Source organism: Rhodophyticola sp. CCM32 (assembly GCF_004751985.1).
In the GTDB taxonomy this organism is placed as follows: domain Bacteria; phylum Pseudomonadota; class Alphaproteobacteria; order Rhodobacterales; family Rhodobacteraceae; genus Rhodophyticola.
In genome coordinates this window covers 3,735,001-3,849,579 of record NZ_CP038492.1, presented here as the reverse complement: position 1 = coordinate 3,849,579, position 114,579 = coordinate 3,735,001, and the positions used below count along the sequence as shown (strand labels likewise).

The 114,579-nt window shown below is 60.3% G+C and carries 107 protein-coding genes, 2 tRNA genes, 2 rRNA genes, 4 pseudogenes and 1 riboswitch (1 of these 116 only partly in view); of the genes and pseudogenes, 47 read left to right on the top strand and 68 right to left on the bottom strand.

Features of this window, described 5'->3' with window-relative positions; translation table 11 throughout:
- Nucleotides 1-194: 194 nt before the first annotated feature.
- The 4 genes from E2K80_RS18890 to E2K80_RS18875 form a co-directional block, all read right to left on the bottom strand.
- Entirely contained in the window at nt 195-518 is a 324-nt protein-coding gene (locus E2K80_RS18890; protein WP_135376398.1) for a YdhR family protein, read from the bottom strand.
- Between the two features lie 62 nt (nt 519-580).
- Entirely contained in the window at nt 581-2,023 is a 1,443-nt protein-coding gene (locus tag E2K80_RS18885; protein ID WP_168193244.1) for an MATE family efflux transporter, read from the bottom strand.
- Complete coding sequence (locus E2K80_RS18880; RefSeq protein ID WP_168193243.1) at nt 2,016-2,957, bottom strand: DMT family transporter; 942 nt, start codon at nt 2,955-2,957, stop codon at nt 2,016-2,018. The genes E2K80_RS18885 and E2K80_RS18880 overlap by 8 nt, the downstream gene beginning before the upstream one ends.
- 5 nt (nt 2,958-2,962) lie before the next feature.
- Nucleotides 2,963-3,919 carry a DMT family transporter gene (locus tag E2K80_RS18875; RefSeq protein WP_135376395.1) on the bottom strand — a complete coding sequence of 319 codons (957 nt, stop codon included), beginning with the start codon at nt 3,917-3,919 and terminating at the stop codon, nt 2,963-2,965.
- Between the two features lie 130 nt (nt 3,920-4,049).
- Here E2K80_RS18875 and E2K80_RS18870 point away from each other — a divergent pair, with 130 nt between their 5' ends.
- The 4 genes from E2K80_RS18870 to E2K80_RS18850 all read left to right on the top strand — a co-directional run bounded on the left by E2K80_RS18870 (nt 4,050) and on the right by E2K80_RS18850 (nt 7,627).
- On the top strand, nt 4,050-4,913 hold the full coding sequence (locus tag E2K80_RS18870) for a LysR substrate-binding domain-containing protein (protein WP_135376394.1): 864 nt from the start codon (nt 4,050-4,052) through the stop codon (nt 4,911-4,913).
- A gap of 15 nt (nt 4,914-4,928) precedes the next feature.
- Nucleotides 4,929-5,387 (top strand): GNAT family N-acetyltransferase, encoded by a 459-nt coding sequence (locus E2K80_RS18865; RefSeq protein ID WP_135376393.1) that lies wholly within the window; start codon nt 4,929-4,931, stop codon nt 5,385-5,387.
- Between the two features lie 14 nt (nt 5,388-5,401).
- The gene (locus E2K80_RS18860) at nt 5,402-6,319 is read left to right on the top strand and encodes a phosphotransferase enzyme family protein (protein ID WP_135376392.1); all 918 of its coding nucleotides are present in this window, start codon (nt 5,402-5,404) and stop codon (nt 6,317-6,319) included.
- Nucleotides 6,320-6,718: 399 nt separating this feature from the next.
- On the top strand, nt 6,719-7,627 hold the full coding sequence (locus E2K80_RS18850; protein ID WP_135376390.1) for a LysR substrate-binding domain-containing protein: 909 nt from the start codon (nt 6,719-6,721) through the stop codon (nt 7,625-7,627).
- A 277-nt stretch (nt 7,628-7,904) separates the two neighbouring features.
- Here E2K80_RS18850 and E2K80_RS18845 read toward each other — a convergent pair whose 3' ends face one another.
- Together E2K80_RS18845 and E2K80_RS18840 are read right to left on the bottom strand one after the other, a co-directional pair.
- The gene (locus E2K80_RS18845) at nt 7,905-9,476 is read right to left on the bottom strand and encodes a recombinase family protein (RefSeq protein ID WP_135376389.1); all 1,572 of its coding nucleotides are present in this window, start codon (nt 9,474-9,476) and stop codon (nt 7,905-7,907) included.
- Nucleotides 9,464-10,021, bottom strand: coding sequence for a hypothetical protein (locus E2K80_RS18840; RefSeq protein WP_135376388.1), 558 nt, complete (start codon nt 10,019-10,021; stop codon nt 9,464-9,466). The genes E2K80_RS18845 and E2K80_RS18840 overlap by 13 nt, the downstream gene beginning before the upstream one ends.
- Here E2K80_RS18840 and E2K80_RS18835 point away from each other — a divergent pair.
- On the top strand, nt 9,998-10,753 hold the full coding sequence (locus tag E2K80_RS18835; RefSeq protein WP_135376387.1) for a hypothetical protein: 756 nt from the start codon (nt 9,998-10,000) through the stop codon (nt 10,751-10,753). The two genes, E2K80_RS18840 and E2K80_RS18835, sit on opposite strands and share 24 nt — an antisense overlap.
- 78 nt (nt 10,754-10,831) lie before the next feature.
- Here the strand turns inward: E2K80_RS18835 and E2K80_RS18830 are convergent, their stop codons facing one another.
- Both E2K80_RS18830 and E2K80_RS18820 read right to left on the bottom strand, forming a co-directional pair.
- Nucleotides 10,832-11,515, bottom strand: a complete 684-nt coding sequence (locus E2K80_RS18830) for a hypothetical protein (RefSeq protein ID WP_135376386.1) — start codon at nt 11,513-11,515, stop codon at nt 10,832-10,834.
- Between the two features lie 171 nt (nt 11,516-11,686).
- Nucleotides 11,687-11,959 carry a hypothetical protein gene (locus E2K80_RS18820; RefSeq protein ID WP_135376385.1) on the bottom strand — a complete coding sequence of 91 codons (273 nt, stop codon included), beginning with the start codon at nt 11,957-11,959 and terminating at the stop codon, nt 11,687-11,689.
- Between the two features lie 189 nt (nt 11,960-12,148).
- Here E2K80_RS18820 and E2K80_RS18815 point away from each other — a divergent pair, with 189 nt between their 5' ends.
- On the top strand, nt 12,149-12,763 hold the full coding sequence (locus E2K80_RS18815) for a recombinase family protein (protein ID WP_238475593.1): 615 nt from the start codon (nt 12,149-12,151) through the stop codon (nt 12,761-12,763).
- 669 nt (nt 12,764-13,432) lie between these two features.
- Here E2K80_RS18815 and E2K80_RS18810 read toward each other — a convergent pair.
- From E2K80_RS18810 to E2K80_RS18785, 7 genes are all read right to left on the bottom strand, one after another.
- Nucleotides 13,433-14,677, bottom strand: a complete 1,245-nt coding sequence (locus E2K80_RS18810; RefSeq protein WP_135376384.1) for a hypothetical protein — start codon at nt 14,675-14,677, stop codon at nt 13,433-13,435.
- A 221-nt stretch (nt 14,678-14,898) separates the two neighbouring features.
- On the bottom strand, nt 14,899-15,249 hold the full coding sequence (locus E2K80_RS18805) for a hypothetical protein (protein WP_135376383.1): 351 nt from the start codon (nt 15,247-15,249) through the stop codon (nt 14,899-14,901).
- Between the two features lie 48 nt (nt 15,250-15,297).
- Nucleotides 15,298-16,164 (bottom strand): DUF7678 domain-containing protein, encoded by an 867-nt coding sequence (locus tag E2K80_RS18800; protein WP_135376382.1) that lies wholly within the window; start codon nt 16,162-16,164, stop codon nt 15,298-15,300.
- A 72-nt stretch (nt 16,165-16,236) separates the two neighbouring features.
- Nucleotides 16,237-17,148 carry a type IV secretory system conjugative DNA transfer family protein gene (locus tag E2K80_RS19875; RefSeq protein WP_274379240.1) on the bottom strand — a complete coding sequence of 304 codons (912 nt, stop codon included), beginning with the start codon at nt 17,146-17,148 and terminating at the stop codon, nt 16,237-16,239.
- Between the two features lie 20 nt (nt 17,149-17,168).
- Complete coding sequence (locus E2K80_RS19870) at nt 17,169-18,221, bottom strand: type IV secretory system conjugative DNA transfer family protein (RefSeq protein ID WP_274379239.1); 1,053 nt, start codon at nt 18,219-18,221, stop codon at nt 17,169-17,171.
- A 290-nt stretch (nt 18,222-18,511) separates the two neighbouring features.
- A complete protein-coding gene (locus E2K80_RS18790) occupies nt 18,512-19,288 on the bottom strand; it encodes an anti-sigma factor family protein (protein ID WP_135376381.1) in 777 nt (258 codons plus the stop codon).
- Nucleotides 19,285-19,836, bottom strand: coding sequence for an RNA polymerase sigma factor (locus E2K80_RS18785; protein WP_135376380.1), 552 nt, complete (start codon nt 19,834-19,836; stop codon nt 19,285-19,287). Before E2K80_RS18785 ends, E2K80_RS18790 begins: the two co-directional genes overlap by 4 nt.
- Before the next feature lie 255 nt (nt 19,837-20,091).
- Between E2K80_RS18785 and E2K80_RS18780 the strand changes: the two genes are divergently transcribed.
- Nucleotides 20,092-20,469 carry a COG4315 family predicted lipoprotein gene (locus E2K80_RS18780; protein ID WP_135376379.1) on the top strand — a complete coding sequence of 126 codons (378 nt, stop codon included), beginning with the start codon at nt 20,092-20,094 and terminating at the stop codon, nt 20,467-20,469.
- A gap of 263 nt (nt 20,470-20,732) precedes the next feature.
- Here the strand turns inward: E2K80_RS18780 and E2K80_RS18775 are convergent, their stop codons facing one another.
- The 4 genes from E2K80_RS18775 to E2K80_RS18760 all read right to left on the bottom strand — a co-directional run bounded on the left by E2K80_RS18775 (nt 20,733) and on the right by E2K80_RS18760 (nt 22,872).
- Nucleotides 20,733-21,185 carry a periplasmic heavy metal sensor gene (locus E2K80_RS18775; RefSeq protein WP_168193242.1) on the bottom strand — a complete coding sequence of 151 codons (453 nt, stop codon included), beginning with the start codon at nt 21,183-21,185 and terminating at the stop codon, nt 20,733-20,735.
- Nucleotides 21,186-21,258: 73 nt separating this feature from the next.
- On the bottom strand, nt 21,259-21,618 hold the full coding sequence (locus E2K80_RS18770; RefSeq protein WP_135376377.1) for a hypothetical protein: 360 nt from the start codon (nt 21,616-21,618) through the stop codon (nt 21,259-21,261).
- Complete coding sequence (locus tag E2K80_RS18765) at nt 21,605-22,195, bottom strand: RNA polymerase sigma factor (protein ID WP_135376376.1); 591 nt, start codon at nt 22,193-22,195, stop codon at nt 21,605-21,607. The genes E2K80_RS18770 and E2K80_RS18765 overlap by 14 nt, the downstream gene beginning before the upstream one ends.
- A gap of 179 nt (nt 22,196-22,374) precedes the next feature.
- Nucleotides 22,375-22,872: an EF-hand domain-containing protein gene (locus E2K80_RS18760; protein WP_135376375.1), complete on the bottom strand. Its 498-nt coding sequence runs from the start codon at nt 22,870-22,872 to the stop codon at nt 22,375-22,377.
- A 165-nt stretch (nt 22,873-23,037) separates the two neighbouring features.
- On the opposite strand from E2K80_RS18760, the gene E2K80_RS18755 reads away from it, so the two are divergent.
- Together E2K80_RS18755 and E2K80_RS18750 are read left to right on the top strand one after the other, a co-directional pair.
- Nucleotides 23,038-23,433, top strand: a complete 396-nt coding sequence (locus E2K80_RS18755; RefSeq protein ID WP_135376374.1) for a DUF983 domain-containing protein — start codon at nt 23,038-23,040, stop codon at nt 23,431-23,433.
- A 30-nt stretch (nt 23,434-23,463) separates the two neighbouring features.
- Nucleotides 23,464-24,143 (top strand): annotated as a pseudogene (locus tag E2K80_RS18750) (NUDIX hydrolase).
- A gap of 102 nt (nt 24,144-24,245) precedes the next feature.
- On the opposite strand, the gene E2K80_RS18745 reads toward E2K80_RS18750, so the two are convergent.
- The 3 genes from E2K80_RS18745 to E2K80_RS18735 are packed head-to-tail and all read right to left on the bottom strand — an operon-like array spanning nt 24,246 to nt 27,004.
- Complete coding sequence (locus tag E2K80_RS18745; protein ID WP_135376373.1) at nt 24,246-25,175, bottom strand: AEC family transporter; 930 nt, start codon at nt 25,173-25,175, stop codon at nt 24,246-24,248.
- Nucleotide 25,176: 1 nt separating this feature from the next.
- Nucleotides 25,177-26,088 carry a DMT family transporter gene (locus E2K80_RS18740; protein WP_135376372.1) on the bottom strand — a complete coding sequence of 304 codons (912 nt, stop codon included), beginning with the start codon at nt 26,086-26,088 and terminating at the stop codon, nt 25,177-25,179.
- Between the two features lie 28 nt (nt 26,089-26,116).
- Nucleotides 26,117-27,004 carry a fatty acid desaturase gene (locus E2K80_RS18735; RefSeq protein ID WP_135376371.1) on the bottom strand — a complete coding sequence of 296 codons (888 nt, stop codon included), beginning with the start codon at nt 27,002-27,004 and terminating at the stop codon, nt 26,117-26,119.
- Nucleotides 27,005-27,129: 125 nt separating this feature from the next.
- Here E2K80_RS18735 and E2K80_RS18730 point away from each other — a divergent pair, with 125 nt between their 5' ends.
- Nucleotides 27,130-27,996 (top strand): helix-turn-helix domain-containing protein, encoded by an 867-nt coding sequence (locus tag E2K80_RS18730; protein WP_135376370.1) that lies wholly within the window; start codon nt 27,130-27,132, stop codon nt 27,994-27,996.
- A gap of 14 nt (nt 27,997-28,010) precedes the next feature.
- On the opposite strand, the gene E2K80_RS18725 is transcribed toward E2K80_RS18730, so the two are convergent.
- Complete coding sequence (locus E2K80_RS18725; protein WP_135376369.1) at nt 28,011-29,144, bottom strand: thioesterase family protein; 1,134 nt, start codon at nt 29,142-29,144, stop codon at nt 28,011-28,013.
- A 54-nt stretch (nt 29,145-29,198) separates the two neighbouring features.
- Nucleotides 29,199-30,245, bottom strand: coding sequence for an aldo/keto reductase (locus E2K80_RS18720; RefSeq protein ID WP_135376368.1), 1,047 nt, complete (start codon nt 30,243-30,245; stop codon nt 29,199-29,201).
- Between the two features lie 227 nt (nt 30,246-30,472).
- On the opposite strand from E2K80_RS18720, the gene E2K80_RS18715 reads away from it, so the two are divergent.
- The 5 genes from E2K80_RS18715 (at nt 30,473) to E2K80_RS18695 (ending at nt 37,824) form a co-directional block, all read left to right on the top strand.
- The gene (locus E2K80_RS18715) at nt 30,473-31,687 is read left to right on the top strand and encodes an MFS transporter (RefSeq protein ID WP_135376367.1); all 1,215 of its coding nucleotides are present in this window, start codon (nt 30,473-30,475) and stop codon (nt 31,685-31,687) included.
- A 249-nt stretch (nt 31,688-31,936) separates the two neighbouring features.
- Nucleotides 31,937-33,646 carry a methionine--tRNA ligase gene (gene metG, locus E2K80_RS18710; protein WP_135376366.1) on the top strand — a complete coding sequence of 570 codons (1,710 nt, stop codon included), beginning with the start codon at nt 31,937-31,939 and terminating at the stop codon, nt 33,644-33,646.
- A 241-nt stretch (nt 33,647-33,887) separates the two neighbouring features.
- Nucleotides 33,888-34,376, top strand: coding sequence for a hypothetical protein (locus tag E2K80_RS18705; RefSeq protein WP_135376365.1), 489 nt, complete (start codon nt 33,888-33,890; stop codon nt 34,374-34,376).
- A 179-nt stretch (nt 34,377-34,555) separates the two neighbouring features.
- Entirely contained in the window at nt 34,556-35,956 is a 1,401-nt protein-coding gene (locus tag E2K80_RS18700; RefSeq protein WP_135376364.1) for a glycosyltransferase, read from the top strand.
- Nucleotides 35,953-37,824 carry an ABC transporter ATP-binding protein gene (locus E2K80_RS18695; RefSeq protein WP_135376363.1) on the top strand — a complete coding sequence of 624 codons (1,872 nt, stop codon included), beginning with the start codon at nt 35,953-35,955 and terminating at the stop codon, nt 37,822-37,824. The genes E2K80_RS18700 and E2K80_RS18695 overlap by 4 nt, the downstream gene beginning before the upstream one ends.
- 149 nt (nt 37,825-37,973) lie before the next feature.
- Here E2K80_RS18695 and E2K80_RS18690 read toward each other — a convergent pair whose 3' ends face one another.
- The 10 genes from E2K80_RS18690 to coxB all read right to left on the bottom strand — a co-directional run bounded on the left by E2K80_RS18690 (nt 37,974) and on the right by coxB (nt 47,336).
- Nucleotides 37,974-39,374 (bottom strand): FAD-binding oxidoreductase, encoded by a 1,401-nt coding sequence (locus tag E2K80_RS18690; protein ID WP_135376362.1) that lies wholly within the window; start codon nt 39,372-39,374, stop codon nt 37,974-37,976.
- Nucleotides 39,375-39,664: 290 nt separating this feature from the next.
- Nucleotides 39,665-40,249: a GNAT family N-acetyltransferase gene (locus E2K80_RS18685; RefSeq protein ID WP_135376361.1), complete on the bottom strand. Its 585-nt coding sequence runs from the start codon at nt 40,247-40,249 to the stop codon at nt 39,665-39,667.
- Nucleotides 40,249-41,511, bottom strand: coding sequence for a M16 family metallopeptidase (locus E2K80_RS18680; RefSeq protein WP_135376360.1), 1,263 nt, complete (start codon nt 41,509-41,511; stop codon nt 40,249-40,251). Before E2K80_RS18680 ends, E2K80_RS18685 begins: the two co-directional genes overlap by 1 nt.
- The gene (gene thrC, locus E2K80_RS18675) at nt 41,508-42,896 is read right to left on the bottom strand and encodes a threonine synthase (protein WP_135376359.1); all 1,389 of its coding nucleotides are present in this window, start codon (nt 42,894-42,896) and stop codon (nt 41,508-41,510) included. The genes E2K80_RS18680 and thrC overlap by 4 nt, the downstream gene beginning before the upstream one ends.
- A 13-nt stretch (nt 42,897-42,909) precedes the next feature.
- Nucleotides 42,910-43,581, bottom strand: coding sequence for an SURF1 family protein (locus E2K80_RS18670; protein WP_443216539.1), 672 nt, complete (start codon nt 43,579-43,581; stop codon nt 42,910-42,912).
- Between the two features lie 325 nt (nt 43,582-43,906).
- Entirely contained in the window at nt 43,907-44,713 is an 807-nt protein-coding gene (locus E2K80_RS18665) for a cytochrome c oxidase subunit 3 (protein WP_135376358.1), read from the bottom strand.
- A 20-nt stretch (nt 44,714-44,733) separates the two neighbouring features.
- A complete protein-coding gene (locus E2K80_RS18660; RefSeq protein ID WP_135376357.1) occupies nt 44,734-45,300 on the bottom strand; it encodes a cytochrome c oxidase assembly protein in 567 nt (188 codons plus the stop codon).
- On the bottom strand, nt 45,297-45,491 hold the full coding sequence (locus E2K80_RS18655) for a hypothetical protein (RefSeq protein WP_135376356.1): 195 nt from the start codon (nt 45,489-45,491) through the stop codon (nt 45,297-45,299). Before E2K80_RS18655 ends, E2K80_RS18660 begins: the two co-directional genes overlap by 4 nt.
- 3 nt (nt 45,492-45,494) lie before the next feature.
- Nucleotides 45,495-46,448 carry a heme o synthase gene (cyoE, locus tag E2K80_RS18650; protein WP_135376355.1) on the bottom strand — a complete coding sequence of 318 codons (954 nt, stop codon included), beginning with the start codon at nt 46,446-46,448 and terminating at the stop codon, nt 45,495-45,497.
- Nucleotides 46,449-46,454: 6 nt separating this feature from the next.
- Nucleotides 46,455-47,336, bottom strand: a complete 882-nt coding sequence (coxB, locus tag E2K80_RS18645; protein WP_135376354.1) for a cytochrome c oxidase subunit II — start codon at nt 47,334-47,336, stop codon at nt 46,455-46,457.
- Nucleotides 47,337-47,501: 165 nt separating this feature from the next.
- Here coxB and tldD point away from each other — a divergent pair, with 165 nt between their 5' ends.
- From tldD to E2K80_RS18630, 3 genes are all read left to right on the top strand, one after another.
- Nucleotides 47,502-48,926: a metalloprotease TldD gene (gene tldD / locus E2K80_RS18640; RefSeq protein WP_135376353.1), complete on the top strand. Its 1,425-nt coding sequence runs from the start codon at nt 47,502-47,504 to the stop codon at nt 48,924-48,926.
- Nucleotides 48,927-49,081: 155 nt separating this feature from the next.
- Nucleotides 49,082-50,245 carry a DNA-processing protein DprA gene (dprA, locus tag E2K80_RS18635; RefSeq protein ID WP_135376352.1) on the top strand — a complete coding sequence of 388 codons (1,164 nt, stop codon included), beginning with the start codon at nt 49,082-49,084 and terminating at the stop codon, nt 50,243-50,245.
- A gap of 120 nt (nt 50,246-50,365) precedes the next feature.
- A complete protein-coding gene (locus E2K80_RS18630; RefSeq protein WP_135376351.1) occupies nt 50,366-50,890 on the top strand; it encodes a DUF4329 domain-containing protein in 525 nt (174 codons plus the stop codon).
- 97 nt (nt 50,891-50,987) lie between these two features.
- On the opposite strand, the gene gcvP is transcribed toward E2K80_RS18630, so the two are convergent.
- The 4 genes from gcvP to gcvT are packed head-to-tail and all read right to left on the bottom strand — an operon-like array spanning nt 50,988 to nt 55,698.
- On the bottom strand, nt 50,988-53,825 hold the full coding sequence (gcvP, locus tag E2K80_RS18625; protein ID WP_135376350.1) for an aminomethyl-transferring glycine dehydrogenase: 2,838 nt from the start codon (nt 53,823-53,825) through the stop codon (nt 50,988-50,990).
- Entirely contained in the window at nt 53,826-54,215 is a 390-nt protein-coding gene (locus E2K80_RS18620) for a VOC family protein (protein ID WP_135376349.1), read from the bottom strand.
- 5 nt (nt 54,216-54,220) lie between these two features.
- Nucleotides 54,221-54,580 carry a glycine cleavage system protein GcvH gene (gene gcvH / locus E2K80_RS18615; RefSeq protein ID WP_135376691.1) on the bottom strand — a complete coding sequence of 120 codons (360 nt, stop codon included), beginning with the start codon at nt 54,578-54,580 and terminating at the stop codon, nt 54,221-54,223.
- 17 nt (nt 54,581-54,597) lie between these two features.
- A complete protein-coding gene (gene gcvT / locus E2K80_RS18610; RefSeq protein ID WP_135376348.1) occupies nt 54,598-55,698 on the bottom strand; it encodes a glycine cleavage system aminomethyltransferase GcvT in 1,101 nt (366 codons plus the stop codon).
- Nucleotides 55,699-55,839: 141 nt separating this feature from the next.
- A riboswitch (glycine riboswitch) is annotated at nt 55,840-55,931 on the bottom strand.
- Nucleotides 55,932-56,004: 73 nt separating this feature from the next.
- On the opposite strand from gcvT, the gene E2K80_RS18605 reads away from it, so the two are divergent.
- A complete protein-coding gene (locus E2K80_RS18605; protein ID WP_135376347.1) occupies nt 56,005-56,568 on the top strand; it encodes a gamma-glutamylcyclotransferase family protein in 564 nt (187 codons plus the stop codon).
- Here E2K80_RS18605 and E2K80_RS18600 read toward each other — a convergent pair.
- The 10 genes from E2K80_RS18600 to E2K80_RS18555 all read right to left on the bottom strand — a co-directional run bounded on the left by E2K80_RS18600 (nt 56,542) and on the right by E2K80_RS18555 (nt 65,398).
- Nucleotides 56,542-57,933 carry an MATE family efflux transporter gene (locus tag E2K80_RS18600; protein ID WP_135376346.1) on the bottom strand — a complete coding sequence of 464 codons (1,392 nt, stop codon included), beginning with the start codon at nt 57,931-57,933 and terminating at the stop codon, nt 56,542-56,544. The genes E2K80_RS18605 and E2K80_RS18600 overlap by 27 nt on opposite strands.
- An 83-nt stretch (nt 57,934-58,016) precedes the next feature.
- The gene (locus E2K80_RS18595; protein WP_135376345.1) at nt 58,017-58,937 is read right to left on the bottom strand and encodes an IS110 family transposase; all 921 of its coding nucleotides are present in this window, start codon (nt 58,935-58,937) and stop codon (nt 58,017-58,019) included.
- 162 nt (nt 58,938-59,099) lie between these two features.
- Nucleotides 59,100-59,540 carry a molybdenum cofactor biosynthesis protein MoaE gene (locus tag E2K80_RS18590; protein ID WP_135376344.1) on the bottom strand — a complete coding sequence of 147 codons (441 nt, stop codon included), beginning with the start codon at nt 59,538-59,540 and terminating at the stop codon, nt 59,100-59,102.
- Nucleotides 59,541-59,545: 5 nt separating this feature from the next.
- Nucleotides 59,546-59,791 (bottom strand): molybdopterin converting factor subunit 1, encoded by a 246-nt coding sequence (moaD, locus tag E2K80_RS18585; protein ID WP_135376343.1) that lies wholly within the window; start codon nt 59,789-59,791, stop codon nt 59,546-59,548.
- Between the two features lie 4 nt (nt 59,792-59,795).
- The gene (gene pgsA / locus E2K80_RS18580; protein ID WP_135376690.1) at nt 59,796-60,458 is read right to left on the bottom strand and encodes a CDP-diacylglycerol--glycerol-3-phosphate 3-phosphatidyltransferase; all 663 of its coding nucleotides are present in this window, start codon (nt 60,456-60,458) and stop codon (nt 59,796-59,798) included.
- A gap of 18 nt (nt 60,459-60,476) precedes the next feature.
- Nucleotides 60,477-62,342, bottom strand: coding sequence for an excinuclease ABC subunit UvrC (uvrC, locus tag E2K80_RS18575; RefSeq protein ID WP_135376342.1), 1,866 nt, complete (start codon nt 62,340-62,342; stop codon nt 60,477-60,479).
- Nucleotides 62,343-62,653: 311 nt separating this feature from the next.
- Nucleotides 62,654-63,430 carry an SDR family oxidoreductase gene (locus E2K80_RS18570; RefSeq protein ID WP_135376341.1) on the bottom strand — a complete coding sequence of 259 codons (777 nt, stop codon included), beginning with the start codon at nt 63,428-63,430 and terminating at the stop codon, nt 62,654-62,656.
- A gap of 15 nt (nt 63,431-63,445) precedes the next feature.
- The gene (locus E2K80_RS18565) at nt 63,446-64,399 is read right to left on the bottom strand and encodes a calcium/sodium antiporter (protein WP_135376340.1); all 954 of its coding nucleotides are present in this window, start codon (nt 64,397-64,399) and stop codon (nt 63,446-63,448) included.
- Between the two features lie 3 nt (nt 64,400-64,402).
- Nucleotides 64,403-64,594 carry a hypothetical protein gene (locus tag E2K80_RS18560; RefSeq protein WP_135376339.1) on the bottom strand — a complete coding sequence of 64 codons (192 nt, stop codon included), beginning with the start codon at nt 64,592-64,594 and terminating at the stop codon, nt 64,403-64,405.
- A gap of 3 nt (nt 64,595-64,597) precedes the next feature.
- Nucleotides 64,598-65,398, bottom strand: a complete 801-nt coding sequence (locus E2K80_RS18555) for a S49 family peptidase (RefSeq protein ID WP_135376338.1) — start codon at nt 65,396-65,398, stop codon at nt 64,598-64,600.
- 144 nt (nt 65,399-65,542) lie between these two features.
- Here E2K80_RS18555 and modA point away from each other — a divergent pair, with 144 nt between their 5' ends.
- The 13 genes and pseudogenes from modA to E2K80_RS18490 all read left to right on the top strand — a co-directional run bounded on the left by modA (nt 65,543) and on the right by E2K80_RS18490 (nt 78,824).
- Nucleotides 65,543-66,355, top strand: coding sequence for a molybdate ABC transporter substrate-binding protein (gene modA / locus E2K80_RS18550; RefSeq protein ID WP_135376337.1), 813 nt, complete (start codon nt 65,543-65,545; stop codon nt 66,353-66,355).
- Nucleotides 66,352-67,050: a molybdate ABC transporter permease subunit gene (gene modB, locus E2K80_RS18545; RefSeq protein WP_135376336.1), complete on the top strand. Its 699-nt coding sequence runs from the start codon at nt 66,352-66,354 to the stop codon at nt 67,048-67,050. The genes modA and modB overlap by 4 nt, the downstream gene beginning before the upstream one ends.
- Nucleotides 67,047-68,138 (top strand): molybdenum ABC transporter ATP-binding protein, encoded by a 1,092-nt coding sequence (gene modC, locus E2K80_RS18540; protein WP_135376335.1) that lies wholly within the window; start codon nt 67,047-67,049, stop codon nt 68,136-68,138. Before modB ends, modC begins: the two co-directional genes overlap by 4 nt.
- A gap of 87 nt (nt 68,139-68,225) precedes the next feature.
- Nucleotides 68,226-69,164, top strand: a complete 939-nt coding sequence (locus tag E2K80_RS18535) for a hypothetical protein (RefSeq protein WP_135376334.1) — start codon at nt 68,226-68,228, stop codon at nt 69,162-69,164.
- An 83-nt stretch (nt 69,165-69,247) separates the two neighbouring features.
- Nucleotides 69,248-69,553, top strand: coding sequence for a BrnT family toxin (locus E2K80_RS18530; protein WP_135376333.1), 306 nt, complete (start codon nt 69,248-69,250; stop codon nt 69,551-69,553).
- Between the two features lie 66 nt (nt 69,554-69,619).
- Entirely contained in the window at nt 69,620-69,901 is a 282-nt protein-coding gene (locus E2K80_RS18525; protein ID WP_135376332.1) for a BrnA antitoxin family protein, read from the top strand.
- A gap of 276 nt (nt 69,902-70,177) precedes the next feature.
- Entirely contained in the window at nt 70,178-71,746 is a 1,569-nt protein-coding gene (locus E2K80_RS18520; protein WP_135376331.1) for a 2-isopropylmalate synthase, read from the top strand.
- A gap of 332 nt (nt 71,747-72,078) precedes the next feature.
- Nucleotides 72,079-73,118: pseudogene (locus tag E2K80_RS18515) on the top strand (rod shape-determining protein).
- Between the two features lie 204 nt (nt 73,119-73,322).
- Nucleotides 73,323-74,261 carry a rod shape-determining protein MreC gene (mreC, locus tag E2K80_RS18510; RefSeq protein ID WP_135376330.1) on the top strand — a complete coding sequence of 313 codons (939 nt, stop codon included), beginning with the start codon at nt 73,323-73,325 and terminating at the stop codon, nt 74,259-74,261.
- Complete coding sequence (locus E2K80_RS18505; RefSeq protein ID WP_135376329.1) at nt 74,258-74,794, top strand: rod shape-determining protein MreD; 537 nt, start codon at nt 74,258-74,260, stop codon at nt 74,792-74,794. Before mreC ends, E2K80_RS18505 begins: the two co-directional genes overlap by 4 nt.
- Nucleotides 74,795-74,831: 37 nt before the next feature.
- Entirely contained in the window at nt 74,832-76,739 is a 1,908-nt protein-coding gene (mrdA, locus tag E2K80_RS18500; RefSeq protein WP_238475591.1) for a penicillin-binding protein 2, read from the top strand.
- Nucleotides 76,736-77,875: a rod shape-determining protein RodA gene (gene rodA / locus E2K80_RS18495; RefSeq protein WP_135376327.1), complete on the top strand. Its 1,140-nt coding sequence runs from the start codon at nt 76,736-76,738 to the stop codon at nt 77,873-77,875. The genes mrdA and rodA overlap by 4 nt, the downstream gene beginning before the upstream one ends.
- Nucleotides 77,876-77,888: 13 nt before the next feature.
- Nucleotides 77,889-78,824 carry a 2-hydroxyacid dehydrogenase gene (locus E2K80_RS18490; RefSeq protein WP_135376326.1) on the top strand — a complete coding sequence of 312 codons (936 nt, stop codon included), beginning with the start codon at nt 77,889-77,891 and terminating at the stop codon, nt 78,822-78,824.
- Between the two features lie 167 nt (nt 78,825-78,991).
- Here the strand turns inward: E2K80_RS18490 and E2K80_RS18485 are convergent.
- Together E2K80_RS18485 and E2K80_RS18480 are read right to left on the bottom strand one after the other, a co-directional pair.
- A pseudogene (locus E2K80_RS18485) lies at nt 78,992-79,770 on the bottom strand (SseB family protein).
- A complete protein-coding gene (locus E2K80_RS18480) occupies nt 79,771-80,361 on the bottom strand; it encodes a uracil-DNA glycosylase family protein (RefSeq protein ID WP_135376325.1) in 591 nt (196 codons plus the stop codon).
- 104 nt (nt 80,362-80,465) lie between these two features.
- On the opposite strand from E2K80_RS18480, the gene E2K80_RS18475 reads away from it, so the two are divergent.
- The 10 genes from E2K80_RS18475 to E2K80_RS18435 all read left to right on the top strand — a co-directional run bounded on the left by E2K80_RS18475 (nt 80,466) and on the right by E2K80_RS18435 (nt 89,554).
- Nucleotides 80,466-80,807: an ArsR/SmtB family transcription factor gene (locus tag E2K80_RS18475; protein WP_135376324.1), complete on the top strand. Its 342-nt coding sequence runs from the start codon at nt 80,466-80,468 to the stop codon at nt 80,805-80,807.
- A gap of 30 nt (nt 80,808-80,837) precedes the next feature.
- Nucleotides 80,838-81,518: a permease gene (locus E2K80_RS20140; protein ID WP_443216538.1), complete on the top strand. Its 681-nt coding sequence runs from the start codon at nt 80,838-80,840 to the stop codon at nt 81,516-81,518.
- The gene (locus tag E2K80_RS20135) at nt 81,404-81,832 is read left to right on the top strand and encodes a permease (RefSeq protein ID WP_443216564.1); all 429 of its coding nucleotides are present in this window, start codon (nt 81,404-81,406) and stop codon (nt 81,830-81,832) included. The genes E2K80_RS20140 and E2K80_RS20135 overlap by 115 nt, the downstream gene beginning before the upstream one ends.
- A 61-nt stretch (nt 81,833-81,893) precedes the next feature.
- On the top strand, nt 81,894-83,156 hold the full coding sequence (locus tag E2K80_RS18465) for a Na+/H+ antiporter NhaA (RefSeq protein ID WP_135376323.1): 1,263 nt from the start codon (nt 81,894-81,896) through the stop codon (nt 83,154-83,156).
- Between the two features lie 182 nt (nt 83,157-83,338).
- Entirely contained in the window at nt 83,339-83,998 is a 660-nt protein-coding gene (locus E2K80_RS18460) for an ABC transporter ATP-binding protein (protein WP_135376322.1), read from the top strand.
- Entirely contained in the window at nt 83,976-85,670 is a 1,695-nt protein-coding gene (locus E2K80_RS18455; protein ID WP_135376321.1) for a capsule biosynthesis protein, read from the top strand. The genes E2K80_RS18460 and E2K80_RS18455 overlap by 23 nt, the downstream gene beginning before the upstream one ends.
- 4 nt (nt 85,671-85,674) lie before the next feature.
- Complete coding sequence (gene kdsA, locus E2K80_RS18450) at nt 85,675-86,508, top strand: 3-deoxy-8-phosphooctulonate synthase (RefSeq protein ID WP_135376320.1); 834 nt, start codon at nt 85,675-85,677, stop codon at nt 86,506-86,508.
- A gap of 25 nt (nt 86,509-86,533) precedes the next feature.
- Nucleotides 86,534-88,030, top strand: coding sequence for a phosphomannomutase/phosphoglucomutase (locus E2K80_RS18445; RefSeq protein ID WP_135376319.1), 1,497 nt, complete (start codon nt 86,534-86,536; stop codon nt 88,028-88,030).
- A gap of 40 nt (nt 88,031-88,070) precedes the next feature.
- Nucleotides 88,071-89,399: a mechanosensitive ion channel family protein gene (locus E2K80_RS18440; protein WP_135376318.1), complete on the top strand. Its 1,329-nt coding sequence runs from the start codon at nt 88,071-88,073 to the stop codon at nt 89,397-89,399.
- Between the two features lie 80 nt (nt 89,400-89,479).
- Nucleotides 89,480-89,554, top strand: a tRNA-Gln gene (locus E2K80_RS18435).
- Between the two features lie 210 nt (nt 89,555-89,764).
- On the opposite strand, the gene E2K80_RS19710 is transcribed toward E2K80_RS18435, so the two are convergent.
- From E2K80_RS19710 to murQ, 9 genes are all read right to left on the bottom strand, one after another.
- A protein-coding gene (locus tag E2K80_RS19710; RefSeq protein WP_238475590.1) for a transposase occupies nt 89,765-90,954 on the bottom strand; the annotation gives its coding sequence in 2 pieces (ribosomal slippage) (nt 89,765-90,693 and nt 90,693-90,954; 1,191 coding nt in all).
- Nucleotides 90,955-91,004: 50 nt separating this feature from the next.
- Nucleotides 91,005-91,774, bottom strand: a protein-coding gene (locus tag E2K80_RS18420; RefSeq protein ID WP_168193246.1) for an IS5 family transposase whose coding sequence is annotated in 2 segments (ribosomal slippage) — nt 91,005-91,453 and nt 91,453-91,774 — 771 coding nt in all. Because the reading frame shifts where the segments join, the coding sequence is not laid out codon by codon here.
- A 250-nt stretch (nt 91,775-92,024) separates the two neighbouring features.
- Nucleotides 92,025-93,188: an anhydro-N-acetylmuramic acid kinase gene (locus E2K80_RS18415; protein WP_135376316.1), complete on the bottom strand. Its 1,164-nt coding sequence runs from the start codon at nt 93,186-93,188 to the stop codon at nt 92,025-92,027.
- A gap of 4 nt (nt 93,189-93,192) precedes the next feature.
- Nucleotides 93,193-94,233, bottom strand: coding sequence for a serine hydrolase domain-containing protein (locus E2K80_RS18410; RefSeq protein WP_135376315.1), 1,041 nt, complete (start codon nt 94,231-94,233; stop codon nt 93,193-93,195).
- Nucleotides 94,161-95,870 (bottom strand): ABC transporter ATP-binding protein, encoded by a 1,710-nt coding sequence (locus tag E2K80_RS18405; protein ID WP_135376314.1) that lies wholly within the window; start codon nt 95,868-95,870, stop codon nt 94,161-94,163. Before E2K80_RS18405 ends, E2K80_RS18410 begins: the two co-directional genes overlap by 73 nt.
- A complete protein-coding gene (locus tag E2K80_RS18400; RefSeq protein ID WP_135376313.1) occupies nt 95,867-96,706 on the bottom strand; it encodes an ABC transporter permease in 840 nt (279 codons plus the stop codon). Before E2K80_RS18400 ends, E2K80_RS18405 begins: the two co-directional genes overlap by 4 nt.
- Nucleotides 96,703-97,665, bottom strand: a complete 963-nt coding sequence (locus tag E2K80_RS18395) for an ABC transporter permease (protein WP_135376312.1) — start codon at nt 97,663-97,665, stop codon at nt 96,703-96,705. Before E2K80_RS18395 ends, E2K80_RS18400 begins: the two co-directional genes overlap by 4 nt.
- A gap of 24 nt (nt 97,666-97,689) precedes the next feature.
- Entirely contained in the window at nt 97,690-99,198 is a 1,509-nt protein-coding gene (locus E2K80_RS18390) for an ABC transporter substrate-binding protein (RefSeq protein ID WP_135376311.1), read from the bottom strand.
- A gap of 19 nt (nt 99,199-99,217) precedes the next feature.
- Nucleotides 99,218-100,162 (bottom strand): N-acetylmuramic acid 6-phosphate etherase, encoded by a 945-nt coding sequence (gene murQ / locus E2K80_RS18385; RefSeq protein ID WP_135376310.1) that lies wholly within the window; start codon nt 100,160-100,162, stop codon nt 99,218-99,220.
- A gap of 50 nt (nt 100,163-100,212) precedes the next feature.
- On the opposite strand from murQ, the gene E2K80_RS18380 reads away from it, so the two are divergent.
- The 4 genes from E2K80_RS18380 to E2K80_RS19700 all read left to right on the top strand — a co-directional run bounded on the left by E2K80_RS18380 (nt 100,213) and on the right by E2K80_RS19700 (nt 103,008).
- The gene (locus tag E2K80_RS18380) at nt 100,213-101,112 is read left to right on the top strand and encodes a MurR/RpiR family transcriptional regulator (RefSeq protein ID WP_238475589.1); all 900 of its coding nucleotides are present in this window, start codon (nt 100,213-100,215) and stop codon (nt 101,110-101,112) included.
- Complete coding sequence (locus tag E2K80_RS18375; RefSeq protein ID WP_210405408.1) at nt 101,109-102,209, top strand: N-acetylglucosamine-6-phosphate deacetylase; 1,101 nt, start codon at nt 101,109-101,111, stop codon at nt 102,207-102,209. Before E2K80_RS18380 ends, E2K80_RS18375 begins: the two co-directional genes overlap by 4 nt.
- Nucleotides 102,210-102,213: 4 nt before the next feature.
- Nucleotides 102,214-102,648, top strand: coding sequence for a glucosamine-6-phosphate deaminase (locus tag E2K80_RS19705; protein ID WP_238475587.1), 435 nt, complete (start codon nt 102,214-102,216; stop codon nt 102,646-102,648).
- Between the two features lie 99 nt (nt 102,649-102,747).
- The gene (locus E2K80_RS19700) at nt 102,748-103,008 is read left to right on the top strand and encodes a hypothetical protein (RefSeq protein ID WP_238475586.1); all 261 of its coding nucleotides are present in this window, start codon (nt 102,748-102,750) and stop codon (nt 103,006-103,008) included.
- A 442-nt stretch (nt 103,009-103,450) separates the two neighbouring features.
- Here the strand turns inward: E2K80_RS19700 and E2K80_RS18365 are convergent, their stop codons facing one another.
- The 6 genes and pseudogenes from E2K80_RS18365 to E2K80_RS18340 form a co-directional block, all read right to left on the bottom strand.
- Complete coding sequence (locus E2K80_RS18365; RefSeq protein WP_135376309.1) at nt 103,451-105,295, bottom strand: ABC transporter ATP-binding protein; 1,845 nt, start codon at nt 105,293-105,295, stop codon at nt 103,451-103,453.
- Nucleotides 105,296-105,298: 3 nt separating this feature from the next.
- Nucleotides 105,299-106,114 carry an ABC transporter permease gene (locus tag E2K80_RS18360; RefSeq protein ID WP_210405407.1) on the bottom strand — a complete coding sequence of 272 codons (816 nt, stop codon included), beginning with the start codon at nt 106,112-106,114 and terminating at the stop codon, nt 105,299-105,301.
- Between the two features lie 10 nt (nt 106,115-106,124).
- Nucleotides 106,125-107,066: an ABC transporter permease gene (locus E2K80_RS18355; RefSeq protein ID WP_135376307.1), complete on the bottom strand. Its 942-nt coding sequence runs from the start codon at nt 107,064-107,066 to the stop codon at nt 106,125-106,127.
- 69 nt (nt 107,067-107,135) lie between these two features.
- The gene (locus E2K80_RS19865; RefSeq protein ID WP_338014562.1) at nt 107,136-107,690 is read right to left on the bottom strand and encodes an ABC transporter substrate-binding protein; all 555 of its coding nucleotides are present in this window, start codon (nt 107,688-107,690) and stop codon (nt 107,136-107,138) included.
- A gap of 77 nt (nt 107,691-107,767) precedes the next feature.
- Nucleotides 107,768-108,448 (bottom strand): annotated as a pseudogene (locus tag E2K80_RS19860) (ABC transporter substrate-binding protein); the annotation flags it as partial.
- Between the two features lie 291 nt (nt 108,449-108,739).
- Nucleotides 108,740-110,395: an amidase gene (locus tag E2K80_RS18340; protein WP_135376304.1), complete on the bottom strand. Its 1,656-nt coding sequence runs from the start codon at nt 110,393-110,395 to the stop codon at nt 108,740-108,742.
- A 257-nt stretch (nt 110,396-110,652) separates the two neighbouring features.
- Here E2K80_RS18340 and E2K80_RS18335 point away from each other — a divergent pair, with 257 nt between their 5' ends.
- Entirely contained in the window at nt 110,653-111,339 is a 687-nt protein-coding gene (locus tag E2K80_RS18335) for a TetR/AcrR family transcriptional regulator (RefSeq protein WP_135376303.1), read from the top strand.
- A gap of 234 nt (nt 111,340-111,573) precedes the next feature.
- Here E2K80_RS18335 and E2K80_RS18330 read toward each other — a convergent pair.
- The 3 genes from E2K80_RS18330 to E2K80_RS18320 all read right to left on the bottom strand — a co-directional run.
- Nucleotides 111,574-111,650, bottom strand: a tRNA-Met gene (locus E2K80_RS18330).
- Nucleotides 111,651-111,799: 149 nt separating this feature from the next.
- Nucleotides 111,800-111,914, bottom strand: a 5S ribosomal RNA gene (rrf, locus tag E2K80_RS18325).
- Between the two features lie 112 nt (nt 111,915-112,026).
- Nucleotides 112,027-114,579 (bottom strand): 23S ribosomal RNA (locus tag E2K80_RS18320) (it continues 277 nt past the right edge of the window).

The following is a 114,579-nucleotide window of genomic DNA, read 5'->3' as shown; positions in this document are numbered from 1 at the left end:
GAAACATGTCTTGCGGTATTCGACAGGTTCCATATGCGAACACAGTCCCACCAACATAGAGCGCCTTTTGCCATGACGATCAAAAATGATAAAATGGCGGCATACATGGACGTTGGTCATCACGCGTATCAGAAACGCGAGAGAAGCGAAGAAAAACCCGCCATTGATAACGGATGCAGCATACTGTGCTAAAGCTAACTGTCGAGCTCAAGCTCGAAGACCTCACCACTGACATTGTCCACGACCAGCAGGGTATCGAAACGCTTCATCGTGACTTCTGAACCGTAAAGGTCTCTGATCCTCTGCATGTACTCTTCGCCATGCCACTTCTCGGCAGCTTGCATGGTCTTCCAAATGTAGACACCGCCACCTAACGATTGCGCTTCATCGAAGAAGTAGTGCTTTCTTATGAGGTCGGTGTTTTGGGACCATGCGGGGGCGGTTTGTCGATATTTGTCCATCGTATCAGCGCGCGAGATGCCCTTGGGCAAGTCGAATGTGACAATTTCCGTTATCATAGTTGGTTTCTCCTGTCTGACACGTGGTGGGGTTCTGGATTGGTCGCCTGGCGGCAGATTTGCTACCCGTCTGGCTTGATCTGTATGAGCCACCTGAACTGGCGTAACCTGATCAGAGCCATCACCTGCCTTGCCATTTCTTCGCTGTTGAACGCGAGAAAAACCCACGGGAAGGGCAACCCGAGAATAATGGCACACACATAAGACAGCGGAATCGCAACAAGCCATTGGGATGCAAGGTCCATCACGATGGGCGATGTCGTGTCACCACCGGCGCGCAAGACGCCCACGACCATTGTCACATTCAGCGAGCGGAAAATGAAGACTGCTGCCAGAACGGCAAAAACATCATCCGCGACAGTAAGCACTTCGATGCCCGCCCCGCCGTAGACCATCATCAGTGCGGGTTTCAGCGCCAGCAAGAGCAGGCTCATTGCCAGTGATGCAATGACGGTCCAGAGAACAAGCGCAATGGCATCAATAGTTGCGCGGCGAAAATCAGCTCTGCCAAGGGCCTGCCCGACAATAACATTGGTAGTGGATGAAAGTCCGATCAGGACGGCAATGGCCATTGATTCAACCGGCGTCACAAGTGCCATCACCGCCAACGGCACAGTGCCCGCCATCGCGGAAACGATGCTGTAGGCGAAGATTCCGATAGCCCAAACAACCGAACCAAATGCGATCGGCAGCCCGATGCGGAGCGTTTTTCGAACGGTGTCGGCGCTTAGATACTGCGCGAGACGACGTGGCGAGAACAGATCACGGTCGTAGAACCAGACAGCGCAAATGCCGACGATCACAGCTTCAATGGCAAAGCTGAGCGCTGATGCGTAGGCAGCGCCCGTGACACCCAAGGCAGGGGCACCGAAATTTCCGAAGATCAACGAATAGTTGAGAACGACATTGCTGGTGAGGCCGATCATTGAAGCCCACGTCGCAAGGCTAGGACGACCCACGCTGCGCAGACCGACAGCAATGGCGAAGCCGACTGAGAACGGCAGCACCATGAAACTGGCCGGGAGAAGATAGCTGAGTGTGAGGTGTTGTATTGCGGGGTCATCACTGGACCACGCCGCGAGGGGGCCAGCCAACAGCACGATCAAAGCAAGGCCAACAAGCGAGACGGCGAATGACAAAAGCACGGTCGTCCCGACCGCGTATTTTGCACGGTCCTTCGATCCGCCTCCGTAGAACTGTGCGACAACAACCCCGGCGCCATTGCAAATCCCGAGGACGAGGAGGATCAGAATAAAGACGATCCGGCTGCCGTAACCAACGACCGCGACCTCTTCTGGACCCAGACTTGATGTCATGAACACATCAAAGACCGTGCGCGATGATGCCATAAGCGCCTGCGCTGTGATCGGTAGCGCCGTCCAGAGAAACATCCGCACAAAGGCGGGGGAGCTTGCCTGCCGTGCGCCACTCTTTAGCAACCTCGGTCGATTTTCTTGCCATTCGCGCATGACGCCAGCCCGGTCGATAGTGCGGGGTTCAACCATCAGCGCACCTGGTAGTTGCCGCCTTGCCCGGCTTGCCGCCATAGCGCTGATAGATCACCACCGAGCCGATGATTGCCAATGCTGCCCCTAAAGTGACCGCAGTCAGCCGATCTCCAAACCAGACAGCCCCAATTAGGGCTGCAAAAACAATTGAGGCATAGTTTGCAAATGACACATAGGTGGCCCCGTAGTCGCGCGTAATCCGCAGATAAACAACGAGCGCGAGACCTTCACCGAGTACGATCATCAGCATCGCCGGGACGTTCAGGGCGACCAGTGGCCATGCATCCGTTGCACCAGACACCGTACCACCCAAAAGTGCTGCTACGGACACGATGAGTGCCTGTGCCTGTGCAACGTTGACCGGGCTTGCATGGGTCGGCCACCGTGAAGCGATGAAGACCGTATTTAGGGCATAAAGCAGCGGCACACCAAAAGCCGCCAGAATCCACCATGCGCCGACTTCAACTGAATGCGCGTCGCGCGAGATATCCCAAAGGATTGTGACCGCGCCAGCGAAGCCCAGACTGATCGCGATCATCGGGGCCGGGCGCAGTCTTTCCTGCCCGATCAGTGCTGACACAACAAAAGTAAAAAGGGGCATCGTTGCGATGATGACCACAAACACAAAAACAGGCAGATGAGGGCCAACAGCAGTTTCCAGTGCAAATGGAGCGAGAAAGCCGAGCAATCCGCTTAAGCCGTAGAACCCAAGGGCGGGCCGATCTACGGGCGGCCAGTCACGGCGGAGCAGGGCGAAAACGGAGAAGAACAGCGCGATACCAAGTGCGGAAAACATCACGACGATGTACACCGGAATACCCGATAGACCTGCGGCTTTGATTGCAGACAAGCGCAGGCTCCAAAGCAAGCCCAACAAAACAAGCAGCGCGGTTTTCAGCAATTGGCTGTTATTGGTGGCCTCGTCTGTCATTCTCGTTATGCGTTCGACTTTCTGGGGAACCATCGCCGCCGTGTTGAGTGTTGCTCAACCAGTTCGGGCTTTTGGTTTACGACGGATGGACGTTGGGCGAATAGCGCCAGAAACACGCCAAGCCCGACAAGAGCACAGGCGATGATTTTCCACCCATCAACTGTCTCTCCGAGAAAAGCAGCGCCCATGACCAGCGTGACGATTGGAATAAGCGCTGTCAAAGCCGCCCCTGCAGAGGCCCCCAGATATTCGGTTGATTTCGTGAAGGCGAACACCGCCAAAGCACCTGTCAGAGCACCTTGGTAGACCGCTTGAGCTGCTATGTCGCGCATCGGGGCCTGCAATATCTGTCCGCCGCATAGGATGAAATACACCGGCAGGAATGACAGAGCTGATCCAACGGCAACAATGGCGGTTGCGTGTAGGGCCGGAACATTGGTTTTGCGCACGATGATCACATAGCTGGCCCACATCCCTCCGGTTGTTGCGAAAACAAGGTGCCCGATAGAGGCCTGTCGGAATGACAACAGGTCCGTAAAAAGCGCGGTCCCTGCCAGGACGGCCAGTATGCCAGCGACTTTGGCAGGACGCATGGTTTCTCCCAAAACGATCCAGCCGAGGATGCCAACGAATACAGCCATAAGACCGGGATTGATCGCCCCGGCATCCGAAGCTGGCGCGAACTCAAAACCGAACGACAGCACCATGATATATGGTGCACCATTGCAGGTGATGAGGGCCACAACACCCAGCACGCCAAGCTTTTCCAGTGCCCACCCGCGCTGCCAGATGACACCGCACAACAACAAGGACGCGACGCCAAAACGAAGTGCAGCAAGGTCGAAGGGCGTGAGGGACGTCTTGACGCCAAGCCGCAACATGACGAGCGACCCGGACAATACTGCGACCGCAATCGCGCCCCAAAAGAGGCCCGACATAAGGCTTTTCGTTGATGCAGTCATGCCCAATCTCCTCGCTTGAGAGGAAGTTAGCTCTGTTCAATGCATTAGAAAAACGATACTATCTGTATTTATGAATGAGATATTCTCACCTATAGAGTCGAACGGCACTGACAGTGTTGGATCAGAACCGATGCGGACGATCAGCCTCGACATGGCGCGGACGTTTGCAGCAATCTGTGACACGGGGAGTTTCCGTCTGGCCGCAAGCCGCGTCAATCGCTCGCCGTCTGCTGTCAGTTTGCAGGTCGGAAAACTCGAAGAACTCCTGCAATGTGAGCTTCTCCTCAGAGACGCCCGCAAGGTCACATTAACTGAAGCAGGTGAGCAGTTTTTAGGGTCTGCGCGTCGGCTTCTGAGCCTGAATGACGAAATGCTGTCAAAGTTTCGCGGATCGACCCTTTCTGGGCATCTGCGGCTCGCAGCTCCACATGATTTGGGAATGAGTACGATCCCCGCGCTTCTGAGACGATTTGCTGTGACGCACCCGAACATCTGTGTCGATGTCAGATTGGATGCCTGCGACGATGCGCAGGCACTTTTTGCATCAGGGGATGCGCAGGTCGTGTTTTTCAGTGAGCGGAACTCAAAAATACATGCCGCACGCAAGCTGTATACGGAAGAATTGTGCTGGTTGCAGGCAGCGGGTGGTGTGGCGGCGCAGAACACGCCTCTGCCCATAGCTGTTTCGGAAAAGGGGTGTTCGTGGCGGGATGCGGCGCTTGCTGCGTTGGACCGGGATGGAATTCCGTATCGGGTTGCCTATTCAAGCGACACCTCCCCCGGTCAACTCGCTGCTGTTCGCGCTGATTTGGCCGTCGCAGCTTTGCCAAAAACCATCGTAGGGAAAGATGTATCCCTTGTTTCCCCAAAGCTTGGTTTACCCAATATCGGAAGTGTGACGATGTTCATGGCGCACGACGACAGCAAGAATGCAGCGGCTTTCTCGGCGCATGTTGATGCGCATTTGGCAGAGTTTCCGCATCACTTGTCATAAGTCGGCACCAGGAGCATGGGTTTGGAACACTCCATTGCAATCGAAAGCGCCAGTCAGTCCGACGTCTGCGCACTCTTGCGGGCCGGGCATGAGCAGATGGATGCGATGATCCCTGATCGTGCACGGCAGGAATTTTCGGTCGAAGCTGTTTCACGCGACAGCGTTAAGCTATTGGTCGCCAGGATCGATGGCGTTGCTGTTGGATGCTGCGCAATTGTCCTGAAAGAAGATCATTCCGAACTCAAGAAAATGTACGTTTCCCCAAACGCACGCAGGAAAGGCATTGCAGATCAGTTGCTTGTACGCTCCGAGCAAATCGTCCGGGAGAACGACATAGAGATCATAAAGCTTGAGAGCGCTGCGGTGCTTACCGCAGCCCATAATCTCTATGCGCGCCATGGCTTTTCGATTGGGTCTGCGTTTGGCGATCATATCGAAGACCCAAGAAGCATCTTTCTGGAAAAGCAACTCTAGCTGGTCAATGCAAGATGTCCTCACTCACGAAGACTGCCCATTCAACCCTTGGTTTTTGGTCTCTGCAACTCAGCGGCGAACTCATTGCCCACCAGGAACAACCGGCGTCCGTGTTTGAAGCGCGAAGTCTTGCAGGGACTTTTTTCCTTCGGCTTTCACCCCTTTGGTGGCGGAGCCGCGAAGCGGTGGCCTGTGAATTGGCGTTCTTGGCACACCTGCACCAACATGGATGCCGTGTGGCGCAACCTGTCGCGACAAAGCTTGGTGCAACAAGTGTCGAAGCCGAAGGCCATACAGCAGTTCTCTTTGAAGCGGCATCTGGCCATCAGCCCGGGCAAGATGACCCTGATTGGAAAATGCGCGTGCTCCCTGACTGGGGAAGAACCCTTGCGCTGCAACACGTAGCAGCGCAGGACTTCGTACCGCCTGTTTCAAGCTGGCGGGACGATTGGCGCGTGGAGCCTGTTTTTGCCGAGGGTCTTGCGCGGCTTCAGCGCAATGATCCCAAAGCTGCAAAGGCAGCCGATGACATCTTGAACACAGTAGAGAACCGCGCGGATTCCTTCGGCCCAACAGGTTTCATTCACGCGGATTTTGCACCTCAAAACTATCGCTACCAACGAAACACTGGCTTAACGGTTTTCGATTTCGACAATTGTGTCCGACACTGGCAAGCCTATGACCTCGCCGTAGCAGTCTCGATACTGATGCGTTCGCAGGAGGGCGAAGAGTCGATTCAACGGCTTGTCGAGGGTTACCAGGAAATCGCTCCGCTTCCCTGTGCGCGTGACGCGTTGCAAGAGCTGGTAAAACTCAGGGTACTTTACGTGTTGTGTGATCGTATCTGCGCAGAGTTGCGTGTTGAAACGGCCAGCAGCCATGTAATCGCGAAGGCCCATAGTCGCCTCATGGCACTCATTCCGAACAAGTGAACTGGTCGTGAGCAAGATACAGGGATCGAGTCTTTGATCGAACTCGTTGCGCGCGCTTTGAACGACCAATGGCGCACCTGTGTGACCTTCGGCACTTGCCTACTCTCTTTACACAAGGCGCACTATTCTGAGGCAATTTTCGATGGATCAAAAGGCAGGTCAGCAACTTCACGCAAACTCATGCGGCGGATTGCCGGATGTGACAGCGGATCACTTCTCCACCTCCTTCTGTCGGTAAGATCCAATTGTGATGGAACTAAACAGCTCCGCGCCATAGCAAGCAAAGCAAGGATAGCACCGCCGGTCAGAATGAGTGAAAGATACAGCATATCTATAGTTAAGCCCAAAATACTGCAATCAATGATCGATTCTTGCAGGATAGAGATATAGTTCTTCTATATGCGTGATCTGAATGCAGTAAACCTGACCGCCTTACGTGCTGTCGAAGCCGTCGCGCGACTTGGATCGTTACGCGCCGCAGCCGACGAATTGGGCGTTACATCAGGTGCCGTCAGTCAGCAGGTCATCAAGGCCGAAAACCAACTCGACCGAAAGTTGTTCATCCGGACGCCAACTGGATTGGTCCCTACCGACGTCGGGCGGGAAGCGTCGGATCACCTTGCCGAAGGTTTCGCAGCTCTGGCGCGCGGGGTGGCATCTATCCAGCGTAGATCATCGGATGCGATCACAATATCTGTGGCACCCGTCTTTGCCGGTAAATGGCTGGTCTGGCGCATGGGACGATTTGCAGAGGCTCATGAGGGGCTGCGCATTCGCATAGACGCTTCTGTTGATCTGGTCGAACCGCATGCGGGAGAAATTGACGCCTGTATCCGCGTGGGCTGGGGCGACTGGACAGGAGTGGATGCCGAAGAGCTGTACCCGCAGCGTGTTTTTCCGGTGTGTTCCCCGAGCATGGCAGACAAGCTCAAGAAACCTTCCGATCTTGCAAATGTACCCATTATTCGCGAACCTAAATCGATGTTCGGTTGGGACGTTTGGCTAAAGCCGAACGACATGACCGAAGATGATCTTGCCGAAGGACCGGTGTTTTCAGACGCATCCCTGTGCCTTGATGCGTCTGTTGCAGGTCAGGGCGTCTTTCTCGCATGGGAGACTTTGGCTGCGGACGCACTGCAGGCGGGGCGTTTGGTCGAGCCGTTTCCTGGCCGGTTTCGCACGGGAATTTCTTACTGGTTTGTAGAGCCGAAAGGACAACGCCGATCCCGTACGGTCGAAGCATTTCGCGCGTGGCTCGTCTCAGAGCTCAGGACTGGTGAGCAATGTGGGATTTCGCCCGGCTATTGACCATCGGTGCCCTGATTTTTCAAAACAGCCGTTCATGCATCGCGCAGCATCGGTCACTAAGGGCATATTTCGGACGCTCGGCGCGTCACGGGCCAATGACGGCTGTGGGATCTAGTGATGATACTTCTCGGTTATCGTTACCCCTTGAGCCGTGGGGTCTTATTTGCGGGCGGCTCCTTGTCGGCTCGGGCTATCCCATTTGATAGGATTTGCTGCACATTTTGCTGCACAGTTCGCAGCGCGCCGAAGTTGGAAACTTTACAATATCAGATACTTATTATGATTGGTGGACGGTGCTTTCGGACACCTCCTCCGCCATTTTGTCTTTTGCCCCACAAATATCCCCTAACACCTTGAACGGTATAGTTGTTTTGGGTGTTCGAAGTCCTTCATTTCGGCAGTAGGAAATCTTGTCTGCAAAGGCGAGTTTGAGGACGGTGCGCTGCAGTGTCAGGTTCCCACTTTCCCATAGTTTCCAATGGTTTGAGAGGAATGTCAGGGCGTGTTCGAACATTTGCTCGAAGGTGCCCTGTGATGGCCCGTGATTTTCGAGTTTTTCGTCGAGGATGAGCTTATCCCGCTCCAACTGATCGACGCGTTTCTCATAGGCAGCGATCACTGTTGGGCTTTCCGCATCGACAATTCGGTCCAGCAGTCCGGCGATTTTCTTGTCCAAGGCACGCCGCTCGATGCGCAGCTGGTCGAGATTTGCCGCGTGCGCCTTTTGTCTCTGACCCCAAGCGTCTTTGAACATGCGCTTCGTGATCGCGAAGAGCCCCTCCGTCGGCTGCAGGTTTTGCAGCAGCTCACGGAAACTGCCCTCCAAAACATCCCGGCGGATTGACTTGCGATAGCTAGGGCAACCCTTGGAATGGCAGAGATAATACGGATGCTTCACGCCGGATTTGCTGGTGGACCAACAGGCCGTGAGCGGCGACCCACAATCATCACAACACACAAAGCCCCGCAGCGGGAAGTCGGCACTGATATCTTTGCGGAACGGCGCGCGGCCTCCCTCTTTGATCTGGCGTTGAACCTTTTCGTAAGTTTCGAGGGAGATGATTGGTTCATGATGTCCCTTACGCAAGGTGACATCCCAGTCGGGATATTCGACATGACCTGTATAAACGACCCGCGACATCAACCGGATGATCTTTTCAAACCTGATGGTGCCATCGGCGGAGTCGCGCGGGAACACGGGTTCATTTTCAAGGAAGCGTTTCACATCGGCTTGGGTATCGAACCGGCCAGAGGCAAAGCCTTCCAATGCTTCTTGAATCACGGAAGCCAAGGGTTCATCACGGACAAGTAGCTTTCCGTGCCCGGACACACGTTCATATTTGTAGCCTGGAGGCGCATAGAACACCCAATAGCCATTCAGCGCCCGTCCGCGCATCCGGTTCTTGGTTTGCTCTCCGTTCTTCTGGCGTTGATGCTGAGACACCGAGGCCAAAAGATTCTCGACTAGGATCGAGTCACTGTCTTCGCCAAACTCAAGCGTTGGGCTTTCCAGTTTGCCACCGGCTTCAGCCACCAGAGCCCGCAGGTGCCAGTGCCCGACCACATCCCGGGCGAAGCGGTTGATATCATCAATGATAACGACGCAGCCGTGATCCTGTTGGCTGAGAAAGGCAACCATGGAGGTCATGGCTGGACGCTCCGCATCGCCACCAGACATGTTGTCTTTAAACACATCCAAGACGTCATAGCCCTTATAGCGGGCAAATTCGCGGCAACGGGTTTCCTGTGACGCCAAGCCATCACCTTTTGTTGCTTGCGCCGCCGAAGAGACGCGACAGTAAATGACGGCCTTCATCCTTTGCCTTTCTGTTCGTTCTACTGCTTCCATGTGTCCTCCTCTCCAGTCTCTGCGCGCATCATCCTGTCTCCCAGCAAGGATACCAAATCCGAGGGGTCATCAGGGGACGCTTCTGCCTCTTGTCCACAGATTTGCGCCACAGGATCGAGGTTAAACCCCAGATCGACAAACATCACGACAATGGACCAGAGCGTTTCGATCAACGCGCGCTGCTGGTCGAGCGACAGATCGCTCTCTTCCAGCATCGCGGCATAGAGCTCCCAATCCACGCTCAGGCTGGGTCGGGTGTTTGTAATATCTTCATCATGCGGCGGGACGGGCATGGCCTGGCTCCTTTCTTCAAATTGTTTGGGGAATATGTCTCGATCCAACTGCCCATCCACATCAGACAGATTGAGAACAAATATAGAACATGATGACACATAACCCATTGCAACGCAAGGAATATTTTCCCATCTTCTCTCCCCCGCGCTGACCTTGGCATAGCACAGCACGGCGTAAGCCGCCGGGGTGAGGCAAGGGTGTTTGAGGGTGACGCGGTGACCAAAAATATGGACGCCGCTCTCAAATCCCATACAGATGCAGGCATGACATTCGACGCGACATCAAAGACTGACAAAGCCGCACTCTATAAAGTGATGGTGCAGGTCGGAAAGCTGGAGGGCCATAAGGCCCTGGCCGCGATGGAACTGCCGTTTCCAAATGGCTGGGCTTTATCCGAGGGGTCTCTGAGCAACCTGCGCAAAGGCCAATATGATGCGCACCGGGCGCAGGTCATATATGACTGGCTCATGCAGCATCGGTTTGCGCAGGCGCATGCGGCGGACAAGCGGCTGTTTCCCGAAACATCCGAGCAGCAGTTCCAGCGGATTGTGGACGAGCGGGCGATAAAGGGACGTTTACGTGTTGTGACCGGGCGCAGCGGTATGGGGCTGGTGGAGCACGCCTCCCAGAGGCGAGACGACGCGGTGCGGATCAAGGCCGGGCAGGCATTCTGGTTTGAGTTGGAGCTGGACACGCCCGGCTATGCCGTGGCGTTGCAGGGGCATCAGGGCAAATGGGTGCCATTCGCGCTGGTCGATGGGACCGAGATGGTGGCCGAGGTCCGCGCGGGCGTGAATGTACTGCCGAGGATGGCGGATGGAGTGGCTGATACCCTGCGGGAGATGACCAGCCTCGGACCCAATCAATTCGTATTCGCAATCGCCCAGACCAGACGCTTCTCGACCGACATTCAAAGCTTGAGCGAAGGCTGCCTCAGCAACACATGCGTTCTCCACAGGATCGCCACCGTGTTGGACGTATAGGGTTTTTGAGGTTTTCTGCCGACGCTGGCCACAGTCGCGAAGAGCTGTTATTTGCGCGCCCGCATAGCAGGGGCATTCTCATCCCAGCCCTTCGAGGCCCTGGAGCGCCATAAGACGAGCATTGAGGTTCAAGAGGTCAGCATATTGCTGTGCGCCTGCGGTGGTGAGCGCGGTGGTGTTGCCACCCGTGCTGACGATCATGACATCCTGAGCAAAGGCTGTGACGGTGTCGATATCGGCGGCGATGGAGGCGGCCCCTGCGATCCTGGCGAGGGTGATGGCATCAAGGATGACGGGCATGGCGGTCTCGGTGACGAAGGCGGCGTGCTTTTCGTCCGAGGGCAGATCGGCGGGGGCGATCTGGCGGCTCTCCCGCTGCGCCTGCACCATGGCCGGTATTTTGGGGATGTCCCAGATATGGCCGAGCAGCTGGAAGATACGGGTCGCAGCTTTGGGATGTGAAATATTGGGCTGGCCATGTGTGGCATCCACCAGCTCAATCAGCATCACGATAGCTGAGATGGCAGCGGCGCGCGTTCGGATCAGCGGCCAGTCTTCGCGGGCATAGCCATTGATGGCCATCTCCATCGCATCATGATCGGCCTGGAGTTCGAGGCAGGGCTCGACAAAAACCTGATCGGCCTTGGGCAATTGATCCAAAAGCGGATTGGGCTTTGGCTTCGCCCGCTCCACGGCCCCAAAGCGGAGCGCCCCATCGGTCTCAGCCAGATAGGCGCGTCCGAGCAGATCAAAATGTCCCATCTGGAAATGGTGCAGCTACACGCACAACCATATGATTTATCCCTGACCACCTGCAATTCTATATCGACTATGACGCCATCGCCCGCGATCTGGACTACGATTACACCAAAGCCGAAATCGCGGGTGAGCGGCTGATCTACCGGGCGGCGTAGAGCGCCGCTGCGATATGATTCAGCGATACCATTTGGGACCCGAGAGCAAGGGGAACAGGCAGAACGGCAGGCCGAGGCCTCCGAGCAAGGTGAAGAACAGCCAAGACCCTCCCAAGGACAGTCCAACAAAGATAAGGATTGCGCATACCACAGCCAAAAAGCCGATGCTTCCGCCGCTGTGAACGCCGCCGTGATTGTCAGGGCCATAGCCCTTTCTTGCGCCACATCCGTGGCAAACGGTTGCGTCAGCGGCGATTTCGGTTTTGCAAAACGGGCAGATGATCATGGCCATGTATCAGTCTCTTTTGACTTGTCGGCGCCGTTCGATCAAAAGGGGTCCCTTTTGATATGTATATCCCCGTTCACCTGCCTGATCCGCATCTCATTGTTATCCACAGGTTTTTGCGCGGAGACAGGCTCACGTAACCCAGCTCCAGCGCCGATTGTAAAAGGGACCCCTTTTGCAAAGAGGAAATCGACCATGAAACAGGATTGCGTGGGGGAAAAAATCAGGCAGGCTAAGCCTATGACAGAAAGACAAAAAGGCCGGAAAATCGGCTATGTGAGGGTGTCGGATGCGGATCAATCAGAAGCACTGCAGGTTGATGCGCTGAACGCTGTCGGATGTGACATCATTTATGGAGACCTGGGCGTCTCAGGGGCCATCAAGGACCGGGCCTCGCTGGAAACCCTGCGCCGAGAATTGACCCAAGGCGATGTGCTGGTGGTGTGGAAACTGGATCGGCTCAGCCGGTCCATGTTGCATCTTTTGCAAATTCTGGATGATCTGAGGCAAAATGGTGTGGACTTCATTGCAGTGACGCAGGGCATCGACACGACCACTGCCGTGGGGCGGATGCTCTTTGGTCATCTCGCCGTGTTCGCAGAGTTTGAGCGAGAGCAGATCAGAGAGCGCACCAAGGCAGGCATGGAAGCCGCGCGGAAACGCGGGGTGCATGTTGGAAGGCCACGCGCAATACCGCCTGAGGTGGCCGCGACGCTCAGGGAACGGGTCATGACAGAGGCAGCGTCAGTAGAGGAACTCGCGGAGGAGCTGGGGGTGTCGGAGGCAACGGTAGCGAGAAGCATCATGTAGATTGCTTCATTCCAAGCAGCTATATGAACCGCCGCTTCGCTACATTCTGATCAAACGCTTCATTAGGCGGGAAACTCGGCTCGGTATAATGGGTCTGTCCTCACGTCGTACGGTACTCGCTTCTTTCGACGTCTGTGAACAACATGAACCAGGATAACTACATGCCGCCGACTATAGTAGGTACAAGGGCTACCGTTTTTGATCCCCGCAACCCCCGGAACACCGATTTCGGCGGCAATTTTTTCTAGTTCAACCCTTACCTCTGGCTTCACCTTGAGGTGACTGACGACATTGTGCGCTTCACTTATGGTAAATTTATTTTTGCCTATCGGAATCATTTCGGCCTCAACAGATTTTGCTTTGTTTACAGCGGCTCATCCGATCAAGCAAGGGACTGATCTAAACCATCAGGTTTCCTGCATGTCCCAACTACATGTTGTGCAACAACACAACATGTAGTATATTGTACAACTAGGCAGGAGTGCAGATGAAAAAGGGACATGAAACAACTTCGAAGTTACGGATCGTGGTGAACAACGCGGCGAAGATCGATCCAATATGCGAGAGTCTGAGGCCGCACGAGCCCAAGGAAGGCCATGCGGTGGCTGATGATGGCCTCCCTGTGGTTTCACGCTTGGGCAACGATTGGATCACGATATTTCGACACAGTTAAACGCGAAATTTGACTGCGATCGTGTTTCCGAAAATTGGATAGTGTAATTTTGTCGACGCGTCGGATTGGGCAGCATCACTAGCAGACTTCTCCATCTGAGTGTTCACTGTCATTCCGTAGCTGTTCAATTGTTTGATTGACAACTTGGAAACTTCAGCCGGATTCTTTCCGTTTTCAATTTCAACCGTCAGTGCTTTTGTTGGTGCGAGAATTCCAAACTCAATACAATAGTCATTGATTTCTAGTGTTTCGCGCTCGAAATTATCAACGCTTATCAATTCCGACCAAATTTTCATGTTTTCTAATTTGGTGTAAGTATCAAATTGACGTTTGCTAAAATTAACCCTAGTTGAAATATTAGTGCTTTGAATCTCTCGATCGTATTGAGCATGAGGAGTATTGGGGTCAAAGCGATCAGGCGGTTGATGATTTGAGAAAGGCTTATCTGTTACTTGTTCTGTTCTGTGCGAAACTTCCGACAAACGATCAGTGTGGTCAACGTCCGAATCGCACCATAATAATTCCCAAATGCCAGATACTGTAAACCGGTGAACAAAATTTGGCTCTTGAATTTCTTCAATTGATTGGGATTTTATAAGGCGATATGAGGATATTTCAAATATGCTTACTTCGTAAGGAGATATTCTTATTTTTATCGAAGAGTGCTCCACATAGAAACCTAAGCGCTCAGCTAATGATTCGACCATTGCCAATTTACTAGGGCCGTATTTTTGTTCGCGGCCATTTACGACACCAATTCTTTTTAGAAATTTTTCAGCGGACATGCGTGGATAATCGAGGCCAATTCGGCCCAATTTAGTTAAAATCTCAGCTATGAAGCCAACTCTTCCAGAAAGAAGGTGGAACGGTTGAAGTCGTGCCAGGCTCTTTGGGAGGAGCTGTAAGTAGAACGATATGAAAATAGCTGATACAGCAATCAGAAAGTAATCATTTAGAATCACACTCGATATGCTTCCTGGAAAGTGCCAGAAGTTTACTATTTCTAGAATGAGTAACGAGAGAACTGTCTTCGTAGAAAGAATAAAAAACGCCGAAAAGAGCTGTCTAGCGGCGCTAAATTCATTGAATTCTGAAATAACCTGCTCGATTCGGCTTTTTCGCGCTGTGTTAAAGCCCAAGTCATAAGCAACGTCTGCACCCTTCGACTTGGAATCGCTAGCGGCTTGTTGCAATAACTCCAAAGAAAAACACATTGATATATTTATGAGAAACACAGCCAACAGCAGCCAAGTGTTAGATATGTTTGCAATTGAGGTGAAAATGATTAAGAGAATGAATAAAGTCGAACAAATTGAAATGAAATTTATTATTGCTCGAATCATTTTGGCGGCCCCAAAGTAGCGTAAAATTCATTGTCGCTGCTGACCCTGAGGCTTGTTGGTTTCGATTGTCAATAAGAAGGATGTGTCTCAATGCCAATTGCTTCGTCTAGTGGCATCCACTACCGGTCATTCGCGGCCAACCCATAGGGCACATACCCGTCCGGCTTCGTCTCTGACCTGGTCGCCATCCCCCTGCGATGCCGCTCACACTCATCTGCCCAGAGCCAATACATGAGCAGCTTTGACAGCGGCCAATCTTCGAATGGGGTTTGGAGGCAGTGGGTAACCCAGCCGGCAAAATCCCCGCCTTGGGTCTGTTCGAGCCAATCCACATAGGCCCAGGAGCTTTGCGGCAGCTGCACCATCACCTCGGCACCTTGGCCATTTGGGTAGAGGCGCGTCTCCGTGGTTTGTCCTTCGTGGTGGTCGTCTATCTCACTCAAAAACTTCATAAATTCAATTTGGCTCATGAGTGCAGGATAGCACTTTTTGCGCCATCCTGCCGTAGGATCATATGCCTAACGCTCCATGCCGTGATCCTTGTCTTTGCTGCGATCAAAGCCCTGAAACGGCTTTTCCGGGCGATCCTCCAGCCCGTTGCGAATGCGTTGTAGAGCTTCACGAACCGCGACATCCTGGGGCGGGATATCCCAACCCTTGTCGTAAGATGCGACCAGTTTGCCGTCTTTGTGGATATCAAGGCGATCAATGGAACCGCCGTTAATGCCGTAATCTGAGGGTTCATCCATCATCCGCGCCTCAAAGCTATAGCCAGGCATTGAAGTGACACGCCCGTCGATCATAGGGTTCTGTGGCTCACTGTAATCGGTTGCAATGCCCGCCTCTTGAGTCTGTTCTGGGTCGAGCTCTTGGCTTTGATCCTGTTCCAATTGCGGCAGGTCCCGTTCGGGCTCTAACGCACCGCGCAACTCATGCAGGGCCTCTTCATGGCCTTGGCCATCCGTCTCCAGCCATCGGCCTTGACCGAACCTAGCGACCTCATCGCCATCATGGGTCAGGCGCTCAATGCGTCCGCCATCAATCCCGGAGGGGCTCGGATGATTATTCACCTGTGCCCGGAAGCTATATCCCGGCATGGTTGGCATCTCTCCGGAGTAGTACCGCATCGGCTCCGCGACGATGGCGCCAGTGAAGATAAGTTTCACCTCGGGGTCGAGCTCCGGTGGCTGGGGTTTGGCTGGCCGCTGTCCCAACCCCGTCCAGATACCCATGGCCCCACCGGGGGCGAGATTGGGCGCGGGCTGCGAGTATTGCATCTGCGGTTTGTGCTGGGGTGCTGCGTTATCCTTGTCACGGATGGGTGAGCCATCGGGGTGGGTCACACGGGTGAAAGCGTCTTTGCTGTCATCTTTGTCTTTCGACATGGGTGAACCTCATGGGTGCAAAAAAGAAAAACCCCGGCAGAGAACCCGCCGGGGTTGAATAGCATTTGAAGATCATGCCGCGTGTGTGTTGGTGCCCTTGGGAGCCAGTTCCGGGTCCCGGAACCAGCGGATTTTCCTGGCCATGATCGGGTTCATGTTCTCGATCAGCAGCAGTTGACGATCCAAAGGCAGACGGCGCAGTTCATCGGGATAGGCCAGATTGCGCTGTGACGCGGCCCGATTGTCCGAATAGGTCATTGTGTTGCCTGAAGAGGCCCCATCCTTGCCGTGGTTGGTGGTCAACGCATTGGAGACAGCCGAGGAGAAGTTCCACACCGTCGTGGTGCCACAGGCCGCCGCAAAATACTCCGTCGAGGTTTTGTCAGGTGACCCGAAATATGCCACCGCGCCCGAATTGGCGATGAAGCTCTCGTAATCTTCACCATAAACCCGACGGAGCTGGCATAAATCCTGGGTGATACCCCAGAGCTGAATACCAAACCCCGCCATCAGCCCATAGGCTTGTTCCACCATCGAGAGCCGCCCGAGCGCGGGCATCTCATCAAGGATGAACAGCACGGGCTTCTTGGGCTTGTCGGCCACATTGCGCGCATTGACCGTGATCGCCTGCTGCACCAGCAGCCGCAGGAACCGGCTGAAGGTATCCAGGCGATCCGCAGGCAGGATCAGGAAGATCGAGGTTGGGTCTTTCTTCAAATCCTCAAAGGTGAAGTCGGAGGTCGAGAGGCTCTCACGCAGCCGGGCAGAATCCAGCATATGGGTCTCGGCCTGGGCCGAGGCCATGACATTGGCCATCAGCTTGGGTTCCTTTTGCAAGGACCGCGCCCCGGTGGAAGCCACCAGATGATGCGGCGAGTTCGCCATATATTGGAACAGCTCCATCAGCGCGTCGCCGTTGAGCAACAGCAAATCCCGCACCGTGCCCAGATTGCGCCGCCCCTCATAGGCCTCATCAAAAGCCACCAGCAGGATCAGGCCCTGAATCAGCGTTTGGCCTCTTCGGGCCAGAAAGCTTCCCCCTTGGCGTCCTTCTGCACCAGAGCATCGGCCAGCAGCATGGCGTTCTCGGTGGCATCGGGGTCAGTGAGCGTGATCCAATCCAGGGGATTGAACCGGGCGGGTGTCATCTCCAGCCGATCCGCAGCGATGTTCCAGGGATCGACCAGATGAACCTCCTGGCCCATATCCATCCGCGCCTTGGCGGTGATGATGGCATTCTCCCCCTTGGGATCAATCACCAGGACCGAGCCCTCATAGCAAAGCAAGTTGGGGATGATATGGCTGATGCCTTTCCACGCGCAGGTGGGGGCAACGGTCAAAAGATGGCGATCCCCTTTATAGAAAATCCGCGCCAGCTCACGTCCGTTATGGGCCTGCCCCAGCAGGATGCCACCTCTGTCGAAAAGACGATTCCGGTGGAGATGGTTTGCATCGGCCCATCGAGCCGAGCCGAAGGTCGTGGGCACGTCCCCAAGTGCGCGAATGGCCTGACCGGCCCAAAAGCCCACCCCCCAGCAAAACCCGACTGCGGCCATCACAAAGGCGGTGCTCCAACCGAGCAGGCCGTGGTTAAACCCGGCGATCAAAACAGCCACACCGCCCACGACCACCGCTATGACAGCCCGCACAGGTGCCGCCTCCGGGAAGAAAAACCACCCCAAGCCAAAGCCAAACGCAGTGGCACCAAGCATGATCGCCACGCGCGTCCAGGCCACATCGACAATGGCCTGTTTGAGATCGGCTTCCAGGTCTTCATCAATGACCAGCGTGCCCTGGTTCAGATGTTTAGCAATTTGGTTCAGATTACTGGCCGAGCGGGACGCCCCCAACCGCGCCAATATCTCCGCCAGCAGCCGCTGATCTGCCTCTGGCATGGCGCGACGCTTACGATGGCGTGGAGCCTCATCCGCAAAAACCACCGACTTCACATAGGACGACAGGGGCATCGACCCGGCCTGACGCTCCAGCGCCGCGCGTTCCTCATCATTCAACCGGATGGAAAACGGCGGGGTCCGTGTTCTCGTTGATACACTCATGGCCGTGGCCCTCGCAGAAGCGCGTTGCGATGAGGCTTTAGAACATCGTTCCAGCGTTCAAGCTCCGCGAAGACCTCATCGAGGTCGCAGTTGCCTTCCAGAGTGTTTTCTTCTGTTTTATCAGCGTCAAATTTATCTACCGAGGTGTTCGAACTGACTCCCGACTTCTCCGCCATTCATCTATATCGGTTTACACATGCAGGCCCGCATTTTCGCCGGGCAGCTTCCAAGGCCCTCTTTTCCGCGAAGGCACGGCTTGCAGTCGGGAATTTCCGTTCCGCATCGACGCTTCAAACCTGTTCGGCGGCGGCCTGGGCGATGGCGCGGATGTTTTCGGTGCCGTGATCGGTGATAACGACGAAATTCGCGTCCTCCCGACCCCAGGTGACCATGTCAAAGCTATTGATCCTGCGCTCATCGAAATCCGGGCTGGCCCCGTCCGCGCGAATTTGGCAAAGCGCCACCACGCGCTGATCTGCATCCGTGTATATGAGTTGCGCGACGGGTTTGCCAACCGCCACAAGAAGGCGCGCGCCTTCAAAGGTCAAACCGTGTTCTGTCAGGTCAGGAATGCGGACCTGGGTGCCCACTGTTCCCGTCAACCATGTCTCGATATGGTCCGCCTCGGACGCAGGCACTTCAACCAGATGTCTGACCTGGGTTTCATAGACAGCATGATAATCGGCAATATCCGTCAGCCAGCTTCGGGCAGAGGCGACCTCCTCAATCGTGGTGCGGCCGAAGAAATATCCCGATGACGCTCCGACCCCCAGGGCAATCACAAGCGCCGATGCCAGCAGCCAGCCCGCGCGCGATGACGGCGCGTTCGGTGCGTTTGCCGGGATGGGGACGGGGGCGTCCTGAATAGCCGCGGCAAGGGCAAGCGGCACCGGCTCATCCGCCATGGCCGCGAATGCCTGCTTCGCAAGGTTATTCGCTGCCATCAGGGTCTCAAACTGCGCCTGCAGCCCCGGATCATCGGTCAGTGCGGTTTCAATTGCGCGGGTCTTGTCGGCGGTCAGTTCTCCATCCAGGAACGCGCTCAGCATTTCATCATCAATTTTCATGTCTGCGCCTCCTTCGCCCCGTCGATCCGCATGGCCAATGCTTTTCGGGCCCTGTGAACCCGGCTCATGACCGTGCCGATCGGTATCTCGAACAATTCGGCTGCCTCCGCATAGCTGTAACCTTCAACTGATACCGTCAGAAGCACCGAGGATAAATCGCCGGGAAGGGAGGCGATATGGCCATGCACCTCGCTGACCGCAAGGGCCGCATCGCCGGTTTCGGGCGACACAAGCTCTGTCGCGTCTTCTGCCGGAACATGGCCCTGACCAAGCCGCACACCGCGTTTCCGCATTTCACTGATCCACAGATTCCGGGTGATCCGAAACATCCAGCGATCCAGAGGCTGCGTGCGATCCCATTGATCCGCCCGGCTCAGGGCGCGCAGACAGGCTTCCTGCACCAGATCGTCAGCCTCAATGGCAGAGCGGGTCAGGCTCCGCGCAAATCGCCTGAGCCTTGGCAGAAGAGCTATGAGATCGCGCTTCAGATCTGTCGACACACCCGCCTCGCTCACGTTAACCCGCACCCCCGGGATTGTACGCGTCATTAGTGCCTTGAGTTCCACCGCGATGCAACGTGATTGCACGCAGCACCGAACCGCAGACAGACCCGTCATCGCAATGTCCGACATCGCATCGAACCCCTTACCCGGTTGCTTTTCAAAGGGTTTACGCGCGGCGGCACAAAAAAATTCCACTTTTTTCCGATTGCCGTGAATAAACGGCAATCCCGGCGCGTAGGTCTGATCAGTGAGGCTCAAATGCTCCACTGAATGCAGATTACACAAAAGGAGACCTAAATTATGAACCGCAAACTGATCGCCGCATGCATCGCCATGGCCAGCATCGCTGCCCCCGCCCTTGCTGACCCAGTCACCTCGTTCAACACCGATATCGGTGACGTGCTTGCCGCAGCCGATAACGGGATGACGGTTTACACATTCACCCAGGACACACCGAACCAATCCAATTGCTACGAGTCCTGCGCAAGCGCATGGCCGCCCTTCCTGGCCTCGGATACCGCAGAGGCGGAAGGTGCATTTGGCATCATTGACCGGAATGACGGAACCCGCCAATGGGCCTTGAACGGGCAGCCGCTCTATTTCTGGCAGGGCGATGCAGAGCGTGGTGATGTCACCGGCCACGGCGTTGGCGGCGTCTGGTTCGCCGCGCAGAACTAAGACCGGAGATGCACAGATGACACGTCTTGTTTTTCTGATTTCTGGCATCCTGTCGCTCGCGGCCTGCCAACCGGACGATCACACCGCATATGACAGCTATTCAGCCGGCTCATATGGGTCGTCCGAAGACTGATCCGCCATTTTAGCATGTGACAAATTTTGATGACGCGGCGGTCGCAGATAGTCTGCGGCCGCTTATTCTGTTGCCCTATCTAACTGTACGAACGGGGCTGCGCTGTCTGAACCGCAACAGATCGTCCAGATCAGGGAGATCTGTTCTGCCGCATACGACGTTGCAACCGGTCTGCCAGCGCGGCACGTGCCTCCGGGGTCATGTCCTGCAACTGATCCAGCAACACCCGATGTCCCTCGGTCTGTAACCCCTGCACATGTCCACGCTGCTGGCGCAGCAGGTCTGACATGGCCGCACGATCAAAGGGATCGGCCCGCAGGGCCGTGCTGACCTGCTGCATCGACCGGCCCAATCCGCGCAGATCAGGCTGCAATCTGCTTCGATCCGCCGTCAGCCGCGCCCGCAATGCGGCCCGATCCTCGCGATCCAGCACAAAGGCCAGCGGGCCCAGCCCGATGGCGCGCAACCCCATAGGCCCGTCAGCATCCACCGGGCCACTGCCGATCCGACCCAGGGCCGCACCGGAAATAACGCCAATGATCAACAGGTTGGCAGCCAAAGACAGCGCAAGTGCGATTTTCACGCCGCGACCTGCTGACCGGCGCGGAGGCGCAGGTGGACCCGGCGGGGTTGGCGGTGTCGTTTCAACCATCTTCTTACCCTTCTTCCCCGAATGACAGCAGCAGACTGTCAATGCCCGGCATCAACCCGGTGCTGTCGCCCCCCGTCAGACTGGTCAACTGCCCGTTCAGCAGCAGATCCACACTGTCAGTGGCATAAACCCCGATCATCAGCCCGGCGACCCCGGCCACGGCCAGACCCGACAGGCCGGGCCAGCCGCCGATCGCCCCCAGACTGCGCATGACCCAACCCGCCCCGCGCCCTGCCTCTGCGGGGGGTCCGGCCTGAACCGCCAATGCATCTGCCAGCACCCGCGCGCTGAGATCCGGGCCCGGTGTGGCATCCCGGCGGGCTTCGGCAAAAAGCGCCGCAAGATCATCTTTATCCGTCCCCATAGCCCAATGCCTCCTTCTGCCCTGCAAGCGCCACCGCCAGGGCACGTTTGCCACGTGCCGTCAGACTTTCCACCGCTTCAACACTGATGTCCAATACCGCCGCGATTTCCGGGTTCGACACACCTTCGATATGGCGCAGAACAACCGCCTGTCGCTGCCGTTCCGGCAGGCGTGCCAGGGCGGCATCCAGGGCGGCCATCCGCCCCTGCCGCATCAACCCCGCCTCGGCGCTTTCCGCATCATCCGCAGGCTCTGCCACCGTATCAAGACCCACCGCGCGCCCGGACCGGCGCAACCGGTCGACAATCAGATTGGCGGTCACCCGGTAAAGCCAGGTGCCCGGCCGCGCCGCGCCATCGCTGCGCCAATCCGCCGCCGCGCGCCAAAGCCGCAACATCGCCTCCTGTGCCACATCCTCGGCCTCGGCCCTGTCCCCCAACACACGGGTCGCATGGCTCAGGACACGGGGCAGCAACCGCCCGGTCAACACCCGCGCGGCTCCCTGATCTCCATTGGCATAGAGCACCATCAAGGCCCCATCCTCCAATTGATCCAGCTCGGCATCCACCTGCACCATGCCCCTGCTTAAAGCAGAAATCGTTTAATCTGTATCAAAATTCTCTGCCTCCGGGTCAGCAAGTTGCTGATCTCGAACGCGAATTTTGATGCGCGGTGATGCAGCATAAAACGATTTCGCTGTAGCGCGGCTGTCGGGACACGGCAAAGGTCTTGCGCCCCTGCCGCGCCCCATCCATCTCAGCCGTTGTCGCGGCCGAAACCGGAGCGGTGACCGCCGCGCCGCTCCCGCATCTGCTCTGCTGCTGCCTCGAACTCCTCGGCGCTGATCGTGCCATTGCCATCCGCATCCAGCCGTTCGAACATCCGGGCCTGACGACGGTCCTGCCGGGCTTCTGCTGCGGCCTCCATCTCGGCTATGCTGATCGCGCCATCGCCGTCACTGTCCAGACGCTCCAGCATCTGATCGGCCCGCGCGGCGATCTGCTCCTGCCCGGAGGCGATCATCTCATCGCGGGTCAAAAGCCCGTCGCCATCGGCATCACTGCGCGAGAACCGGGTGTCGCGATGGCTGGTCATCTCTTCAAGGCTGACCGCCCCGTCACCGTTCTGATCCAATTCCTCAAACGTCACCTGTGGCCCGCGCGGGCCGCCGCCGCCCTGAGCGAGTGCCGGAATGGCAGCGCAGAGTGCCACGGAAACCAGACCACCCAGAATAACTGTCTTGCGAAGGGACATGCGAATTCTCCTTTTTCATTGCCTGTCTGATCCTTTCCACGGGGCAGTTTCGGAATTCCGTCGAAAAAAATTGCCGGGCTGCTGTCGCGACGAACTGCCCCTCTGTCCGCGGGTCCGCACAAGTGCTACATGCGAAATCAGAAACCCCGCGATGGCAGAGCCCAGATGACCCATACCCCCGACACTCCGACATTCGAGATCGGCGCGCCCGAGCGCCCGGTCTGGCCTGCCATCCGGCGCGGTCTTTTCCAGCGCTGCCCGAATTGCGGCAAGGGCCATCTGTTCCAGAGCTATCTGAAACTGCGCCAGAGCTGTGAAAGCTGCGGCGAAGACCTCAGCCCGGCCCGCGCCGATGACGGTCCTGCCTATCTGACCATTCTGGTCACCGCCAAGCTGTTGGGCACGCTGATGTTATGGGTCTATACCACATGGCAGCCCGGGCCTTATCTGCTGTCGGCGATGTTTTCTGTTGGCGGGGTTGCGATGGCCCTTTACCTCTTGCCCAGATTCAAGGGGATGATCGTGGGGATACAATGGGCCAAACGCATGCACGGGTTCTGAAACCCCGGGCGACCCCCGGGCGGTGCTGCCGTGACAGACCAACCCGACAAGACCGCCATCCGCGACGCGGCAACCGTGATCGTTCTGCGTGACGCGGCAACGCAGCCCTGCGTTCTGATGGGCCAGCGCGGCAAGGAGGCGGCCTTTATGCCGTCGAAATTCGTCTTCCCCGGCGGGGCGGTGGATGCGGTCGATGCCGGTATTCCGCTGGCCCGCCCGTCACCCCCGCTGTCGCCGCCTGCCTTGCGGCCAAATCCGACACCCCGGCCAGTGCCGTGATCGCGGCGGCGACCCGTGAGCTTTGGGAGGAAACCGGCCTGCTTCTGGGCCGCACCGATGCCCGCGCGGCCGCAATGGAGGCGCCCAGAGGCTGGCGCGGATATCTCGCCACCGGGTTTCTGCCTGACGGTGCCGCGCTTGATTTTATCTTTCGTGCGATCACCCCGCCGGGACGTTCCCGCCGGTTTGACGCCCGGTTCTTGCTGGCAGATGCCCGGTCTCTGGCCAGCGACCCCGATGACTTCACCCGCGCCGAAGATGAGTTGAGCCATCTGCAATGGGTGCCGCTGGACAAGGCCCGCGCCTTTGACATGCCGTTCATCACCGAGGTGGTGCTTGCCGAACTTGCCGCGCGTCTGAACGGCACCGCCCATAAGGGTGTGCCGTTTTTCAACAATGCAGGTGAGATCAGCCGGTTCGAAAGACTGTGAGGCAGGGAGCGAGGGGCCAGCCCCTCGCGCTCCCCGGCGTATTGGAGACAAGAAGAAAGCCAAGCCATGTCTCCGCCGTTTCCGGTTTCAGGACATCCGGCATTACAAATCAAAGACCCGCGCGCCCAGACTCAACCACAGTGGCATTGTCGCGAAACTGATCAGGGTCTGCATGGTGATCATCGCCGCCATCAGGGGCGCATCGCCGCCCAGTTGCCGGGCCAGCGTATAGGCGGCCACGCCTGTGGGCAGCGCGCCATAGATCAGCGCCACCTGCGCGCTGAGCGGATCAAGACCAAGTGCCGGAGCCGTCAGAAGAAGCGTGCCGGGAAAGATCACGATCTTGCCAAACCCGGCCAGGGCCATCGGCGCGATCTCGGCCCTGAGCCCGCGCAGTTTCAGGTTCGCCCCCACGCATAGCAGCATGACCGGCAGCGCCGCCTGCCCCAGGATCGTCAGCGTATCATGCAGAACCGGCAGCGTCCGGAAGCCCCCGACATTGAATGCCAGCGCCGCCAGAATGGCCAGGATCAACGGGTTGGTTGCCAGTTGCCTCACCGCCGCCCGCAACATATTTCCGCCCTTTCGGGGCAGCATCACGGCAAAAAGGCTGATCACGGTCAGATTGACGACAGGCACCAGAATGGCCGCCCCCAATACGGCCAGTTGCAGGCCCGGCGCGCCGAAAAGCGCCTCGGCCACCGCAAGGGCGACAAAACTGTTGAACCTGCCCGCCCCCTGCATCACAGAGGTGCCGACCGCCCCGCCCCGGCGCAGAAGAAACCCCGCGATCACACCGAAGCCTGTCGCTGCAAAGAAACCCGCATAGAGCACGGCGGCAAAGCGGCCAAGCCCCGCTTCGCCCAGATCCGCGGTTGAGATACGCACAAAAAACAGGGCGGGCATCAGCACGAAATACACCAGCCTGTCGTTCAGATCCCAGAACTCATCAGACGGGATGCGCCCGCGGCGCAGCGCATATCCGGTCAGGATCAGAAGAAAAATGGGCGCAATCGCAAGGATGATCGTCATCTCAGAGACTGCCTGCGAAAATCAGCCCGATAGAGGCCACCACCAGCACGATCCCCCAGATCTCCTTGGGTGAGGACTGTTCTTTCAGCCAGAAGGCCGAGAACAGGAAGGTGAAAACCAGTTCGATCTGGCCCAGGGCTTTCACATAAGCCGCTGTCTGCAGGGTGAAGGCGGTGAACCAGGCCAGCGAGCCGAACATCGAGGTCAGCCCCACCAGCGCAGACACCCGCCAGGAGGCCAGCACCCTTGCGATCTGCCCAGCTTCGCGCCAGGCCAGCCAGACACCGAGCGTCACAGTCTGCACCACAGTTGCCGCCGCCAGGGTGAAGGAGGCGCGCAGGAATACATCGCCATCCGGCAGTGACAGGGAGGCCCCGCGATAACCGACCGCCGAGATACCGAACAGCACGCCCGAGGCCAGACCATACCCCGAGGCCACATTGAAAACCCGCGCCTTCCAGGGCAGCGCGCCCCCAGCTTCTGGCGGATCTGACAGCAGCAGCACCCCGATGAACCCCAAAGCGATGGCCGCGATGACCGGCGGGGAAATCGCCTCTCCCAATATCGCGAGGCCCAGAAGCGCTGTCAGGATCACTTCGGTCTTTTTCAGGGTGATGCCGACGGCGAAATTCCGGTGTGCGAACAGCGCCACAACGCACATCGTGGCCAGCATCTGGGCCATCCCGCCAGAGATCACGAAAGCCCAGAACCACCCATCCGGTGCGGGCAGGGCCTGATCTGAGACGCCGGAATAGACCGCCACGATCACCGCCACCAAAGGTGCCGAATAAAGAAACCGCGCCCAGGTCGCGCCGCCGGTGGACAGGGTGGTGACCTTCAGATGCCGCTGCAACAGAAACCGCAGATTCTGCATGAAAGCGGCAAAGATGGTGACAGGTATCCAAAAGGGCATACCTTCTCTTCGCGCCTAACGCCCCGGTCTACAAGTCCGTTCGCGACCAGAGCGGATGCGGCACCGGGTCTTTCGGGCGAAACAGATGGCGGCGAAAGATGGCGGCATAGGACCGGTAGAAATACCCGTCATTCCGGTTCAAATACCTGTCTTTATGAGAGAAATACAAGGCTGGTATCTGATACCAGGGCAGGCGTGGATGCATGTGATGGACCACGTGGAAATTGTTGTTGAGGAACAAAAAGGCCAGCGGCCCCTGATCCTCGATAATCACCGTGCGTCCGCTTGCACGGTCATGGGCGCGATGTTCCAGAAAGGTGCGGATTTTCAGAACCGCGATGCCCATATAGCAGGCCAGAAGATAGGCCCAGAGGGGCATCGGCGCGACCAGAACAAGAATCAGGACCGGCATAATTGTCGCCACATGCCACAGCCAGGCCCGCAAAACCCCGCGATCCCCGCTCCGGACTTGCCGCCAGTCCCCGATCATGAAGGCCGTTTGCGACACCACCGGGCCCAGCAGAAGCCGCCCGATCAGGGTGTTATTGGCCATCAATATGATCCGCAGTGGGCGTGGCAGCCGGGTCCAGACAGCCGAGTCCAGATAGTTGGATTCCGGGTCGTCATAGGGGTCGGTCAGGTTGCTATCCAGATGATGGTCCAGATGCATATCGCGAAACCGGATGAAGGGGATGCACAGGTTCAAGGACGCAAAGACAATCGCCTCATTCAAACGGCGGGCCCTGAACGGATGCCCATGGGTCACCTCATGTTGCAGGGAAGACTGCAGCGCGATGGTATAGGCCCCCAACCCGATCGCCAGCGGAAGCCAGATCATCGGCAGCAGGAACAGCGCAAGACACCAACCCAGATAACACAGCACAATGACAAGAACAGTCGGCCACTCGACGCGCATTCAATCTCCGATGTCATATGGCAAGGCAATCCCCGGCCCTGCCATATCCGCCTAACAGAGCTTGCTTTTTCGGGGCAGTCCGGGTTTTCTCAGCAGAAATCCAACAAATGTGATAATAATAAACAATGCTGGAATTAACCGACAAACGTCATCGCGCCGCCCTGTTTCGAGAGCGTCTGGCTGCGGCGCTGGCCAGTTCGGGCCTGTCGCGGGCGGGTCTGTCGCGGGCCATCGCGGTGGACCGTTCCACCATCACGCAGCTTTTGATGGCCGAGGATGCGCGGATGCCCGGTGGCCATCTGGTGGCCACAGCCGCCCAGGCGCTTGGCGTTTCTGCCGACTGGCTTCTCGGGCTCAGCGACCGGCCCGAACTGGCCGGCGACATTCTTGCCACCAGCCTGTCCCTGACGGAAACCGGGCGCTCCAGCGCCATTGATGACCAGATTTTTGCCTGGCACAAAGAAGCTGCGGGTTTCAAAATCCGCCATGTGCCCGCAACCCTGCCCGACATGTTGAAGACCCATGAGGTGATGCGGTGGGAATATGCCCCGACCATGAACCGAAGGCCCGATCAGGCGATTGGTGCCGCCGAGGCCCGGCTTGACTGGATGCGCAGCAGTCAAAGCGATTATGAGATTGCACTGCCGCTTCATGAACTGGAATGCTTCGCCCTGGGTCAGGGGTATTACACTGGCCTTGATGCCGATCTCAGACGGGAACAGATCGACTGGATCATCGAGGTTTATGACCGGCTTTACCCGACATTGCGGATGTTCGTTTTCGATGCGCATCGGGTGTTTTCCGCCCCCGTCACCGTGTTCGGCCCGAAAATGACGGTGATCTATATGGGCCGCCATTATGTGGCCTTCCGCGACCGGAACCGGGTGCGCGGTGTCAGCCAGCATTTCGACTGGCTGATCCGCGAAAGCCTTGCCTCTGCCCGGCAGAGCCCGAAAATCCTGACCGCGCTACGCCACCGGATCAAGGATTGACGCAAGGCCCGGGGTCAGCGCGGGGCGCCGATGGCCCGGCCCACCCCCTCAGGTTCGGGCAGGGCGGCATGGGCTCCGGCCGCGGCGGTCAGAACCGCGCCCACATCCGCACGCGGCAGCGCCGGCCGTCTTATGGTCAGGTCCATATGCAGCAGCATCTGTTCACATGTGGCCGCCAGCCCTGCCCTGCTTTGCATTTCATGCCACAGATGCAGATGTTTGCCCGCCGCATCCAGCACCCGTGTGGTCACCGTGATCCGGTCACCGATATCAACCTCCCCCAGATGGCGGATATGGGTTTCGACGGTGAACACGCTGTGCCCTTCAGTCACGCAATTGGCATCCATGCCCGCCCAAAGCAGTAACCGGTCACAGGCATTGGAAAAGGCGGTCAGGTAATGGGCTTCATTCATATGCCCGTTATAGTCCACCCAGTCAGGCGGCACCTGCCGGTCCAGCGTCACCGGCGGGGTGGCCAGATCCGGCATCTGCGGCGCCAGGGACACCTCGTGATCGGCAAGACCCGCGCCCAGACCCGGTTCGCGGCGCAATTTCAGGGCGCGCAGGACCGCAACAACCGTGTCAGGGTCATCGCCCGGCAACATCTCTGCCAGCCCGTCTGCATCCAGAACCATTCCGATTGAGTGCAGAACCTCCCCCGCACGCATCAGAAACTCAGGCGGTGTCGCCGGGCCACCCTCGATCTTTACCTGCGGAAACAGCCAGACCGGCATCCGGCCCGCCATCGACAGAATCTGTGCAGGTCGCGGTGCGCAGCCCTGCAAATCCTCCACCCCCAATGTGTACGACGCGGCGGCAATCACCACCTCGGGGCCGATGCTGGCCTGTACCGCCTGATACATCTTGCGCTTCAGGGCCAAGCGGTCGGGCAACCCGTCCTGCACCCAGTCTGCCCCGGTCACAGCCTTGGTCAGGCTGTCAGGATAGGTGACTGTGCCCGCAGGTGGCAGCGCCACATCGTATAGCGCAGGCAGGGCGGCACGCGCCGCCGCAAGTGCCTCTTCCACCCGCGCATCGGCACCGGGTTCAGGGTCGAAGACCCGAACATCCCATCCCATCAGCACAAAGCGCGCCGCCCAGGCACAGCCGCGCGTACCGGCGCCCAAAAGCGCCATCTGACCTGTCATGCTTACCCCCCTGTCGCGTGACGTGCCGACACCATAACGTCGCCGCAACCGGGCTCAATAGGGCATCGGAATCGCGCGATGGGTGGTGTTGATTTCGGCCAACACGTCATCTGACAGAACCACATCCAGCCCCTTGAGAATATGCTGTAACTGGTTTGTCGTTGTGGCCCCGAAAATCGAGGATACCGGGAAAGGCCGCTGCACCGTGAAGGCCAGGGCCATATGAACCATGTCCAGCCCGTGGCGGTCGGCGATTTTCTGATAGGCGTCCACGGCCTGAAACGCCCGGTCGGTTTTCCGCCCGCCCAGATTTTCGACCAGCGACATGCGGGACCCCGCAGGGATAGCGCCCTGCTGGTATTTCCCGGTCAGAAGCCCGGCTGCCAGGGGCGAAAACGCCAGAAGGGTCAGGGCCTCATTGACCGCCAGTTCCGCAAGATCACTGTCATAATGACGGCAAAGCAGCGAGTATTCATTCTGAATGGACGCGATCCGCGGCAGGCCCCTTTCCTCGCTGAGACGCAGCCATTGCGCGGCCCCCCAGGCACTGTCATTCGAAAGCGCCAGATGGCCCAGCTTGCCCGCCGTCACCAGAGTTTCCGCCGCCTCCAGTATCTCGACCATATGGGCCAGGGTCACCGCCTTGTCCTGGCCCGAGGGGTCATAGTCCCAGATCTGGCGGAAATGGAAGCTGCCGCGATTGGGCCAATGCATCTGATAGATGTCGATCCGGTCGGTTTTCAACCGTGTCAAAGACCCCTCAAACGCCTTCAGAAAGCTGGCCCCGGTGATGTCCTGTCCGGGGCGAACAAATACCTCGTTCCGGCCGCTGACCTTGGTGGCCAGAACCAGATCATCACGCCGGGCAGGGTTTGCGGCGATCCAGTTGCCAAGGATCTTTTCGGTATGGCCGACGGTTTCGGCCCGCACCGGGTTGACCGGATACATCTCCGCCGTATCGACGATGTTGATCCCCGCCTCCAACGCCATATCCATCTGCCGGTGCGCGTCGGTTTCCGGCGTCTGGTTGCCCCAGGTCATCGTGCCCAGACAGAACTGGCTGATTTGGGTCTTGCTCTGGCCCAGAGGGATATATTTCATCGGCGGGATTTCCTTTCAAAGCGCATCGGCTGAATGTTGAGGCACATTCACGGTTTGGACCCAGAAGTAACCGCTACTGCGTCAGGGACAAGCGCAATCCAAGGGTCCGGCCTGCTCTCGCCCTGTTACCGATCTGTGCGGTTTGCGACATGGGAAAGGGCGCAAACCGCACAGACCGCCGGACGGGCGGCATGCGAGGGTGCCCCTATGTTGCACATACCGGTTCCATGCGCCTGATTCTGTCTTTCACCGCCCTTTTCCTTTCCATCATCCTTCTGCAACTCAGTTCCGGCGGCGTCGGTCCGCTTGATGTGCTGTCGGGCAGCGAACTGGGCTTTTCCCATGGCCAGATCGGTCTGCTTGGTTCTGCCCATTTTCTGGGTTTCTTCATCGGCTGCTGGTGGGCCCCGCGCCTGATGGGGTCAGTGGGCCATTCCCGCGCCTTCGCTGCCTTCACCGCCACCGGGGCGATTGGCCTTCTGGCCCATATGCTGGTTATGGATGCCTATGCCTGGGCATTGATGCGCGTCGCCTCGGGCCTGTGTATCGCGGGGTGCTACACGGTGATCGAGGCCTGGCTGCAATCGAAGGTGACCAATGCCACGCGAGGGCGCGCCATGGGCACCTACCGGATGGTCGATACCGGCGGCTCGCTGGTGGCGCAGCTTCTGATCGGGGTGCTGGCTCCGGCCTCCTATGTCTCGTATAATCTGCTGGCGATCCTGTGCTGCGCGGCCCTTCTGCCGCTGACACTGACCCGGATGTCGCAACCTGAAACCCCATCAGCGCCGCGCCTGAAACCAAGCCTTGCCTGGCATCTGTCGCCGCTTGCCGTGGCCGGCGTCATCGTCTCTGGCATCAGCAGCGCAGGCTTCCGCATGGTCGGCCCGCTTTACGGGCAGGAGGTCGGGCTGGCAGCCAGCCAGATCGGGTATTTCCTGGCCGCCTTCGTACTTGGCGGGGCGTTGGTGCAACTGCCCGCAGGCTGGCTGGCTGATCGCTATGACCGCCGTTGGGTTCTGATCGGGGCCTCCGGCGCGGCAATCCTTGCCAGCGGCGTAACACTTGTGCTGGCCAGTCAGGGCACCATTGCGATTTTCACCGCCGCACTGCTGTTCGGCGGGCTGACTTTTCCGATCTATTCGATCTCGGCGGCCCATGCCCATGACTGGGCCGATGACAGCCAGCGGGTCGAGCTCTCCGCTGCGCTGATGTTCTTCTATGCGGTCGGGGCGATTGTCGCGCCTTTGGTCAGTTCCGCCCTGATCACCGCATTCGGCCCCCCGGCCCTGTTCGTCTTCATCGCCGCAGGCCATCTGGGGCTGGTCCTGTTCGGGCTGATCCGTATGCGCCGCCGGGCCAGTGCGGGAACCCGCAACCCCTATATCTGGATCCCCCGCACCTCGTTTCAGGCCGGGCGTATCTTTCGCCGTCCCCGCTAGGACCAGACCAGAATTCTGCACCACATATGCATTGCACAGAGGGCATCGTCTGAGCCGAGGGGTGGGCGAGAAGCGCCCGCCCCGTGGGGGCGGTACGGGCGCTGCCCGGCGGGCGTAAGGATGATGTGGGGTCTTTCAGAATTTCAGTCCGAATCTATAGGGCCATAACCCTGGAGTTTTCTGCCACTGGTCCTTGCACCGGCCTTGGGCTAAACCCGGCCCGAACAGACCGACAAGGCAGGTACGACGATGGCGCGCACCCTCATCACCTCGGCGATCCCCTATATCAACGGGATCAAACATCTGGGCAATCTGATCGGCAGCCAGTTGCCCGCCGATCTCTATGCCCGATACCTGCGCGCCCGGGGGCAGGAGGTGCTGTTTCTCTGCGCCACGGATGAACATGGCACACCGGCAGAACTCGCCGCTGCAAAGGCGGGCAAACCCGTGGCGGAATACTGCGCCGAGATGTGGGAAGTTCAGGCCGCGCTGGCCGAGGGGTTCCGCCTGTCCTTCGATCATTTCGGACGGTCCTCAAGCCCGCAGAACCACCGCCTGACCCAGCATTTCGCAGGCCGTCTGGCCGAGGCCGGGCTGATCGAGGAGGTTTCGGAAAAGCAGGTCTATTCCAACGCCGATGGCCGATTTCTGCCTGATCGCTATATCGAGGGCACCTGCCCCAATTGCGGCTATGACAAGGCGCGCGGCGACCAGTGCGAGAACTGCACCAAACAGCTTGACCCGACCGATCTGATCGACCCGCACAGCGCGATTTCCGGCTCCACCGATCTGGAGGTGCGCGAAACCAAGCACCTGTATCTGCGCCAATCCGCCCTGCGCGATCAGTTGGGCGACTGGATCGACAGCAAGAGCGACTGGCCGATCCTGACCACCTCGATTGCGAAGAAATGGCTGACCGATGGCGACGGGTTGCAGGACCGGGGCATCACCCGCGATCTGGACTGGGGCATTCCGGTCAAACGCGGCGATGCGGACTGGCCGGGGATGGAAGGCAAGGTGTTCTATGTCTGGTTCGATGCGCCGATCGAATACATCGCCTGCGCCGGGGAATGGGTCGATGCAGGCAAGGGCACCGATTGGGAATGCTGGTGGCGGACGGACAAGGGGGCGGATGACGTGCGCTATGTCCAGTTCATGGGCAAGGACAATGTGCCGTTCCACACGCTCAGCTTTCCGGCCACGATCATCGGTTCGGGCGAGCCCTGGAAGCTGGTGGATTACATCAAATCCTTCAACTACCTGAATTATGATGGCGGGCAGTTCAGCACCTCTCAGGGGCGCGGCGTGTTCATGGACCAGGCGCTGGAGATCCTGCCCCCCGATTACTGGCGCTGGTGGCTTTTGAGCCATGCCCCCGAAACCTCGGACAGTGAGTTCACCTGGGAAGCCTTCCAGCAGGATGTGAACAAGGATCTGGCCGATGTGCTGGGCAATTTCGTCAGCCGCGTCACCAAATTCTGCCGCTCGAAATTCGGCGAGACCGTACCAGAGGGGGGAAGCTATGGCCCGCAGGAAGAGGCCCTGATCGCCGATCTGCAGGCCCGTCTGACCGCCTATCAGGCCCATATGGATGCCATCGACATCCGCAAGGCAACGGCAGAGCTGCGCGCGATCTGGGTGCTGGGCAATGAATATCTGCAATCCGCCGCCCCCTGGACCGCTTTCAAGACCGAGCCGGAGCGCGCCGCCGCGATCACCCGGCTGGCCCTGAACCTGATCCCGCTTTACGCTACGCTTTCAGCCCCTTTCATCCCCGATGCCGCGGCCAGAATGCTGGAGGCGATGGGGGCGGCAGCGGCCTGGCCCGAGGAGACCGGCGCGGCCCTGACCACGCTACCGGCGGGCCACGCCTTCACCGTGCCGGAGGTGTTGTTCTCGAAAATCACCGATGAGGCCCGCGAAGACTGGCAAACCCGGTTTGCGGGGGTGCGAACCTGATCTGAGCATGCGAGAGATCGCAGAGGTCGGGAGCGAGGGGCCAGCCCCTCGCGCTCCCCGGGATGTTTGTGAAGCAGAGAAGCCAGAGGGGCATGGTACGCCACCTTAAATCTGGACCGCCAATCCCTGCCCTGCAGCAAAACGACCGCAGAATGCATTCTGGAATGTGTTCAAGAACGTTCTGGCAGCAGTACCAGCGGCATGTATTCTTCATGCGCAGCAGATACATAGGAGATATGCAATGGCAAATGCTCAGAATACTCTACTTGCTCATGAATCAGCAGACGCCCTCACAGATGGGAATGCGATTGATCATAACGAAGCTGCGCAACTGATGGAAACCATCGCGACGTATCAAATGGACCACGTTGTGACTAAATATGCCGCAGAATTCGATGTACCACAGCCTCTTGCAAAAGAGCACGAGACCGAGCTGAAACGCTACTTTCAGCTGGCCGCGCTGAACCCGACATTCGATTATGGCATGGCATGGCAGGTCCGGTCGATGACCTTTGGCATACATTCATCTTGTTTACCAAGGACTACCAGTGTTTCTGCCATGATGTCGTCGGGCGCTTTCTTCATCACTACCCTGACAGAATGTATAATGGGGAAGTTCAGGGGGAAAACGTTCAAACCAATGATACCATGGAGTGGTACGCAAGGTTTCTGCACGACTATGCAATGCTGTTCGGTCAGGCGGCGCCGGCTCATATCTGGCCACCCGTGAAGGAATGGGGCAACGTGGTCGGCTCGTTGTGCCGCGTTTGCGGCACGGATCCTTCCCCTACTGATCCGGATCCGGGTCCGACCCCCGTCTAGGCTCAACACTCCAGACACGGCCCGACGGGTATCGCTTACGTCCTGCCCATCGGGTCGTATTGGCCATCGCCTTCAGACGCTGGTGTTTTGGATCTGGCAAGCGTGAAAAGCTCTGAAAAGGAGGCGCTCATTAGGATCATCGTCATTGGAAAGTTTCCGCCATTGCAAGGCGGGGTCAGCACGTTGGTTTGGAGATCAGCCACTTTGGCGGTAGAGGCGGGCCACAAGGTGGAAATCGTCACAAATTCAGCAAAGTCTGTGCCAAGCAATATGATTGGGCTGGGTTGCGATGCCAGAACGATGCCCGGGTTGCGGGTTCATCAGATCGCCCAGATTCCAGAGCGTTCATTCATACCGTGGGCGAGGCCGGATCACAGCCAACTTGTCGGCAAGGCACTGTCCCTGACTGCGACCGAAAAATGTGATCTCTTGGTAGGATGGTACTTTGAGCCTTACGCCGTAGCCGCTGCATCTGTAGCCCTTTTGCGAAATATACCCCTGGCGGTCCTGCATGCAGGCAGCGACGTTGGGCGCCTCACCAGGTATGAAGAGCTAAGCGCGACGTACAAATCAGTCATTTCGAAAGCAGATTATGTGATTGTCAGCGGGGACGCAGCACAGCAAAAACTTAAGCACCTTGGTTTGAAGGACAGGCAGGTCGTGGACTGCGGCTCCCTGCCGGTTGTTCAACAAAAGAAGCTGCCAAGCTCGGCAAAAAGAGAGGTGAGCGTGGCGGATTTCATCCAAAAACATCTTGGCCCCACAATAGGTTCCAAAAGCTGGGTGCGCCGGACTTACGCGTCATGTGATACCGCTCTTCAAGATGCGATTCTGGCACAGCGCCCCAGTCAGAATCTATTGTCAGAAGATACGCCAATTATTGCAATGTTTGGAAAGATTCATCCAGCCAAAGGGTTTGAGGCTCTGCTTGCCGCTGCTGATCAGCTTGACCCTGACAGACACGGACAATTCCGTTTGATGCTCAATCTGTCAGGAGATGAGGATAGGGTTCTGACGCTGCTTAACCTGCTGTCCTCACGATATCCGCGCCTTGCGAAAAGAACGGTTTTATGCCCGATAGCCCACCCAGCACTGATGCCGGAATTGCTTGGCGCGTGTAGTATCGTCTGCATTCTTGACAGTGGCTTCGGTATCGTACCGCATCAGCCCCGGATGGCCCGCGAAGCCCTGAGCGCCGGAGCAGCAGTTGTCGCAACTGTGGAAAGCATCTCGAAATCACAAATCGGGAAATATATGCAGCATGAACTCAACTGCATGATCGTCGATGTCGCATCAGATGCCGCTGATCTTGCAGGATGTATGGGCAAGCTGCTGCAAGACAGAGAGACACTGCGACGCTTGCAAATCTCTGGCCGGGCGTTGTCGGCAGTCGTTGAACGCAGCGCCGACCCGCGCGGGCCACTTCTGGCGTTGATAAACGCGGCGAAAGCCCGCGACTTTCAAAGTAAAAGCCGTGCGCTGACATGACCGATATCAGCACCAACAAATCTGCCAACGCAGTGATGAAAGCGGATACACCAGACGATCTGAAGCGTTTGACCTATCTGATCAAATTATGTTGGCTATCACTCGAGCCCCCTAGCAGGCTTCTCTTGCTCGGCGTCATCGGCTTGGTCCTTGTCACATCCTATGGCGCCACACTCGCACCCCTGTTGTTTGCCCGCTTCATTGATGCCTTGTCGCTGGACATTGGGTTTACAGCAGGAGCCGGAGTTCTGATCGCAAGCTTTCTTATCGCCTACTGGCTGTCATATCTCGGTCGTGAGGTTTTGTGGATTACGGCTGGCCCTGTTCAGCAACGCATACAGCGCCGTGCGAATGCCGCTTTCTTTGCGCAGGCAATGGCGCTGCCATTCGACGAACACCTGAAGACGTCAATCGGTGGACTGAACGAAAGACTGGTGCAAGCGCAAAACGGCCTGAACCAGATCATCTTTTCAGCTTTGGTTGATCTGCTGCCGACCGTGGTTTTGACCCTGTTCATTCTGCTCAATAGCCTCTTGTTCCTTCCGGGGTATGTGTTTGTGATCCTCAGTGTCACCATCATCATCTACCTCACAGCACTGGTGGTTGGGGCTGAACGTGTGCGCCGCCATCAACGGGCCGCACAGAAAGAGCTGGTTGCGGCCCGCGAACTGCAGGGGGATGCCTTTCTTGGAATCGAGGCGGTAAAGGCATTCGGACAAGAGGCTGAAGTTGCCACACGCTATGAAGCCCGATTGCAGGGTGCAGAAAATCGTTTTCGGCGCTTCCTGTTCGTTCGCTTCTGGCTAGGCGCGGCACAGGTGACTATTGCGACCTTTGGCATGGCTATAGCGCTTGGGTTTGGCATCTTACAAATCGCCAGCGGGGATCTATCCATTGGCACACTTGTTTTGATCCAGATGTATTTCGTGCAGACGATCGCCCCGCTTCAGGGACTCAGCCTGCACTACCGCAACATCAAGTCAGGCCTTACAATGCTGGATGGCGTGGCCGAGCTGTTTGGTGAAGACAACCTGGAGCCGCAGTTGCCGGGGGATCCGGTGGCATCCAGACCTGTGATGCCGCAAGCAACATCCAGTCGCAGCAAAGACACGGCAAGACTGATTGAAATGGCACATGTCTCGGTCAGGCGAAATGGTCGCACGCTTCTTGATGATGTCAGCCTGTCTATCGACCGGGGGGAAACTATTGCCTTTGTTGGGCCAACCGGCTCGGGCAAATCTACTGTCGTTCGCCTGCTCCTGCATCTGCTAGCGCCAGACACAGGAACAATATCGCTTGATGGACAAGATAGTGATGCCGTGCCGCTGGATCAGTGGCGGACGCGCATTACGCTTGTTCCCCAAGACATCGTGCTTTTCACTGATACAATCGCAGCAAACTTGCGCTTTGGCGCAAAAGCGGCATCGGAAGACGACCTTGAAAGGGTGCTGGGCATGTGCAACCTTGACGGGCTGGTGTCCCGTGTGCCGGATGGGTTGCAAACGCATATCGGAAATCGTGGTCAAATGCTGTCTGGAGGCGAACGCCAGCGCATTGGCATTGCACGCGCAGTACTTCGTAATCCCGACATCATTGTTCTAGACGAGGCGACATCTGCACTGGATCGGACAACCGAGCGTGAAGTACTGGATGACCTGCACCGTTTGATGCCGGATGTTACCAAGATCATCGTAACGCATCGGATAGAAGCGGTCAGAGCAGCTGATCGCATCTATGTCTTTGAAGCAGGCCGGATTGTCGAGGCGGGCAATCATGCCGCCCTGTCCAAAGAGCAAGGATTATACCGCTCATTGGTGGATGGCGAACGCCTGCAACCTGATCCGGATTCAAGTCGCAACCGAAGTTGATAGATGCGCAAGCACGCATACGAGGAGAAAATGGAGGCAATACTCTACGCATAATCCTCGGGGGGGCCGGGGGCAGACAGCCCCGGCGGATCGTGGCCGCAGGTCGTGAAACCCGTCTTTACAGCGTTTCAACATATAATCGAAACGCTTTACCCGCCCCGCAACACCGCGCCCGGGTTCATGATCCCTTTGGGGTCCAGCGCGGCCTTGATCGCACGCATGGCGGTCAGTTTGGCCGGGTCGCCATAGCGTTCCAGATCACCCAGTTTCAAACGCCCGATCCCGTGCTCGGCCGAGATCGAGCCACCCATCTCATGGACCAGATCATGGATACAGGTCTTGATCGCATCCCGTTCATGTTCATGCTCGGCGCGGCTGCGGCCTTTCTGCGGGAAGACATTGTAATGCAGATTGCCATCGCCCAGATGGCCGAAACAGTTGATCCTGTAGGCCCCGATCTTTGCCAGCCGTCCGGGCGCCGTGGCAATGAAATCCGGGATCGCGGCAATCGGCACGGCGATATCATGGCTTGAGATCGAACCGATCCGTCGGTTCGCCTCGGGGATGTTTTCGCGCAAGGCCCAGAAATCCTGCCGCTGGCCTTCGGATTGGGCCACCAGACCGTCACTGACCAGCCCCGCCTCGAACGCCTCGGCAAACACGGTTTCCAATGCGTCCATAGGGTTTTGCCCGGCGCTCAGGCCCAGATCAATCAGGCACATCCAATCGGGCGCATCGGCGAAAGGCGGGCGCAGGGCCGGGCCCATTTCGGCCAGAAACTCCAGCCCCATCCGGCCAATGATCTCGAAGGCCGACACCCCGTCGCCCAGGCGTTTCTGCGTCAGGTGCAGCAGGTCCAGCGCCGCCGCCGGGTGCGGCACGACCATCAGCGCCGCGCCCGTGGCCGCCGGTTGCGGGAACAGGCGCAGACTGGCCGCGGTGATCACCCCCAATGTCCCCTCGGCCCCGATCAGCAGATGCCGCAGGTCATAGCCGGTATTGTTCTTCCTCAGCGGTGACAGGCCCCGCATGACAGAACCATCGGGCAGCACAGCCTCCAATCCCAGGCAAAGATCGCGGGCAGAGCCGTAGCGGATCACATTCACCCCGCCCGCATTGGTTGACAGCAACCCGCCGATCCGGGCCGAACCCTGGGAGGCCAGGGTCAGCGGAAAGATCAGCCCTTCCGCCTTGGCAGCCGTGTGAATATCGGCCAGAATCGCGCCGGCCTCCACCACCATCGTGGCGCCCAGCCGATCCATCACGCGAATGGCGCGCATCCGTTCCAGCGACAGAATGACGGGCGGTGGGCCGTCGCTGGCCACCTGCCCGCCAACCAGCCCGGTTCCACCACCGTAAGGTACGACAGGTGTGCTACTTTCGCCGCAGGCGCGGATGATCACCGCAACCTCTTCGGATGTGCCGGGCGCCAGAACCGCAAGGACCTGCCCGGCATAACGCCCGCGCGGTTCTTCCAGATAGCGCGGTTCGATATCCCGGAACGCGGCTTCGGGCAGCTTGGATCGCAGGGAGGTCAGAAGGTCTGTCATGATCGCCAATCTAGAGTGAAATCGTTTTAGTCTGCAACATCGCTCATCAAAATTCGCGTTCGAGATCAGCATCTTGCTGACCCGGAGGCCGTGAATTTTGATACAGATTAAACGATTTCTGCTTGAAAGTGGTTTGCCCATGATCTGAATCGAAAAACGCCATGGGTCGCGGGGTGCCGGTATCGGTATTCAGGCCCGGGGCAAGCCCGGAATGCCCAACCCCGGGGCTACGCCCGTTCGAGGCTCAAAAGCTCCACTGGAGCTTTTGCCGGGCAAGCCCGGAATGCCTCTCACCCCACATCGGTGCGGCCGCGGCGGTCATTGCGCAGATTGGCGTATAGCACATGGTTCCGCCAGCGCCCGTTGATCTGAAGATAGCTTTGCGCCACGCCTTCATATTTGAAGCCGGATCGTTCAAGCACCCCGCGCGATGCGACATTCTCGGGCAGGCAGGCGGCCTCCACCCGGCTCAGATCCAGCGCGCGAAACGCGTGATGGACCACCGCCAGAATCGCCTCGCGCATATAGCCCTGCCGCGCATGGGCCTGCCCGATCCAATACCCAAGCGTACCGGCCTGTGCCGGACCCCGGCGGATATTATCAAGCGTGATCGCCCCGATCAGCAGATCATCGGCACGCCGGACCATGAACAGCGGCATCGCCGAGCCCTGACTGACAGCCCGCTGCGCCCAGTAGACCCGGTTGGTGAAGCTTTTCCGGGTCAGATGATCGCCTGCCCAGGACGGTTCCCACGGTTGCAGGAACTGGGCCGAGCCATGGCGCAGCCCCGTCCAGGGCCGGAAATCCGAATGCTGCGGCAGGCGCAGGGTCATCCGCTCGGTCTCGATCTTCGGTCTGCGTTTGCGGGCGAGCATCAGGCGGCCAGACGCTCCGTCAATCTGGTGAGATCCGGGGCCGCCGAAACCGGGCCGTAAAGCGCCATTGCCGCCTGTTCAGCCCCGGCCAGATCAACGCCAAAGGCGCGTAGACCGGTCAGATTGACCGCATCGATCCGGGCGATGGTTTCCTCCAGAGGCGGCACCCGGTTCCAGATCGCCACAAGCCGGGCCAGACGTTCGGCCCGCGACGACGGGCTTTCCAGCCCCATCAGCATCCCCGCCTTCATCTGCGCCCGGGCACGGTCCAGCTCGGCCTGGCTCATATCGCCTGCCGCACGTTTGATCTCATCCATCGTCAGATGGGCCAGTTCGGGCAGATCATCCGCCCCGGTCCCGGCATAGATCGTCATCATGCCGGTATCGTCATAGCTGCCGACCTGGGCATAGATCGTATAGCACAGGCCGCGCCGTTCACGGATTTCCTGAAACAGGCGCGAGGACATGCCGCCGCCAAGCGCGGTTGCATAAATCTGCGCAGTATAGATGTCGTCAGAGCGGTAATCGGGTGCCTCAAGCGCCAGGGTGAAATGTGCCTGTTCAAGAGGTTTGACCTCACGCCGTTCCCCGCCCGCAAAACGACCCGGTTCCGCCCGGGCCTGCCCGGAGGGGGACAGATGGCCAAACGCGGCCTCGGCCAGGCGGATGATCTGATCATGATCCACCGCACCGGCGGCAGAGAGGATCAACTGCCCCGGCCCGTAATGTTCTGCCACGAACCCGGTCAGATCGCGCTGGCCAAAGCCGCGCACCCGTTCGGCCGGGCCAAGGATGGTGCGGCCAAGGGCCTGCGCGGGGTAGGCCACCTCTTGCAGCCAGTCAAAGATCACATCATCCGGGGTATCGGCTGCCTGCCCGATTTCCTGCAGGATCACCCCGCGCTCCACCTCGATCTCATGAGGGTCGAAAACCGGGTTCAGCACGATATCGGCGATCAGATCCAGGGCCAGCGGCACATCATCTTTCAAAACGCGGGCGTAATAGGCCGTGGTCTCGCGGCTGGTATAGGCGTTGATATAGCCGCCCACATCCTCGATCTCCTCGGCGATCTGAAGCGCGCTGCGTCGGGCCGTGCCCTTGAACGCCATATGTTCCAGGAAATGGGCGATGCCGTTCTGTTCCACCCGTTCATGCCGGCCGCCGACATTGACCCAAAGGCCAAGCGCGGCCGATTGCAGGCCCGGCATATGTTCGGTAACGATCCGCAAACCGTTGGGCAGGGTGTGCAGCTCAACGCTCATGCCATGACCTCGTCACGGATCAGCGTTTCCAGCGCGGCAAGGTCATTTTCGACCCGGGTCACCCGTTCGGGCCGGTCAAACAGATCGGCCATGCGCGCAGGCAAGGGCGGGCGGATGCCCGATGCCGCGGCGACCGCATCGGGGAATTTCGCCGGATGCGCGGTGGCCAGCGTGATCATCGGTGGTGTTCCAAGATGATCCTGCGCGACCTGCACACCTACCGCCGAATGCGGGCACAACAACTCCCCATATTCCGCCTGCGCACGGGCGATCATGGCCGAGGTTTCGGCCTCGGACACCCGGCCCGAGGCGAAAAGATCCCGCAAATGGCCAAGCGCGCCCTGAGAGATATGGAAACCGCCGCCGGTCTTCAGCTCTGCCATCAGTTGCGCCACCGCCGCGCCATCCCGGTCATAGGCGTCAAACAATGCGCGTTCAAAATTGGAACTGACCTGAATATCCATCGACGGGCTGATCGAGGGTGTGACCCCTTTGGTAACGTAATCACCCGATGCCAGCGCCCGGTGCAGAATGTCGTTCTGATTGGTGGCAACCACCAGCTTTTCGATCGGAAGCCCCATACGCCGGGCAATATAGCCCGCGAAAATATCGCCGAAATTGCCCGTGGGCACGGTAAAGCTGACCGGGCGATGCGGCGCGCCAAGGGATACCGCCGCCGTGAAGTAATACACCACCTGCGCCAGAACCCGCGCCCAGTTGATCGAATTCACCCCGGCCAGTTTCACCCCGTCGCGAAACGCGAAATCATTGAACATGTCTTTCAGCCGCGCCTGACAATCATCAAAATCACCGGTCAGGGCCAGGGCATGGGTGTTGGCCTCGGCCACGGTGGTCATCTGGCGGCGCTGCACCTCGGACACGCGGCCATGGGGGTAGAGGATGAACACCTCGACCGCATCCAGGCCCCGGAATGCCTCCATCGCGGCGGAACCGGTATCGCCCGAGGTCGCACCCACAATCGTCACACGATCCCCGCGCCGGCTCAGCGCCTGCTGAAACAGCTGGCCGATCAGCTGCATGGCGAAATCCTTGAAGGCCAGCGTCGGCCCGTGGAACAGTTCCAGCAGGAAATGATTGGGCTGAAGCTGAACAAGGGGGGCGCGGGCGGCATGGCCGAACCCCGCATAGGCGCGCGCAATGCAATCGGCAAAATCCGCATCGGTGAATGTGTCCCCCACAAAGGGCCGCATCACCCGAAACGCGACCTCTTCATAAGACAGCCCCGCCAGCGCGGCGATATCGCCCGCAGGCATCACCGGCACCTCGGCGGGCACATAGAGGCCTCCGTCACGCGCCAGCCCGGTCAGCATCGCCTCTTCAAAGCTCAAGACCGGGGCCTGACCCCGGGTCGATACATACTGCATATTGATATTGCTTTCAGATCATCCGTTGTCTGATACGCCAGAGAAGATAGAGTGTCATCCCCAACCAGATCAGCGCCAGTGAAAACCAGGTGATTGCATAGCTCAGGTGATCGTTCGGAATGCCGCTTGTGTCCACGGGCAAAGGCGTCAAAACCCCTTCTGTTTCCGACACATTGCGGGCAATGATCAATATCGGCGCGGTCCCGAGCGCCTCTGCAAGGGCGGGCACATCACGCGCGAACCAGATATTCTCCTCCAGATCCGGCACAGGCGTGGCGCCTGTCACCTCATCGGGCCAATGCAGATTGCCGATGACGGTCACCCGGCCCTCTGGTGCTGCGGGCAGATCTTCGGCCACGGGAATGAACCCGCGATCCAGAAGCACAACCCGCCCCCCCGTCTCAAAGGGGGAGATCACGCGATAGCCCGCACCAATCCGGCGCTGGCTGACCAGCACCCGAATGAACGTATCACCGATCACGCCTTCGGCCTCGACCGGCAGATACCGGTCCGCCTGACTGTCGGGTTGATCCGGGATCGCCATCGGTGCTGCCATGATCCGCGCGTCGATATCGGCCAGCACCGCCTCTTTCCAGGCCAGCCGCTGCACCTGCCAGACCCCCAGAGCAACCAATATGGCCGCACCGCCAATTCCGAAGACCAAAGGCCAGATCATCCGCGCCAAAACCGCATCTCCAATTGGAAAGGCCTGCCCTGGAGCAGGCAGGCCGTTCACAGCGTATCAGACCTATAAAGCTTCGGCCCAAAATTCTGCAACGCATATGCATTGCGCGGAGGGTATCGCCCGAACCGAGGGGAGGGCGATAAGCGCCCGCCCCATTGGGGCGGTGCGGGCGCTGCCCGGCGGTGCCGCCGGGCGGAAAACTGGCGCGGTTTGGTTCAGAATTTCAGGCCAAAGCGATAGTGTTTCGACTTTATATTTAGACAGCGAAAGGCGTTTCAACATCAGGTCGATACGCTTTAACAGCATCACCAGACCCGGAAGAATGTCAGCCAATCCCCCAGATATAGACGGCTGCGAAAAGAAACAGCCAGACCACATCGACGAAGTGCCAGTACCAGGCCGCAGCCTCGAACCCCACATGCCGTTCCGCGGTGAAATGCCCGGCGCGCACCCGCAGATAGCAGACAAACAGGAAGATCGTGCCGATGACCACATGGAAGCCGTGGAACCCGGTCGCCATGAAAAAGGTCGAGAAGAACTTGTCGCCCCCAAAGCTCCAATCCTCATGGACCAGCAATTCGTAATATTCAAAGGCCTGCAACCCGGTGAAGGCCACGCCCAGAAGAATCCCGATCAGCAGGCCAGTTTCAACATCCTTGCGGCTTTCATTATGGACCAGCGCGTGATGCGCCCAGGTCACGGCACAGCCCGACAGCAGAAGGACCAGCGTGTTGATCAGCGGCAGGTGGAACGCATCCACCTGATAGAACTCCGGCGGCACATAGGCGGATGCCTCATAGATGTTCATCGGATAGATCATATGTTTGAAAAACGCCCAGAACCAGGCGACGAAGAACATCACCTCGGACATGATGAACATGATGAACCCGTATTTCAGGCCGATCCGCACCACCGGCGTGTGATCACCGGCATTGCTTTCGGCAATCACGTCCGACCACCAGCCGAACATCACATAGAGCACACCCACAAATCCGATCAGGAACAACCAGGGCCCGGCCCCATGCATCCACAGAACGGCCCCCGCCAGCATCGCAAACGCGCTGACCGCCCCCAGAAACGGGTAAATCGACGGTGGCAGAATGTGGTAATCGTGCGTTTTCACATGGGCCATAACTTCGTCCTTCGTCTGGTTTACTCGGTGATGTCGCCGAGCGCGGCGTAATCTTCGGGAAGTTCCGACACATGGAACGTGTAGGAAAGCGTGATTGCGGGGGTGCCCCGGGCCTCGGGGTCATCGACAAGGGCCGGGTCCACATAGAAGGTCACGGGCATCTCGACCCGCTCACCGGGTTGCAAAACCTGCTGTTGAAAGCAAAAGCATGCGATCTTGGAAAAGTAGAGCCCGGCATCGAACGGCGCCACATTGTAGCTTGCCGTCCCGGCGATGGGCCGGTCGGTCGGGTTATAGGCCTCATAGAACACCATCCCGGTCTCACCAATGCGCAGTTCCATCGAGGTTTGCATCGGGTGGAACGCCCAGGGCATATCGCGCGACACATTGGCATCGAAACGTACCAGGATCGTCTGATCGAGGATCGTATCGCTTTCGACCTCGGCCACATTGGTGGTGCCGCCATATCCGGTCACCCGGCAGAACCAGTTGTAAAGCGGTACGGCTGACGCCACCAGCGCCACCATCACCGCGATCACCCCCAGAAGCTGAAACGCCGTGCGTGTGTTCTGTGCCTGCGGGGTCATTCGCTGGCCTCCACCGAAGGGGTGATGGACAGGCGTGGCTGATGATCAAATGCCTCCATCTGCGACCCCTGACGGATTTTCGCGATGGTCAGCCCGAAAATGATCGTGCAGAATCCCACCAGACACAAGGCGACACCCAGATTGCGGCCAAAGCGGCGTTTATGGATCTCATGGGTTTCGGTGATCGGCATGGGTTACCAGCCCCCCAGGCCGTAAGGGCGCAAAGCGGCCTCGACCAGAAGCGCGCCGAAATGCAGAAACAGATAGTAAAGCGAGAAGCGGAAAAAGCGCTTTTCGACCGCATAGCCATCAGCCTCTGCCGCAGTTTCTTCGCGCCGCCAGATCGCCCAGGCCCCTTTCAGGAACAAGAGGTTCAACACCAGCGCCACGGCCAGATAGACCGGCCCGCCGATCGAGGTGAACGCCGCCCCGATGGCCACGGGCAGCAGCGGCAATGTGTAGAAAAAGATTTGCCGCCGGGTTTCGGCCCGGCCATGGGTGACCGTCAGCATCGGCACCTTGGCCTTGTGATAATCCGATTTCATGAACAGCGCCAAAGCCCAGAAATGCGGCGGTGTCCACATGAAAATCAGCCCGAACATCAGCAGGCTTTCAAGCGACACGCCACCGGTCACCACCGCCCAGCCAATCATCGGCGGGAACGCACCGGCGGCCCCGCCGATCACGATATTCTGCGGCGTCAGCCGTTTCAGCCAGATCGTATAGATCACCGCGTAAAAGAAGATGGTGAAGGCCAGCAGCCCGGCAGCAAACCAGTTGGTTGCAAGACCCAGCATCGTAACCGAAATCGCTGACATCCAGAGGCCAAGCGACAAGGCCTCCCCCGCCTGCACCTTGCCTGCAGGCACCGGCCGCCGCGCGGTGCGCTGCATCACCGCGTCGATATCGGCGTCAAACCACATGTTCAGGGCGCCCGAAGCCCCGGCCCCAAGCGCAATGAACAGGATCGCGGTAAAGCCGATCATCGGTGGAACGCCACCGGGGGCCACCAACAGGCCCACCAGCGCCGTGAACACCACCAGCGACATCACCCGCGGTTTCATCAGCGCGACATAATCGCCGAACTGCGCCTCGCCGGGCTCTGACCCGGTGGCGGTTGCGGCGGCGTTGGCGGTGGCGTCGCTCATTGCTCGTTACTCGACTGCGGCCAGTTCGATATAGGCGGGCGCGCGAATGCCGACAGAGGCAAACTCCTGCGCCTCACCTGTCAGCCAGGCCTCATATTCCTCGGGCGTCACAGCGAATACCGTAATCGGCATATAGGCGTGGTTGACCCCGCAGAGTTCCGAACACTGGCCGAAATAGATGCCCTCCATACCGGGATCGACCTCGAACCACAGTTCGGCCAGACGCCCCGGAACACCATCCTGTTTCACACCAAAGGCAGGCATCGCCCAGGAATGGATCACATCCGCCGCCGTCACCTGCACCACAACGGTCTGCCCCGTGGGCACCACGATTGCCGTGTCGGTGGCCAGCAGATATTCATCCTGGCTGTAGCCATACTCTTCCAGCTCATCGCGGTTCAGCATGAAACTTTCGAAGGCAAGCTCTTCCTCGGGGTATTCATATCCCCAATACCATTGATACCCGGTCGCCTTGATCAACACATCCGCCTGCGGAATGGTCTGCTGGTTGAACAGAACCGGCAGCGAAAAGCCCCCGATCACAAACAGGATGATCAGCGGCACAACCGTCCAGGTGATCTCGATCTTGGTGTTATGGGTGAAACTTGCCGGGGTCGGGTTGGCCCGTTCATTATGGCGCAGGATAACCCAGGCCAGCAGGGCCACGACGAACAGAACGATCAGCGAGATGATCACCAGAAGGAAAGTATCCAGATCCTGCAACTGACGCGCAATCCCCGTTGCCGGTGGTTGAAAATTCACGCCACCCGGCACCGGTGCGCCAAGGATTTCCAGGCCTTCGCCAACGCTTTGCGCGCTGACAGCCGTCGCCGCCAGAGTTGCGCCAAATCCGGCCCAGAGACCGCGTATCTTCATCCGAAGTGACATATACCGATTGTCCTGTTGTTCGAAAGAGTGACCCGGGGCTCAGACCGGTCCACCTCCCGTTGCGTTCCAAGCTGGATGAACCATATAGACTTTAAGGATACAAGAGAGTGGTCAAAATTGTCTCACTTCGACAATCTTCCCGACCATTGCCTTTGAGGAGCTTTCATGACCCAAACCGCCCCCTTTCGTCCATTTGAAACCCTGATTGACGAGGCCGCCGCCCTGCGTGTGTTGCGCGCCGCAACCGCCGGGGCCGATGATGGGGAGCTGTTTTTTGAACGGCGGCGCTCTGAAATGCTGGTGTTTGATGACGGCCGGGTCAAAACCGCCAGCTATGACGCCTCGGAAGGGTTCGGCCTGCGCGCGGTGCGTGGCGAGGTGGCGGGCTATGCCCATTCCACCGAGATTTCCGAGGCCGCGCTGCTGCGGGCGTCGGAAACCGCGCGTCTGGCTGTGGGCGATGGCGGCGGGGTTCTGGCCGATGCGCCCAGGGGCACCAATGCAAAGCTCTATACCGAAGAGGACCCGATGGCAGGGGCCGAATTTTCGGTGAAGCTTGATACATTGAAAGAGATTGACGCCTTCGCCCGCGCGCTGGACCGCCGTGTTGTGCAGGTCTCTGCCTCGATGGGGGCAAGCCTGCAAGAGGTCGAAATCCTGCGGCCCGAAGGCATTCGCGTGGCCGATACCCGCCCCATGGTCCGTCTGAATGTCAGCGTGATTGTCGAGGAAAACGGCCGCCGCGAAAGCGGCTCTGCCGGAGGTGGCGGGCGCATCGGGCTGACCGGGCTGATGTTGCACGATCACTGGGAAAACGTGGCGCGGGAGGCGTTGAGGATTGCCGTGGTGAACCTGTCGGCCGTGCCCGCGCCCGCCGGTGTGATGGATGTGGCCCTTGGCCCGGGCTGGCCCGGCATCCTGCTGCATGAGGCCGTGGGTCACGGGCTGGAGGGGGATTTCAACCGCAAGAAAACCTCGGCCTTTGCCGGGCTGATGGGCCAGCAGGTGGCAGCAAAAGGGGTGACAGTGCTGGATGATGGCACCATCCCCGACCGGCGTGGCAGCCTGACCGTGGATGATGAGGGCACACCTTCGGCCAGAAACACCCTGATCGAGGATGGCATATTGGTCGGCTATATGCAGGACCGGCAAAATGCCCGGCTGATGGGGGTTGCGGCAACCGGCAATGGCCGCCGCGAAAGCTATGCCCATATTCCGATGCCGCGGATGACCAATACCTATATGCTGGGGGGCGATGCCAGACCCGGTGACATCGTGGCGGATGTGAAAGACGGAATTTACGCCGTGGGCTTTGGCGGTGGTCAGGTCGACATCACCAATGGTAAATTCGTGTTCTCCTGCACCGAAGCCTATCGCGTCGAAGGCGGCAAGATCGGCGCCCCGGTCAAAGGTGCAACGCTGATCGGGGATGGCGCGACCGCCCTGAAACAGATCCGTGCGATCGGCAATGATATGGCGCTTGATCCCGGGATGGGGAATTGCGGCAAGAACGGCCAATGGGTGCCCGTGGGTGTGGGCCAGCCGACGCTGTTGATCGGCGGGTTGACCGTGGGTGGATCAGCGGCCTGATCGGGCCAGAACGGTTTCGCTGCACGGGGCAAAAATCTTCGAAGATTTTTGATCGGAAATGCGCATTTTCCGCCCCGTTGAAACGCATGTCTCTACGCCGCAGCCCCATATCTGAATGAACGGTTTGTTAACCAAACACCGGCTAGCGTCAGACGATGCAGATTGAGCTTGATCCGGGCTTTGCCGAGCCACCCCTGGGCTATGTGCCCCCGCCCCCGGCAGACAGCCGGGACCGGCTGGACCGGCTCAGGCTTCTGCGATCGCGCCGGGTCGGGCCGGTCACCTTTCAACGTCTGCTGTCGGACCATGGCAGCGCAGAGGCCGCGCTGAAGGCCCTGCCCGGGATCGCCCTGAAGGCCGGGGTCGACAAATACGCGGTCTGCCCCGAAGGCACCGCCCTGGCCGAGATGAAAGCCGCGAAACGCGCAGGCGCGCAGATGCTTTGCCTCGGCGATGCCGCATATCCCGCCACACTGGCGGGCATCCGTGATGCGCCCCCGGTCCTTTGGGCGCTTGGCAATACAGGTTTTGCACACCGCCCGGTCCTCGCGATTGTCGGCACCCGGAATGCCTCCTCTCTCGGGGCACGGATGGCCCGCCGTCTGGCCGGCGATCTGGGGCAGGCAGGCTATGTCGTGGTCTCGGGGCTGGCCCGTGGGATCGACACATTGGCCCATGCGGCAAGCCTGGAAACGGGCACCATCGGCATTCATGCGGGCGGGCTGGATGTGATGTACCCTGTCGAGAATACAAAACTGGCCGAAGATATGGCCAGACGCGGATTGCGCCTGTCGGAACAGCCCTTTGGCCTTGATCCGCAAGCCCGGCATTTCCCCCGACGGAACCGGATTGTCGCAGGTCTTGCCCGCGCTGTCATCGTGGTTGAGGCCGCCGGGCGGTCAGGCTCTCTTATCACTGCGCGGATCGCCCTGGATCAGGGCCGCGAGGTGTTGGCCATTCCCGGCCATCCGATGGATACGCGCGCCTCTGGCTGCAACATGCTGATCCGGGATGGCGCGACACTGATCCGCGGGGCCGATGATGTGCTGGACCAGATCGGCATGCCCGATGCACAGGCCGATCTGCCTTTGCCCACACCCATCGTTCGACCCCCGGCGACAAACCCTCCCCGCCCGGAACGCGACAGCCTCACCAGGCGCATTCTGACCCGGCTTGGCCCCTCCCCCACGGCCGAGAACCAGTTGATCCGCGATCTGGGCCTGCCTGCGCCTCAGATCACCCGGGTGCTGGCCCAGATGGAACTGGCGGGCAGTATTGAGCGCCGCCCGGGCGGATTTCTCACCCGCGCGGCTGTCTGACGGGCTGCAAGGCCGCATCTCTTTGGCTGCCTCCCCTTCTCGGTCGCAAAACACTGGTTTCCCCGGGGAATTCGGCTATCCTCATGGATATCGACCAACGGATTTTCTGGAGCAGATGTGATGCGATTGATCCTGGCCTGCATGATCAGCCTGATGACCACGCTGATGGGCCAGGCCCAAAGCAGCGAGGAAACCGAATTCATCACCGCGCTGTTCATGAATATGAACCCGCTGTCGATCGAGTTTAACCGCGAGGTCTGCGGCTATCTGGTGCGCGATCCCTCGGGGGATCTGGTCAGCACCAAGGCAAGCTGGGGCGGCCCGGCCTCCTGCGCCTCTCTGCCGGTGCCGCCCGAGATGCAGATTCTGTCATCCTGGCACACCCATGCGGCCTGGGGAGAAGGGTATGATGGCGAAGTGCCCTCGACAATTGATGTGGAAGGCGACATGCGCCAGGGCGTCAATGGCTGGGTCGCCACCCCGGGCGGACGCCTGTGGTTCGTGAATGGCCAGACCGGAGATATTCATCAGGTCTGTGGCCGCGACTGCCTGCCGAGCGATCCGAATTTCTTCCCCGAGGAACACGGCCCCGTGGCCAAACGCTACACACTCGACGGGCTCCGCGCCCGGTTCGGGCAACGGTAACCGGGGGCTTTGATCTGGTCATCAGGCCGGGTCTTCCGCTTCAGGGCCACCCGCACCACTGGCAGCCAGACGGCCACAAAAAAACCCCTCAGCCGCCTCACTCCGCCGCGTCCAGATATTCCTCCAGCGGCGGGCAGGTGCAGATCAGGTGGCGGTCGCCATGGACATTGTCGACCCGGTTCACCGGCGGCCAGTATTTATCCACCCGGAACGCACCTGCGGGGAAACAGCCCTGTTCGCGCGAATAGGCACGATCCCAGTCGCTGACCAGATCCTCCACCGTATGCGGCGCGTGATGCAGCGGGCTGTCATCGGCGGCGATATTGCCTGCTTCCACCTCGGCAATCTCGGCCCGGATCGACAGCATCGCCTCGCAGAACCGGTCAATCTCGGCCTTGGTTTCGCTTTCCGTCGGCTCCACCATCAGGGTGCCGGCCACGGGCCAGCTCATCGTCGGGGCGTGAAACCCGTTATCCATCAGGCGTTTGGCAATATCATCCACGGTCACACCCAGCTCGGTAAAGGCGCGCGTATCCAGAATGCATTCATGGGCCACATGCCCGCCCTTGCCCCGATACAATACCGGAAAGGCATCATTCAGCCGGGCGGCGATGTAATTGGCGTTCAGAATCGCCACTTTCGTCGCTTGGGTCATCCCCTCGCCGCCCATAAGCAGGCAATAGGCATAAGAGATCGGCAGGATCGAGGCCGACCCATAAGGCGCGGCCGAGACCGGCCCCTCCATACCGCCGGTTTCGGGATGGCCCGGCAGATGCGGGGCAAGATGCGCCTTGACACCAATCGGCCCCATGCCCGGGCCGCCGCCCCCATGGGGGATACAGAATGTCTTGTGCAGATTCAGGTGCGAGACATCCGCGCCGATCTCTCCGGGTTTTGACAGCCCCACCATCGCGTTCAGATTGGCCCCGTCCAGATAGACCTGCCCGCCATATTCATGGGTGATCGCGCAGACCTCGCCCACGGTTTTCTCAAACACCCCATGGGTGGAGGGGTAGGTGATCATGCAACCCGCCAGAGCATCCCCAGCGGCGGCAGCTTTCTCGCGAAAATCCGCCACGTCGATATCGCCATTATCGGCGGCTTTCACCACCACCACCTTCATGCCCGCCATCTGGGCCGAGGCCGGGTTGGTGCCATGGGCCGAAACCGGGATCAGGCAGATATTCCGATGATCATCACCTTGCGCCCGATGATATGCGGCGATGGTCAACAGCCCCGCATATTCACCCTGCGCGCCGGAATTCGGCTGCATCGACATGGCGTCATAGCCGGTGATCTCACACAGTTTGGCAGACAGATCCTCCAGCATCTCGGCATAGCCTTCGGCCTGATCGGCAGGGGCAAACGGGTGCAGCGCGCCGAATTCCGGCCAGGTGATCGGCATCATCTCGACAGCGGCGTTCAGCTTCATCGTGCAGGAGCCAAGCGGGATCATCGCCCGGTCCAGCGCCAGATCGCGGTCAGACAGGCGGCGCATATAGCGCATCATCTCGGATTCCGCCCGGTTCATATGAAAGATCGGGTGGGTCAGATACTCGGATTTGCGCAGCAAGGCATCAGGGATCGCAGGCAGGCTTTGCGGCCCCGCGAACAACACCCCGAAAGACCGGCAGATCGCGGCCAGATGCGCCTCGGTCGTGGTCTCGTCCACTGAAATGCCGATCCGGTCATTGCCCACATCGCGCAGGTTGATACCCCGGGCCACGGCGGCGGCCATGATCCGGCTTTGCATATTGCCGACCGGCACGGTGATGGTGTCGAAAAACGCCTCCTCTTCCGGCGCGAACCCCCCGGCGCGCAAGGAGGCAGCCAGCCGCGCGGCTTTCAGATGCACCTGCTGCGCGATGGCTTTCAGCCCCAGAGGGCCGTGGAACACCGCATAAAACGAGGCCATCACCGCCAGCAAGGCCTGCGCGGTGCAGACATTCGAGGTCGCCTTCTCGCGCCGGATATGTTGTTCGCGGGTTTGCAGCGCCAGACGAAACGCCTTGCGCCCATGGCTGTCGATACTGACCCCAACCAGACGCCCGGGGATCGCCCGTTTATAGGTTTCACGGCAGGCCATGAAGGCCGCATGGGGGCCGCCATAGCCCAAAGGCACACCAAACCGCTGTGCCGAACCCACGGCGATATCCGCATCCATCGCACCGGGTTCTTTTATAAGAGTAAGCGCCAGAAGATCGGTACACACGATCCCCACGGCCCTGGCCGCATGCAGGGCCGCGATCTGCTCAGACGGGTCTGCCAGCCCGCCGAATGTGCCCGGATACTGAAACAGGGCGCCGAACACCGCATCGGCATCCAGATCGGCAGGGTCCCCGACGATCACATCAATGTCCAGCGGTTCTGCCCGCGTCTGGACCACCGCGATATTCTGCGGATGGCAGTTTTCATCAACGAAAAACGCGCCCGCCTTCGATTTCGCCACCCGCTGCGCCATCACCATTGCCTCGGCGCAGGCGGTGCTTTCATCCAGCAGCGAGGCATTGGCCACCTCAAGCCCGGTCAGGTCCGCAACCATGGTCTGGAAGTTCAGCAAAGCCTCCAGCCGGCCTTGCGCAATCTCGGGCTGATAGGGGGTATAGGCCGTGTACCAGGCCGGGTTTTCCAGCACATTGCGCTGGATCGCGGGGGGCGTATGGGTGTTGTAATACCCCTGCCCGATCATGCTGACCATCACCTTATTCTTGCCCGCAATCTCCCGCATCCGGGTGATCAGTTCCGCCTCGGACAAAGCGGGCCAGTCCAGCGGTGTTGCCTGCCGGATAGACCCGGGCAAGGTCTGGTCGATCAGCGCATCCAGACTATCGGCCCCAACGACAGCCAGCATTTCGGCCATCTCGGCAGGCGACGGACCAATATGGCGACGGTTGCCGAAATCTGTCGGGTTATAGTCAACGGGCGTCCAGGTCATTCAATCTATCTCCAAATCTGCGGATCGGGCCGGGTCAACCCCCGTGTGTTCAAGAACATTCAAAACAGTGCCTGCGGGGTCTGTCAGAAAGGCGCGGCGGACGCCCCAGGGTTCAACCACAGGGCCATAATGGGGCTTGATGCCAAGGGCCGCAGCGCGGGCAAGCACCGTGTCCAGGTCATCCACCTCGATCGACAGGCCGGGCACCGGTGTGCCCGAACCGCCCTCGCTCGCGAAGCTGATCTGCACCGGCTGTGTAGCCCCGGACCCAAGCGTCACGATCCAGCCCTGATCCATCAGCGTTTCCAGCCCGAACAGATCGGCGTAAAACGCCCGCACCGCGCCCGGTTGGCCCAGTTCGATATTCGCTATGATCCGCCGAACCGTCACTGATCTCACCCGATCAGCGCGTTATAGGCGGCCTCATCCATCAGGTCGTCCAGCGCCGACAGATCGGCCAGTTTCATCTTGAAAAACCAGGCCTCGCCCAGCGGGTCCTCATTGACCAGCGCGGGGGTGTCGACCAGGGCGGCATTGATCTCGGCGATCTCACCATCCAGGGGCGCCAGAATATCCGACGCCGCCTTGACGCTTTCGATCACCGCAACCTCGTCATCCTTGACAACCTGCGTGCCCTCATCGGGGAGTTCCACAAACACCACATCGCCCAGTTGTTCGGCGGCATAGGCGGTGATGCCCACAACCACCAGATCATCCTCGACGCGCAGCCATTCATGCTCTTCGGTGTATTTCATCATATGTATTCCCTCGATCAGCGTTTGTAGCTTTGTTTGTAAAACGGCAGGGCAACCTGCACCGCCGGCAGGCGCTTGCCGCGGAGTTCTCCGTAAATCATGGCCCCGTCCGGGGTGTTGTTGTCAATCAGCCCCATGGCCACCGGACCGCCCACAGACGGCCCGAACCCGCCCGACGTGACAAGGCCGATCGGCACGCCGCCCTCGGCGGTTGCGAAAAGCGGCACGCCCGCCCGCATCGGCGCCCGCCCTTCGGGTCGCAGACCGACTCGCCTGCGCGGCGCGCCATTGGCCATTTCATCCAGAATCCGCACCGCGCCGGGAAACCCGCCAGCGCGCGCGCCATCCGCGCGCCGGATCTTGGAAATGGCCCAGCCCAACCGCGCCTCAATCGGTGAAATCTCTTCGCTCAGATCCTGCCCGTACAGCGGCAAGCCCGCCTCCAGCCGCAGACTGTCGCGCGCGCCAAGCCCGATCGGGGCAACCTCGGCCATCTCCAGCAGGGCCCGCGCGAACCCGTCGGCCGCCGCCCCGGGCACCGATATCTCGAACCCGTCCTCGCCGGTATAGCCCGAGCGGGACAGCCACAGGTCGGCCCCCTGCCAATCCATCCGGGCCACATCCATGAACCTCATCGCCGCCACATCAGGCAAAAGCCTTGCCAGCGCCGTTTCGGCCAGCGGCCCCTGAAGGGCCAGAAGCGCCCGGCCCTCAACCGGCGCCACCCCGGTCAGATGGGCCTGCAAATGCGCGATATCCGCCGCCTTGCAGGCCGCATTCACCACCAGAAACAAATCATCCTGCCGCCGCGCGATCATCAGATCGTCCAGCACGCCGCCGTTTTCGCCGGTGAACAGCCCATAGCGCTGCCGCCCCACGCCCAGACCGATCACATCGACCGGCACCAATGCCTCCAGCGCCCCGGCCTGATCCACAGGCAGGAGCACCTGACCCATATGGCTGACATCAAACAACCCGGCCTTTTCGCGGCACCACAGATGTTCGGCCATCACACCACCGGCATATTGCACCGGCATGTCATACCCCGCGAAAGGCACGAATTTTCCGCCCAGTTCGTCATGCAATGCGTGAAGTGGCAGGCGTTTCAACTCGGTCATATGTCCCTCGGGTCTACCCGGGTCTGACCCGGCATCACTCCGGCCCCGCGAGATGCGCGGCCCTCAGATGCCCCCTCTGTCCTTTCGCCTGAGATCGTTATCCCTTCGGCGGACGCGTCTGCGCCTCTCTCCAGAGTTCTATCGTTCAAACAGGTCCCTGCTGCCTGAGAGTTTACCGGGGCGGTTGCTCCTTCGGCATCGGCACATGTGCCGAGTTCTCCCTGTCTGAGGGGGTGAGGATACCGAGATTTTCACATTCGGCAAGACCCTTGCGCCCGACGGCCCGTCCGGTCATCACTTGGACCTATGTCCGATCCGTTCTTCTTTGGCTATGGCAGCCTCGTCAATCGCGCCACCCATGACTTTCCGCGCGCCGCCCGGGCACGGGTGACAGGATGGGACCGCCTGTGGAAACGCACCAGATTGCGCAAGCTGGCCTTTCTGACGGCGGTAGAGGCCCCGGGGGTTGAAATCGACGGGCTGATTGCGGCGGTGCCCGGCGCTGACTGGGCCGCCCTTGATGAACGCGAACACGCCTATCACCGCCTGCCGGTAGGCCAGATCACCCATGAGCACGGGGCCCTGCCCGATATCCAGATTTACCGCACCAAGCCGGAATATGACACCGATGCCACCGAGGAGTATCCGATCCTGCTCAGCTATCTGGACACGGTAATTCAGGGCTATCTGCGGGAATTTGGAGAGATCGGCGCCAGGGGGTTCTTCGACACGACAAAAGGATGGGAAGCCCCGATCCTAAATGACCGCACCGCGCCGATCTATCCCCGGGCGCAACCGCTGGAGGCCGATGAGCGCCGGTTTGTCGATGATCATCTGGCAGCCCTATCGGCGGTGATAAAACAACTGTAACACCCGCGTCTGGCGCTGGAACGGTGTGGTTTTCGGCGCTGTTTCAGGCCGGGCAATCACATTCAGCGCCAGTATCAGCGAGATCAGGGCAAAGATCACCCCGCCCACCGCCTGCCCGATCAGCACACCGGCGGCCCCGAACCAGATCGAGAACAGGATCACCAGCGGGATCGTTCCCAATGTGTGCCGCCCCCAGTTGATCCAGGTGGAATAATACGGGTGGCCCAGATTGTTGAACGCCGCGTTGGACACAAAGATCATCCCGTTGAAAAAGAACGCCAAAGCCAGCGGGCCGCAGAACAGAAACACCAGATCCCGGGTGATGCCGGTGGCGGTGAACAGATCGGCAATCGGCCCGCGCATGGCAAAAAGCAGCGCGGTTACCAGAAGGACCACCACAGCGGTAAAGACCAGCCCGTCCCAATAGGCCCGGCGCACCCGCCCGGTATCACGCGCCCCGAAATTCTGCCCGATGATCGGCCCGACGGCGCCGGATAGGGCAAAGATCACGCCGAAGGCCACGGGCGTCAACCGGCCGACAATGGCCATGCCGGCCACGGCCTCCTCGCCATATTGCGCCATGGATCGCGTGACATAGGCCTGACCCACGGGCGTGGCCAGTTGCGTCAGGATCGCCGGGAAGGCCAGGGTGACGACCGGCCCCAGATCAAGCTTCATCTCCGGCCAGGTCGGGCGCCCGAACCCGCCATAATAGCGCAGGATCGGCACCAGCGCCGTGGCCGCGATGGTGACCCGTGCCGCGACCGAGGCCAGCGCGGCGCCGGTCAGGTCCAGATCAAAGCCGAAGATCAGGATCGGGTCCAGCACCGCATTGACCAGCCCGCCATAAATCGTTGCCATCATCGAGCGGCGCGCATCCCCATGGGCGCGCAGAATGGCGCCCCCCACCATGCCCAGCAGCAGGAAGGGCAGCGAGGGGATGATGATCCGCAGATAATGCACGGCCAGGTCCTGGGTCTCGCCGCTGGCGCCTATCAAGGCGGTCAGGCCGCGCAGGTTCAGCCAAACCCCCGCGCTGAAGATTGTCCCGAAAATCACACCGAAAATCAGCGTGCTGGTCGCGCGACGCTGGGCCAGGCCCGTATCGCCCGCCCCCAGCGCCCGGGCCACCAGCGCACCGCCGGCAATTGCCATGCCGATGCCGAAAGAGGTGGTGAAAAACAAAACCGCCCCGGCATAGCCCACGGCCGCGGCCAGTTCTGCCTTGCCCAGCATCGAGATGAAAATCATATCGACGAAATCGACCAGAAACACCGCCATCAGGCCAATGGACGCGGTCAGCGACATGACCGAGATATGCCGGAACAGGTTGCCCTCCAGAAATTTTGCCTGCGCCTGTGCCATATGTATCTGTCCTTTTGCATAAGCCGTGACATGGATTGCACAGGCGGGCCAGAGATTTTGATGTCTCCCCCGGGCAAGTGTGTTTATGAAGTATGCTGATATGGTCTGTTTTCTCGGATCATTGCGTTTAGGATGGTGAGCAATTTGCGCGTGACGGCGATGATTGCCTGTTTTGGTGCTTTTCCTTTGGCTTTGAGCCGCTGGGCAAAGGCGCGCAGGTTTGGATCGTGGCGTGCAGCACTCAGGCCGGCCATGTATAGCACGTCGCGCAGCGCTTTTCGGCCGCCACCGATGCGTCGTTTTCCGCAGCGCAGCCCGCTATCGCGCGATATCGGAGCCAGGCCCGCCAGCGCCGCAGCCTGGCGCGGTGTCAGCCCGCCAAGTTCGGGCATGTCTGCCAGAAGGGCGGTGGCCGAGACCGGCCCCACCCCCGGTGCCGTCCGCAACAGCTCAGCCTTCCCGCGCAAATCCGCAGATGCCGCAATAAGCTTGGCAATGGCGGCTTCGATCTGCAGAATTTCTCGCCGCAACAGACGCAGAACCCGCTGGGCAGAGGCGCGCATCGCAGCATGGGACGTCTGGGTCAGGCGGGTCTTCTCGCGTTTTGCATCCTCCACCAACTGGCGGCGACGAAGCTGCAAGGCCTTGAGCCGGATCACCTCTTCCCTCTCGGGAGGGCAGTCCGGCAGGTCCAGCCGTGTTGCCATCTGGCGCAACACGCCTGCGTCCACCCGGTCGGTCTTGGCCAGACGACCCAGGCTGGTGGCAAAGGCCTGCGCCCGCCGTGGATTGATGCGGATCGCACGGACACCTGCCCGGGCCAGCGCGGCGCGCAACGGCGTTTCATATCCCCCCGAGGCCTCAAATGCCACGCGCCCGCCCTGGGCGGCAACGCGCCGCGCGAAGGCCTCCAGATCCCTGTTGCCAACCCGTTCATGGCCACCAGGCCCCGCAACATCAATCCAGTTCTTTGCCACATCGACACCAAATACATTTTCCATCATGATACCCCTGTTCCAGTCGAACGGAGTCAGCGCCAACTGCTCCAATCAAGTGTGCAGGACAAACCATTGCGGGCGGGGCTCAGGCCCGGAGACGATGCCTCTGATCCCTCAGAGAATCTGGATATTTGGGAAGCAGAGAAGCGGGGGGCGGGGCGTGCGGGATTACCAGCGCTTGAGCGCGGTTTCGTCTTCTGCGCGCGCGGCGACCCAGCGGGACCCTTTGGCGGTGATTTCCTGTTTCCAGAAAGGCGCGCGGGATTTCAGGTAATCCATCAGGAATTCAGCCGCCGCAAACGCGTCGGCCCGGTGGCGCGCGGCGGTGGCCACCATCATGATCGGATCGCCCGGGCGCATCCTGCCATAGCGGTGAAGCACGAAGACGCCGGTCAGGGACCAGCGTGCGCGCGCCTGATCGGCGATACCGGTCAGGGCCTTTTCGGTCATGACCGGGTAATGTTCGATCACCATATGGTCGAGATCGGCACTGGCGACATCGCGCACCAGGCCCGAAAAGCTGACCACGGCACCGGCACCGGGCACGGATGCCGCGAAACGGTTCAGCTCAGTACCCATATCGAACGGATCGGCCTGAACGCGGATCATCTGGGTCAACCCCCGGTCATCGGCGGGAAGAAGGCCACTTCGCGCGCATTGGCAAGGGGCGCATCCAGGTCCACCAGATCCTGATCGACGGCGGCGCGGATCGCTGTGAGGTCCGAGAAGGCATGGGCATGGGCGTCATCTATCGCGCGCAGTTCCTCGATCAGATCGGCCACGGTCGCAGCCTGGGTCTCGACCTGTTCATGGCCGGTGCCGATCCGTTCGCGCAGCCAGGCGAAATAGCGCAGGTCCATCCCGTCACTCCTCGCGCAGGTAGGGCAGGGCCTTGAGGAAGTAATCAGCCCCGGTGACCAGCGTAAGGGCGGCGGCCACCCAAAGCAGCGCCAATCCGCCCCAGGAGGCCAGAAGCAGCCCGTAATATTTCCAGATCAGGCCGAAGTCATCGGCGATCTCACCGGCCAGCACGGCGGCCACAATCTCCCCATCCATGCCAAAGGTCTGCATACCGAAGAAATGTTCGAACAGGCCCCAGGCGAACAGCATCGAGATCGCCACCATCTGCACGGTTGTTTTCCATTTCGCCAGCGGCGTGACCTGCAGCGTACCGGCCGTATGGCCCAGATATTCCCGCAGGCCCGAGACAAACACCTCACGAAACAGAATCGCGACCACCGGGATCATCAGCCAGACCATCCCCCCCAGAAGCCCCAGAAGAACCGCCAGCGCGATCACCACCATCGCCTTGTCGGCAATCGGGTCCAGCATTGCGCCGAACTTGCTGACCTGCTGCCATTTTCGGGCCAGATACCCGTCGATATAATCGGTCAGCGATGCGGTGATGAACAGGATCAGCACCACCCAATCCGCATAGGGGTGCGGCAACACCAGAAACACCAGGCCCAGGGCGGGCGCGGCGATCAGGCGAAACACCGTCAGAATATTGGGCAAGGTCCAGCGCATGGGATCAGCCATACCGTCTTAGCCGCGTTCATGGAAGAAGTCATAGATCGTCTCGGCCATCGTGCCGGAAATGCCCTCAACCGCTTTCAGGTCCGACAGGTCGGCGCGGGCCACCGCCTTGGCGCTGCCAAAATGGCTGAGCAGGGCGCGTTTGCGGGTGGCGCCGACGCCCGGCACATCGTCAAGCGGCGTGGCAGAGACCGCTTTGGCGCGTTTCTGGCGATGGGCGCCGATTGCGAAACGGTGCGCCTCATCGCGCAGGCGCTGCACGAAATAGAGCACCGGGTCGTTGTGTTTCAGCGCGAAGGGCCGGGCGCCGCGGCGGTGGAATTCCTCTTTGCCCGCATCCCGGTCCACACCTTTCGCCACGCCGATGAAAGGCACGTCATCCACCCCCAGATCACCCATGATCTCGGCCACGGCACTGATCTGCCCTGCCCCCCCGTCGATCAGCAGCAGGTCGGGCCAGGCATCTGATTTGCGATCAGGGTCTTCTTTCAGCAGACGTTGGAAACGGCGGGTCAGCACCTCTTTCATCATCCCGAAATCATCACCGGGTGTGATCTCTGTGCCTTTGATGTTGAACTTGCGATACTGGGATTTCATGAAGCCATCCGGGCCCGCCACGATCATCCCGCCCACCGCATTGGTGCCCTGGATATGGGAATTGTCATAGACCTCGATCCGCTTGGGCGGTGCGTCCAGATCAAAGGCTTCGGCCAGCCCGGTCAGCAATCTGGTCTGGGTCGCCGTCTCGGCCATCTTGCGGGCCAGACTTTCGCGGGCATTGCGCGCGGCGCTGTCCACAAGCGCTGCCTTTTCGCCCCGTTGCGGCACCAGAATATCCACCTTGCGGCCCAGTTTCCCGCTCAGCGCCTCGGCCATCAGATCCTGATTTTCGATGCCGTGGGACAGGATCAGCTGCCGGGGCGGTTCCTTGCTGTCATAGAACTGGCCGATGAAGGCTTCCAGCACCTCGGGCGCCCCGGCACCGGCCACACGGGGATAGAAATCGCGGTTGCCCCAGTTCTGATTGGCGCGGATGAAAAACACCTGCACACAGGCCTGCCCGCCCTCCATATGCAGGGCAATAATATCGGCCTCGGTCACGCCTTTGGGGTTGATGCCCTGGGCCGATTGCACATTGGTCAATGCGCGGATCCGGTCGCGCAGGGCAGCGGCGCGTTCAAATTCCATCGCCTCGGAGGCCTCCGCCATGTCACGGGCAAGCGTTTCCTGAATTTTCGTGCTGCTTCCGGTCAGGAAGCTTTCCGCATCCGCGACCGCAGCCTTGTAATCCTGTTCCGAGATATAGCCGACACAGGGGCCGCTGCAGCGCTTGATCTGATAGAGCAGACAGGGCCGCGTGCGGCTGTCAAAGATCGCGTCGGAACAGTTGCGCAGCAAGAACACCTTCTGCAACTGATTGAGCGTCCGGTTCACCGCGCCGGCGCTGGCAAAGGGCCCGAAATAGGCGCCTTTCTCTTTCTTCGCGCCGCGATGTTTCTTGATCTGCGGAAACGCATGTTCCGCCGAGACCAGAATATTCGGAAAGCTTTTATCATCCCTCAGCAGCACATTGTAGCGCGGCTTCAACTGCTTGATCAGGTTCTGTTCCAGCAGCAGCGCCTCGGTCTCTGTCCGCGTGGTCAGGAACATCATCGAGGCGGTTTCACGGATCATCCGCGCAATGCGCGGGTCATGGCCCGTGGGTTTCGCATAGCTTGAAACCCGTTTCTTCAGCGCCCGCGCCTTGCCCACATAAAGCACCCGGGATTGCCCGTCGAGCATCCGGTACACACCCGGCGAATTGTCCAGAACCCTGAGATAGGACTGGATCACCTTATGCCCTGTGGGCGCGATTTTTGTGGCGTTTTCAGGCATGTCTCAACGGTCTCGCCGATTCCCTTCCCGGCTGCAATGGGACGGGCCCGGTTTCAAGCCCAAAGCTTTCCACGGTTCCTGTGGATAAGCCTTCGGATAAATCTTGCTCAAGGCGAATTTATCGTTGTTTTTTACCCGGTTCATCGGTTTGCTCACTTTTTGGGCAACTTCTCAACCCATTGTTTTCAAGCGTTATTTTTTGTCCTTTTTCGGGCTGTTACCCGGTTGTCACGAACAGGTAACAGGCCTGTTACACTGCATCTCGCGGTGGACAAATGGCCACTCAGCGCCAAAACCGTGCCAATCCGGCCCTATTCCACGCCCAGCACATCGGGGGTCTGCCAGCCAAGATGTTGCCCACCATCGACGCAGATCAACTGCCCCGTCACCACGCGGGCCGTCAGCAGATACCGCAGGGCGGCGGTGATGTCTTCGGCATCCACGCCACGTTCCAGAACCGTGGCCGCGCGCTGTGCCGCAAAATGCTCTGCCGACTGGCGCCCGCCCTGAAGCGTGGGGCCGGGACCGATGGCATTGACGCGCACCCGGGGCGCCAGGGCCTGTGCTGCGGTTCGGGTGAAGGCCCAAAGCCCCATCTTTGCAATGGTATAGGTCATGAATTCCGGCGTCAGCTTGCGCACACGCTGGTCGATCATGTTGACAACCAGCCCCTGGGCCACCGGTTCCCCGGAAGCGTCGGGGACCGGGTCGGGCACATGGGCGGCCAGGGCCTGGGTCAGCACAAATGGCGCGCGCAGGTTTGACCCCATATGCCTGTCCCAGCTTTCGCGGGTGGCAGTGGCCAATGTGTCATGTTCAAAGATCGAGGCGTTGTTGATCAGCACATGTATCGGCTGGCCCAAGGCCTCGACAGCGCGGGGCAGAAGGGCCTGCGTCTCATCCTCGGACAAAAGATCGGCCTGTACCGCAACGGCCTTGCGACCAAGGGCCGTGATCATGGCCACAGTTTCATCCGCATCGGCGGCCGAACTGGCGTAATGCACCGCCACGTCATGGCCCATCTCGGCCATGGCCCGCGCCATCGCCCGGCCCAATCGCTTGCCCGCCCCGGTGACCAGTACCGCCATAATCCCCCCTTAGGCTCAGATCAAAAGTATCGCGATATAGATGACATACAGCGCCACGAAGGCCATTCCAATCGCCCGGCCCATCTGCAATTTCAGAAACACAAACGGCGCCAGCAGCAGCGAGGCCCCAAGCATCACCCAGAAGTCAAAAGTGAAAAACGCGGAATCCACCGGGATCGGGCCAACCAGCGAAGACACCCCGATGATGGCCAGAAGATTGAACATGTTGGAGCCGATGACATTGCCCAACGCCACATCCGCATGTTTGCGGATCGCCGCCATGACGGTGGTGGCCAGCTCCGGCAGGGAGGTGCCGACCGCAACCAGTGTCAGCCCGATCACGGTTTCGGTGATGCCATAGGCCCGTGCGATTGCCGTTGAACTTTCGACCAGCAGGCTGGCCCCCAGCGGCAGGCCGATCAGCCCAAGCAGCAGGTAAAGCCCCACCTTCCAGTCCGGCATGGAGGGGTCGGCCTCTTCAAGCGCGTCTTCCTCCGATATGCAATTGGCCGCGGCCCTGTGTGACTGCGCATCGCAAAACTGATCCGTCAGAACAAGGCCCAGACCGGTCAGCAGGATCAGACCATGCCACCATGTGAAAGGCCCGGCAGAGGCCAGGCCAATGAACAGGAATGTCCCCGCAATCATCATCAGATAGGTGCGTCTGCTTTCGCATTTGCGGGTATCAAGCCCCGAGATTAGCGCAGGCACCCCCAGAACCAGAAGGATATTGGCGGTGTTCGACCCCACCACATTGCCCAGCGCCAGACCCGGCACATGTTCCCAGATCGCCTGTATCGAGATCAGCAATTCGGGCGCCGAGGTGCCGAACGCCACCACGGTCAGGCTGACAATCAGCGCCGGAATACCCAGCCGCAAGCTGAGATTAACCGCCCCCCTGACCAGAATATCCCCCGCCAGAAGCAGGATCAGCAGGCCAAGCCCGGCGAGCAGAAACTCGGTAATCATTGCCTAGTCTTGCCCTTTGGAACAGTGGCGGCACGGCCCGCCCTTGAGATTGTAGCGCCCGCATTCCGGGCACAGGCTTGGTTTCGGCAACCCCCCTGTCGGCCCGCCCCGTCGCCCGATACGCGGCAGACGAAGCCGCCCGAACATGGCCAGAACCACCATGCCGATCAGAAACAGGGACACGATCTTGATCATCGGTTAAAGCCCATATCGCGCATAGGCCGCGCGGGCATCCATGGTTCCGGTCACATCTTCGACAATCTGCGTGCCGAACCGCTGCAACAGGCCCCGTTTCGGCCCGTAAACGGCAAACCGGGTCTTTTCACCGAACAGGTCTTTCATCTTCGGTTTCAGATGCCCCAGACCATCGGCAAGGCCCAGATCAACCCCGGTCTGACCAAGCCAGAATTCACCGGTGAACAGATCGGCGTTTTCCGCCAGCCGGCTGCCCCTGCTGCGTTTCACATGGGCGATGAAGGCCGCGTGTATCTGCGCCTGAATGGATGTCAGCCGCGCCACATCCTCTGCCCGTTCCGGGCGGAACGGGTCCAGCATGGATTTGTCCTTGCCCGCCGTATGCACCCGCCGTTCGATGCCGAACCGGGCGATCAGCTCATTCAGCCCGAAACTGGCCGAAATCACCCCGATGGACCCGATGATTGAGCTTTCATCGACCCAGATATGATCAGCCGCGCAGGCCAGCCAATACCCGCCCGAAGCCGCCACATCCTCGACAAACGCGTGAACCGGCACCTCTTTTTCCTCGGACAGCCGTTTGATCCGTGCCGCAATCAGCGAGGATTGCACGGGCGATCCGCCGGGGGAATTGATCGCCAGCGCCACGGCGGCAGGTTTGCCTCTGGCAAAGGCTTTCTCGATCATCTGGGCGGTGCCCGCATCATTCAGAACTGCGCTGCGACCGGTTGCTGAGATCACACCCTGCAGGCGGATCACCGACACCAGAGGGTCGGTTTTCATGAAGGGGATAAACCTTTTCATGGAATCGCATGTAGCCTGCGCATCCGCTGCGAACAAGGCGCGGGTCTGAGATTTGCAGGGCTTGTGACCACCGCAAAGCTCTTGCGCCCGTAAAACCGGGATCAGTGCTGGACTTTACCGCAATTCTGACGCGCAATCGCGCATATGGACGGACCTGACCCAGATATGCGCCCGCCAGCCCGGCGCACCCGGCCCGGGCTTTGGTGGCAGGGTCTGGCCAGCCTGCTGCTGGCACTCTCAATCCTGGCCTGTGCCACGGGCAAGACACGGGCCGAGGATATCCTGATCTTTGCCGCCGCCAGCCTGCGCGAACCGCTGGAGGAGTTGCGTGAAAACTGGACAGGCGCGCCTCTGGCAATCTCTTATGCGGGCAGTTCGGTTCTGGCCCGCCAGATTGAGGCCGGCGCCCCGGTTGATCTGTTCCTGTCCGCAAACACAGACTGGGTTGCCTATCTGGACAATCAGGGCCTGATCGACAACAGGTATCAGCAGGTGCTTTTGTCGAACCGGCTGGTTCTGGCAGGCCCGGCCCCGGCCATGTCACAGGCTGAGGATTTCGCGGCTGCATTGACCGCCCTGCACCGCGACGCCCGAATTGCTACCGGACTGCTTGAGGCGGTTCCCGCAGGCATCTATGCCCGGCAATCGCTGGAAACCGCCGGGCTGTTGCAGACCTTCCTGCCCCGGATCGTGCAGACCGAAAATGTGCGCATCGCCCTGACCCTCTCCGCGAGGGGAGAGGTGGCCCGCGCCATCGTCTACCGGACCGACGCGCTGTCTGACCCGGATGTGAGCATCGAAGTTCTAATCCCCTCCAACATGCATGACCCGATCCGCTATCCCATCGCCATTCCCGCCAGCAGCACCCACCCGGAGGCACGGGCGCTCTTCGCCTTTCTGACCTCGGCTGCGGCCATGGCGGTGTTTCAGGCCCATGGTTTCGGGGTGCCGGAATGAGCCTTGGCCTCGGCCCCGCGGAATGGCAGGTCGTGGGCCTGTCGATGCAGGTTGCGATCTGGGCAACGCTGGCCAGCCTGCCCTTCGGCATCCTTGCCGCGCTTATGCTGGCGCGGGGGCGGTTTTGGGGCCGTGAAGCTCTCAACATCCTTGTACATCTGCCGCTGGTCCTGCCGCCGGTGGTGACGGGCTATCTGTTACTGCTTCTGTTCGGCAGCCAGGCCCCGCTTGGCCGGTTTTTCGAGGCCACGCTTGGCCTCAGCTTCGCCTTCCGCTGGACCGGCGCGGCGCTGGCCTGCGCGATCATGGCCTTCCCGCTGATGGTGCGTGCGATCCGCCTGTCGATCGAGGCGGTGGACCCGAAACTGGAAGAGGCCGCCGCCACCCTTGGCGCGTCCCGCCTGCGCATCTTCGCCACGCTCACCCTGCCGCTGGCCCTGCCCGGCATTCTGGCCGGGATGGTTCTGGGGTTTGCCAAGGCGCTTGGCGAATTCGGGGCGACGATCACCTTCGTGTCGAACATCCCCGGCCAGACCCAGACAATCCCGACCGCGATCTACAGCCTGTTGCAGGTGCCGGGGCAGGAAAATGCAGCGCTCAGGCTGATCCTGATATCCATCGCATTATCGGCAGGTGCGCTGATCGCATCGGAATGGCTGGCCCGCAGCATGACAAAACGGATGCGCGGGTCATGAGCATCACATTGTCCCTCACCCACCGGTTCCCGGATATGGGCCTTGCGCTGGAGGCCAGGCTGAATGACGGGCTGACCGCAATCTTCGGACCGTCCGGGGCGGGCAAAACCAGCATTCTGCGCTGTGTCGCGGGGCTGCTGCACCCGGATCAGGGCCAGGTGCAGATTGGCGACCATCTGTTGCTGGACACGGCCAGAGGCATCAACATCCCCACCGCCCGGCGGCGGATCAGCTATGTGTTTCAGGAACCGCGCCTGTTCCCGCATATGAGTGTGGCCGCCAATCTCGGCTATGGCGCCGCGGGCGCCCGGGGCCGGGCGCTGCCCCTTGGGTTCGACCCGCTGGTTGACCTGCTTGGCCTCGGTCCCCTGCTGACCCGCCGCCCGGCCACATTGTCGGGGGGAGAAGGGCAGAGGGTCGCCCTTGGCCGGGCGCTTCTGGCAGCCCCCGATCTGCTGTTGATGGATGAACCCTTGTCAGCCCTCGACACGGGACGCAAAGCCGATCTTCTGCCCTATTTCGAACGGTTGCGCGATCAGGTCGGCATCCCGATCCTCTATGTCAGCCATGATGTAAGCGAGGTTGCCCGCCTCGCCGATACGGTCATCCTTATGGACAAGGGCCGGATGCGCAGCGTCGGGCCGGTGGCCGAGATATTTGCAGGGGGCGAAACCGGGGATCAGGTCAGCCGCGATATGGCCGGCGCACTTCTGAACGTGACAATTGCCGCCCATGATGCAGAGGACGGCCTGACCGAGGCACGGATCGGCGCGCAGCCCCTGTGGCTGCCGGGGCATGTGGGCAATCCGGGTGACCGGCTGCGCCTGCGGCTGGATGCGCGTGATGTGATGCTGATGCGCGATATGCCAAAGGGGATCAGCGCGCTGAACGTGCTGCCCGCCACCGTGATCAGCATCGGTGCGGGGCCCGGTTCGGGCGCGCTGGTCCGGCTGGATCATCAGGGGCAGGTGCTGGTCGCACGGGTCACCAAACGCTCTGTCCGGGTGCTGGCGCTGGAGCCGGGGCTGCGCCTGCACGCCATCGTCAAATCCATGTCCGTCACCCAGGAACGGGTCGGACCCGGGTAAAGCCCTCTTTAAGACCCCGTCGATAAAGTCGGCTGACACGCGCCCCCGCCTGACCGGGCCGCAATCAGGCCGCCCCGGGGGGAATCCATGCCCGAAATCATCCTTCACATCGGCGCCCACAAGACCGGCACCACCAGCCTGCAAAGGCTTTGCGCCGAAAACCGGGCACTGATGGAACGCAATAATGTGCTCTACCCGGATACAAACTGGTATCATTATGCCCAGCACCGGCTTGCCTTTGCCCTGCGCGGCCAGAACCGGGGCGGGGCCGATGCGACGCAGGAACTTGGCGCCTTTGCCCGCGCCATTGCCAGCACAGGCGCGCAAAAAATCTTTGTCTCCAGCGAGGAACTTTTTTCAATCCCGCTGGAAAAGCTGCGCCCTTTGGCAACATGTCTGAAAAACCGACCTGTCAAAATCATCGCAGTTCTGCGCAGGCCCGATGAATTTCTCCTCTCGCTGTACAACCAGAAGGTCAAACACCCGGGGAATGCGTTTCGCCAGCCGATCGGGTATTTCCTGAAAAACCCTGGGGATATAGATGCCGATATCCATTTTCGGGCCTGTATCGGCAATTGGAGCAGTCTGTTTGGCCGGGAGAACATTACCCTGCTGAATTATGACAGCGCCCCGCCGGTTGAGAGCGTTCTTGAGATTCTAGGGCTGACCGGCAAGCTGCACCCGCCGCCGCATCGGGAAAATACCAGCGTTCCGGGGGCCGTGGCCGAGATCATGCGCCTGTCCAAGATGATCGAGATGCCCACCCATCGGCAAAAGCAGCTTTACACGCTGGCGCTTGGCTGCTTCTCGAACCGGCCCAGGCTTCATGTCTCTGCCGAGGATCGCCGGGCCATCGTTGCCCGTTTCGAACCTGAGAATGACGCGCTGTTCGCGGAATTCGGACAGGAAAACCCCTATCGCGCCGCACGGCTCCGCTTTGCAGAGGATGGGGCAAAGGACGCGCCCGCCTTGAACCTGCGGGATATGATGGACCTTGTGAACCATCTGTTCGAAGATATGGCGTAGCCAGAGACCAGAGAACAGCCACGCGGAGAATATGTTTCTATGGAAGTGTAAGACGTTTTGCGTTACGATATGTGGGGACAAGGATGCAGTTTGAATGGGATGACGCGAAATCAGAGGCAACACGGGCCGCACGCGGATTTGGCTTCGAACAGATGACGCCGGTCTTCCTCGACCCATGTCGCGCCATCTTCCCGGACAACCGCTTAGACTACGGGGAACAGCGGTGGATTACCTTTGGCGAAACCGAAGGCCGCCTATTCGCCGTAGCCTACACCATGCGCGGCGATGCCATAGCGAAATCGTTTTATTCTGCACCATCTCTTATCAAAATTCGCGTTCGAGATCAGCATCTTGCTGATCGAGAGGCAGAGAATTTTGATTCAGATTAAACGATTTCTGCTCTATCCGCATCGTATCGGCGCGGAAGGCCAACACGCGGGAAAGGAGACGTTACAATGAGTACAAAAACCTACAAGCTTGACCCGAAGGCCCCGCCCGGGCTGACCGACGCGGCCAGGGCTGCCTATGACGCAACGCCCGACGCGCAGATCGATTATGATGACATCCCCGATATGGGCGATGTCGAATGGTCCCGCCCGTCCCCGAAACCCACCGTCACCATGCGGCTGGATGAAGATGTGATTGCCTATTACAAGCGGGAAGACCCAAGGGGCTACACCCGCCGCATGGCCGCCGTTCTGTCAGCCTTCGCACGGCGGAATCGTTCCCCTGAATAAGCAGGGGGGCCAGATCATGAGTTTGACCCGAACCTGCCCGGTCACGGGGTCAATCGGCCCCCTCAAAAAAGGGGTTTTCATCTGCGTCCGACGCCGTAAACTGCGCCCCATGACGACGCGCAGCCATATCGCCTTGATTGCCGCCCCTCTGGGTGGCCTGGACCTGCGCGGTCTTCTCCTTCTTAGCCACCTCTGAGCGTGCCATCCGGCGCGACCGCTCAGGGGGGGATGAAGCGCCGAGAAAATCACGCGAAATCAAGGCTAAGGACCAGAGCTATGACCAATGACAAAAACCGTGTGGTGATTTTTGACACCACCCTGCGCGACGGCGAACAATCCCCCGGCGCAACGATGAGCCATGACGAAAAGCTGGAGATTGCCAGCCTCTTGGACGAGATGGGCGTCGATATCATCGAGGCCGGGTTTCCCATCGCCTCCGAAGGCGATTTCGCCGCCGTCTCCGAGATCGCCAAAAACGCGCGGAACAGTGTGATCTGCGGGCTGAGCCGAGCGAATTTCAAGGATATCGACCGCTGTTGGGAGGCCGTTCGCCACGCGAAACAGCCGCGTATCCACACCTTTATCGGCACCTCGCCGCTGCACCGGGCGATCCCCAACCTGACCCAAGATGAAATGGCCGAACGGATTCACGACACGGTCAGCCATGCCCGCAATCTCTGCGACAATGTGCAATGGTCGCCAATGGATGCAACCCGCACCGAATGGGAGTATCTGGCCCGCGTCGTGGAAATTGCGATCAGGGCCGGGGCCACCACGCTGAACATCCCCGATACGGTCGGCTATACAGCGCCAAACGAATCCGCCGACCTGATCCGTCGCCTGATCGCCGAGGTTCCCGGCGCCGATGAGGTGGTTTTCTCGACCCATTGTCATAATGATCTGGGCATGGCGACAGCCAATTCTCTGGCAGCGGTCGAAGGCGGTGCCCGGCAGATCGAATGCACGATCAACGGCCTGGGTGAACGCGCAGGCAATACAGCCCTGGAAGAGGTGGTGATGGCGATGAAGGTGCGCCATGACATCATGCCGTTTACCACCGGCATCGACGCCACCAAGCTGATGAACATCTCCCGCCGGGTCGCCACGGTGTCCGGTTTTGCGGTGCAGTTCAACAAGGCCATCGTCGGCAAGAACGCCTTTGCCCATGAAAGCGGCATCCATCAGGATGGCATGCTGAAAAACGCCGAAACCTTTGAAATCATGCGCCCCGAGGATGTGGGCCTGTCCGAGACCAATATCGTCATGGGCAAGCATTCCGGCCGGGCGGCCCTGCGTTCGAAACTCAAGGATCTGGGCCATGATCTGGCGGATAATCAGCTGAACGATGTGTTCGTGCGCTTCAAAAGCCTGGCCGACCGCAAAAAGGAAATCTTCGATGATGACCTGATTGCGCTGGTGGCCGACAGCGCGGCAACCGATCAGGATGATCACCTGCATCTTCAGGCGATGACCGTGATCTGCGGCACCGAAGGCCCGCAAAAGGCAACCATGACCCTGTCGGTCGGCGGCATCGAGAAATCGGTTGAAGCCACCGGGGACGGCCCGGTCGATGCGGCCTTCAACGCGGTCAAGGCGATTTTCCCGCATCAGACGATGCTGCAATTGTATCAGGTGCATGCGGTGACTGAAGGCACCGATGCCCAGGCCACGGTCAGTGTGCGGATGGAAGAGGAAGGCCGCATCGCCACCGGCCAATCCGCCGATACCGATACGGTGGTGGCCAGCACCAAGGCCTATATCAACGCACTCAACCGGCTGATCCTGCGCCGTGAAAAGACCGGAGGCCATGACCTGCGAGAGGTGTCGTATAAAGATGTCTCGTGATTATGGCGTTTCGGGTTTGACCTGAAAAGCAGTCATGTCATGGGGCGGTGCTGATGTCACCGCCCCTTCTGACACAGGATAGTGAAGCACCCGCGCGAACCGGGATCAGCCTTTCGCGTGAAGGGGCCGGATTTCTCCAGAAATCCTTGTGGAAAACGCGCGTTTTCCGGTTCCTTCACGATCCTGCGCGACATACAGCGCGGCGAAAATGCGCTGACCCGGGCTCAGATCGCTCTTTACGCCTGCCAGACGGGGTGACTATATGCACTCCGGTTGAACGCGCCCGAGTCTCTTGGGCGCCTTTTGGACGTTACAGCAGGATTCTCCCCCATATGGCCATCGGATTTGGCAGCCTTTTCTCCGCCGATATGGCAATTGACCTCGGCACCGCGAACACGCTTGTCTATGTGAAAGGCAAGGGTGTGATCCTGAATGAGCCCTCGGTGGTGGCCTATCAGGTCAAGGATGGTGTGAAAAAAGCCCTGGCTTTCGGGGAAGACGCCAAACTGATGCTGGGCCGCACGCCCGGGTCGATTCAGGCGATCCGGCCCATGCATGACGGCGTGATCGCAGATTTCGACGTGGCCGAAGAGATGATCAAACACTTCATCCGCAAGGTCCATAAACGCACAACCTTCACCAAACCCAAAATCATCGTCTGCGTGCCCCATGGGGCCACCCCGGTCGAAAAACGGGCGATCCGGCAATCGGTTCTGTCCGCAGGCGCCCGCAAGGCGGGCCTGATTGCCGAACCGATCGCGGCGGCCATCGGGGCCGGCATGCCGATCACCGACCCGACCGGCAACATGGTCGTGGATATCGGCGGCGGAACCACCGAGGTGGCCGTTCTCAGCCTGGCCGACATCGTTTATGCCCGATCCGTGCGCGTCGGCGGCGACCGGATGGATGAAGCCATCATCTCTTACCTGCGCCGTCAGCAGAACCTTCTGATCGGGGAGGCAACCGCCGAACGCATCAAAACCTCCATCGGCACCTCGCGGATGCCCGATGACGGGCGCGGGTCCTCCATGCAGATCCGCGGCCGTGACCTGTTGAACGGGGTGCCCAAGGAAACCGAGATCAGCCAGGCCCAGGTGGCCGAAGCGCTGGCCGAACCGGTGCAGCAGATCTGCGAGGCGGTGATGAGCGCACTGGAAGCCACCCCCCGGATCTGGCAGCCGATATCGTGGATCGTGGCGTGATGCTGACCGGCGGCGGTGCGCTTCTGGGAGAGCTTGACCTGGCACTTCGTGAACAGACGGGTCTGGCGATTTCAGTGGCCGATGAAAGCCTGAATTGCGTGGCCATGGGCACCGGCAAAGCGCTGGAGTATGAAAAACTGCTCCGCCATGCGATAGATTACGACAGCTAAAGCGGTTTGCGTTTTATATGGGGCAGCCCCGTCGAAAACGCGTTCGAGCCGAAGGCGAGAGGCAGCGGTTTTCGGTAAAGTTCAAACGCAGACCGCTATAGGATCTTTCGGGCGCAACCTGATACATGCGATGTCAGCGAAACCTGAAAAGTGTTGTAAACCCACGGATGTTGCGCGTTTGCGCAGCGCGATGTGAGGATGTGAATGGCCCGTGATCGAAACGATGCCGCCTATGCCCGCCCTGTCCGGCGTTTGCTGCTGACGGTTCTGATCTTATGTCTTGTGTCGCTGGTTCTGATCTGGCGGATTGATAACCCACGGGTCGAACGTATGCGCGCCGCCATCGTTGACCGGGTTGTCCCGAATATGGAATGGGCGATGGCCCCGGTCGCGGGCATGGCGCGTATGCTGGATGATTTCCAAAGCTACTCAAGACTTTACGAACAGAACGACCAGCTTCGGCGCGAATTGCAGCAAATGCGCGCCTGGCGCGAGGCCGCGCTGCAGCTGGAGCAGGAAAACGCCCGGTTGCTGGATCTCAACCGGGTGCAACTGGACCCGGAACTGACCTTTGTGACCGGGATCGTGCTGGCCGATAGCGGGTCGCCCTTCCGGCGTTCGGTTCTGCTGAATGTGGGCGCCCGCGATGGGATTCTGGACGGATGGGCTACGATGGACGGGCTTGGCGTAGTCGGGCGCATCGCCGGTGTGGGGGCAAACACCTCGCGGGTTCTGTTGCTGACCGACAGCAACAGCCGCGTACCGGTGACGATCCAGCCCTCGGGGCAGCAGGCCCTGCTGCTTGGTGACAATTCCGTCGCCCCGGTTCTGGAATTCATCGAGGATGCCGAGGATATCAGCGCAGGCGACCGGGTGGTGACCTCGGGCGATGGCGGTCTGTTCCCCGCCGGTCTGCTTGTCGGTCAGGTGGGGCTAAGCCCGGATGGGCGGATGCGCACGCGCCTTGCCGCCGATTACGCAAGGCTGAATTTTCTGCGCGTGATGCGCAGCCACCCGGGCACCACATTGTCCGACCCCGGCGGGTTGATCGGCCCGCCCTGGCCCTTGTCAGACCCGAGTGCCGAAGACATCCCGGCAGACATACAGACCCCGCCGCTTGAGACAGGTGCGCTGGACCCATGATAGACCCGGTTACCCGCCATATCTGGACCTATCGGCTGCTCTATCTCGCGCTCAGCCTTGTGGTGATTGCCTATAAGCTCCTGCCGCTCAGCCTGGGGTCTATCGGTCTGCCCTCGCCCGATATTCTGCTGGCCCTGACACTGGCCTGGCTGATGCGCCAGCCTGCCGTCGTGCCCATGGGCGCCATTATCCTTGTTTTCCTGCTGGCCGATTTCCTGTTTCAGCGCCCCCCGGGGCTTTGGACCCTGCTTGTCCTGCTGACCAGTGAAAGCCTGCGCAGGCGGCGCGCCCAGATGACCGAATTTCCGTTTCTCGTCGAATGGAGCGCCTTTGCCGGGGCCGTATTCACGCTTTTGATCCTGAACCGGGTCGCGCTTTGGGTGCTTATGGTGAACCAGACAACCCTTGGCCTGACGCTGGTCCATGGGATTGTGACAGTGGCGATCTATCCGGTTGTGGTGGCGGTCTCGAAATTCCTGTTCGGGCTGCGTAAACTGGGGCCAATCGACTCAGACGTGGCCGCAAACCCATGAAACGCACCCCCAGGAAACCGAGGAAAACGCCCGCCTTGTGGGCCGCCGCGCCCTGGTGGTTGGCGGGGTGATCGCGGGCACGGGCGCGGTGCTGGCAGGCCGGATGCAGTATCTGCAACTGGACCGGGCCGATGATTTCCGCATGCTGGCCGAGGAAAACCGGATCAATATCCGCCTGTTGCCCCCCGCGCGCGGCCTGATCTTCGACCGGGCAGGCCAGCTTCTGGCGGGCAATGAACAGAATTACCGCATCATCATGGTGCGCGAAGATGCCGATGACGTGGACGCCGTGCTTCAGCGGCTGACGGATCTGGTCAATCTTGACATCGGCAAGCTGGCGCGCGCGCGTGAGGAAATGCTGGCCCGCCCGCCCTTTGTACCGGTGACGATTGCCGACAGATTAAGTTGGGAAGAACTGTCGACCGTGGCGGTGAACGCCCCCGCCCTGCCCGGTGTGACCCCTGAATTCGGGCTAAGCCGTATCTATCCCCGGGGCCCGGATTTCGCCCATGTGGTGGGCTATGTCGGCCCGGTCTCGGATTGGTATCTGGAAACCACCGGCGACACCGACCCGGTTCTGCAGATCCCCGATTTTCAGGTCGGGCGCTACAATATCGAGGCGCGGATGGAACCCCGCTTGCGCGGGCGGGCGGGTGCCAAACGGGTCGAGGTCAATGCCGGTGGCCGCATCATGCGGGAACTGGACCGCGACGCCGCAACCCCCGGCGCGGATCTGCAACTGACCATTGATGCCGGATTGCAGAACTATGTCGAGGCCCGGCTGCATGGCGAAAGCGCCGGGGCCGTGGTGATCGAGGTGGCAACCGGTGAGATTGTGGCCCTTGCCTCGGCCCCGACCTTTGACCCCAATCTCTTTGTGCGCGGGATCTCGACCACCGACTGGAACACGCTGAACACAGACCCGTACCGGCCATTGGCCAATAAATCGGCACAGGGCCTTTACCCGCCCGGCTCGACCTACAAGATGATCGTTGCCATGGCCGCGCTTGAGGCCGGTGTGATCACGCCCGAGGAAACCGTGACCTGCCGGGGCTTCACCGAGGTTGGCAACCGCCGGTTCCATTGCTGGCGGCGCGGTGGCCACGGCGCGATGAATCTGACCGACAGCCTGACCCAATCCTGTGATGTCTATTATTATGATCTGGCAGAACGCACCGGGATCGAGGCGATTTCCGCCATGGCCCGTCGTCTGGGCTGTGGCGTGCATCACGATGTGCCGCTTTCCGGTGTTGTCACCGGCCTGGCCCCCACCATGCAATGGAAACGCGACAACCGGGGCGAGGATTGGGTGGTCGGCGACACGCTGAACGCCTCCATCGGTCAGGGCTTCGTGCTGGCCTCCCCCCTGCAGCTTGCGGTGATGACCGCACGTCTGGCCACCGGGCGCAATATCATGCCGAAAATGGTGAAATCCATCGACGGGCGTGATGACGGGCCTCTGGGCGGCGAGGGTCTGGGCCTTGATCCCGCACATCTGGCCCTGGTCCAGCAAGGCATGTACCGGGTCAGCAATGCCCGTCGCGGCACCGCCTATCGCAGCCGGGTCGAAGACCCGGCCTATGCGCTTGCGGGCAAAACCGGCACCAGCCAGGTGCGCAACATCACCGCGGCTGAACGGCGCGCAGGGGTGGTCCGCAATGCCGATCTGCCCTGGGAACGCCGCGACCACGCCCTGTTTGTGGCCTTCGCACCTTTTGAAGCGCCGCGTTTCGCGGTCTCGGTGGTGGTTGAACATGGCGGTGGCGGCTCCATCGCAGCGGCGCCCATCGGCCGGGATATCCTGCTGCGTGCCCAATATGGCGATGTGCCCCCGGTTGAGCTTTACCCCGCAAACCAGCGTCGCGACATCGAAGAGATGCACGAGAATATGGACCTGCGCCCCGTCACCCGGCCTGAAGGCAACGGGGGCAGCAGCCAAGCATGAGCTTTCTGGAATACACGGTCAAATCCACCCCAAGCGGGTTGCGAAAACTGTTTTATGTGAACTGGGCGCTGGTGCTTTTGGTGATGGCGGTCACCAGCATCGGGTTTCTGATGCTGTATTCCGTCGCGGGCGGCTCCCTGACGCCCTGGGTCGAACCGCAGATGCAGCGGTTCGGCCTTGGTCTGATCGTCATGTTCATCGTCGCCATGGTGCCGATCTGGTTCTGGCGCAACATGTCTGGCGTTGCCTATGGGGTGTCGATCCTTCTGCTGCTTTATGTGGAGTTTTTCGGCTCCATCAATATGGGGGCGCAGCGCTGGATTGATCTGGGTTTCATGCGCCTGCAACCCTCGGAACTGACCAAAATCACCATGGTGATGCTGCTTGCCGCCTATTACGACTGGCTCGACAGTCGTAAAATGTCGCGACCGCTTTTCGTGCTGATCCCGCTTGTGATCATCTTCATCCCGGTGCTGCTGACCCTGCGCCAGCCCGATCTGGGCACCGCCCTGCTGTTGCTTATGGGCGGCGGCGCGGTGATGTTCCTGGCCGGTGTTCACTGGGCCTATTTCCTGGCCGTCATCGGCACCGGTCTGGCAACGGTCACCGCGGTTTTCACCTCACGCGGGACGCCATGGCAGCTTTTGCAGGATTATCAGTACCGCCGGATCGACACTTTCCTTGATCCCGCCTCGGACCCGCTTGGCGCGGGCTATCACATCACCCAGTCCCAGATCGCGCTTGGCTCCGGCGGGTTTGGCGGGCGCGGCTTCATGCAGGGCACCCAAAGCCGCCTGAATTTCCTGCCCGAAAAACATACGGATTTCATCTTTACCACCCTGGCCGAGGAATTCGGCTTTATCGGCGCCGCCTCGCTTCTGGCGCTCTATCTGCTGATCCTGCTGTTCTGCATCAGCACCGCCCTGCAAACCAAAGACCGCTTTGCCGCGCTGGCGACGCTTGGCGTCGCGGTGACCTTCTTTCTCTATTTCGCGATCAATATGGCGATGGTGATGGGGCTGGCCCCGGTGGTGGGCGTGCCCCTGCCGCTGGTCAGTTATGGCGGGTCGGCCATGCTGGTTCTGATGGTGGGGTTCGGTCTGGTGCAATCCGCTCATATCCACCGTCCCCGTTAAGGCCCTTCTCCCGATGCCCAATATCCTCTTTGCCGCGCGCCCTGAGCGCTGGACCCAATATGAACGCCCCCTGCGAAACGCCCTGGTCGAAGCCGGGCTGCCGGGCGCAAATCTGACCACCCGGGCCGATCCGGCAGAGGTGGAGTACATCATCTATGCCCCGAACGGCCCGGTCAGTGATTTCACCCCCTATACAAGGCTGAAAGCCGTCCTGAACCTCTGGGCCGGGGTCGAGGATGTGGTGGGCAACACAACCCTGACCGTGCCCTTGGCGCGGATGGTCGATTATGGCCTGACCGAAGGTATGGTTGACTGGGTCGTGGCCCATACCATGCGCCACCATATTGGGATCGACGCCCATATTCACGGCCAGGACGGGGTCTGGCGCGCCGGCATTGTACCACCCCTTGCCCGCGACCGCCGGGTGGCGATCCTCGGGCTGGGCGCGCTTGGATCGGCCTCCGCCACCGCGCTTGCCGGTCTGAACTTTCAGGTCAGCGGATGGTCCCGCAGCCCGAAACAGATTGACGGGATCCGCACATTTCACGGCCCGGACGGGTTACAAAAAATCCTGAAATCGGCAGAAATTGTAACCCTTCTTCTGCCCGACACCCCCGCGACCGAGGCCGTATTGAACGCCGACACCTTCGCCATGATGCCAAAAGGGGCGGTGATCCTGAACCCGGGGCGTGGTGCCCTGATCGACGATACCGCCCTGCTCAACGCGCTTGATACAGGCCGGATCAGCCATGCCACGCTTGATACATTCCGGGTGGAACCCCTGCCCGAAACTCACCCGTTCTGGGCCCATCCCAAGGTCACCGTCACCCCGCATATCGCCTCGGAAACCCGCGTTGAAAGCGCCGCCAAAGTGATCATCGACAATATCCGCCGGGGCGAAACCGGTGCCCCCTTCCTGCATCTTGTCGACCGTGATCTGGGCTATTGACACATATGGCAGAGCCCTTCCCCCTTCTTCTTGTCCCAAATACGCAAAACCCGGGCCTCGCCACAGACACTCCCCTTGCAGCCCCCGCGCGGGCCAGGCCCCAGACCCGTGGCAACGCGGGGCAAGGAGAGCCCCGAAGCGGCCTGACGCGGCCAGCCGCCAGCGCGTCAGCGCAATCTGGGCGGGCGGTCCGGGTCCATCCCCGGTTCGGCCCCCGGGGTTTTTCGACCACAGGTTCCGGCAAATCGAACCTCAGCCCAAGCCGCGCCAGAGAGGCACAGATCGGCTCGGAGGCGTTGAAAAACGCCACATCCAGACTGCCCGCCTCGATACCGGAAAAGGTCAACGCCTCGGCCACCGCCTGCGCCAGGGCCGGTTCGGCACCTTTATCGGCCCCGACAAAACCCAGCAAATGCCCCTGCCGCCCATCCTCATAGGAAACCCCGGCCAGATAGGCCAGTTTCGCCATCCCGACTGCGCCCGCCAGCTTCGCATCCAGCGCCGCAATCAGCGCCTCGGGCAGGCCTTTCGGGGCAGATATCTCTGCGGGGCGGGCTTCCATCTCATCGGGCGCATGATCAAGCGTGTCGGCCAGCCAGCCCACCGCCTCGGCCTCGATCAGGATGGAGGACGGCGCCACATCCAGATTGACACCCAGGCCAATCGCCTGCCCCGCCAGCATTCCCGCCAGGGCCCGCCCTGAAAGGGCCGCATAGGGAGAGATCCGGCCCGCAAATGCCGTCAACCGCTCTTCACGGTCAAAAACCAGGGCGAATTGCTGCCCCTCCACCGGGAAAATCTGCGGGCTGATCCGATCGCCATCAGCCTCACTCTCCAACAGCAAAAACAGCTCTGTGCTGGCCAGACAATCATAGAACCGCAACCGCGCGGCATCATCGCCCGGCGCGGCCTCCATCACCGCATGGGCCTGATCAAGCGCCGTCATCTATTTCAACACCTCCGCCACCCGGGCCCGCAATACCGGCAACAGCTCGGCACTGAACCACGGGTTTTTCTTCAGCCAGCCGGTATTGCGCCAGGACGGGTGCGGCAAGGGGATTATCCCGGGCCCATGGTCGCGCCAGGCAGCCACGGTTTCGGTCACGCCGGCTTTGCCTCCCAGATGCCAGTTTTGCGCATAACCGCCGATCAACAGGGTCAGACGAACCCCGGACAGCAGATCGGTCACCCGACGCCGCCAGGTCTGCGCACAAATCTTCGGCGGCGGCAGGTCGCTGCCCCTGGCGTTATAGCCCGGAAAGCAGAACCCCATGGGCACAATCGCCACCCGGCTCCGGTCATAGAAGACCTTTTCTGACACGCCCATCCAGTCGCGCAAACGGTCGCCGGAAGGGTCTGTGAACGGTTTGCCGGACTGGTGAACCTTCATCCCCGGCGCCTGCCCGGCGATCAGCAACCGGGCGTCGGGGGCGAACCAAACCACCGGGCGGGGTGCATGGCCTGTCGCCGTTGCCGCAAAACGGTCGGCACAGATCGTGCAGGAGGACAGTTCTGATCTCAGGGCTTCGAAAGACATGTGCCAGACCTAAAGGGTTTCCGGCATCTGTTGAACCGCAATAAACCTTCCGATGAGCATATCAGGGCTCGACATCAATTCTATATTTCTACATATATAGAAATATGAACCGGAATCCCCCTCCCCCTCCCGCTCTCACTCTGGCCGCAACCGCCTTTGCCGCGCTTGGATCAGAACACAGGCTGGCGATCCTGCGCCGTCTTGTCCGCGCGGGGCCCGACGGGGTGCCGATGGGGGAACTGGGCCTGGATGTGGGCATCGAAGGCTCAGTCCTGACCCATCATCTGAAACAACTGGTCAGTGCCGGGCTGGTCACACAAAAGCGCGATGGACGGCGCATCCTCTGTTCGGTGGCTTTCGGGCAGATCGAGGGGTTGTCTGACTTTCTGCTGTCGCAATGCTGCGCGGATCGCGGCGGGCATGACAAAGGCACCCGCCATGGCTGATCTGACGCTCCCCCCTCCTCGCGGGCCCGTATGATATGGAGCCGGACCGACAAGGTCCTGCTCAGCTCTGTGGCAGTGCTTCTGGCGATTTTCATCCTCGACCGGCCCGCCTTTGGCCCAAGTGTCACCGACACGGCCAGCAACCTGCTGCACACCCTGCCCTTCATCCTGTTTGCCGTCTCTGCCATTGGGTTTTTACGGGCCACCGGGTCTGAACGCCTGCTGGAAGACGCGTTTCAGGGACGTGAGGCGCGGATGATCATTCTGGGGGCGCTGGCCGGTGGCCTGTCGCCGTTCTGTTCCTGCGAGGTGATCCCGTTTATCGCCGCCCTTCTGGCCGCAGGTGCGCCCTTGTCAGCGGTTATGGCCTTCTGGCTGGCCTCCCCCCTGATGGACCCGGCGATGTTCGCGGTCACCGCAGGCACGCTTGGCTTTGATTTCGCCCTGGCCAAGACGCTCGCCGCCATCGGGCTTGGCCTTATGGGCGGGCTGACCGTCATGATGCTGGCCCGCACCGCCCTGTTCACCGACGCGCTCAAACCGCAGACCCCCACCGGATGCGGCAGTTGCTGCGGCGGTGCCAAACTGACGCTGAACTGGGCCTTCTGGACCGAGGCCCCCGCCGGACCCTGTTTGCCGAGACCGCCTGGTCGAACCTTGTGTTTCTCGGGAAATGGCTGGCGCTGGCCTATGTGCTGCAAACCCTGCTGATCCGCTACATTCCGGCTGATCTGATCGCAGGGATCGTTGGCGGCGATGGCATCGGGTCGATCCTGCTGGCGGCTCTGGTGGGCGCGCCGGCCTATCTGAACGGATATGCGGCCGTCCCCCTGATCGACGGGCTGTTGCAGCAGGGGATGAGCCAGGGCGCCGCGATGGCCTTTGTCATCGCCGGCGGTGTCAGTTGCATCCCTGCGGCGGTTGCGGTCTGGGCGCTGGTGAAACCCCGGGTTTTTGCGGCTTATCTGGGGCTTGCCCTGACCGGTGCAATCCTGGCGGGCATTGTCTGGGGTGCGTTCGCCTGACCCATTGTGCGGTGCTGAGCCTTCCGCTATTTCGATCACCACAATAGACGAAAGGTGGGTCATGTATCGCGTCTGGAATTTCATCACCAGCTATTCGCTGTTCCTGATCGGTGGCGCCATCATCGCGCTGATCTGGGCAAATATCGACGCGTCCAGCTATCACCATATGGTTGATTTCGTGCTGATCGACGATTTCTTTATCGGTCATCTGCATGTGGACGAGCTTGGCCATATTCACCGGACGCTGACCCTGCATTATCTGGTCAATGACGTGCTGATGGCGCTGTTTTTCGCCATCGCCGCCAAGGAAGTGTGGGAAGCCGTGATCCTGAAAAACGGCTCGCTGCGGGGTAAAAAGGCCGCGACCCCCTTGTTTGCAACGCTTGGCGGGATGGTCGGGCCGATTGCCGTCTATCTGGGGCTGGCCCTGGTTCTGGGCTCAGACACCTATTCGGCGGTCGCCAATGGCTGGGCCATTCCAACCGCGACAGATATCGCCTTTTCCTATCTGGTGGGCCGTCTTGTCTTCGGCGCAGGCCATCCGGCAGTGCGCTTCCTGCTGCTTCTGGCCATCGCCGATGACGCGGCGGGCCTGTTGATCCTGGCGATTTTCTACCCCTCGGCAGAGCTTGCGCCGGAATGGCTTTTGCTCAGCCTCGGGGCTGCGGTCGGGGTTTTCGTGCTGTTCAACTGGTTGCCGCGATATCTTGACCGGGGCGATCAGCTGCGCACACGATCCACCTTCATACGCAAAAGCTGCAGCTACTGGCCCTATGCCATGGCCGGATGTCTGAGCTGGTATGGCTTTCAGGAAAGCGGGTTGCACCCGGCGCTCGGGCTGTTGCCGATTGTGCCCACGATCCCCCATGCGGATCGGGCCTTTGGCATTTTCGCCGATGCCGAACGGCATTTGCACGACCTGCTGAACCAGATGGAACATGCCCTGAAATACCCTGTTGAGATCGTTCTGGGCCTGTTTGGTCTGATGAATGCAGGGGTTGAGTTTTCGTCGATGGGTGATGCAACCTGGCTTGTCCTTGCCGGGCTTCTGATCGGCAAACCCATCGGCATTTTCCTGTTTGGCTATGTCGCCGCAAAACCCCTTGGGCTGGGGATGCCGCAAGGTATGCGGATCATCGACCTTGTGGTGATCGGCTTCGTGGCGGCCATCGGCTTTACCGTATCGCTGTTTGTGGCCTCGGTCGCATTTGATGGCGGGCCTGTGCAGGACGCCGCCAAGATGGGGGCGCTGTTCAGCTTTGGCGCGGCCCTTGTCTCCATCATTGCGGGCAAGATGTTGCGGGTTCAGAAGCAAGAGACCTGACCCGGCCCTGTACCGCCAAAGGCCGAACTTGTGCCATAATCAACGTATCGGGCTTGGAACAAAGGCCGATCAGGGACATAATGGCGCCCAATTGGGCCTTTACTACCGGGTCATGCAACCCCCGCGCAAAATGACGGGGCATATGACGAAAATGGCAGATATAGCAGCGGCGGAGCAATCACTTGCTCGAATTTATAAATGTTTCCAAGTCCTTCTGGACGGGCACACAACGCAAGGTGATCCTTGACCGCGCCTCGTTTCGCGTCGATCTGGGCTATTCGCTTGGCATTCTGGCCCCCAATGGCACCGGCAAGACCACCGTGATCAACATGATGGCCGGGCTGGAGAAACCCGATGAGGGCGAAGTTGTCCGGGCCTGCCGCGTCTCTTTCCCGCTTGGTTTCATGGGCGGGGTGATCACCAAACTGAACGCAACCGAAAACAGCCGCTTCATCGCGCAGCTGCACGGTCTGGACCCGGATTATGTCGAGGCGTTCTGCCGCTGGCTCTGCGGGATCGAGGAATATTTCGAAATGCCGATCGGCACCTATTCCTCGGGCATGCGGGCGCGGTTCAACTTCTCGCTGCTGCTGGCCCTGGATTTCGAGATTTACCTGATTGACGAGGGCATGCCCCAATCCACCGATCCGGGGTTCAACCGCCGGGCGGGCAGCATTCTGGCCGACAGGTTGCGGTCTGCCACGGTTGTCATCGTGTCGCACCAGCCCAAGACACTTGAAAAATTCGCGCGCAAGGCTGCCGTGCTAAAAGACGGACAACTGTATTCCTTCGACGCGCTGGAAGAGGCAAAAAGATTTTATGACTATGAAGCCCAAAGCTAAGAAATTTCGCGTCCGCCGGGCGACGGGGGTCACACCCGCATCTGGCGGGACGCGGCCCGCAGCAGGGGCGCCGACGCAGGACAATGCCCTGCTGGGCGAGATGGAGGATGGCTTTGGCGATGCGCCCTATCCCGGTTCCGCCGCCCATGACCGTGCCTCAGGCGCCCAGGCTGCGCCGCCTGAGCCTGCGCCCGGCGCGGAACCCGAGGTTCCGGTCGAACAGGAACTGGCCGCCATCCGTCAGGAAGGCCTGACCGGGCGGCAATTGCGCATGGCAAGGCGCACAGCACAGAAACACGGGCTGCGCCCGGCCTCTGATTTCGACGCGGTGCGGCTGTTGCGGCATCGGGGGATCGACCCGTTTGCCCGCACCAATATGCTGGAGTTGATCGTGAATGACGCTCAATCCGGTGCTGCGGCCCAGACACCGGCGCAGGCGCAGGGCAACTCGCAAACCCTGCCCGCCACCATGCGCCAGCCAAGCGTTCCGGCCCCTGCCGGGCAGGCATATGACGAAAACACCCGCGCCTCCGAGATCATGCGGGTGCAGCGCGATCTTGCGACCCGGCGGCGCAAACGTCTGGCGCTGCTGGCTGTCCGGCTGATGTTCTTCGTGATGCTGCCCACCTTTCTGATCGGCTATTACTTCTTCACCGTCGCCACCCCGCTTTATGCCACCCATTCCGAATTCCTGATCCAGAAGGCCGAAGCCAGTGCCGGTGGCGATCTGAGCGGGATGTTGGGCGGCACCAGCTTTGCAACGGTGCAGGAAAGCATCACCGTACAAAGCTATCTGGAAAGCCGCGAGGCGATGCTCAGGCTTGATGCGGAGCTTGGCTTTCGCGCCCATTTCTCGGGCGAGGATATCGACCCGCTGACGCGTCTGGCCCCGGATGCCTCGGATGAAGATGTCTATGACACCTATCTGAAACATCTCGACATCGGATATGACCCGACAGAAGGCCTGGTGCGGATGGAGGTGGTTGCCGCCGATGCCGAAACCAGCCAGAGATTTTCCGCCGCCCTGATCACCTATGCCGAAGAACGGGTTGATCAGATGACCCAGCGACTGCGTGAATCGCAGATGGCCGATGCCAATAGCAGTTTCGAAGACGCCGAACTGCGTATGGTGGGCGCCCAGCAACGGGTGATCGAGCTTCAGGAACAGCGCGGGGTTCTGAGCGCCGAGGCCGAGGTCAACACGGTGTTTCAGCAGATCTCGACCTTCGAGTTGCAACTGCAACAGGAACGGCTGCGGCTTCTGGAACTGCAAAGCAATATCCGCCCGAACCAGACCCGGGTGGAGGTGGCAGAACGCAATATCGAACGGCTGGAGGCGCTGATCTCATCGCTCCGCGACGGGCTGACCGCCACAAGCGGTGCCGATGACGTCTCGCTGGCCCGGATATCCTCGGAACTGATCGTGGCCCAGGCTGATCTGCAAACCCGTCAATTGATGTTGTCCCAGGCCCTGCAGGCGATGGAAACCGCCCGGCTTGAGGCAAACCGGCAATCGCTTTATCTGTCGATCGGCGTTTTCCCGGTGGCCCCGGATGAGGCCGCCTACCCCCGCGCGTTTGAAAACACGCTGCTTGCCTTCCTGGTCTTTTCTGGCATTTACCTGCTGGTGTCGATGACCATAGCCATCCTTCGTGAGCAGATATCAGCCTGAGATCATGAAACACGTCAAGATCGGACCGATCACTTGCAGCAATGACCACCCCCTGACGGTCATTGCCGGCCCCTGTCAGCTTGAAACAGCCGACCATGCGCAGATGATTGCGGAGCAGATGGCCCGGACCTGTACCGCGGCGGGTGCGCAATTTGTCTTCAAGGGCAGTTTTGACAAGGCCAACCGCACCTCTGTCAGCGGCAAACGCGGTGTCGGCATCGACGAAGGCCTGGCGATCCTGCAAGGGGTGAAAAACAGCTTTGGCTGCCCGGTTCTGACCGATATCCATACCGCCGCCCAATGTGCCACCGTGGCAGAGGTTGTTGATATCCTGCAAATCCCCGCCTTCCTGTGCCGGCAGACCGACCTGTTGCTGGCGGCCGGGGAAACCGGGGCGGCGATCAACATCAAGAAGGGGCAGTTTCTGGCCCCGGCTGATATGGCCAATGTGGTCACCAAGGTGGAAAGCACCGGCAACACGCGTATTCTGCAGACCGAGCGGGGTGTCTCTTTCGGCTATAACACCCTGGTCACCGATATGCGCAGCCTGCCGATCATGGCGCAGGGTGGCTATCCGGTGGTGATGGATGCCACCCATGCGGTGGCCCAGCCCGGCGGCAAAGGCGACAGCAGTGGCGGCCAGCGGGAATTTGCCCCGGTTCTGGCACGCGCTGCCGTATCACTTGGCATCGCGGCGGTCTTTATTGAAACCCATGAAGACCCCGATACCGCGCCCTCTGACGGGCCCAATATGATCAAATTGCACGATATGCCCGGGCTTGTTACCAGCCTGATGGCGTTTGACCGCCTTGCCAAATCCAACCCAATTCGCATTTAATCTTTTCATTCCGGAGCTTTCCCTGATGCCCAAACCCCTGCCAAATGTGACCCAGAATACTTGGGATTTTCTGCATGTTCCGATGATCACCCCCACCGGGTTTCGTGAATATGACGCGCGCTGGAAATTCCCCGATGAGATCAATCTGCCGGGTATCACCGCCCTTGGTCTGGGCCTTGGCACCCAGATGCACGAGGCCGGGATCGACCCGGTTATCGCTGTTGGCAATGATTACCGCGACTATTCGCTATCGGTCAAAAACGCGCTGATCCTGGGGCTGATGCAGGCGGGTATTCAGGTCAAGGATATCGGCCCGGCGCTGAGCCCGATGGCCTATTTCAGCCAGTTCCATCTGGATGCCCCGGCCGTGGCGATGGTCACCGCCTCCCATAACCCCAATGGCTGGACCGGGGTCAAAATGGGCTTCCAGCGCCCGCTGACCCATGGCCCCGATGAGATGGGGCAGTTGCGCGACATCGTGCTGAACGGCGCAGGCGTGGCCCGGCCCGGTGGCAGCTACAGCTTTGTCGAAGGCGTGCGCGAGGCCTATCTGGACGATCTGGTGGGTGATTTCAAAATGACCCGGAAACTGCGCGTGGTCTGCGCCACGGGCAACGGCACCGCCTCGGCCTTCGCGCCGGAACTGTTCCGGCGGCTGGGGGTTGAGGTCGTGCCCTCCCATAACGAGCTTGATTACACCTTCCCCCATTACAACCCGAACCCCGAAGCGATGGAAATGCTGCATGACATGGCCGCCAGCGTCAAAGACAGCGGCGCGGATTTCGCGCTTGGCTTTGACGGCGATGGTGACCGCTGTGGCGTGGTGGACAATGAGGGGGAGGAGATTTTTGCCGATAAGATGGGGGTGATCATGGCCCGCGATCTGGCAAAGATTTACCCGGGCTCGACCTTTGTCGCCGATGTGAAATCAACCGGGCTGTTCGCGTCGGACCCTGAATTGAAGAAACATGGCGCCAAGGCGGATTACTGGAAAACCGGCCATTCCCATATGAAGCGCCGGGTGCATGACCTAGGCGCGCTGGCGGGGTTTGAGAAATCCGGCCACTACTTCCTGGCAGACCCCATCGGCCGTGGCTATGATTGCGGCATGCGGGTTGCCGTCGAGATCTGCAAACTGATGGACCGCAACCCGGATATGTCCATGGCCGATCTGCGCCGTGCCCTGCCGGTGACCTATGCGACCCCCACCATGTCCCCCTATTGCGCCGATACCGAGAAATATGACGTTCTGGAACGGCTGGTTGAAAAACTGGTTGCGCGCCATGCGGAGGGCGGCAGCCTCGGCGGTGTCAAAATCGCCAATGTGGTCACCGTCAACGGAGCGCGGGTGATGCTGGAAAACGGCGGCTGGGGGTTGGTGCGCGCCTCCTCGAACACGCCCAATCTTGTGGTGGTCTGCGAAAGCCCGGACAGCGACGCGCAGATGCGGGCGATTTTTGCCGATATCGACGCGGTGATCAGAACCGAACCGTCAGTGGGCGAGTATGATCAGACGATCTGAATTCCGCGTTTGAGGGAAACCGGCTGAGACAGGCAATATCATGCGCTATCTTCTGATCCTTTTCCTGTGTCTGACCCTGCCTTTCGCCGGGCTGGCACAGGAAAGCACCCAACAGCCCGATGGCACCATCTCGGTGGAAAACGATGTGCAGCATGATGCCGCCATGGCCGTGCGCATCCGCGAGATTCTGCACCAGCTTGAGGGGTATTCCGATATCTCGGTCTCGGTTGCCGATGGCATCGTCACCCTGCGCGGGACCGCGCTTGAAGCCGCGCAGATCGACGCGCTGAACGGGCTTGTCAGCCGGGTTGAGGGCGTCGTGGCGATTGAAAACAATGTGACCGAAACCACCGATGTGGTTGAACGCCTGAACCCCGCGATCGACCGTATCCGCGCCCGGTTTGAACAATTCATCGCCTTCACCCCGCTGATCCTGGTGGCGGTGACGGCGGGCGTGTTGGTCTTCCTGCTGGGCCTTTTCATCGCGCGCCGCAAGAAACCCTGGGACAGTATCGCCCCCAATGCGTTTATCGCCGATATCTACCGGCAGATCATTCGCCTGCTGTTCAGCATTGCCGCGATTGTCCTGGCCCTTGACCTGCTGAACGCAACGGCCCTTCTGGGCACCATCCTTGGCGCCGCGGGGATCGTTGGTCTGGCCATCGGCTTTGCCGTCCGCGACACTGTGGAAAACTTCATTGCCTCGATCATGCTGAGCATGCGGCAGCCTTTCCGCCCGAAGGATCTGGTCGAGATCGAGGGCGATATGGGCCATGTCATCCGCCTGACCAGCCGCGCCACGATCCTTCTGTCGCTGGATGGCAACCATATCCGCATCCCCAATGCGACCGTCTTCAAGGCGCGGATCATCAATTACACCCGCAATGACGAACGCCGTTTCACCTTCGATCTGGGCATCGACCCGACTGCCGATATCGCCCGGGCGCAAAAGATCATGCTGGCCGCCCTGAAAGAACTGCCCTTCCTGCTGGACAGCCCCGGCCCCGGTATCTGGGTCAACAAGGTGGGTGACAGCACGATCTCGATCACCGCGGCGGGCTGGATCATGCAGCACAAGACCAGCCTGGGCATGGCCAAGGGAGAAGCGATTCGCATCACCAAAGCCCGGCTGGAAGAGGCCGGGATCACCCTGCCCGAACCCACCTATCGCCTGATCAGCGACACCACGATCCGCCAGGCCGCCCCGGAGGCCCCTGAAGCTGCCAGCACCCCGCAGGCAACCATCACGCCCGTGGCCGCGCAGGATGTCGATGCGGATGAAGGCAAAGCCCTGGAACGCATCGTCGATGCAGAACGCGAAGAACTGGCCGATAACGACCTTCTGGCGCGGGAAGCGCCCCAGGAATAGATGGCAAACCCGGGGCAGGATATTTTGCGCCACAGGGGCTTGATCCCGCCGCGCCCGCGGCGTAACTAGCGCGTCAAAGTTGGGGTGTAGCCAAGCGGTAAGGCATCGGTTTTTGGTACCGTGTATCGTAGGTTCGAATCCTACCACCCCAGCCAGACACTTCCTGTGTCGTCCGGCGTGAATCGCAACTTGTCCAGCGAGACTTGGCACTTTTGACGGACAAGACTGAAACTTTAGGATAGACGGACTGCTGTGCCCCCTGAAATTGTCCTCGTCTGAGTTTAGCGTTTGCGGTAGCCCCCCATGGGGACGGGCTGTTGTGAACCGGTAATCCCCCCATTTTTAGTGGGGTCCCGCCGTAGAATTCACGCGGCTGTTTTCAGTTTCATTGCGGGTGTTATGCCGCCGATACCCATGTTGGGTCGCTCGTTGTTGTAAGTCCAGAGCCATTCAGTCGCCTTATCTTGTGCCTCCTCAATCGTTTCAAAGATGTATTGTCCGAGCCACTCGCCACGAACAGTGCGGTTGTAACGTTCTATGTAGCCGTTCTGCTGTGGTTTGCCTGGCTGGATGTATTCAAGCCGGATGTTGCGTTTCTCGGCCCATGTCATGAGCGTGCCACTGATATATTCTGGACCATTATCGACGCGAATTGCGTGCGGCTGGCCGCGCCATTCAATGATCTGGTTCAGGCTGCGCACAACGCGCTCCGCTGGCAGTGAGAAGTCGACCTCAATGCACAGGCCTTCGCCATTGAAGTCATCCAGAACGTTTACAGCATGCTGCCTTAAACCTGAGACATCGCGCATCACAAATGTCCCGAGAACGCGAAGCGTGGCAGGGTATTTGTGATTCAAGTTGAAGGCAGGGTGCTTTAGTGTTCTGATCGACCTGCCATCAGCAAGTTGATCCGCCATGAAATCCATCGACCAAGTGTCGTTTGGGACGTCAGGCACGGCCAACGGTTCAGGTTTGTCCCGCTTCAAACGTTTCTTAGGCTTGATCCGCAAGTTCAGCTCCAGTTCGCAGTAGATCCGGTAGACGCGTTTGTGGTTCCAGCCATAGCCCTGCACATTGCGCAGATACAAAAAGCACAGGCCAAAGCCCCAATTGCGCTTGTTCGTCGTCAGCCGTTCCAACCAGTCCGCGATCTCTTCGTTCTCGTCGCTCAGAACCGGGCTGTATCGATAGCACGTCTCGCTGATTTGGAACGTGCGGCAAGCCAGCGCCACGCTGACACCGTGCCGTGCGACCGCATTCACGGCCACCTCTCGTCGCAGAGACGGCCTTAACGCTTTTTTCCAAGGGCTTCCTTCAGCAGATCATTCTGCATGCTCATCTCAGCATACATGCGCTTCAGACGGCGGTTCTCCTCCGCCATATCCTTCATCTCGGACATCAAAGACGCATCCATGCCGCCAAACTTGGCGCGCCATTTGTAGAAGCTTGCGCTGCTCATTCCATGTTCGCGGCACAGTTCAGAAACAGGCACGCCGCCATCTGCTTGCTTCAGGATCGCCATGATCTGCGCGTCGCTGTAACGTCCATTCTTCATCGTAAATCTCCTCAGATATCTTGCCGAGAAAATTCTACTTTTGAACACCACTAGGCAGCGGACTCATAAAACTGGCACCATAGCCTGACGGATGCGAGTTTGATCATCGCCAAGAAGTTGGCAGATGTCTTTTCGTATCGGGTGGCTATACGGCGGAAGGAAGCTTTGAGGCGGCCAAAGAACCGCTCGATCTTGTTGCGCTCGCGATAGATATCGACGTCGAACTCGGCGGGCAGTTTGCGGTTGGATTTGGACGGGATGACGTCGATGGCGCCCTGTTCCCAGATCATCTTGCGGATCCAATCCGCGTCATATGCCTTGTCAGCCAGAACGTATTGGCCAGGTTGCAGCCCGTCCAAAAGCTGTTCGCATGGGGGTGCATCGTGGGCTTGGCCCGGCGTCAGTTCATAGCGGATCGGCAACCCGTCCTGATTGGTAAGTGCATGTATTTTCGTGGTTAACCCACCCCGCGACCGGCCCATGCAACGACGCGGGTCGTTTTTTTGAGCGTCGCTGCAGAATGGTGAACCCGAACCGATGTGCCATCCACCATCACGGTGTCGATATTGTGCGCATCGGCGACCGCCTCCATTACCCGATCCCAAATGCCCGCATAAGTCCATCGGTTGAAACGGTTGTAGATCGTTGTGTAGGGGCCGTATTGATCGGGCAAATCGCGCCACGGGATGCCTGTGCGCAAGACATAGAAGATGCCATTGATCACACGCCGATCATCGACACGCTTAACCCCTCGGCTGTTATTTGGGAGCACTGCTTTGATGAACTCCCACTCCAAATCGCTCAAATCTGACCGCGCCATTCCACTGCTCCGCATATTGTCTTGCGGGAAATGAATCATAACAGGCTGGAAACGTGAAGCTCTTTGTAAGTACGCTGCCTAATTTTAGGGGGGATTACCAACCCAACAGCGTTCACGCATGCGACGGCAACGACACCGATAATTCTCCGTCTCGGTTCACGACCTAAAGCACCCTGCCTTAAACTTGAATCACAAATACCCTGCCACGCTTCGCGTTCCCGGGACATTTGTGATAAGCGATGTCTCAGGTTTAAGGCAGCATGCTGTAGTCGATCGGCCGAGACGACGTATCGATGTTCGCCTTAGCGATCCGCCCGGCAACACATGGCTCGGCCGTTCCGGTGGTTTCGGGGAAGCTTCCTGGCAGGCCGCGCATGCAGCGCTTGGCGAGAAATGCGAAGCATTGCGCCTCGATCGCATCGCCTTCCCAGCCCACGGCTTCCGCAGGCTCAGCGATGACGCCGGCATAGGGCGCCAGCATCGCCAGAAGCGTCGGGTTCCGCCGCCCGCCCCCGCAGACGATCAGGCGGGCCGGGCGCTCGGGCAGCAATTCGAGACCGCATCCCACGGCGGCGGCGGTGAAGGCCGTGAGGGTCGCCGCAGCGTCGGCATCGGACATGTCATCCACCCAGCCGTATCCGAAGTCAAACCGATCCAGAGATTTCGGATAGGGCCGCGTGAGATAGGGATGCGCAAGGGCCTTGGCCAAGCGGGCCTCATCGACCCGTCCCGACGCGGCCAACCTGCCGTCGACATCCATTTCCCCCAATCCACGCGCCTTCACGAAGTCATTGATGGGGGCGTTCGCAGGGCCGGTGTCGAAAGCGATCAGGCCGCCCGTGCCATCTCGAGCGGTCACGTTAGCGACCCCGCCCAGGTTCAGGATCGCGGTATCGGTGCCGGTTCCCAGCCGGTCCATCAGCGCGCCATGATAGACGGCCGATAAGGGCGCACCCTGACCGCCCGCTTCCATGTCGGCGGAGCGGAAATCATACACGGTCCGCACCCCAAGCCGCCGGACCATCAGCGCGCCGTCGCCCAGTTGCCGCGTTTGCCCCAAAGCGTCCGGAGTCGGGGCGCGGTGCAGCACCGTCTGACCGTGGAAGCCGACAGCGGCTATGTCGGCGAGGCGCAGGCCAGCCTCTTCGACCAAGCGTCGGACGGCATGGGATTGTGCGATGGTCAACCGCGCCTCCGCCTCCGCGAAGACCGCCGGGTCCGGGCCCTCGAACTGCCAGTCGAGCGCTTGGCGCTGGCATTCTGCCAGAAGCGCACATGTGTCCGCGTCGTAGGGATAGAGCGCATAGGACCCGAAGGCGTCGATCCCCGTGCCATCGGTGCGCAATAGCGCTACGTCGATATTGCCGTCCAGAACCGTGCCGGTCATCAGCCCGACGCACCATTCCATCTCCATGCAATCACTCCCTGTACAGTGTCTCCCCAACCGCCTGGCGCAGCGGGCCAATACCCGTGTCGGCGTGGCGCGTGGGGTGGACGCGATTGGTCAAGAGGGTCCAGGCCCGCCCAGCCCCGAAATCCAGCCACAGCCCGGTGCCGGTGAACCCGGTATGCCCGATAGTCTCGGCGGTGCAGGCCTGCCCGCCCGACCAGCCCGGATGCCGACGCTCCCAGCCGTGGGTCCGAGTGGCCGACAACGGCGTGGTGATCAGGCCCGGGCCCCGCGCGAAAGCGGCTTCGGAAAACTCAAGAAGGGCTTCCGCGCTGCCGAAGAGGCCGGAATGGCCGGCGCCCTGCAGCGCGTAACAGTTTTCGTCATGCACCTCGCCACGCATGACCCGACCGCGCCAGGTACAGGCCTCGGTCGCGGCGGTGGCATCGGGGTCGGGGGCGAAGGTGAACCAGGCGCCCGGGTCCATATCGCGAATGCCCCGCCCCTCCAACCGTTCCAGTGCGATGCCCAAGAGGACGAAGTTGATGTCGGAATAAACCGGCACGTCCAGCCTTCGCCATTCCCGCTGAAGAACGAAGGCGCGCAGCGTCGCGCGTTCGTCCCCATAGGTATAGATCGGCTCGACCGCCGGGAACGGCGTTTGGTGGCCAAGGCAGTCGCGGAGCGTCACCCGCCGCTCCCAACACTGGACGTCGTATTGACGGAAATCGGGAATGACACTTGTCACCGGCGCGTCGAGGTCGATGCGTCCGGATGCGGCATGGCTGAGAATCCGCTCGGTGGTGAAGACCGGTTTGGTGACGGAGGCCAAGTCGAAGACGGTGTCGCGCGCCATCGGCACGCGCTCCGGCTGCGTCATCGCATGACCCGCCCATGCGACACGACGCTCACCGCCGTCTGACACGCCAAAGACGGCACCCGGAATCCGCCCCTCCGAGACCGCATCGGCGACCAAGGACCATGCGGCGTCGAAAGTCACCGAAGTGCCTCGACCGCAAAAACATGGTCCGGCCCGTGGGTTTCCCAATCCTGTGGCGCGGGTTCCCATCCGGCGGGCCGCATGGTGGACGGGACCTCATCGGTTTCAACCGTGAAATCCACGTGACGGCGGTCGATCGACGGAACGGCGGCAATCAGCTTGCGTGTGTAGGGATGGCGCGGATCCGACAGGACCGAGCGGGACTCTCCGATTTCAACGATACGCCCGGCATAGATGACGGCGATCCGATGTGCGATCTGCTCGACCACGCCCATGTCGTGGGACACGAAAAGATAGGCGAGGCCGAAATCGCGTTGCAGATCGATCAAAAGATCCAGCACCCGCGCCTGAACCGAGACGTCAAGGCCCGAGACGGCCTCGTCCAGCACCAGGATCTTCGGGTCGGGCATCAAGACCCGCGCGATGCAGATCCGTTGCTTCTGGCCACCCGAAAATTCGTGTGGATAGCGGCTCAACGATTCCTCTGGCAAATCGACCTTTTTCAGGAGCATCCGCATGCGATCCTCGGCCCCCTTGTCGACGGGATGACCCGCGGCGATCACCGGCTCAGCTAAGAGGGCGCGGACCGTCATCCGCGGATTGAGGGAGGCGTTGGGATTCTGGAAGACCATCTGCACCGCGCGGCCTGTGGCCCCCTCCACATGGCCCATTGTCGGCGTGATGAGGTCGAGGATGGCGCGCGCGGTCGTGGATTTGCCCGAGCCGCTTTCGCCAACAATCCCAAGCGTTTCCCCCGGCAGAAGATCGAAGGACACCCCGTCGACGGCATGTACGAAACCTTTTGACGGACGCAGAAATTCGCCACCCACCGGAAACCGGATACCAAGGTCATCGACCTTCAGCACAGGCGACGCCCCGCTTCCCCGTTCCGAGCCTTCGCGCGCGGCGGCGCCCTGCCGGAAATGCGGCACCGCATTCAGAAGGTGGTGGGTATACTCATGGCGCGGATGGTCGAATACAGTGTCCGCCGGCCCGGTTTCCACAACCCGTCCTTGCTGCATCACCGCGACCCGATCCGCGATCCCTGCGACAAGGCCGATATCGTGGGTGATGAAGATCAGACCGGTACCGGTTTCATGCTTCAGTTCGGACAGGAGCGCGAGGATCTGCGCCTGGATCGTCACGTCGAGGGCGGTGGTCGGCTCATCCGCGATCAACAGGCGCGGCTCACCGGCCAAGGCCATGGCGATCATGATCCTCTGCAGCATCCCGCCCGACATCTGATGGGGTGCCTGATCCAGCCGCCGCGCGGCATCAGGGATGCGCACCCGGTCCAGCGCCCGGATCGCGGCCTTGCGCGCGTCGTGCCGGCTGAGGCCGTGGCGCTTGACGAAAATCTCCCCGATCTGGGTGCCGATCTTGAGGACCGGATTGAGCGATGTCATCGGCTCCTGAAAAATCATGCCGATCTCGCGCCCGCGCAAGGCCCGCATCTCGGCCTCCGACACCTGTACCAGATCGGTGACGCCATCGAGGGTGATCGAGCCGCCCAGAATGCGTCCGCCGCCATAATCGACCAATCGGTTGATCGACATCGCCGTCACCGATTTGCCCGACCCGCTTTCGCCGACAATCGCAAGGGTCTCGCCCGCAGCGAGGTCGAGGTCGACGCCATGCACGACCGCCTTCTCCCGCCCCGGTTTGCCGAAGCCCACCCGCAGGTCCCTGACCGACAGCAGCGTCATGTCAGCGCCCGCCGCGATTTTGGGTCCGCGATGTCGCGCAGCGCGTCGCCCAGAAGGTTAAAGCCCAAGACCGCAAGCATGATCGCCGCCGCCGGGTAGATCAGCATCCAGGGCGCCATTTCCATCAGGTTGCGGCTGTCCGACAACATCAGGCCGAGCGAGGGGTCAGGCGGTTGCGTGCCGAGCCCGAGGAAGCTGAGCGCCGCCTCCGTCAGCAGGGCCCAGGCCAGCGCGAGGGTGAACTGCACCGTCAGCGGCGCGACCATGTTGCCCAGGAGGTGTCGCGACAGGATATAGCGCCGCGAACTGCCGAATGTGCGCGCGGCGTCCACGAAGCTGAGCGTTTTGATCGAAAGCGCCGGTCCGCGGGCCATGCGGGTGAAGATCGGGGTGTAGACCATCGCGATGGCGAGGATCGAGGTCAGAACGCTGGCCTCAAGGATTGCGACGATCAGAAGTGCCAGAAGGATCGCCGGAAAGGCCAGGAGCACGTCCATGGTCCGCATCGCGAGGCCGTCCCACAGCCCACCGAACCACGCGGCCGTCAGCCCGAGGATCGTGCCGACCGTCGCCGCGATCATGACCGACAGGAAGGCCACGAAGAAGGATTGGCCGATGCCGACCATCAAACGGCTCAGCATATCGCGCCCGAACAGATCGGTGCCCAACAGGTAGGTCCCGCCCGGCGGCTGCAGGCGCGACAGGCGATCCTGCGCAAGGGGGTCATGCGGCGTCAGCCCGAGCATGCCCAGGATCGCCGCAATGGTGAACAGCGCTATGATGACAAGACCGATCCGCCCTGCGGAATGCCGAAAAAGGGCGCCGATAATGCTCATGACCGGCCCCCGTACCGGATGCGGGGATCGAGGGCGGCGTAGGCCAGATCGACCAGCAGGTTGACCAGCATGAAGTTGAACGCGATGAACAGCACAACCCCCTGAACGAGCGCGTAGTCACGCTGCAGGATCGCGTCGAGCACCACGCGGCCCAATCCCGGCAGCGCGAAGATTTGCTCGACGATCACGGCGCCACCCAGCAGATACCCGAACTCCACCCCGCTGAGCGTCAGAACCGGGATCAGCGCGTTGGGCAGGGCATGGCGCCAGATCACGTAGCGTTGCGAGAAGCCCTGCGACCGGGCAGTGCGCACGTAGTCTTCGCGCAGGATGTCCAGCATCGCCGCGCGCGTGATGCGGGTGACCGCGGCGGCAAAGGCGGTGCCAAGCGCGAAGGCCGGCAGGATCATCTGGGCGAGGTTGCCCAACGGATCCTCGGAAAACGGGATATAGCGGCCCAAGGTCGGCAGGACGCCGAACCAGACCGACAGAATGTAAATCGACAGAAGCGCCACGACGAAATTCGGCATCGACTGCCCGATCATGGCGAAGATGCGCACGATCAGGTCGGAAGGCCGGTCAGTCCGCGTTGCGGCATAGACTCCCGCCGGCAACCCGATCATCAGCGCGATGACCATCGACATCAGCGCCAGTTGCAGGGTCAGGGGAAAGCGCTCGATGATGATGTCTAAGACAGGTTGGCCGTAGGTGACCGAGATGCCCAGATCGCCCTGGAATAGTCCGCCGACCCAGCGCAGATATTGCACCGCCCAGTTCTGATCGAGGCCGAAATAGGCCGCCAGCGCCTCCCTCTGCGCGGGGGTCAGCATGCCGCCTTCGGTGCCCAGCATCGCGGTGATCGCGTCGCCGGGCACCAGCCGGATCGCCACGAAGACGAAGACCGATACGCCGAACATTACCAGCGGAAAGACGGCGAGACGCCTGAGCAGATAGGTCAATTCAGGCCTCCCGCCGTCCCCAGGTCAATCCGACAATGTTACGTCGACGAGGCTGAACAGACTGCCCGTGGCACTCGGCACGAAGCCCGAAACGGCGTCGGTCTGCGCGGTGTAGGTGAACCCGGTGAAGAGCCAGACCCACGGCGCCATCTCGGCCAGATGGCTTTCGAACTCGGCAAAAATCTCGCGCCGCACCTCCTCACCGGTTTCGGCACGGCCCCGGTTCATCAATTCGTCGAGCGTGTCGTCGATGTAATTGGCCACGCCCTGCAGGTTCCCGTCCCGCGTCCAGTAGCGGTTATACATCGTGTAGGGGTCAACGCGTCCGCCGTTCAGTGCCACGGCCATGTCGAAATCGGCGGCCAGCCAGCGGTCGATATAAACGCTGAGTTCCTGCATCTCGATCTCAAGCTCGATGCCTACTTCGCCCAGTTGGGACTGGATGATCTGCGCGATGGCCGATGCCGTCGGAGGCTCACCCGTGGCGGCCATCATGCTGGCTGAAAACCCGTCGGCGAACCCGGCCTCGGCCAGCAGTTCACGCGCGCGGTCCTGGTCCTGTTCGTAGCAAAACAGGCTGTCGGGATCGCTGCGATAGGCCGGCGAGGTCAGCGGGCCGGTGATTTCTCCTTCACCCAGCAACGCCGCATCCAGGATATCCTGCCGGTCCAGCGCGCAGGAGATCGCCTGGCGCAGCGGCAGGGACCCCATCGGCTCACGAGACGCGTTGAGTTGCAGCACAAAATAGCTGAGCGTCGGGGCCGTATTTAGCGTCAGCCCGTCGGTCTGCGGCACCAGGGTCGCCACCAGCGGATCATTGATCAGCGCGAAATTCGCCTGACCCGTGCGCAATGCCGCCAGTAGGGCGGTTTCGTCAGGCAGAACGCTGATCGAAATGCCGTCATAGGCGACATCGCCGCCGTACCAATCCTCGAACGTGGCGAGCCGGGCATTGGCGTTGGGGGTCCGTTCCTCAAGTGTGAAGGGGCCGGACCCGATCACCTCGGTGCTAAGCGTATCGGCCTCGATGGCCGAGGCGGGAACGATGGCCGCATTGACCGAGGCCATGCCATTCAGAAGCGGCGCGTCCGGGCTGTCGAGCGTGAAGACGACCGTGCCGTCATCCGGCGTTTCGATGCCCACGATGGAGGTGTAGTTGGCCCGCGCGATCGCGCCCGTATCCTCGTCGAGGATACGCTCGAACGAGGCCCGCACATCCGCCGCCGTGACCGACGATCCGTCGTGGAACACGGCATCCGGATCGAGCCGGAAGGTCAGCTGCAAGCCTTCTTCCGAGAATTCCCAACTTTCGGCCACCGCCGGTTGCAGTTCGAGGTTCGCGTCCAAACGCACCAGTGGTTCGTACATCAGTTCAAGCAGCCGGATCGTGGCGAAACCGGGCTGCGTATGCGGGTCGAGGCCAGTGGCGTCCTGGGACCAGGCCACATCCAGCATCTGCGCCGAGGCCGGGGCCACCAGCGCGGTTGTGAGGCCAAGCGCCAATGCGCTCGCCGCCATTTTCATCAGTGTCATCGGAGACATCTCCCTGTTGTCATTCGTGGCTAGATGTGGCGGGATTGGTTCCCGCTCGTTCGATGGCCTTGCGCAAAAACCCACGCTCGGCCTCAAGGTCCGCTCGTGCCGCGTCGGCGGGTTTGCCAGTGATCTGCATAAGGATAGCGAGCTTCACGTTGCCGCCGCTCGCCTTCAAAAGCGACTGTGCGTCTGCCGTCCCGCAGCCTGTGGCCTCGCGCAGGATACCCTCGGCCCTCTCGGCCAGTTTGCGGTTTGAAATCGTGACATCAACCATGAGGTTGCCCCAGGTCTTGCCGATCCGGATCATGCTGGCCGTGCTGAGCATGTTCAGGACCATCTTCTGCGCCGTTCCGGATTTGAGGCGGGTGGAGCCCGTCACAATCTCAGGCCCGACCACGGGCGAAATCGCGATGTCGGCGATGCCCGCGATCAGCGCGTCGGGATTGCAGGACAAAGAGACCGTCCCCGCGCCCCGGCCACTCGCATAACGAAGGGCACCGACGACATAAGGGGTCCGACCGCTGACGGCGATACCGACGACCACGTCGCGTTCTGTCAGGCCGATTGCATCCAGGTCCGCGGCGCCGGTCGCCTCGTCATCCTCGGCCGCCTCGACCGAAACGCGAAGCGCGCGGTCGCCGCCAGCGATGATCCCGACGACCATATCGGGCGGAACCGAGAAGGTTGGTGGGCATTCAGAGGCGTCCAGCACACCCAATCGCCCGCTTGTCCCCGCCCCGATATAGATCAGGCGCCCCCCGGCATCGAAGGCCGCGACAATTCTGTCCACCGCAGCCGAAATAGCGGCGGCCTCGGTCGCGATTGCATCGGCAACACCGCGATCTTCGGCATTCATGCAAGCCACGATTTCGGCAGAGGACATGAGGTCGATATCCATAGAGCGCGTATTGCGGCGCTCGGACACGAGCAACTCAAGAGCTGACGAAGATTCCATCGACATGGCAGCGATTTCCCCATACTTCGATCAAACGATGAATAATAAATTCCTGCTTGTCAAGATTTTGTGGTAGATTATGCTCGCCCTGCCGTCATGGGAGAGAGCCCCTGTCGATCCTGACTGTTCTTGAGGCGCAGCGCGACAGCCTGACCCCGGGCGAACGCGAGATCGCCGACACCATTCTCGGCGATCCCGATACGGTCGGCCGCCTGTCCTCCGGCGAGCTTGCCCGCCGCGCGGGGCGTAGCCAATCAAGCGTCGTGAAGTTTTGCCAGAAGCTCGGATATAGCGGCTATCAGGACCTTAGGCTTGAGATCACGCGTGCCGCCGCAACCCGCACCGCCGCGTCGGGCGCCGTACATGGCAGTATCGAGACCGATGACGATGCGGCGACGACCGCGGCCAAGCTTCTCGCCAGCAAACTGTTCGCCGTCCAGGAGACTCTGAGCGTGAACCCGGCGGATCGTCTCGATGCCGCACGCGACACGCTAAACCGCGCGGTGCGTGTTCAACTATCGGGCGTCGGCGCGTCGTCGCTCGTCGCCCGCGACTTCACCTACAAGCTGCAGAAGCTTGGCATCGCGGCAACGTTTGATGCAGACAGCCATATCCAGATGGCCAATGCCGCCACGCTGAGCTACCACGACGCGCTGCTGTCCATATCGCAATCGGGCACGAGCCTTGAAACGCTTCGAATAGCCGAGACCGCCGCGCGCCGCCAGGCGACCGTCGTGACGGTGACCGGATTGCAGCCGAACCCGCTGGCGGCCCTTGCGAGCACTACGCTGCACACCGTGACCGACGAGGAGCGCGTGCGGTCCTCCGCGATCACATCGCGCGATGCTCAACTCATGGTGACCGACCTGCTCTTTTTAAGGCTGGTGCAGATGCGCGACGATTCCGGCGGCCTGATTGCCGGTGCCGCCGACGCCGTCGCGCCCCTGAAGCTGTGAGCGGCGCGGGGATCATTCACGGGTCGATACTCACGCCCGGCGGCTGGGTCGTTGGCGAGATCCGCCACGCAGACCGCGTCGAGACGGTGCAGGGGACCGCAACCGTGCAACCCCGAGCGCCCTTCGTTCTGCCGGGCTTGGTCGACACGCATGTCCATGGAGGTGGCGGCGCTGATGTAATGGACGGGCCTGAAGCAATCCGGACCGCGGCACGGCTGCACGCTCGGCACGGCACCACGGCCTTCTGCCCGACCTCCGTGACCGCGCCCGTTGGCAAAACGAACGCCTTCCTCGACGCGCTGGCCGAGGTGATGGACGACCCGCCGACCGACGGCGCCCGCATCCTGGGCGCCCATCTGGAAGGGCCGTTCATCAACCCCGCGAAACTCGGCGCGCAGCCGCCCTTCGCCATTCCTCCGGACACTGCCCGTCTTCGGGCCTGGGCCGCACGTGCGCGGGTGCGGATTATGACCTTCGCGCCAGAGCTCGACGGCGCGGACGCGCTCCATGAGGCGTTGGATGCGCTCGGCATCGTTGCGCAGATCGGCCACTCCGCCTGCAGCTATGCCACGGCGCGCGACGCCTTCGCCCGGGGCGCCGGTGCCACACATCTCTTCAACGCGATGAGCGGCCTGACCCACCGCGGCAACGGCCTCTGCGGCGCGGCGTTCGCCCATGCGGATCATGCGGAAATCATCCCGGACCTCATTCATGTCGAAGCCGGGGCGATTTTGGCCGCCCGGCGCGCGATCGACGGGCTCTACGGTGTCACCGATGCCACCGCAGGCGCGGGCATGCCAGACGGTCCCTACCGTCTGGGCGAACAAGACATCATCAAGGCCGAGGGCGTCATGCGGCTGCCCGATGGCACCCTTGCGGGTTCGGCCCTGACCATGGATGTGGCGTTGCGCAATCTCGTGGCAATTGGCCTCCCCCTCGCAGAGGCCGTTTCGCGGCTCTCTACGCTACCCGCGGCACGATTGGGCCTGTCCGATATCGGCCTACTCGCGCCCGGTAGCTGGGCGGATTTCATTACTATGGACGACAAACTCAAGATCACCCGCGTCTTCATCGGCGGCAAAGACATCGAAAGCTGACATTATGGAAGTCATCCCCTGCCGTGACCGTGGTGGCGCGGTTGCGTTGACTGCGCACCTCATCGCAGAGCGCCTGCGCTCCAAACCCGATGCGGTGCTCGGGCTCGCCACCGGGCGGACAATGGAAGGCGTCTACGCACATCTGGCGAACAGTGGTGTTTCCTTCGCCCAATGCACGACCTTCAATCTGGACGAATATGTCGGCTTGGCGCAAGACGATCCGAACTCCTACACCAGCTACATGCGCCGGCATCTATTCGATCATGTCGACATCGATGTCTCGCGTACCCACCTGCCCGATGGCATGGCGACGGATCTCGCACGTGCCGCATCCGACTACGAGGCCCGGATCGCAAGCTGCGGTGGTATCGACCTCCAGCTTCTCGGGATCGGCAACACCGGCCATATCGGTTTCAACGAGCCGGTGTCATCGTTGTGATCGCGCACCCGAGACAAGATACTCGCGCCCACAACACGCGAACAGAACGCTCCTCTCTTTGGTGGCAATTTTCAAGCTGTTCCCAAGCGCGCCCTCACCATGGGCGTTGGCACCATCCTCGACGCTCAACAGTTGCTGTTGCTGGCCTGCGGTGAATCCAAAGCGCGCGTTGTCGCAAAGGCGATTGAGGGCCCGCTTAGCGCCCGGGTCAGCGCTTCGGCAATCCAGCTTCATACGCGCTGCATCGTGATCGTAGACGCAGAAGCCGCGGCAGAACTGCAGGATATCGACTATTACAGTTTTGTTTGTACCCACGAAGAAAAGTGGCATGAACTTCGCAGCTTGATTTTGGGCTCATGACCATCTCGCGCGTTCGACAGCGCCTATCAAACGGAACTGACCCAATTATCTCGCGTGGTCTCCGAAGAAGCGCTCAGGTCTTGCGCGTTTTCGGCGGTGGGTAGCGCGGAGAAGGCTACCTTTATGGCGAGGCGACACCGTCCGTTCGCAAAAGGGCGGATGCGAGCGTGCAGTTGGCTTCTGATCACCCATGGCTATTAATCACGCGCAGATCTGCTCCCCAGTGGGCCGTATTTCCACGTTTTGCGCGCCCGCAGAGGTTAAACGCTCCGCCACCCAATCGGCGGCGCGGCGCACATCGGCACCGTGCCCGGGTTTAGCCGATACAGATGGGATACGCACGAATTCGGCCAGTTCCGAGACAAATCATTCCTGCACGCGGTCAAGATAATCCTGCCATGTCATGTGATCCATCCTCCTCTTGCGGTGGCGTGCCTGCCGCTCATGCGCCCGTTTCATCCAGGACGAAATGTCCCGGCGAAACCTCCCTGTAGACAGAGGGCACCGGGATATGCCCAACCGGAAAGACCGGAGACGGCAGCGGCTTGAATTCCGCGGTTTCGCGCAGCATGCGTTGGGTGGGATCGGCGATCGGAACCCCGCTCATGAGCGTACGGGTATACTCGTGGCACGGGTCCTCGAAGATGTCGGTGCGGGATCCGATTTCCACCAGCCGGCCCAGATACATAACGCCCACCCGGTGCGAGATCCGCTCAACCACCGCCATGTCATGGCTGATGAACAGGTAGGACAACCCGAATTCCGCCTGCAACTCCATCAGAAGGTTCAGGACCTGCGCCTGCACCGAGACATCGAGGGCCGAGACGGCCTCATCGGCGACGATCAGTTTGGGATTGACTGCCAGCGCCCGGGCGATAGCCACGCGTTGGCGCTGACCGCCCGATAACTCATGGGGAAAGCGACGCATGAAGTCGCGCGGCAGGCCCACCCGGTCGAACAGGAAGGCGATCCGATCCTCCATCTCTGACCCTTTCGCGAGGTCAAAGTTCATCATCGGCTCGGCCACCTGCTTCCTGAGACGCATGAACGGGTTGAGAGAGGCGAAGGGGTCCTGGAACACCATCTGCATGTTGCGGCGTGCCAGCCGCAGGCCACCGTGGTTCAGCCCTCGGATGTCCTGCCCGTCCATCAGGATATCGCCTGCTGTCGGCTCCACCAGACGCAGGATGGACCGCGCCGTGGTGGACTTGCCGCAACCGGACTCGCCCACGAGCGCCAGCGTCTCGCCGTGACCGAGCGCGAAGCTCACATCCTCCACCGCATGGACGTTCGACACGACCTTGCGCAGGATACCGCTCAGGATCGGAAACCGCGTTGTGAGGTTCTTCACCTCAAGCAGCGGACGCGTGGAGATCGGTGTTTCCACCCTTGAGGCTGGGACCCTCGGCGCTGGCTCTCCCGGAATAACCAGCGGTTCCGGCGCGGGCTTGCCGCGCATCTCGCCAAGCTTGGGGACGGACGCCAGCAGCGCCTTGGTGTAGTCCGCCTGCGGGTCTGCGAAGATGCGTTCAACTGGCCCCTCTTCGACCAGTTCGCCCCGCCGCATCACCACCACGCGGTCGGCCAGCTGTGCCACGACGGCCATATCATGCGTAATGAAGAGGACCGCCATCCCGAATTCGCGCTTCAGCCGCTTGATAAGGCCGAGGATCTCCGCCTGGATCGTGACATCAAGGGCGGTTGTGGGTTCATCCGCGATCAGGAGCTGCGGACGGCAGGCCATGGCCATCGCGATCACCACGCGCTGACGCATCCCCCCCGACAGCTCATGGGGGTACTGTTTCAGCCGTCTGTCGGCTTCGGGCAGGCGCACCTCCTGCAAAAGCTCCAACGCACGGGCATCGGCCTCCGATGCCGACAGCCCGCGGTGGCGGCGGAGCCCGTCGGTCAGTTGCCGCCCGACGGTGAAGACCGGGTTCAGCGCCGTCATCGGCTCCTGAAAGATCATGCCGATCTGGTCGCCGCGCAGGCCCACCATGTCCTCGGTTGTGGCTTGCGCCAGATCGCGCGCGGCCTCAGCGCCCTGGGGTTTGAACCACAGCTTGCCCGACACGATGCGCCCGCCGCCGAATTCCACGAGACGTAAAAGCGACAGGGACGTTACCGATTTGCCCGAGCCGCTTTCGCCAACCACGCAGACGGTTTCTCCGGGCTTCACGCTGAAGCTCACGTCCTTTACGCCGATGATCGGCCCGCTTTCGCCGTCGAACTCCACGCGAAGCTTCTCGATAGAAACGAGGGGCGTTGTAATCGGGTCATCGCGCATGGATCACCTCACACGTGGGTCGAGGATGTCGCGCAGGACATCGCCCAAAAGGTTGAGCCCGAGGATGGTGATCGCAAGCGCCGCACCGGGCACCAGCGCCGTCCACGGCGCGATATCGAGGAACTGCCGTGACGCCTGGATCATCAGCCCCCATGAGGCCAGCGGCGGTTGCGTTCCAAGACCGAGAAAGGACAGTGCCGCTTCGGCCAGCACCGCGAAGGCAAGGCTGATGGTCGATTGCACGATAAGCGCGGGCATGATGTTGGGCAGGATGTGGCGCAGGATCATCGCCCCGTCGCGTGTCCCAGCGGCGCGCGCGGCCTCAACGTAGGGGAGTTGCGAGACGCGCAAAGCTTCTCCCCGCACGATCCGCGCCAGAAACGGCGTGAAGGCAATGCCGATGGCGATGATCGTATTCTGCACGTTGGGGCCGAGAACTGCCGAGATCGTGAGCGCCAGCAGGAGCCCCGGAAAGCTCAGGAGCGCGTCGATGATCCGCATCAGGACATTGTCGATACGTCCTCCGGAATAGCCGGAGATGAGACCCAGGGGCAGGCCGAGCAGGATGGAGATCGCCACCGCCGACACAGCGATTTTCAGAGAGGTCTGCGCGCCCAGCATGACACGGGCGAACAGGTCCCGGCCAAGCTGATCGGTGCCCAGGATGAAGTCGAACGACGGAGGCTGGAGCCGTGCGCTCATCACCATTTGCGTGGCGCGCTCGGGCGGGATGAAGAGCGGCGCGAGAAAAGCCACCGCCACCACGAGGAGCACGAGAGCAAACCCGATGAGCGCCTTGGGGGAAAGGAGTTTGGCCATCACCATCCTGTCACCCCAGCCTGATCCGAGGGTCGATCACCCGGTAGAGGAGATCAACGGCGAAGTTGACCAGCATCACCACGGCCGCAATGACGAAAATCGTGCTCTGGATCAGCGGAATGTCCCGGTTCAGGAGCGCCTGATAGGTCAACCAGCCCATGCCGGTATAGGAAAACAGGCTCTCGATCACGATGATCGACCCGAAAAGATACCCAATCTGAAGCCCCGCGACCGTCATCACCGGCCCGATCGCATTCGGGAGCGCGTAGCGCCAGACGACGTAGTTCTCCGGCAGGCCCTTCGCGCGGGCCACGCGGATGAATTCCTGGTTGAGAATGCCCATCATGGAGGATCGCGTCATCCGCGTCAGATGCGCCATCAGCCCGAGCGCAAGCGCCAGCGACGGCAGGAAGGCATGGCGGAGCGCACCGAGGAGATCCTCCGACGGTTCGGCAAAGCCCGAAGACGGGAACCAGCCCAGCGTGGCGGCGAACAGAAGGATCAGCATGATGCCGATGAAGAAATCGGGAATGCTGAGGCCCAGCAGCGCGGCGGACGTGGCGGTCACATCCTGCCATCTGTCGCCGTGCCGTGCGGCCCAGACGCCCAGGGGCACTGCCATCAGAAGGGCCATGGACATGGACAGGACGACGATCAGACCGCTCGCCACCACCTTCTGTCGGATAAGCGGCGCAATGGGTTCGTCAAACAGCAGGGAATTGCCCCACTGCCCCGTTACCATCCCCCGGATCCAGCGCCCGTATTGCGCCACCAGCGGATCGTTCAGCCCGAGATTCTCGCGGAGTGCGGCCAATGCCTCTGGGTTCGATTGCGTCCCCATTATCATCATCGCCACATCGCCCGGCAGGATATTGGTAATCCCGAAGGTAACGATGGAGATGATGATGAGCATCACGATGACCGACAGAAGCCGGTTGACTAAATAGGCCATGAGGACCCTTGCAGCAGAAGGTCAGGGGACCGCCGGGCGCGCAGAGGCGCCCGGCGCCCGTTCAGAGGATCAGCCGTCCAGCCAGACCCGGTGGAAGTTCAGGTTCGACCCGTTGGGATGCACCACGGTGTCGAGACCGCCCACCCCGGGCGCTGCCCCGATGGAACCGTTGCGGTACCACAAGATCACATCAAGCGCGTTGTCGTAGATGCGCTGCTGAATGTCGCGGTAGATCGCCAGACGCTCCGCCGGGTCGGTCTCGCCGCGGGCCTGTTCAGCCATTTCGTCGATCATCGGATCGCTGATCTGGCGGTAATTGAAACCGCCCGTGGTGTGGTAGAGGCTGTAATACAGCCGGTCGGGCTCCCAGATGGTGAAGAAGTTCATCATCGTCATCTCGAAGTCGCGGTCGACCCAGACCTGGCTCAGCCAGTCGGCCCATGTCAGCTGCTCGATGGTCATGTTTACGCCAGCGGCGCGCGCCCATTCCGCGATGATCTGGGCGCTTTCCACGTGGTAGGGGTAGTTCGTCGTGACCTTGAAGACGACATCGAGGCTTCCCGGTGGATAGCCCGCCTCCTCCAGCAGCGCCTGTGCGCCTTCGAGGTCCTGCGCCCTCTGCACCAGATCGGCATTGCGCGAGGCGTCTGACGGGAACGACGGCGTCGGCGTCGTCTGACCCTGCCCCAGAGCGCGCCCTGCATGAGCACCTCCTTGTCGATCATCAGATCGAATGCCTGCCGTACGCGCACGTCCTGGAAGAGCTCCAGATCGTGATTGAAGTTGATGAAGTCGAAGTTGAGCGGCGCCCAGGTGACGACCTGAATGTCGGCATCGTCGATGACCTCCTGCATCCGCTCGGACGGAATGTCATTGATGAAGTCCAGCTCGCCGGTGCGCAGCCCTGTAAGGCGCACCGTGGGTTCGGTGATCTCACGCACGAGGATACCTTCGAGATAGGCCGGCCCGTCCCAGTAGTCGTCAAACCGGACAAGTTCCACTTCGTTGCCGAACTCGCGACGGACGAAGCGGAAGGCGCCGGCCCCGGTGGGCATCTCGCCCTGAATGTCGCCCGAGCCTGCCGGCATGATGACGCCGGCCCCGTTCTCGGCCAGGCGCGAGAGGAACGGCGCGTTGGGGCGCGTCATGCGGATGACCACGGTCATGTCATCGGGCGCCTCGATGGCTTCGACGTCGTTGAAGACCTCGAAACTCACGGCGCCTGTCTCAGGGTCGCGCAGCCGCTCGAAGGAATAGACGACATCCTCGGAGGTCATGGTCGATCCGTCGTGGAACTTCACGCCGGGCCGCAAGTTGAAGGTATAGGTCAGCCCGTCCTCGGAAACCCCGAAGCTCTCGGCCAGTTGCGGCACGACCTCCATGTCGGCATTCACCGTGACGATGCTGTCATGGATATTCTGCAGCAGCCGCCCCGTCGACGCCGTGCCGGTCTTGTGCATGTCGAGGTTCTGCGTCGTTTCCGAATGTCCCCAGACAAGCGTGCCACCCGAGACGGGCTCGGATTGCGCGCGGAGTGGCGATGGGCCGAAGCAAAAGCCGAGCGCGCCGGTGACGGCGGCGGTGGTGGCGAGAAATTGCCTGCGTTTCATTGGTCTTCTCCCTGATTTGGCCGGGGGAGGCCCCGGCGGTTGGTGATTATTTGGTCATATCGTTTAGCGTGCGAAGGTCGGGCGGCGGTCGGCCACGCCCAGATGCGCCTCAAGCGCCATGCCGAGATTCAGGATCGGCCCTTCCTCGAAGAGTCGTCCCCAGAGCGAAAACCCCTGCGGCACGGTGAAGATCTGGCCGCTCTCGTCCACGTCGCCCAGGTTCAGCTTGCCCGAGCCGAGGCTGGCCTTGCCGCGTGTGCCCATGTCGAGAAAGCCCGCGCGGATATGCAGGCAGGGGTGGCCGGTGAAATTTGAGGCGAACAACATCGGGCCGGTCATCAAGGGGCCGACAAGCACGTCGATCTCCTGAAACAGCCCGTCCAGCGCTTTCATCACCCGCAGGCGCAACCGGTCAAGCTGCACATGGTCGACGGCTGACAGGAAGCGCGCCTTGCGGAAGGTGTTTGGCCAGGCGCCCGCGTCCTGCCAGGTGAGCGTGTCATCCGCGTCGCCCAGCGTCAGTTCCTCGAAGGCGGCCGCTGCCTCTGCGTAGAGGATATTGATGAGCGCCCCATAGGGCAGGTCAGGCAGGGACATCTCGGTCACGTCAAGTCCAAGATCACGCACGGCCTGAAGCGCTGCGTGGTCGACATCGGTCGCGCCCTCCTCGAACGCCTCCGGCAGGTAACCCACACGGAGGCCCTTCCACGATGCGGCATGGTCGAAATGGAATGGCGCGTCGATGGTGGAGGGATCGCCGATATCCGCACCGTTCAGCGCGGCGAGCACCATAGCGGTATCCTCAACCGACCGGCAGATCGGCCCGACCTTATCCAGCGTCCAGCAAAGCGCCATGCCGCCCGAGCGCGGAACCCTCCCGAAGGTCGGGCGCAGGCCGGTCGTGCCACAACGCTGCGACGGCGAGGTGATGGAGCCAAGTGTCTCGGTCCCGATCGAGAACCCGCACAGGGCCGCCGCCGTCGCAGAGGCGGAACCGGCCGAAGACCCGCTGGAGCCTTCGTTGAGATTCCACGGGTTGCGCGTCACGCCGCCATACCAAATGTCGTTGTAGGCCAGCGCGCCGACCGTTGTCTTGCCCAGCAGGACAGCGCCCGCCGCGCGCAGGCGTTCAACAATGATGGCGTCTGCATCGGGCACACGATTCTGGAACGGTTCTGCTCCCCAACCGGTAACGACATCCTTGGTGTCGAAAAGGTCCTTCAGACCGTAGGGGACGCCATGCAGCGGTCCCAGCCAGATGCCCGCCCCGAGCAGAGCGTCTGCGGCGTCCGCCTCAGCCAGCGCGAGATCGGCAGTCACGGTCGCGAAACACTCCAGGTCGGGGTTTTTCACCTCAATCCGCGCAAGGTAGATTTCCGTCAGGCGGCGGCTCGTCAACGCGCCCGAACGCAGCCATGCAGACAGGCGCGTCAGTGGCGCGAACGCAATATTCTCGTCATCGTCTGGCAGCGGGGCCGCCCCCTTGTCCGAGAAACGCATCGGACCCTCGGCTGCGGGCATCGCGAAATTCGGCAACCGGGGATCGAAACGGGTGGCCATCGGTTCGTCGTTGCCCAGAGAGACGGCTCTGCGGGCAACGGCCGATGCGATCTGCCCCTCCAGATTGTCGAGCATCAGCTGGCGTTCACCTGCGGTATAGGCGACACCCATCAGGCGTTCCGCGCTTTGGATGTCCTCTAAACCGAGGGTATCCGCCATGTTCGGTGCTCCGCTATAATTCCGCCACGCATTCTGCCCGTAGATCAAGGTTTCAATTTTAGAACTCGTATGTCAAATTCGGCAAGTGGTACGAAAACCGTATGATTGATATTGTTTTAAATTTGCTTATTTCGACAGCAATACGAGAGTATCTGTGATGGGTTCCTCGGCAAACTTCGTTCGAGCATCCGGAGAACAGAGGTCGATCAGGCGGCGGAGAGGCCCCGGTCGACCCGGAGAGGGAGGAGATCGGGACTATGAATTCCCCGGCCAGACGCCTCAGCGTCTACAATATCGAGACCCCCGATCGTCTTATGGACGCGGCCGAACGACTCTTTGCCCGGCAGAATTATCAGACCGTCACTCTCAAGCAGATCGCGACCGAAGCGGGCGCCAATGTCGGCCAGATCGCCTATCACTTCGGAAAGAAGGAAGCGCTGGTTAAGGAGACGATCCGGCGCCGCGCGGAAGAGCTGAACGGTGAGCGGCGGGCGCTCCTGAAGCAGTACGAGGAACTCGTGGGCGTGGGCGGCGTGGAAATAGAACCACTCGTCCGTGCTCTTATCCTCCCCTACTTTAACAAGCTCGATGGGGATGATGCTCAGTGGCGGTATTTCGCCACCTTCATCGGGCGTTCAGTCTGGGACGGCACCCTCTCGGATTACATGAGCGAAAGCTTCGATGCGGTTGCAAAGCTCTATATCGCGGCCTTCATGCGCGCGATGCCGACACTGCGCCATGCGGATGCCATTCGCGGCTTTCACTTCCTGATGGCGGTCATGCATTCCGCCTCGGTCGAGGATGCGCGTATCGCCGGCCTTCTGGGGGCGGCCGGGGCCGATGCGTCGGCGGCAGGCTACCGCGATCTGATTGTTCCCTACATAGGCGCGGGGTTCAAGGCACTCGCCGGAGCACGCCCGGATGCGATTAGCGATGACGCGTAGGTCTGCCACCCTCGGTGCGAAGGCGGTCATGGCGACGTGCGGGTTCTCCGCCACTGCGTCGCGATCTTGCTGGAATCCTTGGCATTTCCCTAAAACGCAAAAAACCCACCACAAGGGCGGGTCAATCGCAATTTGAGTTGGTTGCGGGAGGGCGCTCAAATCTCAACTTGCATACGAAAGACGGCCACCCGGTTGGGGCGGCCGATCTTCGTGAACTTGCATCGCAAGTTGAGATGGTTGCGGGGGTAGGATTTGAACCTACGACCTTCAGGTTATGAGCCTGACGAGCTACCGGGCTGCTCCACCCCGCGACAATTTTGGTCCAGTGCCCAAAAGAGCGATCAGGACCCTCTGATTTACCACCGCCCAAGGTATCGGGCCGCGGCAAAAGCCTCAGTTCCGTCGGTCAGGGCGTCATCTGAGGCACATCGAAAGAGAGATAATGGATGTTTCTTACTAGGTTTGGCGGTGACCTACTCTCCCACACCTTAAGATGCAGTACCATCGGCGCAACGGCACTTAACGGCCGGGTTCGGAATGGAGCCGGGTGTTTTGCTCGCGCTATGACCACCAAACCGAGAAAGAAACATCAAAATCCAAGTCACGTACACATGGTGTATGCTTTCGACCCAAAATCATGTTCTGGCCGCACCATCGGTGCAACGCAAAACCTGGCTTTTACTGGATCAAATCAAGCCTATCGAACAATTAGTACCGGTCAACTGAACGCATTGCTGCGCTTACATCTCCGGCCTATCGACGAGATGGTCTATCTCGGTTCTCAGGGATACCTTGTTTTGAGGGGGGCTTCCCGCTTAGATGCCTTCAGCGGTTATCCTTTCCGATCATAGCTACCCAGCACTGCCATTGGCATGACAACTGGTCCACCAGTGGATCGTTCACCCCGGTCCTCTCGTACTAGGGGCAACTCCTCTCAAGTATCCTACACCCACGGCAGATAGGGACCGAACTGTCTCACGACGTTCTAAACCCAGCTCACGTACCTCTTTAAACGGCGAACAGCCGTACCCTTGGGACCTGCTCCAGCCCCAGGATGAGATGAGCCGACATCGAGGTGCCAAACGGTGCCGTCGATATGGACTCTTGGGCACCATCAGCCTGTTATCCCCGGCGTACCTTTTATCCGTTGAGCGATGGCCCTTCCACTCGGGACCACCGGATCACTATGGCCGTCTTTCGACTCTGCTCGACTTGTCAGTCTCACAGTCAGGCTGGCTTCTGCCATTGCACTCAACGAGCGATTTCCGACCGCTCTGAGCCAACCTTCGCGCGCCTCCGTTACGCTTTAGGAGGCGACCGCCCCAGTCAAACTACCCGCCACACAGGGTCCCGGATCCGGATAACGGACCGCGGTTAGACATCAAGCAAAGCAAGGGTGGTATCTCAAGGGAGGCTCCACCGAAACTGGCGTTCCGGTTTCAAAGCCCACCACCTATCCTGCACATGCTTGGCCTGATGCCAATGTGAAGCTGTAGTAAAGGTGCACGGGGTCTTTCCGTCTAACCGCGGGAAGCCTGCATCTTGACAGGCAATTCAATTTCGCTGAGTCGATGTTGGAGACAGCGGGGAAGTCGTTACGCCATTCGTGCAGGTCGGAACTTACCCGACAAGGAATTTCGCTACCTTAGGACCGTTATAGTTACGGCCGCCGTTTACCTGGGCTTCAATTCGGAGCTTGCACTCCTCCTTTTAACCTTCAGGCACCGGGCAGGCGTCAGACCCTATACGTCGTCTTGCGACTTCGCAGAGCCCTGTGTTTTTAGTAAACAGTCGCCACCCCCTGGTTTGTGCCCCCAGCCACTAGTTGCCTAGAAACTGGGCCTCCTTCTCGCGAACTTACGGAGGTATTTTGCCGAGTTCCTTCAACATCGTTCTCTCAAGCGCCTTGGTATTCTCTACCGGTCCACCTGTGTCGGTTTAGGGTACGATCTTATGGAAGAGCTATTTCCAGGAACCTCTAAGCAGCCCATTCAATCCGATAAGGATGAACTACCTTCGAGATCCGTCACTACTTCCTGGCCCAGGAATATTAACCTGGTTCCCATCGACTACGCCTTTCGGCCTCGCCTTAGGGGTCGGCTTACCCTGCTCAGATTAGCTTTAAGCAGGAACCCTTGGACTTTCGGCGACAGGGTCTCTCACCCTGTTTGTCGCTACTCATGTCATCATTCTCGCTAGTGATCACTCCACCGGATGGCTCACGCCCCGGCTTCACAGTCAAACCTGGTCCTCCAAAACGCCCGAAGGCGCTAAAGAGGAACGAGTTTATTCACACTACGCTCCGCTACCATGCACAATGTGCATCCTCAGCTTCGGCTCATGGCTTGAGCCCCGATACATCTTCGCCGCAGGACAACTTAATTAGACCAGTGAGCTGTTACGCTATCTTTAAAGGATGGCTGCTTCTAAGCCAACCTCCTGGTTGTTTTGGTCGTCCCACCTGCTTTCCCACTTAGCCATGAATTAGGGGCCTTAGCTGGAGGTCAGGGTTGTTTCCCTCTTCACAATGGACGTTAGCATCCACTGTGTGTCTGCCATCTAGTACTCCCGGGTATTCGGAGTTTGGTTAGGATCAGTAAGCCTGTGGGGCCCCATTACCCATCCAGTGCTCTACCCCCGGGGTATTCGGATGACGCTCTACCTAAATAGATTTCGCGGAGAACCAGCTATCTCCGAGTTTGATTGGCCTTTCACCCCTAGGCACAACTCATCCCGACCTTTTTCAACAGGTGTGGGTTCGGACCTCCAGTAAGTGTTACCTTACCTTCATCCTGGTCATGCCTAGATCACTCGGTTTCGGGTCTGATCCCACAAACTCAATCGCCCTATTAAGACTCGCTTTCGCTGCGCCTACACCTACCGGCTTAAGCTTGCTTGTGAGACCAAGTCGATGACCCATTATACAAAAGGTACGCCGTCACCCCTCAAGGAGGCTCCGACTGATTGTAGGCGTTCGGTTTCAGGTACTGTTTCACTCCCCTCGTCGGGGTGCTTTTCACCTTTCCCTCACGGTACTGGTTCACTATCGGTCAGTAAGGAGTACTTAGCCTTCGAAGGTGGTCCTCCGATGTTCAGACAGAATTTCACGTGTTCCGCCCTACTTAATACGTCTGATCATGCTTAGAATACGGGGCTGTCACCCACTTTGGCGGACCTTTCCAGGTCCTTCTTCTCACACTCACAGCTCGGCTGGTCCCCGTTCGCTCGCCGCTACTAGGG

Coding starts and splice junctions, on each gene's coding strand:
- E2K80_RS18890 (WP_135376398.1), bottom strand. CDS start 518: ATGATAACGGAAATTGTCACATTCGACTTGCCCAAGGGCATCTCGCGC.
- E2K80_RS18885 (WP_168193244.1), bottom strand. CDS start 2,023: ATGGTTGAACCCCGCACTATCGACCGGGCTGGCGTCATGCGCGAATGG.
- E2K80_RS18880 (WP_168193243.1), bottom strand. CDS start 2,957: ATGACAGACGAGGCCACCAATAACAGCCAATTGCTGAAAACCGCGCTG.
- E2K80_RS18875 (WP_135376395.1), bottom strand. CDS start 3,919: ATGACTGCATCAACGAAAAGCCTTATGTCGGGCCTCTTTTGGGGCGCG.
- E2K80_RS18870 (WP_135376394.1), top strand. CDS start 4,050: ATGCGGACGATCAGCCTCGACATGGCGCGGACGTTTGCAGCAATCTGT.
- E2K80_RS18865 (WP_135376393.1), top strand. CDS start 4,929: ATGGGTTTGGAACACTCCATTGCAATCGAAAGCGCCAGTCAGTCCGAC.
- E2K80_RS18860 (WP_135376392.1), top strand. CDS start 5,402: ATGTCCTCACTCACGAAGACTGCCCATTCAACCCTTGGTTTTTGGTCT.
- E2K80_RS18850 (WP_135376390.1), top strand. CDS start 6,719: ATGCGTGATCTGAATGCAGTAAACCTGACCGCCTTACGTGCTGTCGAA.
- E2K80_RS18845 (WP_135376389.1), bottom strand. CDS start 9,476: ATGGAAGCAGTAGAACGAACAGAAAGGCAAAGGATGAAGGCCGTCATT.
- E2K80_RS18835 (WP_135376387.1), top strand. CDS start 9,998: ATGGACGCCGCTCTCAAATCCCATACAGATGCAGGCATGACATTCGAC.
- E2K80_RS18840 (WP_135376388.1), bottom strand. CDS start 10,021: ATGGGATTTGAGAGCGGCGTCCATATTTTTGGTCACCGCGTCACCCTC.
- E2K80_RS18830 (WP_135376386.1), bottom strand. CDS start 11,515: ATGGGACATTTTGATCTGCTCGGACGCGCCTATCTGGCTGAGACCGAT.
- E2K80_RS18820 (WP_135376385.1), bottom strand. CDS start 11,959: ATGGCCATGATCATCTGCCCGTTTTGCAAAACCGAAATCGCCGCTGAC.
- E2K80_RS18815 (WP_238475593.1), top strand. CDS start 12,149: ATGAAACAGGATTGCGTGGGGGAAAAAATCAGGCAGGCTAAGCCTATG.
- E2K80_RS18805 (WP_135376383.1), bottom strand. CDS start 15,249: ATGAGCCAAATTGAATTTATGAAGTTTTTGAGTGAGATAGACGACCAC.
- E2K80_RS18800 (WP_135376382.1), bottom strand. CDS start 16,164: ATGTCGAAAGACAAAGATGACAGCAAAGACGCTTTCACCCGTGTGACC.
- E2K80_RS19870 (WP_274379239.1), bottom strand. CDS start 18,221: ATGAGTGTATCAACGAGAACACGGACCCCGCCGTTTTCCATCCGGTTG.
- E2K80_RS18790 (WP_135376381.1), bottom strand. CDS start 19,288: ATGAAAATTGATGATGAAATGCTGAGCGCGTTCCTGGATGGAGAACTG.
- E2K80_RS18785 (WP_135376380.1), bottom strand. CDS start 19,836: ATGACGCGTACAATCCCGGGGGTGCGGGTTAACGTGAGCGAGGCGGGT.
- E2K80_RS18780 (WP_135376379.1), top strand. CDS start 20,092: ATGAACCGCAAACTGATCGCCGCATGCATCGCCATGGCCAGCATCGCT.
- E2K80_RS18770 (WP_135376377.1), bottom strand. CDS start 21,618: ATGGGGACGGATAAAGATGATCTTGCGGCGCTTTTTGCCGAAGCCCGC.
- E2K80_RS18765 (WP_135376376.1), bottom strand. CDS start 22,195: ATGGTGCAGGTGGATGCCGAGCTGGATCAATTGGAGGATGGGGCCTTG.
- E2K80_RS18760 (WP_135376375.1), bottom strand. CDS start 22,872: ATGTCCCTTCGCAAGACAGTTATTCTGGGTGGTCTGGTTTCCGTGGCA.
- E2K80_RS18755 (WP_135376374.1), top strand. CDS start 23,038: ATGACCCATACCCCCGACACTCCGACATTCGAGATCGGCGCGCCCGAG.
- E2K80_RS18745 (WP_135376373.1), bottom strand. CDS start 25,175: ATGACGATCATCCTTGCGATTGCGCCCATTTTTCTTCTGATCCTGACC.
- E2K80_RS18740 (WP_135376372.1), bottom strand. CDS start 26,088: ATGCCCTTTTGGATACCTGTCACCATCTTTGCCGCTTTCATGCAGAAT.
- E2K80_RS18735 (WP_135376371.1), bottom strand. CDS start 27,004: ATGCGCGTCGAGTGGCCGACTGTTCTTGTCATTGTGCTGTGTTATCTG.
- E2K80_RS18730 (WP_135376370.1), top strand. CDS start 27,130: ATGCTGGAATTAACCGACAAACGTCATCGCGCCGCCCTGTTTCGAGAG.
- E2K80_RS18725 (WP_135376369.1), bottom strand. CDS start 29,144: ATGACAGGTCAGATGGCGCTTTTGGGCGCCGGTACGCGCGGCTGTGCC.
- E2K80_RS18720 (WP_135376368.1), bottom strand. CDS start 30,245: ATGAAATATATCCCTCTGGGCCAGAGCAAGACCCAAATCAGCCAGTTC.
- E2K80_RS18715 (WP_135376367.1), top strand. CDS start 30,473: ATGCGCCTGATTCTGTCTTTCACCGCCCTTTTCCTTTCCATCATCCTT.
- metG (WP_135376366.1), top strand. CDS start 31,937: ATGGCGCGCACCCTCATCACCTCGGCGATCCCCTATATCAACGGGATC.
- E2K80_RS18705 (WP_135376365.1), top strand. CDS start 33,888: ATGGCAAATGCTCAGAATACTCTACTTGCTCATGAATCAGCAGACGCC.
- E2K80_RS18695 (WP_135376363.1), top strand. CDS start 35,953: ATGACCGATATCAGCACCAACAAATCTGCCAACGCAGTGATGAAAGCG.
- E2K80_RS18690 (WP_135376362.1), bottom strand. CDS start 39,374: ATGACAGACCTTCTGACCTCCCTGCGATCCAAGCTGCCCGAAGCCGCG.
- E2K80_RS18685 (WP_135376361.1), bottom strand. CDS start 40,249: ATGCTCGCCCGCAAACGCAGACCGAAGATCGAGACCGAGCGGATGACC.
- E2K80_RS18680 (WP_135376360.1), bottom strand. CDS start 41,511: ATGAGCGTTGAGCTGCACACCCTGCCCAACGGTTTGCGGATCGTTACC.
- thrC (WP_135376359.1), bottom strand. CDS start 42,896: ATGCAGTATGTATCGACCCGGGGTCAGGCCCCGGTCTTGAGCTTTGAA.
- E2K80_RS18665 (WP_135376358.1), bottom strand. CDS start 44,713: ATGGCCCATGTGAAAACGCACGATTACCACATTCTGCCACCGTCGATT.
- E2K80_RS18660 (WP_135376357.1), bottom strand. CDS start 45,300: ATGACCCCGCAGGCACAGAACACACGCACGGCGTTTCAGCTTCTGGGG.
- E2K80_RS18655 (WP_135376356.1), bottom strand. CDS start 45,491: ATGCCGATCACCGAAACCCATGAGATCCATAAACGCCGCTTTGGCCGC.
- cyoE (WP_135376355.1), bottom strand. CDS start 46,448: ATGAGCGACGCCACCGCCAACGCCGCCGCAACCGCCACCGGGTCAGAG.
- coxB (WP_135376354.1), bottom strand. CDS start 47,336: ATGTCACTTCGGATGAAGATACGCGGTCTCTGGGCCGGATTTGGCGCA.
- tldD (WP_135376353.1), top strand. CDS start 47,502: ATGACCCAAACCGCCCCCTTTCGTCCATTTGAAACCCTGATTGACGAG.
- dprA (WP_135376352.1), top strand. CDS start 49,082: ATGCAGATTGAGCTTGATCCGGGCTTTGCCGAGCCACCCCTGGGCTAT.
- E2K80_RS18630 (WP_135376351.1), top strand. CDS start 50,366: ATGCGATTGATCCTGGCCTGCATGATCAGCCTGATGACCACGCTGATG.
- gcvP (WP_135376350.1), bottom strand. CDS start 53,825: ATGACCTGGACGCCCGTTGACTATAACCCGACAGATTTCGGCAACCGT.
- gcvH (WP_135376691.1), bottom strand. CDS start 54,580: ATGAAATACACCGAAGAGCATGAATGGCTGCGCGTCGAGGATGATCTG.
- gcvT (WP_135376348.1), bottom strand. CDS start 55,698: ATGACCGAGTTGAAACGCCTGCCACTTCACGCATTGCATGACGAACTG.
- E2K80_RS18605 (WP_135376347.1), top strand. CDS start 56,005: ATGTCCGATCCGTTCTTCTTTGGCTATGGCAGCCTCGTCAATCGCGCC.
- E2K80_RS18600 (WP_135376346.1), bottom strand. CDS start 57,933: ATGGCACAGGCGCAGGCAAAATTTCTGGAGGGCAACCTGTTCCGGCAT.
- E2K80_RS18595 (WP_135376345.1), bottom strand. CDS start 58,937: ATGATGGAAAATGTATTTGGTGTCGATGTGGCAAAGAACTGGATTGAT.
- E2K80_RS18590 (WP_135376344.1), bottom strand. CDS start 59,540: ATGATCCGCGTTCAGGCCGATCCGTTCGATATGGGTACTGAGCTGAAC.
- moaD (WP_135376343.1), bottom strand. CDS start 59,791: ATGGACCTGCGCTATTTCGCCTGGCTGCGCGAACGGATCGGCACCGGC.
- pgsA (WP_135376690.1), bottom strand. CDS start 60,458: ATGCGCTGGACCTTGCCCAATATTCTGACGGTGTTTCGCCTGATCGCC.
- uvrC (WP_135376342.1), bottom strand. CDS start 62,342: ATGCCTGAAAACGCCACAAAAATCGCGCCCACAGGGCATAAGGTGATC.
- E2K80_RS18570 (WP_135376341.1), bottom strand. CDS start 63,430: ATGGCGGTACTGGTCACCGGGGCGGGCAAGCGATTGGGCCGGGCGATG.
- E2K80_RS18565 (WP_135376340.1), bottom strand. CDS start 64,399: ATGATTACCGAGTTTCTGCTCGCCGGGCTTGGCCTGCTGATCCTGCTT.
- E2K80_RS18560 (WP_135376339.1), bottom strand. CDS start 64,594: ATGATCAAGATCGTGTCCCTGTTTCTGATCGGCATGGTGGTTCTGGCC.
- E2K80_RS18555 (WP_135376338.1), bottom strand. CDS start 65,398: ATGAAAAGGTTTATCCCCTTCATGAAAACCGACCCTCTGGTGTCGGTG.
- modA (WP_135376337.1), top strand. CDS start 65,543: ATGGACGGACCTGACCCAGATATGCGCCCGCCAGCCCGGCGCACCCGG.
- modB (WP_135376336.1), top strand. CDS start 66,352: ATGAGCCTTGGCCTCGGCCCCGCGGAATGGCAGGTCGTGGGCCTGTCG.
- modC (WP_135376335.1), top strand. CDS start 67,047: ATGAGCATCACATTGTCCCTCACCCACCGGTTCCCGGATATGGGCCTT.
- E2K80_RS18535 (WP_135376334.1), top strand. CDS start 68,226: ATGCCCGAAATCATCCTTCACATCGGCGCCCACAAGACCGGCACCACC.
- E2K80_RS18530 (WP_135376333.1), top strand. CDS start 69,248: ATGCAGTTTGAATGGGATGACGCGAAATCAGAGGCAACACGGGCCGCA.
- E2K80_RS18525 (WP_135376332.1), top strand. CDS start 69,620: ATGAGTACAAAAACCTACAAGCTTGACCCGAAGGCCCCGCCCGGGCTG.
- E2K80_RS18520 (WP_135376331.1), top strand. CDS start 70,178: ATGACCAATGACAAAAACCGTGTGGTGATTTTTGACACCACCCTGCGC.
- mreC (WP_135376330.1), top strand. CDS start 73,323: ATGGCCCGTGATCGAAACGATGCCGCCTATGCCCGCCCTGTCCGGCGT.
- E2K80_RS18505 (WP_135376329.1), top strand. CDS start 74,258: ATGATAGACCCGGTTACCCGCCATATCTGGACCTATCGGCTGCTCTAT.
- rodA (WP_135376327.1), top strand. CDS start 76,736: ATGAGCTTTCTGGAATACACGGTCAAATCCACCCCAAGCGGGTTGCGA.
- E2K80_RS18490 (WP_135376326.1), top strand. CDS start 77,889: ATGCCCAATATCCTCTTTGCCGCGCGCCCTGAGCGCTGGACCCAATAT.
- E2K80_RS18480 (WP_135376325.1), bottom strand. CDS start 80,361: ATGTCTTTCGAAGCCCTGAGATCAGAACTGTCCTCCTGCACGATCTGT.
- E2K80_RS18475 (WP_135376324.1), top strand. CDS start 80,466: ATGAACCGGAATCCCCCTCCCCCTCCCGCTCTCACTCTGGCCGCAACC.
- E2K80_RS20140 (WP_443216538.1), top strand. CDS start 80,838: ATGATATGGAGCCGGACCGACAAGGTCCTGCTCAGCTCTGTGGCAGTG.
- E2K80_RS18465 (WP_135376323.1), top strand. CDS start 81,894: ATGTATCGCGTCTGGAATTTCATCACCAGCTATTCGCTGTTCCTGATC.
- E2K80_RS18455 (WP_135376321.1), top strand. CDS start 83,976: ATGACTATGAAGCCCAAAGCTAAGAAATTTCGCGTCCGCCGGGCGACG.
- kdsA (WP_135376320.1), top strand. CDS start 85,675: ATGAAACACGTCAAGATCGGACCGATCACTTGCAGCAATGACCACCCC.
- E2K80_RS18445 (WP_135376319.1), top strand. CDS start 86,534: ATGCCCAAACCCCTGCCAAATGTGACCCAGAATACTTGGGATTTTCTG.
- E2K80_RS18440 (WP_135376318.1), top strand. CDS start 88,071: ATGCGCTATCTTCTGATCCTTTTCCTGTGTCTGACCCTGCCTTTCGCC.
- E2K80_RS18415 (WP_135376316.1), bottom strand. CDS start 93,188: ATGGAGATGGAATGGTGCGTCGGGCTGATGACCGGCACGGTTCTGGAC.
- E2K80_RS18410 (WP_135376315.1), bottom strand. CDS start 94,233: ATGGGAACCCGCGCCACAGGATTGGGAAACCCACGGGCCGGACCATGT.
- E2K80_RS18405 (WP_135376314.1), bottom strand. CDS start 95,870: ATGACGCTGCTGTCGGTCAGGGACCTGCGGGTGGGCTTCGGCAAACCG.
- E2K80_RS18400 (WP_135376313.1), bottom strand. CDS start 96,706: ATGAGCATTATCGGCGCCCTTTTTCGGCATTCCGCAGGGCGGATCGGT.
- E2K80_RS18390 (WP_135376311.1), bottom strand. CDS start 99,198: ATGACACTGATGAAAATGGCGGCGAGCGCATTGGCGCTTGGCCTCACA.
- murQ (WP_135376310.1), bottom strand. CDS start 100,162: ATGTCGATGGAATCTTCGTCAGCTCTTGAGTTGCTCGTGTCCGAGCGC.
- E2K80_RS19705 (WP_238475587.1), top strand. CDS start 102,214: ATGGAAGTCATCCCCTGCCGTGACCGTGGTGGCGCGGTTGCGTTGACT.
- E2K80_RS19700 (WP_238475586.1), top strand. CDS start 102,748: ATGGGCGTTGGCACCATCCTCGACGCTCAACAGTTGCTGTTGCTGGCC.
- E2K80_RS18365 (WP_135376309.1), bottom strand. CDS start 105,295: ATGCGCGATGACCCGATTACAACGCCCCTCGTTTCTATCGAGAAGCTT.
- E2K80_RS18360 (WP_210405407.1), bottom strand. CDS start 106,114: ATGGCCAAACTCCTTTCCCCCAAGGCGCTCATCGGGTTTGCTCTCGTG.
- E2K80_RS18355 (WP_135376307.1), bottom strand. CDS start 107,066: ATGGCCTATTTAGTCAACCGGCTTCTGTCGGTCATCGTGATGCTCATC.
- E2K80_RS18340 (WP_135376304.1), bottom strand. CDS start 110,395: ATGGCGGATACCCTCGGTTTAGAGGACATCCAAAGCGCGGAACGCCTG.
- E2K80_RS18335 (WP_135376303.1), top strand. CDS start 110,653: ATGAATTCCCCGGCCAGACGCCTCAGCGTCTACAATATCGAGACCCCC.